The sequence below is a fragment of the Streptomyces sp. NPDC097981 genome (assembly GCF_040302565.1).
Lineage (GTDB): Bacteria > Actinomycetota > Actinomycetes > Streptomycetales > Streptomycetaceae > Streptomyces.
Window position 1 is genome coordinate 39953 of the sequence record NZ_JBEORW010000023.1, and the last position, 99001, is coordinate 138953.

Annotated in this window: 90 protein-coding genes, 1 pseudogene and 1 riboswitch; of the genes and pseudogenes, 35 read left to right on the forward strand and 56 right to left on the reverse strand. The window is 72.0% G+C overall.

Going from position 1 to position 99001, the window contains the following annotated elements; all coding sequences use genetic code 11:
• The first annotated feature begins 209 nt into the window (after positions 1-209).
• From pknB to ABTY04_RS22340, 3 genes are all read left to right on the forward strand, one after another.
• A complete protein-coding gene (gene pknB / locus ABTY04_RS22330) occupies positions 210-2126 on the forward strand; it encodes a Stk1 family PASTA domain-containing Ser/Thr kinase (RefSeq protein ID WP_352215120.1) in 1917 nt (638 codons plus the stop codon).
• 18 nt (positions 2127-2144) lie between these two features.
• Positions 2145-3002: a deoxyribonuclease IV gene (locus ABTY04_RS22335; RefSeq protein ID WP_502996696.1), complete on the forward strand. Its 858-nt coding sequence runs from the start codon at positions 2145-2147 to the stop codon at positions 3000-3002.
• Between the two features lie 78 nt (positions 3003-3080).
• Complete coding sequence (locus ABTY04_RS22340) at positions 3081-3602, forward strand: DUF4396 domain-containing protein (RefSeq protein ID WP_352215122.1); 522 nt, start codon at positions 3081-3083, stop codon at positions 3600-3602.
• Between the two features lie 14 nt (positions 3603-3616).
• Here ABTY04_RS22340 and ABTY04_RS22345 read toward each other — a convergent pair whose 3' ends face one another.
• Positions 3617-4249, reverse strand: coding sequence for a sulfite oxidase-like oxidoreductase (locus ABTY04_RS22345; RefSeq protein WP_352215123.1), 633 nt, complete (start codon positions 4247-4249; stop codon positions 3617-3619).
• 221 nt (positions 4250-4470) lie between these two features.
• Here ABTY04_RS22345 and bfr point away from each other — a divergent pair, with 221 nt between their 5' ends.
• Complete coding sequence (bfr, locus tag ABTY04_RS22350) at positions 4471-4950, forward strand: bacterioferritin (RefSeq protein WP_352215124.1); 480 nt, start codon at positions 4471-4473, stop codon at positions 4948-4950.
• Positions 4951-4967: 17 nt separating this feature from the next.
• Here the strand turns inward: bfr and ABTY04_RS22355 are convergent, their stop codons facing one another.
• Positions 4968-5207 (reverse strand): (2Fe-2S)-binding protein, encoded by a 240-nt coding sequence (locus ABTY04_RS22355; RefSeq protein ID WP_352215125.1) that lies wholly within the window; start codon positions 5205-5207, stop codon positions 4968-4970.
• 170 nt (positions 5208-5377) lie between these two features.
• The gene (locus ABTY04_RS22360; RefSeq protein ID WP_502996693.1) at positions 5378-6742 is read right to left on the reverse strand and encodes a class II 3-deoxy-7-phosphoheptulonate synthase; all 1365 of its coding nucleotides are present in this window, start codon (positions 6740-6742) and stop codon (positions 5378-5380) included.
• Between the two features lie 288 nt (positions 6743-7030).
• On the opposite strand from ABTY04_RS22360, the gene ABTY04_RS22365 reads away from it, so the two are divergent.
• Positions 7031-8992, forward strand: coding sequence for an anthranilate synthase family protein (locus ABTY04_RS22365; RefSeq protein ID WP_352215127.1), 1962 nt, complete (start codon positions 7031-7033; stop codon positions 8990-8992).
• An 87-nt stretch (positions 8993-9079) separates the two neighbouring features.
• Here the strand turns inward: ABTY04_RS22365 and ABTY04_RS22370 are convergent, their stop codons facing one another.
• From ABTY04_RS22370 to ABTY04_RS22390, 5 genes are all read right to left on the reverse strand, one after another.
• Complete coding sequence (locus ABTY04_RS22370) at positions 9080-9421, reverse strand: hypothetical protein (protein ID WP_352215128.1); 342 nt, start codon at positions 9419-9421, stop codon at positions 9080-9082.
• A gap of 147 nt (positions 9422-9568) precedes the next feature.
• Positions 9569-10597, reverse strand: a complete 1029-nt coding sequence (locus ABTY04_RS22375; RefSeq protein WP_352215129.1) for a 6-phosphofructokinase — start codon at positions 10595-10597, stop codon at positions 9569-9571.
• 174 nt (positions 10598-10771) lie between these two features.
• Positions 10772-11416 (reverse strand): response regulator, encoded by a 645-nt coding sequence (locus tag ABTY04_RS22380; RefSeq protein WP_352215197.1) that lies wholly within the window; start codon positions 11414-11416, stop codon positions 10772-10774.
• 32 nt (positions 11417-11448) lie between these two features.
• Positions 11449-12660 (reverse strand): MacS family sensor histidine kinase, encoded by a 1212-nt coding sequence (macS, locus tag ABTY04_RS22385; protein WP_352215130.1) that lies wholly within the window; start codon positions 12658-12660, stop codon positions 11449-11451.
• Between the two features lie 42 nt (positions 12661-12702).
• Positions 12703-13446 (reverse strand): lysophospholipid acyltransferase family protein, encoded by a 744-nt coding sequence (locus tag ABTY04_RS22390; RefSeq protein WP_352215198.1) that lies wholly within the window; start codon positions 13444-13446, stop codon positions 12703-12705.
• Between the two features lie 319 nt (positions 13447-13765).
• Here ABTY04_RS22390 and ABTY04_RS22395 point away from each other — a divergent pair, with 319 nt between their 5' ends.
• Together ABTY04_RS22395 and ABTY04_RS22400 are read left to right on the forward strand one after the other, a co-directional pair.
• A complete protein-coding gene (locus tag ABTY04_RS22395; RefSeq protein WP_352215199.1) occupies positions 13766-14548 on the forward strand; it encodes an alpha/beta hydrolase in 783 nt (260 codons plus the stop codon).
• Positions 14541-15146, forward strand: a complete 606-nt coding sequence (locus ABTY04_RS22400) for a hypothetical protein (RefSeq protein WP_352215131.1) — start codon at positions 14541-14543, stop codon at positions 15144-15146. The genes ABTY04_RS22395 and ABTY04_RS22400 overlap by 8 nt, the downstream gene beginning before the upstream one ends.
• A 95-nt stretch (positions 15147-15241) precedes the next feature.
• On the opposite strand, the gene ABTY04_RS22405 is transcribed toward ABTY04_RS22400, so the two are convergent.
• The 6 genes from ABTY04_RS22405 to ABTY04_RS22430 all read right to left on the reverse strand — a co-directional run bounded on the left by ABTY04_RS22405 (position 15242) and on the right by ABTY04_RS22430 (position 20313).
• Entirely contained in the window at positions 15242-15997 is a 756-nt protein-coding gene (locus tag ABTY04_RS22405; RefSeq protein ID WP_502996694.1) for an endonuclease/exonuclease/phosphatase family protein, read from the reverse strand.
• Positions 15998-16056: 59 nt separating this feature from the next.
• Positions 16057-16998 (reverse strand): ROK family glucokinase, encoded by a 942-nt coding sequence (locus ABTY04_RS22410; RefSeq protein ID WP_352215133.1) that lies wholly within the window; start codon positions 16996-16998, stop codon positions 16057-16059.
• Positions 16999-17059: 61 nt separating this feature from the next.
• Positions 17060-17533, reverse strand: coding sequence for a DUF5304 domain-containing protein (locus ABTY04_RS22415; protein WP_352215134.1), 474 nt, complete (start codon positions 17531-17533; stop codon positions 17060-17062).
• 76 nt (positions 17534-17609) lie between these two features.
• A complete protein-coding gene (locus ABTY04_RS22420) occupies positions 17610-18836 on the reverse strand; it encodes an ArsA family ATPase (RefSeq protein ID WP_352215135.1) in 1227 nt (408 codons plus the stop codon).
• A 174-nt stretch (positions 18837-19010) separates the two neighbouring features.
• Positions 19011-19451, reverse strand: coding sequence for an SRPBCC family protein (locus ABTY04_RS22425; protein WP_352215136.1), 441 nt, complete (start codon positions 19449-19451; stop codon positions 19011-19013).
• 79 nt (positions 19452-19530) lie between these two features.
• Positions 19531-20313: a metallophosphoesterase family protein gene (locus ABTY04_RS22430; RefSeq protein WP_352215137.1), complete on the reverse strand. Its 783-nt coding sequence runs from the start codon at positions 20311-20313 to the stop codon at positions 19531-19533.
• A gap of 228 nt (positions 20314-20541) precedes the next feature.
• On the opposite strand from ABTY04_RS22430, the gene ABTY04_RS22435 reads away from it, so the two are divergent.
• A complete protein-coding gene (locus ABTY04_RS22435) occupies positions 20542-22338 on the forward strand; it encodes an AMP-dependent synthetase/ligase (protein WP_352215138.1) in 1797 nt (598 codons plus the stop codon).
• A 14-nt stretch (positions 22339-22352) separates the two neighbouring features.
• On the opposite strand, the gene ABTY04_RS22440 is transcribed toward ABTY04_RS22435, so the two are convergent.
• The 8 genes from ABTY04_RS22440 to ABTY04_RS22475 form a co-directional block, all read right to left on the reverse strand.
• A complete protein-coding gene (locus tag ABTY04_RS22440) occupies positions 22353-23969 on the reverse strand; it encodes a GMC oxidoreductase (RefSeq protein ID WP_352215139.1) in 1617 nt (538 codons plus the stop codon).
• Between the two features lie 7 nt (positions 23970-23976).
• Positions 23977-24252 (reverse strand): SDR family NAD(P)-dependent oxidoreductase, encoded by a 276-nt coding sequence (locus tag ABTY04_RS22445; protein WP_502996697.1) that lies wholly within the window; start codon positions 24250-24252, stop codon positions 23977-23979.
• Positions 24253-24403: 151 nt separating this feature from the next.
• Positions 24404-25546, reverse strand: coding sequence for a glycosyltransferase family 4 protein (locus ABTY04_RS22450; protein ID WP_352215141.1), 1143 nt, complete (start codon positions 25544-25546; stop codon positions 24404-24406).
• 348 nt (positions 25547-25894) lie between these two features.
• The gene (locus ABTY04_RS22455) at positions 25895-27016 is read right to left on the reverse strand and encodes a hypothetical protein (protein WP_352215142.1); all 1122 of its coding nucleotides are present in this window, start codon (positions 27014-27016) and stop codon (positions 25895-25897) included.
• Positions 27017-27041: 25 nt separating this feature from the next.
• Positions 27042-28085 carry a C40 family peptidase gene (locus ABTY04_RS22460; RefSeq protein ID WP_352215143.1) on the reverse strand — a complete coding sequence of 348 codons (1044 nt, stop codon included), beginning with the start codon at positions 28083-28085 and terminating at the stop codon, positions 27042-27044.
• 274 nt (positions 28086-28359) lie between these two features.
• Positions 28360-29385, reverse strand: a complete 1026-nt coding sequence (locus tag ABTY04_RS22465; protein ID WP_352215200.1) for a C40 family peptidase — start codon at positions 29383-29385, stop codon at positions 28360-28362.
• A 253-nt stretch (positions 29386-29638) separates the two neighbouring features.
• Positions 29639-31003, reverse strand: coding sequence for an NYN domain-containing protein (locus tag ABTY04_RS22470; protein WP_352215201.1), 1365 nt, complete (start codon positions 31001-31003; stop codon positions 29639-29641).
• Positions 31004-31043: 40 nt separating this feature from the next.
• Positions 31044-31283 (reverse strand): hypothetical protein, encoded by a 240-nt coding sequence (locus ABTY04_RS22475; protein ID WP_249771655.1) that lies wholly within the window; start codon positions 31281-31283, stop codon positions 31044-31046.
• Between the two features lie 127 nt (positions 31284-31410).
• Between ABTY04_RS22475 and ABTY04_RS22480 the strand changes: the two genes are divergently transcribed.
• The gene (locus ABTY04_RS22480; protein ID WP_352215144.1) at positions 31411-32133 is read left to right on the forward strand and encodes a rhomboid family intramembrane serine protease; all 723 of its coding nucleotides are present in this window, start codon (positions 31411-31413) and stop codon (positions 32131-32133) included.
• Positions 32130-32411, forward strand: a complete 282-nt coding sequence (locus tag ABTY04_RS22485) for an Lrp/AsnC family transcriptional regulator (protein ID WP_352215145.1) — start codon at positions 32130-32132, stop codon at positions 32409-32411. Before ABTY04_RS22480 ends, ABTY04_RS22485 begins: the two co-directional genes overlap by 4 nt.
• A gap of 183 nt (positions 32412-32594) precedes the next feature.
• Here ABTY04_RS22485 and ABTY04_RS22490 read toward each other — a convergent pair whose 3' ends face one another.
• The 6 genes from ABTY04_RS22490 to ctaE all read right to left on the reverse strand — a co-directional run bounded on the left by ABTY04_RS22490 (position 32595) and on the right by ctaE (position 39839).
• Positions 32595-33998 carry an aminotransferase class V-fold PLP-dependent enzyme gene (locus tag ABTY04_RS22490; RefSeq protein ID WP_352215146.1) on the reverse strand — a complete coding sequence of 468 codons (1404 nt, stop codon included), beginning with the start codon at positions 33996-33998 and terminating at the stop codon, positions 32595-32597.
• A 214-nt stretch (positions 33999-34212) separates the two neighbouring features.
• Positions 34213-34329: riboswitch (SAM riboswitch) on the reverse strand.
• Positions 34330-34419: 90 nt separating this feature from the next.
• Positions 34420-35511: an anthranilate phosphoribosyltransferase gene (trpD, locus tag ABTY04_RS22495; RefSeq protein ID WP_352215147.1), complete on the reverse strand. Its 1092-nt coding sequence runs from the start codon at positions 35509-35511 to the stop codon at positions 34420-34422.
• A 144-nt stretch (positions 35512-35655) separates the two neighbouring features.
• Entirely contained in the window at positions 35656-37281 is a 1626-nt protein-coding gene (gene qcrB, locus ABTY04_RS22500) for a cytochrome bc1 complex cytochrome b subunit (protein WP_352215148.1), read from the reverse strand.
• On the reverse strand, positions 37278-38336 hold the full coding sequence (qcrA, locus tag ABTY04_RS22505; RefSeq protein ID WP_352215149.1) for a cytochrome bc1 complex Rieske iron-sulfur subunit: 1059 nt from the start codon (positions 38334-38336) through the stop codon (positions 37278-37280). Before qcrA ends, qcrB begins: the two co-directional genes overlap by 4 nt.
• Positions 38333-39142, reverse strand: coding sequence for a cytochrome bc1 complex diheme cytochrome c subunit (gene qcrC, locus ABTY04_RS22510; RefSeq protein WP_352215150.1), 810 nt, complete (start codon positions 39140-39142; stop codon positions 38333-38335). The genes qcrA and qcrC overlap by 4 nt, the downstream gene beginning before the upstream one ends.
• Before the next feature lie 76 nt (positions 39143-39218).
• A complete protein-coding gene (ctaE, locus tag ABTY04_RS22515) occupies positions 39219-39839 on the reverse strand; it encodes an aa3-type cytochrome oxidase subunit III (RefSeq protein ID WP_352215151.1) in 621 nt (206 codons plus the stop codon).
• A 199-nt stretch (positions 39840-40038) separates the two neighbouring features.
• Between ctaE and ABTY04_RS22520 the strand changes: the two genes are divergently transcribed.
• A complete protein-coding gene (locus ABTY04_RS22520) occupies positions 40039-40440 on the forward strand; it encodes a DNA-binding transcriptional response regulator (RefSeq protein WP_352215152.1) in 402 nt (133 codons plus the stop codon).
• A gap of 85 nt (positions 40441-40525) precedes the next feature.
• Here ABTY04_RS22520 and ABTY04_RS22525 read toward each other — a convergent pair whose 3' ends face one another.
• From ABTY04_RS22525 to ctaC, 4 genes are all read right to left on the reverse strand, one after another.
• Positions 40526-41770 (reverse strand): L,D-transpeptidase, encoded by a 1245-nt coding sequence (locus ABTY04_RS22525; RefSeq protein WP_352215153.1) that lies wholly within the window; start codon positions 41768-41770, stop codon positions 40526-40528.
• Between the two features lie 117 nt (positions 41771-41887).
• Positions 41888-42286 (reverse strand): cytochrome c oxidase subunit 4, encoded by a 399-nt coding sequence (locus ABTY04_RS22530; protein ID WP_136215173.1) that lies wholly within the window; start codon positions 42284-42286, stop codon positions 41888-41890.
• On the reverse strand, positions 42283-44013 hold the full coding sequence (gene ctaD / locus ABTY04_RS22535) for an aa3-type cytochrome oxidase subunit I (RefSeq protein WP_352215154.1): 1731 nt from the start codon (positions 44011-44013) through the stop codon (positions 42283-42285). Before ctaD ends, ABTY04_RS22530 begins: the two co-directional genes overlap by 4 nt.
• Entirely contained in the window at positions 44010-44984 is a 975-nt protein-coding gene (gene ctaC, locus ABTY04_RS22540) for an aa3-type cytochrome oxidase subunit II (RefSeq protein WP_352215155.1), read from the reverse strand. Before ctaC ends, ctaD begins: the two co-directional genes overlap by 4 nt.
• A gap of 283 nt (positions 44985-45267) precedes the next feature.
• On the opposite strand from ctaC, the gene ABTY04_RS22545 reads away from it, so the two are divergent.
• Entirely contained in the window at positions 45268-46647 is a 1380-nt protein-coding gene (locus ABTY04_RS22545) for a cysteine desulfurase/sulfurtransferase TusA family protein (protein ID WP_352215156.1), read from the forward strand.
• A gap of 46 nt (positions 46648-46693) precedes the next feature.
• On the opposite strand, the gene ABTY04_RS22550 is transcribed toward ABTY04_RS22545, so the two are convergent.
• Complete coding sequence (locus ABTY04_RS22550; RefSeq protein WP_352215157.1) at positions 46694-47671, reverse strand: carbohydrate kinase family protein; 978 nt, start codon at positions 47669-47671, stop codon at positions 46694-46696.
• A 133-nt stretch (positions 47672-47804) separates the two neighbouring features.
• On the opposite strand from ABTY04_RS22550, the gene ABTY04_RS22555 reads away from it, so the two are divergent.
• Positions 47805-48029, forward strand: a complete 225-nt coding sequence (locus ABTY04_RS22555; protein ID WP_352215158.1) for a hypothetical protein — start codon at positions 47805-47807, stop codon at positions 48027-48029.
• Positions 48030-48119: 90 nt separating this feature from the next.
• Positions 48120-49577: a hypothetical protein gene (locus tag ABTY04_RS22560; RefSeq protein WP_352215159.1), complete on the forward strand. Its 1458-nt coding sequence runs from the start codon at positions 48120-48122 to the stop codon at positions 49575-49577.
• Positions 49578-49647: 70 nt separating this feature from the next.
• On the opposite strand, the gene erpA is transcribed toward ABTY04_RS22560, so the two are convergent.
• The gene (gene erpA, locus ABTY04_RS22565) at positions 49648-50004 is read right to left on the reverse strand and encodes an iron-sulfur cluster insertion protein ErpA (RefSeq protein WP_030010511.1); all 357 of its coding nucleotides are present in this window, start codon (positions 50002-50004) and stop codon (positions 49648-49650) included.
• A 302-nt stretch (positions 50005-50306) separates the two neighbouring features.
• Here erpA and nadA point away from each other — a divergent pair, with 302 nt between their 5' ends.
• On the forward strand, positions 50307-51494 hold the full coding sequence (gene nadA / locus ABTY04_RS22570) for a quinolinate synthase NadA (protein ID WP_352215160.1): 1188 nt from the start codon (positions 50307-50309) through the stop codon (positions 51492-51494).
• A gap of 91 nt (positions 51495-51585) precedes the next feature.
• On the opposite strand, the gene ABTY04_RS22575 is transcribed toward nadA, so the two are convergent.
• The 3 genes from ABTY04_RS22575 to ABTY04_RS22585 all read right to left on the reverse strand — a co-directional run bounded on the left by ABTY04_RS22575 (position 51586) and on the right by ABTY04_RS22585 (position 56510).
• On the reverse strand, positions 51586-54726 hold the full coding sequence (locus tag ABTY04_RS22575) for an efflux RND transporter permease subunit (protein WP_352215161.1): 3141 nt from the start codon (positions 54724-54726) through the stop codon (positions 51586-51588).
• A 196-nt stretch (positions 54727-54922) separates the two neighbouring features.
• Positions 54923-55621 carry a response regulator gene (locus tag ABTY04_RS22580; protein WP_352215162.1) on the reverse strand — a complete coding sequence of 233 codons (699 nt, stop codon included), beginning with the start codon at positions 55619-55621 and terminating at the stop codon, positions 54923-54925.
• 55 nt (positions 55622-55676) lie between these two features.
• Entirely contained in the window at positions 55677-56510 is an 834-nt protein-coding gene (locus ABTY04_RS22585; protein ID WP_352215163.1) for an adenosylcobinamide-GDP ribazoletransferase, read from the reverse strand.
• Positions 56511-56595: 85 nt separating this feature from the next.
• Between ABTY04_RS22585 and ABTY04_RS22590 the strand changes: the two genes are divergently transcribed.
• Entirely contained in the window at positions 56596-57366 is a 771-nt protein-coding gene (locus tag ABTY04_RS22590) for a hypothetical protein (RefSeq protein WP_352215164.1), read from the forward strand.
• A gap of 129 nt (positions 57367-57495) precedes the next feature.
• Here the strand turns inward: ABTY04_RS22590 and pspAA are convergent, their stop codons facing one another.
• Positions 57496-57774 carry a PspA-associated protein PspAA gene (gene pspAA / locus ABTY04_RS22595; protein ID WP_352215165.1) on the reverse strand — a complete coding sequence of 93 codons (279 nt, stop codon included), beginning with the start codon at positions 57772-57774 and terminating at the stop codon, positions 57496-57498.
• A 13-nt stretch (positions 57775-57787) separates the two neighbouring features.
• Positions 57788-58582 (reverse strand): PspA/IM30 family protein, encoded by a 795-nt coding sequence (locus ABTY04_RS22600; protein ID WP_352215166.1) that lies wholly within the window; start codon positions 58580-58582, stop codon positions 57788-57790.
• A 325-nt stretch (positions 58583-58907) separates the two neighbouring features.
• Between ABTY04_RS22600 and ABTY04_RS22605 the strand changes: the two genes are divergently transcribed.
• Together ABTY04_RS22605 and ABTY04_RS22610 are read left to right on the forward strand one after the other, a co-directional pair.
• Entirely contained in the window at positions 58908-59516 is a 609-nt protein-coding gene (locus tag ABTY04_RS22605; protein ID WP_352215167.1) for a DUF3043 domain-containing protein, read from the forward strand.
• 101 nt (positions 59517-59617) lie between these two features.
• The gene (locus ABTY04_RS22610) at positions 59618-60325 is read left to right on the forward strand and encodes a class I SAM-dependent methyltransferase (protein WP_352215168.1); all 708 of its coding nucleotides are present in this window, start codon (positions 59618-59620) and stop codon (positions 60323-60325) included.
• Between the two features lie 81 nt (positions 60326-60406).
• On the opposite strand, the gene ABTY04_RS22615 is transcribed toward ABTY04_RS22610, so the two are convergent.
• The gene (locus tag ABTY04_RS22615; protein WP_352215169.1) at positions 60407-60619 is read right to left on the reverse strand and encodes a hypothetical protein; all 213 of its coding nucleotides are present in this window, start codon (positions 60617-60619) and stop codon (positions 60407-60409) included.
• Positions 60620-60723: 104 nt separating this feature from the next.
• Between ABTY04_RS22615 and ABTY04_RS22620 the strand changes: the two genes are divergently transcribed.
• The 5 genes from ABTY04_RS22620 (at position 60724) to ABTY04_RS22640 (ending at position 67053) form a co-directional block, all read left to right on the forward strand.
• On the forward strand, positions 60724-61929 hold the full coding sequence (locus ABTY04_RS22620) for a bifunctional adenosylcobinamide kinase/adenosylcobinamide-phosphate guanylyltransferase (RefSeq protein WP_352215170.1): 1206 nt from the start codon (positions 60724-60726) through the stop codon (positions 61927-61929).
• Positions 61930-62000: 71 nt separating this feature from the next.
• The gene (gene cobT / locus ABTY04_RS22625) at positions 62001-63065 is read left to right on the forward strand and encodes a nicotinate-nucleotide--dimethylbenzimidazole phosphoribosyltransferase (protein ID WP_352215171.1); all 1065 of its coding nucleotides are present in this window, start codon (positions 62001-62003) and stop codon (positions 63063-63065) included.
• 91 nt (positions 63066-63156) lie between these two features.
• Positions 63157-65067: a phosphatidylglycerol lysyltransferase domain-containing protein gene (locus ABTY04_RS22630; protein ID WP_352215172.1), complete on the forward strand. Its 1911-nt coding sequence runs from the start codon at positions 63157-63159 to the stop codon at positions 65065-65067.
• Positions 65064-65798, forward strand: coding sequence for a hypothetical protein (locus ABTY04_RS22635; protein ID WP_352215173.1), 735 nt, complete (start codon positions 65064-65066; stop codon positions 65796-65798). Before ABTY04_RS22630 ends, ABTY04_RS22635 begins: the two co-directional genes overlap by 4 nt.
• Before the next feature lie 82 nt (positions 65799-65880).
• Positions 65881-67053 carry a sensor histidine kinase gene (locus ABTY04_RS22640; protein ID WP_352215202.1) on the forward strand — a complete coding sequence of 391 codons (1173 nt, stop codon included), beginning with the start codon at positions 65881-65883 and terminating at the stop codon, positions 67051-67053.
• Here the strand turns inward: ABTY04_RS22640 and ABTY04_RS22645 are convergent.
• The 5 genes from ABTY04_RS22645 to ABTY04_RS22665 form a co-directional block, all read right to left on the reverse strand.
• Positions 67050-67880 carry an endo alpha-1,4 polygalactosaminidase gene (locus tag ABTY04_RS22645; protein WP_352215174.1) on the reverse strand — a complete coding sequence of 277 codons (831 nt, stop codon included), beginning with the start codon at positions 67878-67880 and terminating at the stop codon, positions 67050-67052. The genes ABTY04_RS22640 and ABTY04_RS22645 overlap by 4 nt on opposite strands.
• A complete protein-coding gene (locus tag ABTY04_RS22650; RefSeq protein ID WP_352215203.1) occupies positions 67877-68524 on the reverse strand; it encodes a spherulation-specific family 4 protein in 648 nt (215 codons plus the stop codon). Before ABTY04_RS22650 ends, ABTY04_RS22645 begins: the two co-directional genes overlap by 4 nt.
• 61 nt (positions 68525-68585) lie before the next feature.
• Positions 68586-70124, reverse strand: a complete 1539-nt coding sequence (locus ABTY04_RS22655) for a hypothetical protein (protein ID WP_352215175.1) — start codon at positions 70122-70124, stop codon at positions 68586-68588.
• Positions 70121-71659 (reverse strand): GT4 family glycosyltransferase PelF, encoded by a 1539-nt coding sequence (gene pelF, locus ABTY04_RS22660; protein ID WP_352215176.1) that lies wholly within the window; start codon positions 71657-71659, stop codon positions 70121-70123. The genes ABTY04_RS22655 and pelF overlap by 4 nt, the downstream gene beginning before the upstream one ends.
• A 103-nt stretch (positions 71660-71762) precedes the next feature.
• Positions 71763-73790: a hypothetical protein gene (locus ABTY04_RS22665; protein WP_352215177.1), complete on the reverse strand. Its 2028-nt coding sequence runs from the start codon at positions 73788-73790 to the stop codon at positions 71763-71765.
• A 346-nt stretch (positions 73791-74136) separates the two neighbouring features.
• Here ABTY04_RS22665 and ABTY04_RS22670 point away from each other — a divergent pair, with 346 nt between their 5' ends.
• The 7 genes from ABTY04_RS22670 to ABTY04_RS22700 all read left to right on the forward strand — a co-directional run bounded on the left by ABTY04_RS22670 (position 74137) and on the right by ABTY04_RS22700 (position 84981).
• Positions 74137-75696, forward strand: a complete 1560-nt coding sequence (locus tag ABTY04_RS22670) for a leucyl aminopeptidase (protein ID WP_352215178.1) — start codon at positions 74137-74139, stop codon at positions 75694-75696.
• Between the two features lie 297 nt (positions 75697-75993).
• Entirely contained in the window at positions 75994-77382 is a 1389-nt protein-coding gene (gene lpdA / locus ABTY04_RS22675; RefSeq protein WP_054225644.1) for a dihydrolipoyl dehydrogenase, read from the forward strand.
• Between the two features lie 54 nt (positions 77383-77436).
• The gene (gene sucB, locus ABTY04_RS22680; RefSeq protein WP_352215179.1) at positions 77437-79182 is read left to right on the forward strand and encodes a 2-oxoglutarate dehydrogenase, E2 component, dihydrolipoamide succinyltransferase; all 1746 of its coding nucleotides are present in this window, start codon (positions 77437-77439) and stop codon (positions 79180-79182) included.
• 115 nt (positions 79183-79297) lie between these two features.
• A complete protein-coding gene (locus ABTY04_RS22685) occupies positions 79298-80659 on the forward strand; it encodes a lipase/acyltransferase domain-containing protein (protein ID WP_352215180.1) in 1362 nt (453 codons plus the stop codon).
• Between the two features lie 148 nt (positions 80660-80807).
• Entirely contained in the window at positions 80808-81431 is a 624-nt protein-coding gene (locus ABTY04_RS22690; protein WP_352215204.1) for a GntR family transcriptional regulator, read from the forward strand.
• A 220-nt stretch (positions 81432-81651) separates the two neighbouring features.
• A complete protein-coding gene (gene aceE, locus ABTY04_RS22695) occupies positions 81652-84336 on the forward strand; it encodes a pyruvate dehydrogenase (acetyl-transferring), homodimeric type (RefSeq protein WP_352215181.1) in 2685 nt (894 codons plus the stop codon).
• Between the two features lie 126 nt (positions 84337-84462).
• Entirely contained in the window at positions 84463-84981 is a 519-nt protein-coding gene (locus tag ABTY04_RS22700) for a DUF4240 domain-containing protein (RefSeq protein ID WP_352215182.1), read from the forward strand.
• Positions 84982-84993: 12 nt separating this feature from the next.
• On the opposite strand, the gene ABTY04_RS22705 is transcribed toward ABTY04_RS22700, so the two are convergent.
• Positions 84994-85764: an SDR family NAD(P)-dependent oxidoreductase gene (locus ABTY04_RS22705; RefSeq protein ID WP_352215183.1), complete on the reverse strand. Its 771-nt coding sequence runs from the start codon at positions 85762-85764 to the stop codon at positions 84994-84996.
• Between the two features lie 85 nt (positions 85765-85849).
• On the opposite strand from ABTY04_RS22705, the gene ABTY04_RS22710 reads away from it, so the two are divergent.
• Positions 85850-86533 carry a TetR/AcrR family transcriptional regulator gene (locus ABTY04_RS22710; RefSeq protein ID WP_352215184.1) on the forward strand — a complete coding sequence of 228 codons (684 nt, stop codon included), beginning with the start codon at positions 85850-85852 and terminating at the stop codon, positions 86531-86533.
• Here ABTY04_RS22710 and ABTY04_RS22715 read toward each other — a convergent pair.
• Both ABTY04_RS22715 and glnA read right to left on the reverse strand, forming a co-directional pair.
• Positions 86505-86822 carry a MazG-like family protein gene (locus tag ABTY04_RS22715; RefSeq protein WP_352215185.1) on the reverse strand — a complete coding sequence of 106 codons (318 nt, stop codon included), beginning with the start codon at positions 86820-86822 and terminating at the stop codon, positions 86505-86507. The genes ABTY04_RS22710 and ABTY04_RS22715 overlap by 29 nt on opposite strands.
• 159 nt (positions 86823-86981) lie before the next feature.
• A complete protein-coding gene (glnA, locus tag ABTY04_RS22720) occupies positions 86982-88391 on the reverse strand; it encodes a type I glutamate--ammonia ligase (protein ID WP_352215186.1) in 1410 nt (469 codons plus the stop codon).
• A 185-nt stretch (positions 88392-88576) separates the two neighbouring features.
• Between glnA and ABTY04_RS22725 the strand changes: the two genes are divergently transcribed.
• Entirely contained in the window at positions 88577-89044 is a 468-nt protein-coding gene (locus ABTY04_RS22725; protein ID WP_352215187.1) for an RDD family protein, read from the forward strand.
• Between the two features lie 128 nt (positions 89045-89172).
• Here the strand turns inward: ABTY04_RS22725 and ABTY04_RS22730 are convergent, their stop codons facing one another.
• The 5 genes from ABTY04_RS22730 to ABTY04_RS22750 form a co-directional block, all read right to left on the reverse strand.
• On the reverse strand, positions 89173-89871 hold the full coding sequence (locus tag ABTY04_RS22730) for a DUF4191 domain-containing protein (RefSeq protein WP_352215188.1): 699 nt from the start codon (positions 89869-89871) through the stop codon (positions 89173-89175).
• A gap of 10 nt (positions 89872-89881) precedes the next feature.
• On the reverse strand, positions 89882-90079 hold the full coding sequence (locus ABTY04_RS22735) for an SCO2195 family GlnR-regulated protein (protein ID WP_214937012.1): 198 nt from the start codon (positions 90077-90079) through the stop codon (positions 89882-89884).
• A gap of 403 nt (positions 90080-90482) precedes the next feature.
• A complete protein-coding gene (gene lipA, locus ABTY04_RS22740; RefSeq protein ID WP_352215189.1) occupies positions 90483-91430 on the reverse strand; it encodes a lipoyl synthase in 948 nt (315 codons plus the stop codon).
• A 110-nt stretch (positions 91431-91540) separates the two neighbouring features.
• The gene (gene lipB, locus ABTY04_RS22745) at positions 91541-92338 is read right to left on the reverse strand and encodes a lipoyl(octanoyl) transferase LipB (protein WP_352215190.1); all 798 of its coding nucleotides are present in this window, start codon (positions 92336-92338) and stop codon (positions 91541-91543) included.
• 77 nt (positions 92339-92415) lie between these two features.
• A complete protein-coding gene (locus tag ABTY04_RS22750) occupies positions 92416-92694 on the reverse strand; it encodes a hypothetical protein (RefSeq protein ID WP_352215191.1) in 279 nt (92 codons plus the stop codon).
• Between the two features lie 172 nt (positions 92695-92866).
• Between ABTY04_RS22750 and ABTY04_RS22755 the strand changes: the two genes are divergently transcribed.
• The gene (locus tag ABTY04_RS22755) at positions 92867-94309 is read left to right on the forward strand and encodes an NsdA family TPR-like regulatory protein (RefSeq protein WP_352215192.1); all 1443 of its coding nucleotides are present in this window, start codon (positions 92867-92869) and stop codon (positions 94307-94309) included.
• A 136-nt stretch (positions 94310-94445) separates the two neighbouring features.
• On the opposite strand, the gene ABTY04_RS22760 is transcribed toward ABTY04_RS22755, so the two are convergent.
• The 3 genes from ABTY04_RS22760 to ABTY04_RS22770 all read right to left on the reverse strand — a co-directional run bounded on the left by ABTY04_RS22760 (position 94446) and on the right by ABTY04_RS22770 (position 97642).
• Positions 94446-95702, reverse strand: coding sequence for an NAD(P)/FAD-dependent oxidoreductase (locus tag ABTY04_RS22760; RefSeq protein ID WP_352215193.1), 1257 nt, complete (start codon positions 95700-95702; stop codon positions 94446-94448).
• A 179-nt stretch (positions 95703-95881) separates the two neighbouring features.
• Positions 95882-96775 carry a TIGR01777 family oxidoreductase gene (locus tag ABTY04_RS22765; RefSeq protein ID WP_352215194.1) on the reverse strand — a complete coding sequence of 298 codons (894 nt, stop codon included), beginning with the start codon at positions 96773-96775 and terminating at the stop codon, positions 95882-95884.
• Between the two features lie 159 nt (positions 96776-96934).
• On the reverse strand, positions 96935-97642 hold the full coding sequence (locus ABTY04_RS22770) for a VIT1/CCC1 transporter family protein (RefSeq protein WP_352215195.1): 708 nt from the start codon (positions 97640-97642) through the stop codon (positions 96935-96937).
• Between the two features lie 89 nt (positions 97643-97731).
• Between ABTY04_RS22770 and ABTY04_RS22775 the strand changes: the two genes are divergently transcribed.
• Both ABTY04_RS22775 and ABTY04_RS22780 read left to right on the forward strand, forming a co-directional pair.
• Positions 97732-98889, forward strand: a complete 1158-nt coding sequence (locus ABTY04_RS22775; protein WP_352215196.1) for a PP2C family protein-serine/threonine phosphatase — start codon at positions 97732-97734, stop codon at positions 98887-98889.
• A gap of 21 nt (positions 98890-98910) precedes the next feature.
• Positions 98911-99001: pseudogene (locus tag ABTY04_RS22780) on the forward strand (ATP-binding protein); the annotation flags it as partial.

Here is a 99001-nt window from a genome sequence, read left to right on the forward strand (position 1 = left end):
GCGGGGGCCGGCCCCCGCACCGGCGCCGCACCGGCACGGGTCCGGGGAATGCCCTGGTGAACGGGAGAAGGGCGGGGCCGGGAGCAAGCCCCGCACAGCGGCACCCCCGCAGCCGGCGGAGCAGCAAAAGGGGAGCCCGGACGTCACAGCTGCGCTGCAACCGTCACCACCCGGGACGGGAGTCCGGGCCGCGCTCGTAGAATCGCCGGGTGGATACGACCCTGGAAGACCCCCTCGTCGGGCAGACACTCGACGGCCGCTACCGCGTCGACGCCCGCATCGCGGCCGGTGGCATGGCCACGGTCTACCGGGCCGTCGACACCCGCCTCGACCGCGTGCTCGCGCTGAAGGTGATGCACCCGGCGCTCGCCGCCGACGGCGGTTTCGTCGACCGGTTCATCCGCGAGGCCAAGTCGATCGCCCGCCTCGCGCACCCCAACGTCGTCGCCGTCTTCGACCAGGGCACCGACGGGCCGTACACGTACCTCGCCATGGAGTACGTGTCGGGCTGCACGCTGCGCGACGTGCTCCGCGAGCGCGGCGCGCTCCGGCCCCGTGCGGCCCTCGACATCCTCGAACCCGTCCTGGCCGCGCTCGGAGCCGCCCACCGGGCCGGGTTCGTGCACCGCGACATGAAGCCCGAGAACGTCCTGATCGGCGACGACGGCCGGGTCAAGGTGGCGGACTTCGGGCTGGTCCGGTCCGTCGACTCGGTGACCAGCACGACCGGCCCGGTCCTCGGCACCGTCTCCTACCTCGCCCCCGAGCAGATCGAGAGCGGCACGGGCGACACCCGCGTGGACGTCTACGCCTGCGGTGTCGTCCTGTACGAGATGCTCACCGGCTCCAAGCCGCACACCGGCGGCACCGCCGCCCAGGTGCTCTACCGGCACCTCCACGAGGACGTGCCGCCGCCGTCGGCCGCCGTCCCGGGGCTGCCCGCCGGCCTGGACGAGCTCGTCGCGTACGCCACCGCCCGCGATCTGGAGCTGCGCCCCTCCGACGCCGCCGCCCTGCTCGGGCTGACCCTCGACGCCCGCTCGCGGCTCGGCGACGCCGAGCTGGACGCCGTGCCCCCGCAGGCGCGTGCCGAGGAGCGGAGCGCCGCCGAGGACCGCACCAGCGTCATCCCGCGGCCTGCCGGGGAGCAGCCGCCCGTGAACCTCACGTCCCGGCTGGACCTCCCGGACCGCCCGCCGGCCCCGTCGGCCGAGGCCGCGCCGCCGGCCCGGCGCAGACCGCGGCGCGGCGTCCTGCTCGTCGTCGTCGGGGTGCTGCTCGTCCTCGGTCTCGGCACCGGGGTCTGGTACATCAACTCCGGCCAGTTCACGAAGGTCCCCAACCTGCTCGGGAAGACCGAGGAGCAGGCCAGGTCCGAGCTGTCCGCGGCCGGCCTCGGCGTGAAGCGGATCGACCGGAAGTTCAGCGACTCCTTCGACCGCGGGACGGTGATGAACTCCGACCCCGCGAGCGGCAAGCGCATCCGCGGCAACGGCGCGGTGGTGCTCACCGTCTCGCGCGGCCCCGAGGTCGCCATCGTGCCGGATGTGAAGGGCAAGTCGCTGGAGGACGCGAAGGCCGAGCTGGCGAAGAGCAACCTGGCGCCCGGCCTGGTCACGCAGGCGTTCAGCCAGGACGTCCCGCAGGGCTCGGTGATCGAGACCAACCCGCCGGGCGGGCAGCAGCGCTCGCCCGACACGGCGGTCGCGCTCGTGGTCAGCAAGGGCCGGCCGGTGCTGGTGCCGAACGTGGCCGGACGGCCTCTCGACCAGGCGCGGGCCGCCCTCCAGGACCTCGGCTTCAAGGTCGAGACGGCCGCCGAACAGGTCAACTCGCAGTTCCAGGCCGGTACGGTCGCCAACCAGTCGATCGGCGCCGGCTCCCAGGCCGCGACCGGCGACACGGTGACGCTCACCGTGTCCAAGGGCCCCCGGCAGGTCCCGGTGCCGAACGTGGCCGGCCTGGAGGCGGACGTGGCCCGCAAGACTCTGGAGGCGGCCGGTTTCAAGGTGAAGGTGGAGCGTCCGTTCCTCTCCTTCAGCAACACGGTGGACGCCCAGTCGGTGCCGGGCGGCCAGAGCGCCCCCGAGGGCAGCACGATCGTCGTGCGGACCAAGGGGCTGTAGCGGCAGATGGACCAGGCCATGCGCAATCCGGTGGGCGGGCACGTCCCCGTCGCCGGCGGACTCGCCTCGGTGGGGCTGACGTACGCGCGGGAGATGGGTGCGGAGGCCGTCCAGGTCTTCGTGGCCAATCCGCGCGGCTGGGCCACCCCGGTCGGGAACCCGGCGCAGGACGAGCTGTTCCGGGCGCAGTGCGCGGCCTCGTCGATCCCGGCGTACGTGCACGCCCCGTACCTGATCAACTTCGGCTCGCACACCGAGGCGACGGTCGAGAAGTCGGTGGAGTCGCTGCGGCACTCGCTGCGCCGCGGCCGGGAGATCGGCGCGCTCGGCGTGGTCGTCCACACGGGCTCGGCAACCGGAGGGCGCCCGCGCGAGGCGGCGTACGCGCAGGTCAGGGAGTTCATGCTGCCGCTGCTGGACGAGCTGGTGCACGACGACGACCCGTTCCTGCTGCTGGAGTCCACGGCCGGGCAGGGTTCCTCGCTGTGCTCGCGGACCTGGGACTTCGGTCCGTACTTCGAGGCGCTCGACCACCATCCGAAGCTCGGGATCTGCCTGGACACGTGCCACGTCTTCGCCGCCGGGCACGATCTGGCGGAGCCGGGCGGGACCAAGCAGACGCTGGACCTGCTGGTGGACACGGTGGGCGAGGGACGGCTGAGGCTGATCCACGCCAACGACTCGAAGGAGGGCGTGGGCGCCCACAAGGACCGCCACGCCAACATCGGGCAGGGCCACATCGGCCGCGAGGCTTTCGCCGAGCTGTTCGCGCACCCCGCGATGGAAGGCGTCCCGCTGATCATCGAGACGCCGGGCGGCAAGGAAGGGCACGCGGCGGACGTGGCACTGCTGAAGGAGCTCCGCGCGTTCCGCTGATCCATTGAGGAATACCCATGGGGGGTATACGGTTCTGCTGTACGCAGGACCGTTGTCCGGCGTTCCCAGGGGGTTCCGATGGAGCACGCACACGCGCACGACGAGCGCCACACGCACCACCAGCACCACGTCGGCGGGCACGGCGACCACGCCGGCCACGGCAGGGCGAGCTGGGCGACGGCCGCCCGGGCCACGCTCCACTGCCTCACCGGATGCGCCGTCGGCGAGGTGCTCGGCATGATCATCGGCACGGCGCTGGGCTGGGGAAACGTTCCCACGATGATCCTGGCGATCGTCCTGGCGTTCTTCTTCGGCTACGCGCTCACCCTGCGCGGGATCCTCGCCGCGGGCGTGGACCTGCGTGCGGCCGTACGGGTGGCATTGGCCGCGGACACCCTTTCGATCACCGTCATGGAACTGATCGACAACGGCGTGATCGCGCTCTGGCCGGGCGCGATGGACGCGCACCTCTCGGAGGCGCTGTTCTGGATCGTGCTGGCGATCTCGCTCGCACTCGCCTTCGTCGTCACGACCCCGGTGAACAAGTGGCTGATCGGCCGCGGCAAGGGCCACGCGGTCGTCCACCGGTACCACCACTGAGGGCGGGCCCCGGTCTACAGCTCGGGGCCGTCCCCCGGCTCCTCCTGGTACGAGTAGCGCTGCTCGCGCCAGGGGTCGCCGATGTTGTGGTAGCCGCGCTCCTCCCAGAAGCCCCGGCGGTCGGCGGTCATGTACTCGATGCCGCGGACCCACTTCGGGCCCTTCCACGCGTACAGGTGCGGAACCACGAGCCGCACCGGGAAACCGTGCTCGGCGGTGAGCAGTTCACCGCCCTCGTGGGTGGCGAAGACGGTCCGGTCGGAGGTGAAGTCGGCCAGCCGCAGATTGGAGCTGAAGCCGTACTCGGCCCACACCATCACATGCGTGACCTGCGGCGACGGCGGCGCCAGGGCGAGGATGTCGCGGGCGAGGACTCCGCCCCATTCGGCGCCCGGCATGCTGAACTTCGTCACGCAGTGCAGGTCCGCCACGACCGACTCGAACGGCAGGGCCGTGAACTCCTCGTGGTTCCAGCTGTGCGTCCCGCCGTCGGCGGTGGCCCCGAACACGCGGAACTCCCAGCGGTCCGGCTTGAACCTGGGGACCGGACCGTAGTGGGTGACCGGCCAGCCTCGCTGCAACCGCTGCCCCGGGGGAAGCTCCAGCTGCTCTGCTCCCGGAGATTCCCGGCTTTCCGGCTGACCCATGACTCCATGGTGACAGACGTGGCGGGGTGGTCACGACCAGGTATGCCTCGATACGGGCAAGTCACGGCAACTCCATGCAACTCCAGGCAACTCGCACTAAGGAGGCGCTTACTGGACGGCCCCCGGCGGCGGTGCAAGGATGCGCGCACTCCCCCAGCCACGGCTGGGAGGTACCCCCAGCCCCGTCACGTAGCTGACACTGCCTGGAAGGAGCCTCTGCGATGCAGGGCGACCCCGAGGTCCTCGAGTTTCTGAACGAGCAGTTGACCGGCGAGCTCACGGCGATCAACCAGTACTGGCTCCACTACCGGATCCAGGACAACAAGGGTTGGACCAAGCTCGCGAACTACACCCGGGCCGAGTCCATCGACGAGATGAAGCACGCGGACCAGCTCACCGAGCGCATCCTCATGCTGGACGGGCTGCCGAACTACCAGCGCCTCTTCCACGTACGGGTCGGCCAGACCCTGACGGAGATGTTCCAGGCGGACCGGCAGGTCGAGGTCGAGGCCATCGACCGGCTCAAGCGCGGGATCGAGGTGATGCGCGGCAAGGGCGACGTGACCTCGGCGCGCCTCTTCGAGGACATCCTGGCGGACGAGGAGCACCACATCGACTACCTCGACACCCAGCTGGAGCTCATCGACGGCATCGGGGAGCCGCTCTACATCGCGCAGCTGATCGAACAGCCGGAAAGCTGATCCGTACGACCGGGGCCTTACGCGGCGTCCGCGAGCTCCGGGGCGGCGGCCAGCACGGCGGCCGAGTTGCCCTTCTCCAGCAGCTCCCGGCGCGGGCAGGCACCGCGGCCCAGGATGCCCTGGATGGTGCGCACGCAGGAGCCGCAGTCGGTGCCGGCCTTCGTGACCGAGGCGATCTGGCGGGGTGTGCAGGCCCCGGCGGCCGCGTGGTCCTGGACCTGCTTGTCGGTGATGCCGAAGCAAGAGCAGACGTACACGCGGTTCACCTCCCTGAGAGGAATGGTCTCTGCAGCCATCCCCTATTCGGTGAGGCTTACCTAACCGTACCCAAAGTGAGGCTTGCCTAAAAGCCCCGGAACGGGAGTGGGGCACGGATCACATCGATCCGTGCCCCACTCCCGTTCCTGCCTGCGCAGGAAATCGGCGCTTACTGGTCGCGGTACATCTCGGCGACCAGGAAAGCCAGGTCCAGGGACTGGCTGCGGTTGAGCCGCGGGTCGCAAGCCGTCTCGTAGCGCTGGTGCAGGTCGTCGACGAAGATCTCGTCGCCGCCGCCCACGCACTCGGTGACGTCGTCACCGGTGAGCTCGACGTGGATGCCGCCCGGGTGGGTACCCAGGGCCTTGTGGACCTCGAAGAAGCCCTTGACCTCGTCGAGCACGTCGTCGAAACGGCGCGTCTTGTGGCCGGAGGCCGCCTCGAAGGTGTTGCCGTGCATCGGGTCGGTGACCCAGGCGACGGTCGCACCCGAGGCCGTGACCTTCTCGACGAGCTCGGGGAGCTTGTCGCGGACCTTGTCGGCGCCCATACGGACGACGAAGGTCAGCCTGCCCGGCTCGCGCTCGGGGTCCAGGCGGTCGATGTACGTGAGCGCCTCGTCCACCGTGGTGGTCGGGCCGAGCTTGATGCCGATCGGGTTGGCGATCTGCGAGCAGAACTCGATGTGCGCGTGGTCCAGCTGGCGGGTGCGCTCACCGATCCAGACCATGTGGCCGGAGGTGTCGTACAGCTTGCCGGTCCGCGAGTCGGTGCGGGTCAGCGCGCCTTCGTAGTCGAGCAGCAGCGCCTCGTGCGAGGAGTAGAACTCGACGGCCTTGAACTCGGCCGGGTCGGTGCCGCACGCCTTCATGAAGTTCAGCGCGTTGTCGATCTCCCGCGCGAGCTGCTCGTAGCGCTGCCCGGACGGGGAGGACTTCACGAAGTCCTGGTTCCAGGCGTGCACCTGACGCAGGTCGGCGTAACCGCCGGTGGTGAAGGCGCGCACCAGGTTCAGCGTCGACGCGGACGCGTGGTACATGCGCTTCAGCCGCTCGGGGTCCGGGATCCGGGCCTCTTCGGTGAAGGCGAAGCCGTTGACGGAGTCGCCGCGGTAGGTCGGCAGGGTGACGCCGTCGCGGGTCTCGGTGTCCTTGGAGCGCGGCTTGGAGTACTGGCCCGCGATGCGGCCGACCTTGACGACGGGCACGGAGGCCGCGTACGTCAGGACGGCACTCATCTGGAGCAGCGTCTTCAGCTTGGCGCGGATGTGGTCGGCGGACACGGCGTCGAAGGCCTCGGCACAGTCGCCGCCCTGCAGCAGGAACGCCTCGCCCTTGGCGACGGCTCCCAGACGGGCGCGCAGCTGGTCGCACTCGCCCGCGAAAACGAGCGGAGGATACGACTCGAGGTCCGCGACGACAGCGCGCAGTGCCTCGGCATCGGGGTACGAAGGCTGCTGCGCCGCGGGAAGGTCTCGCCAGGTCGCCTTGGCGGCGGGGGCTTGGGTTTCAGCGTTCACGGTCACCTCGTACACATTACGGCGTCTTGCGCCACGTCCAGCCCGGTGCCCACTCCGTGAGACGGGTGTCTCTGTGGATCACTTCCGCCGGGTCGGAAGCTTCGGCTCCGGCAGCGGGTGGGCTATCGTCGGCGGCATGTACGCGCACTCGAACCAGAACTGGTGGTGGCCCGCTCCCGGCGGCCCACTTCTCGCGCGTACCCACTGACACGCACGACGCGAAGGCCGCCCGAGGGGCGGCCTTCGGTGCTTTCCGGGCCCGGCCGCTCCTCTTCACCACGCCCACGGAGAAGGACGCCGCCCATGGAACCCAGCCGCACGCAGCCCAGCCGACTGCTCGCCCTGCTCGACGACTCCCGCCCGCCGTTCGCCCTGCTGCGCCGCCGGACCCCCGGCCGCGACCACGACACGGTCGAGGTGCTGATCGGCGCGGTCCACGAGGCCGAGCGCCTCGCCGAGCTGCCCGTCAAAGAGCTCCCCACCCTCGCGCTCGTGCCGTTCCGGCAGATCCGGGAGCGCGGGTTCGACGTACGCGACGACGGGACGCCGCTGAGCGTGCTGGCCGCCGAGGAGGCGTACGAGGTCCCCCTCGCGGAGGCGCTGGCCGTGCTGCCGGACCACCCGGTGCGGGTCGAGGACGGCGGCTTCGACGTGCCCGACGAGGAGTACGCGGCCACCGTCGAGCGCGTGATCCGGGACGAGATCGGCCGCGGCGAGGGCGCGAACTTCGTCATCCGCCGCACCTACGAGGGCCGGATCGACGGCTTCGGCCGGGCCGACGCGCTCGCGCTGTTCCGGCGGCTGCTGCTGGGCGAGCGGGGTGCGTACTGGACGTACGTCGTCCACACCGGGGACCGCACGCTGGTCGGGGCCAGCCCCGAGGTGCACGTGCGGATGTCGAACGGGAGGGGCGGGCGCGAAGCGCCCTCGGCTGAGGGTGGCGGTGGGAGGCGGGCGGGCGGGACGGTGGTGATGAACCCGATCAGCGGGACGTACCGCTATCCGGCCGGGGGCCCGACGGCCGAGTCCCTCCTCGCCTTCCTCGGCGACCGCAAGGAGACCGAGGAGCTGTCCATGGTGGTGGACGAGGAACTCAAGATGATGTGCACCGTCGGCGACATGGGCGGGGTAGTCGTCGGACCGCGGCTCAAGGAGATGGCACACCTCGCGCACACCGAGTACGAGCTGCGCGGCCGGTCCTCACTGGACGTGCGGGAGGTGCTGCGCGAAACCATGTTCGCGGCGACGGTGACCGGCTCTCCCGTGCAGAACGCCTGCCGGGTGATCGAGCGGTACGAGACGGGCGGCCGCGGCTACTACGCGGGGGCGCTGGCGCTCCTGGGCGTCGACTCCGCCGGCGCGCAGACGCTGGACTCCCCGATCCTGATCCGGACGGCGGACATCTCCGCGGACGGCGCGCTGCGGGTGCCGGTGGGCGCCACGCTGGTCCGGCACTCGGAGCCGGCGGGCGAGGTGGCGGAGACCCACGCGAAGGCGGCCGGGGTGCTGGCGGCGCTGGGGGTCCGCCCCGCGGCCCCGCGGCCCGGGCCGGAGGCCGCACCGGGCCTGGCCCGCGACCCCCGGGTGCAGGAGGCCCTCGCGGCCCGCCGCCGGGACCTGGCGCCGTTCTGGCTCCGGATGCAGGAGCGGCGCGCCCCGGTGACCGGCCATGCCCTGGTGGTGGACGGCGAGGACACCTTCACGGCGATGCTGGCCCATGTGCTGCGGGTGACGGGGCTGGAGGTGACGGTACGCCGCTACGACGATCCCGGGCTGCGGGAGACGGCCCTGGCCTGGACCGGCCCGGTCGTCCTGGGTCCGGGGCCGGGGAACCCGGCGGACGCCGCCGACCCGAAGATGCGGATGCTGCGCGGGCTGGCGGCGGAGCTGCTGGCGGGGCACCGGTCCGGGATCCTGGGCGTCTGCCTCGGCCACGAGCTGCTGGCCGCGGAACTGGGCCTGCCGCTGATCCGCAAGGCGGAGCCGGCGCAGGGGGCGCAGACGCGGATCGACTTCTTCGGCACGCCGGAGGTGGTGGGCTTCTACAACACGTACACGGCGCACTGCCCCGACGAGCTCGCCGGCCGGCTCGCCCTGTCGGGGGTGGAGGTGTCCCGCGACCCGGTGACGGCCGAGGTCCACGCCCTGCGCTCGGCCGCCGGCGGCTTCGCGGGAGTCCAGTTCCACCCGGAATCGGTCCTCACCCTCCGCGGCGCGGACCTGCTGCGCGAGCTCCTGGCCGCAGTGGTGTCCGCCACGGTCTAGCCGGCGCGGGCCACGGCCGCTCCGGGGCTCCGGGCCGCACCGCGACGCCGGGCCGGGACGGGGGCCCCGCGCGGGTGCGGCCTCGGCTCACACGCCCGGCCGGCCCGCCGCCGGGCCGCAGTCGCCGGCGGCGGGCCCGGCCGCTCCGGTTCCGGCCTTGGCCTCGCGGCGGGCCCGGACGTCGCGTACGCCCTTCCAGACGATGACCGGCCCGAGCAGGATCATGGCGCCGAAGGCGAGGGTCCCGTGGGGGAATGCGAGGGCCGTGGCCAGCACCACGCCGATCCCGTGGTCGGCCGCGTCCAGCAACGGACCGGTCCGCTGTCCCGGGCCGGCCCGGCGCGCCCGGGACAGGGCGCGCACGGCGAGGAGGAACTGGAGGAGGGCGAGCGCGAGCAGCGCCCAGCGGGCCGCCACGGGTATGTTCACGCGGCCAAAGCTAGACGATGGGCCGCCGCCGCGCCCATGGCCGGGATTTCCACGTTCACTCCCGTGTTGCACGGAAGAATCGGACCATGGGCCGTCGGTCACCTCATGGCCCTTGCGACCCACGGTCCGTGTACGCGCCCGGCCCGGCTAGCCGAAGAAGACCCCGACCTCCCGGTACAGCGCCGGGTCCACGGTCTTCAGCTTCGCCGTCGCATCGGCGATCGGCACCCGCACGATGTCGGTCCCCTTCAGCGCGACCATCTTCCCGAAGTCACCGTCGTGCACGGCGTCGATCGCGTGCAGTCCGAAGCGCGTCGCCAGCCACCGGTCGAACGCGCTCGGCGTGCCACCGCGCTGGATGTGCCCGAGCACCGTGGTCCGGGCCTCCTTGCCCGTCCGCGCCTCGATCTCCTTGGCCAGCCACTCCCCCACGCCCGACAGCCGGACGTGCCCGAACGAGTCGGTGGTGGCGTCCTTCAGCACCATCTCCCCGTCCTTGGGCATGGCTCCCTCGGCGACCACCACGATCGGTGCGTAGCTCGCCTTGAACCGGGAGGTCACCCACGCGCACACCTGGTCCAGGTCGAAGCGCTGTTCCGGGATGAGGATGACGTTGGCGCCGCCCGCCAGCCCCGAGTGCAGGGCGATCCAGCCGGCGTGCCGGCCCATCACCTCGACGACCAGCACCCGCATGTGCGATTCGGCGGTGGTGTGCAGCCGGTCGATCGCCTCCGTGGCGATGCCCACCGCCGTGTCGAAGCCGAACGTGTAGTCCGTGGCCGACAGGTCGTTGTCGATGGTCTTCGGGACGCCGACGCACGGGATGCCGTACTCCCCGTACAGCCTGGCGGCCACGCCCAGGGTGTCCTCGCCGCCGATCGCGACGAGGGCCTCGACCTCGTACTTGGCGAGGTTCTCCCTGATCTGCCGGACGCCGTTCTCCTGCTTGAACGGGTTGGTCCGCGAGGAGCCGAGGATGGTGCCGCCGCGCGGCAGGATGCCGCGGACGGCGGAGATGCCGAGCGGGACGCCGTCCCCCTCGACCGCGCCGCGCCAGCCGTCCTTGAACCCGATGAAGTCGCACCCGTACTCCTGGACGCCCTTGCGGACGACGGCCCGGATGACCGCGTTGAGACCGGGGCAGTCGCCGCCGCCCGTCAGCACTCCGACCTTCATGGAATCTCCCTTCGCCACAGGGCCCGCCGGGCCCGCACGACGGTCACGCTAGTGGTGACCCAGGTCACAGCAAGGGCCTGGGAAGGGTCAATTCCGGTGGAATTACGAGGCGTTGCGTACCCTCGTTCACTCGGACGAAGACGTAAGTACGACGTACGGCACCGCTTGCGCGCGTTACGCGTCGTCGAGACCGCGCTCTATCGCGTACCGGACGAGCTCCACCCGGTTGTGCAACTGGAGCTTGCCCAGGGTGTTCTGCACGTGGTTCTGCACCGTGCGGTGCGAGATGACGAGGCGCTCCGCGATCTGCTTGTACGAGAGCCCCTTGGCCACCAGCCGCAGCACCTCGGTCTCCCGGTCGGTCAGTTGCGGGGCCTTCGGCTCGTCGGGGGCGGCGGGTGCCGGGTCCGTGGCCAGGCGCCGGTACTCGCCGAGCACCAGCCCGGCCAGGCCCGGGGTGAACACCGGGTCGCCGGCCGCGGTGCGGCGGACCGCGTCGATCAGCTCCTGGGCGCCCGCGGACTTCAGCAGGTAGCCGGTCGCGCCGGACTTCACCGCCTCCAGGACGTCGGCGTGCTCACCGCTGGCGGAAAGGACCAGGACGCGCAGGGCGGGGTTGGCGCCGACGAGCTCCTTGCAGACCTGCACCCCGGGCATGCCCGGCAGGTTGAGGTCGAGGACCAGGACGTGGGGGGCGGCGGGCGCGGCCCGGCGGACCGCCTCGGGGCCGTCGCCGGCCGTGGCGACCACGTCGAACCCCGCGGCGGCCAGGTCGCGGGCGACCGCGTCCCGCCACATCGGGTGGTCGTCGACGACCATCACCTTGATCTCGCGGAGGTCGTTCGGCTCGGTCACTGGGTTCTCCCCCTCGGTACTTTCAGTTCCACTTCGGTGCCCTGTCCGGGGACGGACACCAGCTCGGCGCTGCCGCCGAGGTCGCGCAGCCGGCCGCGGATGGACAGGGCCACGCCCATCCGGCCCTCTCCCTCGGCCTGGTCGAGCCGGCCCGCCGGGATGCCCGGGCCGTCGTCGCGGACGGTCACGATCACCTCGTCGCCCCAGTCCTCGACCAGGATCCAGGCCTTGGCCCCCTCCCCGGCGTGCCTCCGCACATTGTCTAGGGCGGCCCCGACGGCGGCGGCCAGCTCCTTCGCCGCGGGCACCGGCAGCAGCACCGGCGCTCCCGGCTCGGCGAAGCTGACCCGGGATCCGGCGTGCGGGGCGAGGAGGGTCCGCAGATCCAGCTCGCCCTCGTCGTCGGCGCCGGCCTCCTCCTCGTACGCGTCCACCAGCGCGCCGAGCGACTCGTCGCGGGAGATCCGGGAGGCGGGCAGCAGCCCGCTGGAGACCAGGGTGCGCAGCGCCACCTCCTGCTCCCCGGCCATCCGGCCGAGCTCGGCGGCCTCTCCGCCCAGCTCGGTGCCGCGCCGCTGGACCATGGCGAGGACCTGGAGGACCCCGTCGTGGATGTCGCGGGCGAGGCGCTCGCGTTCGCGGGTGGCCGCCTCGATCTCCAGGGCGCGGGCCAGGGTGGCCTCACTGGCCCGGGCGACCTCGACGACGTACCCGATGGCGATGGAGGCGACCCAGACCAGCAGCACGTTGTGCAGGGTGTCGCGGGTGGGGTCGCCGCCGTGGACGATGATGTTGGCCACGGCCACGAAGGTGGAGGCGAAGCAGGCCCAGCGCCAGCCGCCCTTGAGGGCGAAGGCGAGGACGGAGCCGGCCGTCCAGATGGTGGGGAGGGTGGGACCGCCCGCCGCGATCCGCTCGTGGGTGTCCGCGAGCGGGGTGAGCAGGATCCCGACGAGGGCGACGGTGAGGTCGGCGCCGAGGAACCGCTTGGTGCAGCCGGCGGCGTTCGCCACCTTGCGGCGGGTGGCCAGGGTCCAGACGGCGAGCACGACGAGATAGCCGGCTGCGGCCCAGGGGCGGTCGAAGTCCTTGTACGCCGAGGCGAACAGCAGGGTCGCGTAGACCATGGTGATCAGCCGGTAGGCGGTCAGCGCCCGCCACAGCGGCTGCTCGACCGACATGCGCACGACACGCTCGCGTTTCGCCATCTCCCCCACCCCGTGCGGGCGGTACCGCCCGTTCTGCTCCGCCTACTCCGCGGTCTTGTCGGCGCTCTTGTCCGCGCTCTTGTCCGCGGCGGCCCTGGCGGCCTTCTCGGCCTTCTCGGCGTCGGCGATCTGCCGCTTGGCGGCGGTCGCGTAGATGTCGACGTACTCCTGGCCGGACAGCTTCATGATCTCGTACATGACCTCGTCGGTCACCGAGCGCAGGATGAAGCGGTCGCTGTCCATGCCGTGGTAGCGGCTGAAGTCCAGCGGCTTGCCGATGCGGATGCCCGGGCGCATCAGCTTCGGGACGACCTTGCCGGGCGGCTGGATCTTCTCCGTGTCGATCATCGCCACGGGGATCACCGGCGCACCGGTGGCCAGGGCCACGCGGGCCAGGCCGCCGGGCTTGCCGCGGTAGAGGCGGCCGTCGGGTGAACGCGTCCCCTCGGGGTAGATACCGAACAGCTCCCCGCGCTCGATGACCTCGATGCCGCTCCTGATCGCGGCCTCGCCCGCGCCGCGCGCACCGGAGCGGTCCACCGGGAGCTGGCCGACGCCCTTGAAGAAGGCAGCGGTCAGCTTGCCCTTGACGCCCGGGGAGGTGAAGTACTCCGCCTTCGCGATGAAGGTGACCTTCCGGTCGAGCACGGCCGGCAGGAAGAAGGAGTCGGAGAAGGACAGGTGGTTGCTCGCGAGGATCGCCGGCCCCTCGGCGGGAATGTTCTCGAGGCCCTCCACCCACGGCCTGAAGGCGAGCTTCAGGGAACCCCCGATGGAGAACTTCATTGCGCCGTAGATCAACTCGAAAGCCTTCCTGTGTCTGTCGAACAGACCTTAACCGCTCCCATTCAGTGAGCGGGAACGAGTCATGGACCCATTCTCGCTCTCTGCGCTCGTCCCGGACGGTGTTGGACGAGCCGGGTCGCCGTGTTCGCTTTCATGACGGGGTCACGTATATGAACGGGGAACTCCGGTTCCAGGAGCCGGAGCGCACAACCGGCAGCCGGCTCGGGCCGGAGCGGCCGACGACCCTGGTCGGTGTCACCCCTGTCGCGTACGGTGAAGTCACACAGCGCTACGCTCCCCCCACCCGTCGAAGGAGACCCTGGTGCCCGTCCTCCCTGGAGCCGAGCCGTTCCGCCACGAGGGCGGAGAGGTCGGTGTCCTCCTCTGCCACGGCTTCACCAGTACCGCTCAGTCCATGCGCCCGTGGGCGGAGTACCTGGCCGGGCGGGGTCTGACGGTCTCCGTGCCGCTGCTGCCCGGGCACGGGACGCGCTGGCAGGACATGCAGCTCACCGGCTGGCAGGACTGGTACGCGGAGGTGGACCGGGCCCTGCGGGAGCTGCTGGAGCGGTGCACGCAGGTGTTCGTCTTCGGGCTGTCGATGGGCGGGGCCCTGGCCCTGCGGCTGGCGGCCCGGCACGGGGACGCCGTCAGCGGCATCGTCCTGGTCAACCCGGCCAACAAGGTGCACGACCCGCGGGCCTTCGCGCTCCCGGTGGTGCAGCACTTCATCCGGTCCACCCCGGGCATCGCGAGCGACATCGCGAAGCCGGGCGTCGCAGAGGTGGGCTACGACCGGGTCCCGACCCGGGCCGCGTACTCCCTGCGGCAGTTCCTGCGGCTGCTGGACACGGAGCTTCCGCAGGTGACGCAGCCGGTGCTGCTGCTGCACAGCCGGCAGGACCATGTCGTACCGCCGGCCGACTCGGCGCGGGTCCTCGCGCGGATCTCGTCGACGGACGTCACCGAGACGCTGCTGGAACAGAGCTACCACGTCGCGACGTTGGACCATGACGCGGAGCAGATCTTCGCGGACAGTTATGCGTTCGTCGGGCGGCTCGCGGAGAGCGTCGGCAGGGAGGGGGCGGCCAGCGGTGGCTGAGCACGAGGAGTCCCCGGGGGGTGTCCCCCCGCTGGACGAGGAGGCGGCCTGGGCGGCGATCGTCGCCGGTTACGGGCAGGAGCCGCCGGATCCGCCGGGGGCGAGGCCGTTCCGGCCGATCGAGAACCTGATGCTGCCCGAGGAGGACGTGGAGCCGCCGGCCGCGGAGCCGGCGGCGGAGTCCGGGCCGAAGCCGCCTGCGAAGGAGCCTGCGGAGCCGCCGGCGGACGAGGAGCCCCCGGCGCCCGCGCTGGGCAGCTCGGTGGTGTTCGCCCCGGGCGTGGGCACGGGCGCCACCGGCCTCGGGACCGGGCCCCGGGACCACTCGCCGGCGGAGCCGGACGAGAAGGACGAGGGCCACTTCGTCCCCCCGGAGCCGGAGCTCCCGCCTGCGGACACGACGGCCAAGTTCGCGTGGCTGGCGGTTGTGGGCGGGCCGGTGCTGCTGCTCGTGGCCGTGCTGCTGCAGTGGGACATGACCTGGTGGCTCACGACGCTGGGCATCGGCGGCTTCCTGGGCGGGTTCGCCACGCTGGTGGCGCGGATGTCACAGGGCGACGACGAGGACGACGACCCGGGCCGCGGCGCGGTGGTGTAGCCGGTGCGGGCTGCGGTCCCGCACCGGCACGACACCGGGGCCGGATCGGCTCCCTCCCGGCCCCGGCCGCTCCCCGGCCCCGGACGCCGCAGGGCCTAGGAGGTGGCCGGGAGGCGGAGAGTGGCCAGGACCGGGAGATGGTCCGTGGCCGCCTGGAGGTCCGCCTCCGTGATGCCCGGCAGGGCTGCAGGGACACCGCAGGTCAGGACCTCCACACCCCGCGTCGCGAAGATCGCGTCGATCCGCCTGGGCGGGCCCGAGCGCACGAAGGTGTGCTCGCCGCCCCGGGGGGACACCGTCCAGCAGTCCTGGAGGGTGGCGGAGAGGCGGCGGAACGCCGGGCCCGACGGCGTCTCGTTGATGTCTCCCGCCGCGATGGCGTGGGGGGCGTCCATGGACGTGAGGCGCTGCAGGAGCAGGTCCGCCTGCGCCCGGCGTTCCGCCCCGTCCAGCGACAGGTGCGCGCTCAGCACGGCCACCCGCGCGGCCCCGAACCGGACGACCGCCGTGGCGAACCCGCGCCGGTGCAGGCCCGGGGTCAGCGGGAGCAGTACGTCCTCGGTCCGCTCCACGAAGGCGCGCAGGGAGCACAGCAGCAGGGGGCCGGCGGCGGTCGCGCCGCCGCTCAGCACCACCAGGTCCGTCTTCGCGGCCAGCCGGGCCGCGTGCTTGCGCCAGCGGAAGAACCGGGGAGCCTCCTGGATGAAGACCAGGTCGGGAGCGCACGCGCGGATGACCCGGGCCAGCGCCTCCTCGTCGTCCCGCATCGAGCGGATGTTGTAGCTGAGGGCGCGGATCACCGCGGAACCGTCGGGTTCCGTCGCAGAGTTCGGCAGCATACGCGGCAACATAGCCAGACTGCCCGCCGTGCCCCAGAGGGCGCGGCGGGCAGTCCGGCGAACGAACGGCTTCAGCCCTGGCGGGCGAGGTCCGCCGCGCCGACGAGCCCGGCCTTGCCGCCGAGCTGCGCGGCCAGCACCTGCGCGTGCGGGCGCCAGGCGCCGCCGACCAGCCAGCGCTTGAAGGACTTGCGGATCGGGTCGAGGACCAGGTCGCCCTCGTCCGAGACCCCGCCGCCGACGATGAACGCCGACGGGTCGAAGAGCGAGGCCAGGTCCGCGAGTCCGGCGCCCGCCCAGCGGGCCAGCTCGCGGAAGGCGTCGATGGCCACCAGGTCACCGGCCCGCGCGGCCTCGCTGATGTGCTTGCCCTCGATGCCCTCGGCGGTGCCGTCGCCGAGCGCGAGGAGGATCGCCGCGTTCTCGGGGGTGGCGTTGGCGCGCTGCTTCGCGTACCGGACGAGCGCACGGCCGGAGGCGTACTGCTCCCAGCAGCCCTGGCTCCCGCACCCGCACAGCAGGCCGTCCGGCACCACCCGGATGTGCCCGAACTCGGCGGCCACGCCGAAGCGTCCGCGCCGAAGCTTGTTGCCGATGATGATGCCGCCGCCCAGGCCGGTGCCGAGCGTGATGCAGATGACGTCCTCGTGGCCCTGGCCGGCGCCGAAGCGGTACTCGCCCCAGGCCGCGCAGTTCGCGTCGTTCTCGACGACGACGGGCAGGCCGATGCGCTGCTCGACCTTGTCCTTGAGCGGCTCGTGCCGCCACTTGATGTTCGGCGCGAAGAGCACGGTCGCGCGCTTGTCGTCCACGTATCCGGCGGCGCCGATGCCGACGGCCTCGATGGTGTGGCTGCTGCTGACTTCGGACACTGCGGCGCAGATCGCCTCCGTCACTCCGTCCGCGGTCGGCGGGGTGGGCACCTTGTACGTGTCAAGGATGGTGCCCTCTTCGTCGACCACGCCGGCCGCGATCTTCGTGCCGCCGATGTCGACGCCGATGGTGAGTCCCATTAGTCCCTCGGTTTCCGGTCAAACCCCGCCACCGCCAACCGTACCCGAGGGGAGCAGGGTCTCAGTCGAGATCGATCCGCTGCGTCGGGCCGCTCCCGCCCTCGTCACGGGGGTCCGACCGGTCGCCGGAGGGGCGCTCCGACGGCCCGCCGGGCGCGGGCTCGTCCCGGGTCCAGCGGCGCTCGTGGCCCTCGACGGCCGAGCGGTACGCGGCGAGGAGCTCGGAGCCGGCGGCCGCGAGGTGGTCGAAGACCTCGGGGTTGCGCTCGACGACGGGCTTGGCGGCGGCCTTCGCCTGGTTGACGAACTGGCGTACCGCGCCCTGGGCTGCGGCGCCGAGCAGCGGGTTGTTCAGCCCGGAGACCTTGTCGGCGACGGCCTCGAAGAGCTTGAACAGCTCCTCGGCGGCGGTTCCGGTGCCGTCGCCGGTGCCTCCGTGCCGGGCGCGGCGGCGCTCCTGCTCCGCTGCGAGGTCCTCGGCGCAGGCCTTGGCCCAGGCGTCGTCGTCGGTGGGACGGTCGGTGGCCTCGCTCATGGCGGACTCTCCTGCGGCAGCTGCTGGGCGTGCGGTACGTACTACCTCCGACGTTACCCGAACGGGGGTACGCGGTTCAGGGCCTGCGGGGCCAGAGTCCCGGGTCCGGCGTGAAGCGGATGCGGAGCTGCCCGTCGGCGAGGGCGGCGCCGGAGACGGTGCAGCGGCGCAGCGCCGAGGGCAACGAAACGATCCTTCGGTACGGGCCCGCGGCGAGCAGCAGCTCGTCGCCGCGCCGGATCAGGTCGAGGTCCCGCTTGTGCGCGCCGGGCAGCGGCACCACCCAGACGAGTACCCCGTCCTCGGCGAGGCGGTCCTCCACGGGCCACGGCCGGCGGGTCCGGGCCGTCTCCCCGGAGACCTCCGGAACGAGCCCTTCCGCCCCGGTGAGCCGGGCCATGTCCTCCGGCCCCACCGGGTCCCGTCCGAGGTGGCCCAGCGGGAGCACGGGCATGTCTTCGGTCAACTCGGCCCCGGCCCACTGGGCGGCGTACTTCTCCTGCTGGGCGGCGAGCCCGGCCAGCCAGGGGTCGGGCGAGCCCTGCGGCACCATCCGGTTGGCGACGACGTCGCCGACCGGGAACTGTTCGAGGGCGAGGCCGAGCAGTCCGGTCCGCAGTGCGGCGTCGGCGCCCGGTCCGGGCTCGGCGACCAGGCGCAGCGAGGTGGTGCCGGCCTCCACGACGGCCTGGACGGCGGCGAGCTCCTCGTCCCAGCGCGCGGCGGCCTCGTAGACCCACTGCGCGGGCATGGGCACGCCGGCCAGCTGGGCCAGTACGGGCCGCAGGGCGCGGGCCGCCTGCCGCTCGGCCGGGAGCAGCCGGGCCAGGTAGCGGCGCAGCTGGGCGGGAAGGGCGAGGGTGGCCACGGCTTGGTGGAGCGGGGGCATGTCGACGACGACGAGGTCGGTGCCGGGCGCGGCGGCGGCCCTGCGCAGGGCGCGCAGCAGGGCGAACTGCTCGGCGCCGGGCAGCTCGGTGAGCTCCTCGGCCCCGAGCGGCCGGGCCCCGACCATGCCGAGCAGGGCGGATCCGCGCTCCTGGAGGGCGACGAGCTCCTCGCGGAACTCCTCGCCGGAGTCCACGCGGGCCACGAGGACCCCGGCGGCGGGTACGGCCGTCAGCCCGGGCGCGGCCTGCACGGGCTCCCCCGTGGGCTCCCCGACCAGTGCGGCCAGGGGATCCCCGGGGTCGCCGGAGAGCAGCAGGACCCGCTGCCCGGTCCGTGCGGCGGCGAGGGCGGTGGCGGCGGCCACGGTGGTCCGGCCGGCCCCGCCGGGGCCGGTGATCAGAAGTGTGTGCATGGTGCAGGTGCTCCGGGTCGTGGGCCTGTGGCTGCGCAGAGCCGGGCTCCGCCCGGATCCGGGGCTCTGCCCCGGACCCTCCCCCGGACTCCGTCCGGGGGACCCCACGCATCAAACGCCGACGGGGCTGGATCGCCCCGGCGGCTCCGGACGGTTCCGGCGAGGCTGGATGTGTCAGGCCGATTCGACGCGCTTCTTCAGGCCCGCCAAGGCCCGGTCGATGATGACCTTCTCCGCCTTGCGCTTGATCATGCCGAGCATCGGGATCTTTACGTCGACGGTCAGCTGGTAGGTGACCTCGGTGCGCTTGCCGCCGTCGAGCGGGGCGAGCCGGTAGGAGCCGTCGAGCTGGCGCAGCATCTGCGACTTGTCCAGGGTCCAGCTGACCTCGTCCGCGCCCTTCCAGGTGTAGGCGAGGGTGTGGTCGTCCTTGATCGCGCCGGCGTCGAGCAGCAGCCGGACCATCGAAGCGCGGCCCTCGGCGTCGGTGGCCAGCACCTCGGCCTCCTTCACCTCGCCGGTCCACTCGGGGTAGCGGGCGAAGTCGGCGATCACGGCCATGACGTCGGCCGGCGCCGCCTCGATCGTGATGCTCGAGCTGGTGTGTTCCGCCATCGCGGTCGCCCCTCCAGGGAGTGTTCGAGGAAGTGTGCGGCCTACGGCCGCCGCGTGCAGGCTACCGTGCGTGCGGAGGTCACCACTCCAGGGCCCAGGGCCTGCCGGTGGCGGCGAAGTGCCCCACATTCACGCATTCCGTGCCGCCGATCCGCATCCGCCGGGCCAGCGGCTGGTGTACGTGCCCGAACAGCGCGTACCGGGGGCGGGTCCGCCGGATCGCGGCGAGGAGCGCCTCGCTGCCCCTCTCGAAGCGGCGGGCGACCGTGTCGTAGCACAGCTCCGGCACCTCCGGCGGGATGTGCGAGCAGAGCACGTCCACCTCGCCGAGCGCCTCGACCTTGGCCGCGTACTCCTCCTCGTCGACCTCGTACGGGGTGCGCATCGGGGAGGGCAGGCCGCCGCCGACGAAGCCGAAGACGCGGCCGGCGATCTCCACCCGCTGCCCGTCGAGGACGGTGGTTCCGGGGCCGGCGTACTCGTGCCACAGACCCGGGATGTCGACATTGCCGTAGGTGGCGTACGTGGGATGCGGGAACGCGGCGAACATCTCGGCGTACTGGCGGCGGACCGCGCCCTCGATCATCCGTTCCCGGTCCAGCCCGGCCCACAGCCGCCGCCCGAAGTCGCGGGCCTCCTCGAAGCGGCGCGCGGTGCGCAGCTCCACGATCCGGTCGGCGTTCTCCACGCCGAACAGGTCGGGGAAGATGCCGCGCGAGTGGTCGGCGTAATCGAGGAAGAGCACGAGGTCGCCGAGGCAGATCAGCGCGTCGGCGCCGTCCCCGGCCCGGGCGAGACCCTCGGCGTTGCCGTGGACGTCGCTGACTACATGGACCCGCGTACTGCTTTTCCTGCCACCCATGGCGTCAACCCTAGGGGGGACCGGGGGGCGCGGGTAGAGGGGGTGTCACAGGCGGCCTACCTGCGGTTACTTCCGCGTCGTCGAGGGGGTCGACTACTGTCGGCAGGGCACGGCCGCGCCGTGTGACGCACGGAACATCTGGCCGGTTCCCTCTATCCGGATCCACTACCGGTGGGTAACGTCCGGTCGGTCCACATGGTGGCGATGGCGCCCAGAGGAGCAGCAGTCTTGCGCGAGTTCAGCCTTCCGGCCCTGTACGAGGTCCCGTCGGACGGGAACCTGACGGATCTCATCCGCCGCAATGCCGCGCAGCATCCCGACACCGCCGTCATGGGCCGCAAGGTCGACGGCCGGTGGCAGGACGTGTCGGCGACCGAGTTCCTCGCCGAGGTGCGCGCCGCCGCCAAGGGCCTGATCGCGGCCGGCGTGCAGCCCGGCGACCGCGTCGCGCTGATCTCCCGCACCCGCTACGAGTGGGTGCTCTTCGACTTCGCGATCTGGAGCGCGGGCGGCGTCACCGTCCCCGTGTACGAGACCAGCTCGCCCGAGCAGATCCAGTGGATCCTCGGCGACTCCGGCGCGGTCGCCGTCGTCGTCGAGAGCCCGGGGCACAGCGCGGCCGTGGCCTCACTGCGCGACCGGCTGCCGGAGCTGCGCGAGGTCTGGGAGATCGAGCAGGGCGCGCTGGAGACGCTGAAGGCCGCCGGTGCGGACGTCACCGACGCCGAGGTCGACCGGCGCAGCTCGCTGGCGAACGCCGACGACCCGGCCACCATCGTCTACACCTCGGGCACCACCGGCCGCCCCAAGGGCTGCGTGCTGACGCACCGCAACTTCTTCGCCGAGTGCGGCAACGTGGTGGAGCGCCTGAGCCCCCTGTTCCGCACCGGCGAGTGCTCCGTGCTGCTCTTCCTGCCGGCCGCGCACGTCTTCGGGCGCCTGGTGGAGGTGGCGGCCGTGCTGGCGCCGATCCGCCTGGGCTGCGTACCGGACATCAAGAACCTCACCGACGAGCTCCAGTCGTTCCGCCCCACGCTGATCCTCGGCGTGCCGCGCGTCTTCGAGAAGGTCTACAACTCGGCGCGCGCCAAGGCCCAGGCCGAGGGCAAGGGCAAGATCTTCGACGCGGCGGCCGAGACGGCCATCGCCTACAGCCGTGCCCTGGACAACCCGGGCGGCCCGTCCTTCGGCCTGAAGCTGAAGCACAAGCTGTTCTCCAAGCTGGTCTACAGCAAGCTGCACACGGTCCTCGGCGGGCGCGGCGAGTACGCGATCTCCGGCGGGGCCCCGCTGGGCGAGCGGCTCGGCCACTTCTTCCGCGGCATCGGCTTCACGGTCCTGGAGGGCTACGGCCTGACGGAGTCGTGCGCGGCCACGGCCTTCAACCCGTGGGACCGTACGAAGATCGGTACGGTCGGCCAGCCGCTGCCGGGCTCGGTGGTGCGCATCGCCGACGACGGCGAGGTGCTGCTGCACGGCGAGCACATCTTCAAGGAGTACTGGAACAACGAGACGGCGACCGCGGAGGCGCTGACCGACGGCTGGTTCCACACCGGCGACGTCGGCACCCTCGACGAGGACGGCTACCTCGCGATCACCGGACGCAAGAAGGAGCTCATCGTCACGGCGGGCGGCAAGAACGTCGCACCCGCGGTGATCGAGGACCGCATCCGGGCGCACGCCCTGGTCGCGGAGTGCATGGTGGTCGGCGACGCGAGGCCGTTCGTGGCCGCGCTGGTGACGATCGACGAGGAGTTCCTGGGCCGCTGGGCCGCCGAGAACGGCAAGCCGGCCGGGGTCACGGCGGCGGAGCTGCGCGAGGACGCGGACCTCATCGCCGCCGTCCAGAAGGCCGTGGACGACGGCAACGCGGCGGTTTCCAAGGCGGAATCGGTGCGGAAATTCCGCATTCTGCCCTCCCAGTTCACGGAGGAGTCGGGTCACATCACGCCGTCGCTGAAGCTGAAGCGCAACGTGGTGGCGAAGGACTTCGCGGACGAGATCGAGGCTCTTTACCGGGGCTGAGGCCGGACTACGGCCTAGCGCGGGTCCTCGGCGAGGATCCGCGCCATGTTCCGCTCGGCGAGCGCGGTGATGGTGACGAACGGGTTCACCCCGAGCGAGCCCGGGATCAGGGAGCCGTCGACGACGTACAGCCCCTGGTAGCCCTTGGCGCGGCCGTGGTCGTCGGTCGCGTCGCCCAGGACACAGCCGCCGAGCGGGTGGTACGTGAAGTTGTCGGCGAAGTTCTTGTTGTCGCCGAACAGGTCGTACCGGTAGATCGTGAAGTTGGCGCGGTTGATCCGGTCGAAGAGGTTCTTGGCGGCCTGGACGGACGGGGTGTTCTGGTCCCGCCGCCAGTTGAGCCGGGCCGAGTCGCTCGCGGCGTCGTACGTGAAGTACCCGCGCTCCGGATTCCTGGTGATGGCCAGGTACATCGAGATCCAGTGCTCGAAGCCCATCGGCAGCGGGGCGATCTCGGCGAACACCGGGTTGGCGGTGTTGTCCCAGTCGTCGATGCCGAGGGCGGGCATGGTGGCCTGGTTGCAGCCGACCGTGTCCCACAGGTGGTTGGCACGGGCGGTCATCACGTTGCCGTTGTGGCCCCAGCCGAGCCCGACCTTCTCGCTGAGCGCGGGCAGGGTGCCCCGCTCGCGGGCGCGGAGCAGGATCTCGGTGGTGCCGAGGCTGCCGGCGCCGAGGAAGAGCTGTTTGCAGCCGAGCTCCCTGACCTGGGTGACCTTCCCCGTCACGTCGCTCGTCTGCACCGTGAGCACGTAGCCGCCGGCCGGGTCCGGGCGTACGCCGACGACGCGCTGCATGGTCTCGATGGTGACGTTGCCCGTGCCGATCGCGGCCGCGAGGTAGGTCTTGTCGACGCTCTTCTTGCCGTGGTTGTTGCCGTAGATGACCTCGCCGGCGAGAGCGGAGCGGGTGGCGGTTCCGGCGGCCTCGCGCTGCATGTACGAGAAGTCGTACACGTTGGGCACGAAGGTCGTCTTCAGGCCGGTGTTCTGGGCGTGCTTGCGGGAGATCCGGGCGAAGCGGTACCACTCCGTCGACTCGAACCAGGCCGGGTCGATGTCGCCCACCCCGAGCATGGCGCGGGCCCGCGGGTAGTACGTGCCGTACATCTCGTCGGCGTCGACCCTGGGCAGCACCTCCGAGAAGTAGGACCGGCGCGGGGTCGGCGCCATGCCGCCGTTGACGAGGGATCCGCCGCCGACGCCGCGTCCCACGTACACGGACATGTCGCCGTAGTTCACGCGGTCGAGGACGCCGGGGTAGGGGCTGATGTCCCGGTTGACGACGTCGAGCCAGAGGAACTGGGCGAGCGGGGCCTCGGTGCGGGTGCGGAACCACATGGAGCGCTGGTCGGGCGCCGAGGTGGAGGGGAAGACCTTGCCGTCCGGACCGGGGGTGTTCCACAGCCGGCCCATTTCGAGGACGACGGTCCGTACGCCGGCCTGCCCGAGCCGGAGGGCGGCGACGGCCGAGCCGTAACCGGAGCCCACGACGATGGCGGGGGCGTACTGCGCGGCGGGGGGTTCGGCGGCCGCCGCCGACTGGAGCCCGATGCGGGTGAAGCCGAGGGCCGCGGCGGTCTGGAGGGCGCCGATGCCCAGGAAGTGACGGCGCGTCAGCTGAGATGTCATGGCCGCATCATGGGCGGAATCCAGCCGTCCACCCAGAGCCGGTATTGACAGACTTCCAAGGAACAGTCAGGTGTGGCGGATGGTCACCGGCCCCGGCCCCGGCGTTGTGCTCGCGCAGCTCGGTGTCCACACTGCCGGGTCCGACCGGGGAGACCCGTACGTGCTGCCGCGCCGGCTCCTGGCGCAGCGCCTCGCTGAACGCGACCACGCCGAACTTGGTGGCGCAGCACGCGGCACTGCCCGCGAAGGCGAGCCGACCCGCCACGGAGGCCACGTTGACGATGCCGGAGACCTGGCGGGCCCGTCCCCGGCGGCGCTCGCCGGGTACGGCACGGCGGCGTGGGTGGTGTGCATCAGGGCGGTCGGGTTCACGCCGCGCAGCCGTGCCGGGGCCGCGCCGCGGGGCTGCTCCGCGGCTCTGCTCCGCGGACCGTTCAGAGCAGCTCGCGCAGGCGGTCGGCCAGCAGGTCCCAGCGCCACTTCTCCTCGACCCAGGCGCGGCCCCGCTCGCCCATGCGGCGGCGCAGTTCCGGGTCCTGGAGCAGTGCGATCACACGGTCCGCCGCATCCTCGGGGGCGCCACCGCGGACCACCCAGCCCGTCTCGCCCTCCAGGACCGCGTCCGGCGCCCCGCCCGAGTCGCCCGCGACCACCGGCAGGCCCGTCGCCGAGGCCTCCAGGTAGACGATGCCGAGGCCCTCCACGTCCAGCCCGCCGCGCCGGGTCCGGCACGGCATCGCGAAGACGTCCCCGGCGCCGTAGTGGGCGGGCAGCTCGGCCCACGGGACCGCTCCCGTGAACACCACCGATTCCGCGACGCCGGCGGACGCGGCCAGCGCCCGCAGGTCCGCCTCGTACGGGCCCCCGCCGACGACCAGCAGCACGGCGTCCGGCACCGCGGCCAGGATCCGCGGCATCGCCTCGATCAGCGTGTCCTGTCCCTTGCGGGGGACCAGCCGCGAGACGCAGACCACCACCGGCCGGTCCGACAGCCCCAGCCGGGCCCGGACCTCGTCGCCGCCCGACCCGGGGTGGAAGGTCTTCTCGTCCACCCCCGGGGGGAGCTGCACCATCCGCGCCGCCGCCCGGTCCGTCAGCGCAGAGCCGATCCGCGAGCGCGTGTACTCGCCCAGGTACGTCAGCGTGTCCGTGCCCTCGCCGATCCGGCGCAGCAGCTGCCGCGCGGCCGGCAGCTGGGCCCAGCCCGCCTCGTGCCCGTGGGTGGTCGCCACGATCCGCTTCGCGCCGGCCTGGCGCAGCGCCGGGCCCATCAGCCCGAGCGGGGCCGCCGCCCCGAACCACACCGACTCGCAGCCGTGTTCGCGCAGCAGCCCGACCGCCCGCCGGGTCACCCGCGGGGTCGGCAGCAGCATCGTCGTACGGTCGCGCACCACCTGGAACGGCTGCTCGGCGTCGAAGGCCGCGGTGGCTTCGCGGCCCTCCTCGCCGTGCTTCCAGGTGGAGGCGTAGACGACGATCCGGTCGGGATCCAGCCGCAGCGCCATGTTGTGCAGGAAGGCCTGGATGCCGCCCGGGCGCGGCGGGAAGTCATTGGTCACGATCAGCGTCTTGTGCATCGCCAGCCAAAGTACCGGACGGCCGCGACGGCCCCGCGCGGTCCCGCCCCGGCCGCGGGCGGCCCGAGACCGGGATACGGCCGGTACCAGAGCACGCCCGGTCCCCGGCGACCCACGCCAGAGAACGTCCGACGCGGGCTGCAGCCGGCGCGGGGCAGCCGACGCCAGGACGGTCGGCGCGGGGCGGTCAGCGCCAGGGCAGTCGACGCGGGGCAGTCGGTCCAGGGGCGGCCCCACCAGAGGGCGGCCCACAGGAGAGGACAGCCGACACCAGAGGGCGGCCAGCGCCAGGGGCGGCCCCGCCAGAGGGCGGTCGGCGCCAGGGGCGGTCGGCGCGGGGCGGTCGCGCTAGGGGGTGGCCAGGTCCTTGCGCAGGCTCGCCTGCCAGGCCGCCGTCAGGCCGGCCGGATCGGTTCCGGTCGCCTCCTGCAGCGCCACCGGCAGCGGCTTGCCGCCCGCCAGCCCGTACAGCCGGACCAGTGCCGCTTCCCCCCACCTGTCCGCGATGAGCCGGCAGGCCAGCCACGCGCCCTCGTATGCGCGGGCCAGTGCCTCCGGATCGCCGCCGAAGGCGAACGCCCCGTCGGCGGGCAGTGCGCCCGGGAGCTCGCCGCGGCGCACGGCCCGGCCCAGCGCCGGCGCGGCCTGCTCCACCGCGGTGGCGCCGCCGCGGTACGCCGCCCAGTCCGCGAAGCCCTCCGAGAGCCACAGCGGCGTCCGGGCGGAGGTCGCGGCGCGGGTGGCCACGTGGGTGACCTCGTGGGTCAGGACGACGCCGCGGCCCGCCCGGCTCAGCTCCGCCCACCCCTCCGGGTTGACCACGACCCGGTCCGCGGGGGCCGCCGCGGCTCCCACCCGGCCGGTAGTGACGGCCCCCATGCCCCGGTACTCGGCGGCCGGCCGGCCCAGCAGCTCCGCCATCCGCTCCAGGGAGCCGGGCACCAGCACCACCACCCGGCCCGCCCACGGCCCCGGCCAGGCGGCGCTCGCCGCGGGCACCGCCCGGTCGGCCTCCGCGGCGATCCCGGACAGCGTCCCGGCGCTCTGGCCGCTGCCCAGGACCAGCGCGTGGTCGCCCCGGACCACCTCCACCGGGCCCTGGTCCCACAGCTGGGGCGGCGCGCCCGGCGCGGCCCGGTCCCCGGTGACCCGCCAGCGGCCGCCGTCCAGGCTCAGCCGCACCTCGCGCGCCGACCCGGCCGGGGCCGCGTCGTAGCCGGCGAGGCGGTAGTGCAGTTCCGCGCGGGCGGTGGCCTGCGCGCCGTCGCGGCGGACCGCGGAGACCTCGTACGCCCAGCCCTCCAGCGGGATCCCGGCGAGCTGCGCGGGCGGGGTGCGCGACCAGGCGGCGACGGCCTCCCGGACGTCCCGCCCGGCGGTGTCGGGCCCGGCGGGCGCCCCGCACCCGGCGAGGAGCGTGCTCAGCAGGAGCGGCAGTGCGCGTACGAGGAGCCGACGGACCGGGGACATCCGACGATCGTACGCACGGGCTCCGTCAGGGGCGGGTCACGGAGGACACCGGCATCATCCCGACGGGGTCGTAGCGCACCCGCGCGCCGGGGTAGGGGGCGTGCACCACCTGGCCGTTGCCGACGTACATGCCGACGTGGCTGGCGTCCGAGCGGTACGTGACCAGGTCGCCCGGCTGCGCCTGCGAGAGCGGGACCCGGCGGCCCGCGTACCGCTGCGCCTGCGAGGTGCGCGGGAGGGAGACGCCCGCCTGCCGGTACGACCACACCATCAGCCCGGAGCAGTCGAAGCCGGAGGGCCCGGCGGAGCCCCAGATGTACGGGCGGCCGACCGCGGCGCGGGCGGCCGTCACGGCGGTCGCGGCGCGGCCCGAGGAGGGGACGGGCCCGTTCGGGTCGGGCAGCCCGTCAAGGCGGCCGCCGGAGCGCGAGGCACGTTCGAAGTCGGCCCGCTCCTGCGCGGGCATGGCGTTCAGGAGCCGGCGGGCCTCGGCGAGCTTGGCCGTGACGACGCGCTTCTGGCGGGCCACGTCGGCCCGTACGGCGTCGAGTTCGGCGAGCTTCTGCGAGGCCTCGTGCCGCTGCTGGCCCAGCCGGCGCTGCTCCTTGCGCAGTTCGTCGAGCTGCCGGGTCTGCCGGTCGGTCAGCCGGTCCAGCCGGGAGGCCTTGTCGAGGTATTCGTCCGGGTCGCCGGAGAGCATCAGCTCGACGGCGGGGTCGATGCCGCCGGAGCGGTACTGGGCTCCGGCGAAGGTGCCGAGGACGCCGCGCATGGTGTTGATGCGGTCCTGGCCGCGGGCCAGTGCGTCCTGGGCCCGGTCGACCTCGGTGCGGAGCCTGTCGGCCCGCTCGCCCGCCCGGTTGTAGCGCTCGGTGGCCTGTTCGGCCTCTTCGAAGAGCCGGTCGACCTGGATGCGGGCGCCGGCCGGGGGCTCCTGCGGCAGGGCCGGGGCCGCGCTCGCGGACGTGCCCGCCATGGCTGCCGCGGCGGCGGCCACGGCGGCGGTGAGCACGGTGACCTTGGTGTTCCGGTCGAGGCTGCCGAGCCCGGGCCGGCGATGGGACGCCACGGGGAACCGCTCCCTTCCGCTGCGCGGGACCGGGTCCGCCCTCCGTGGACGGCCGTGTGCCGGGCTCCGCGCTGGCAGACAGTAACCGCGCGGCCACACACCGGCCAACGGCCGCCGGAGGGCACACACGGCAACGCCCCGCCTCAGACGCAGGTCATCGGCGGGGCGTGCGGTCACAGCGGGGCCGCGGAAATTCGCCCGGATGGGCGGTGTACGGCGGGTCCCCCAGGGCGGCTCCCCGGGGGGGGAGTCTCCCGGGGTGTCCGGCGGAGCGTCAGACGCGGACGCCGAACTGGAACGGCATGTTGCCCATGGCCTCGTACTTGACGCCGCCGCGCGGGTTCGATGCGTGCAGGACCATGCCGTTGCCCGCATACAGGCCGACGTGGTGCAGGTCCGAGTAGAAGAACACCAGGTCGCCCGGCTGGAGCTGGCTCTGGCCGATGCGCGTGCCGTCGTTGACCTGGGTGAAGGTGGTACGCGAGATGCTGACGCCGGCCTGCTTGTAGGCCCACTGGGTCAGCCCCGAGCAGTCGAACGCGCTCGGGCCGGTGGCACCGGAGACGTACGCCATGCCCAGCTTGGTCTTGGCGGCCTCCAGGGCGGCGCCGGCGCGGCCCGAGGCCTTGACGCTGCCGAGGTCGGCGCGGTCGGTGGCGCCGCGGCTGGCGCGGGTGTCCTCGTCCTTGATCGCCGCGCGTTCCTGCGCGGTCAGGGTGTTGAGGAGGGCCTGGGCCTCGGCGAGCTTGTCCTGCGAGTCCTTCTTCTTCTCGCCGAGCTCCTTGCGGGTGGCGTCGAGGTCCGCAAGCTTGCCGGAGGCCTCCTGGCGCTGCTGCGCGAGCGCGCGCTGCTTGGCCTGGATCTTCTGTACGGCCTCGACCTGCTTGTCGCTCAACTGCTCCAGGGTGGAGGCCTTGTCGAGGTAGGTCTCGGGGTCGCCGGAGAGGAAGAGGGCGACGGACTGGTCCATGCCGCCGGTGCGGTACTGGGCGCTGGCCATCGAACCCAGCGTGGTGCGCAGCTGGTTGAGCTCGTCCTGGCCGCGGGCGACCTGGTCCTGGAGCTGGCCTATCTCCTTCTCGAGCTTCTCCTGGCGCTCCTTGGCCCCGTTGAACTTCTCGGTGGCCTGCTCCGCCTCTTCGTAGAGCGCGTCGACCTTGGCCTTGACCTCGTCCTTGTTCGGCTGGGCCGGGGCGGCGGAGGCGCCGTGCGCGGAGAGGGCCACGGCCGCGGCGGCCGTGGCGGTGAGCACGGTCACACGAGCGCGGGTCGGCTGCTTGGGTCGACGGTGGGACGCCACGAAGGCGAGCTCCTTCTTCCTGGAGCCGCCGAAGGAACGCAACTCGGCGACACCTCCGCCGCCACTCCGAATGAGTGATCTACCGCACGAAGGTTTGAGCCGACCCTAGTGACCTCGCTGTGATCAGTTCAAATCCTCGCGGCAAAAAAATCGGTTGCCGACCGGGTTCTTTACCTGCAGCCCACGCTCCGTGCAGGGCACTTGACGGTGCGTTCCCTGCCGGCCATGCGAAATCGGGCATTCCGCTTAGGGGTTACGAAACACGCGAAAGCCGCTTCAGCAACAAGGCGGACGCCACCGGCCGGGCACCGGCCTTCGCCACCCCGTCGGCCACCTCGCGGTCCGCGGAGACCACGACCACCGGCCGGCCGGGCGGTTCCGCACGCACCAGCTGCCGGATCAGCTCGTCCGCCGTCACACCGGGCTTGGAGAACAGCACCCGCACCCCGCGCGGCGGCGCGAGCAGCACCGGTGCCGCCAGTTCCGCACCGTCGAAGACACAGGTCATCTCCGCGCCGGTCTGCGCGGCGAGCATCGACAGGCCGCCGAGCAGCCGGAGCCGCTGCTTCTCCAGCGGCATCGTCGGATAGCCGGTCTTGGTCACGTTGTAGCCGTCGACCACCAGATGGGCCTGAGGCAGCGCCAACAACTGGTCCAGCAGCGCCGGATCGGTCTCCGACAGAGCCCGCGCCGCGATGTCCTTCGGGGTCATCCGGCCCGGCTCCACCGCGTCCACGGTGTCCGCCGGCCGCGTCGACAACGGCGGCAGCGCCAGCTCGCGACGCAGCCCCTGGGCCGCGTCCAGCACGGTGTCCAGCAACAGCCGCAGCCGCATGTCCTCGATGCTGCGGCCCTCGCGGGTGGCCCGGCGGGAGGTCTCCAGCGCCGCCTCGACCTCCGCGAGACGGGACTTGAGCCGCCGCGTCTCGCTCTCGGCGGCGGCCACCTGCGCGGCCGCCTCGCCCCGGATCCCGTCGATCTCGGCCGCGACCTTGCGCAGGGCCGCCTCGCCGCGCTTCACATCGCTCTGGGCGCTGCGCAGCTTGCGCTGAAGCGATTCCGCTTCCTTGCGCGCCGACTCCAGCTCGGCCCGCACCTGCTCGCCGCCGAGGCGCTGCAGGTCCCGTGCGTGCGCCAGTTCCTCGCGGAGCCGGTCCAGTTCACGCCGGGTCTCCTCGCCGACCCGCTCGGCGTCGGCGCGCTGCGCCTCCTCGCCGGCGGCGGCCACCAGCTTCACCCAGCCGACCGGCCGCAGCACGTACGCGGCGGCCGCCACGTCCAGCGGGTCCGCGGCGGCGGGCGGGGCGCCGGCCTCCAGCGCACCGGCCAGGTCGGCCTGCGCCTCGCGCAGCTTCTCGGCGACGCGGCCCCGGAAGACGGCGTCCGTCTCCACGGCCGCGGCCATGGCGTTGCCCGCGAACTTGGCGCGCCGGGTCGGGGTGAACCGGGCGTACTGGCGCAGCTGCGCCGGGAGGTCCGCGATCGTCAGTGCGCCGAAGGCCTCCGAGACGAGCGCGACGACCCGGCGCCGCACGCCTTCCGGCAGCGGGCGGTCGAGCACCTCGGCGGCGTCGCCGGCCGCACCGGCCGGCTCAGCGCCGCTTGCTGGCTCCACAATCCGTCACCCCTACCGTGATCTACCTGTGGGCCCGGCTCCGTCAGGAGTCCGCGCCCGGCCTGTCCACGAGCTCGATCTGGTCCACCGCGTTGCACCAGCGGCAGCGGACCGACTCGATGGTCTCACTGACCACCTCGCGCTCCTCGACCTTGGGCTCCCCGGCAAGATCCAGGTGGACGTACTCCACGACCTTCGACGAACGAGTGACGTCGAAACGCGTGAGGTTGCCGCACAGCGTGCAGCGCCACCGGGTGGTGTCGGTCGGCAGGGGAACCGTCATCAGGCCGCTCTCTCCTTCGTAGCTGTTTCAATTAAAGCCGCCGTCTGCGTCAATCGGCGGGCCACAGAACGTAACCCTACGGCCTGCCGGTACCCCGGGTGGGCCCTCTTGGGTCATGCTCGATCGCATGATCGTAAGGTGGCGGGCCGTCCGGGAGGCCGCCCGGGGCCCGGTGGTCGTCCATGCGCTGATCGCCGGCTGCTGCGTGGTGTTCCTGTTGGGCCCGGCCTCGGGGCTGGATCCCGCCTACGGGACGGGCGAGCGGCTGCTGGAGGCGGGGACCGCTTACTTCCGGCGCTGGGGCGTGGTCCCGGACGAGCTCTTCTCCGGCTCCGCGCGGGCGCTGCTGACCCCGCTCACCGCCCTGTTCGTGCACGGGAGCTGGCTGCACCTGCTCGGCAACATGCTCTTCCTCCACGTCTTCGGCGTGATGGTGCAGGAGCGCATGGGCCGGCCGGAGTTCCTGACGTTCTACGTCTGTACCGGTTACCTCGCCCTGGCGGTGTACGCGGCGGCCAACGCCTCCTCGGACCAGACCCTGGTCGGCGCGTCCGGTGCGATCTCGGCGGTCCTGGGGGCCTTCCTGTGCCTGTTCCCCCGGGCGCGGGTGACGAGCCTGTTCCCGTTCCTGTTCTTCCTGCCGCTGCGCTTCCCGGCGTGGATCGTGCTGCTGTTCTGGTTCGCGCTCCAGTGGCTGGCGGCGCACCGCGCGGGCAGCGGCCCGGGGGTGGCCTACCTGGCCCACGTGGTGGGCTTCTCTCTGGGCTTCGGCTACGCGTGGGTGCGCTATCGGCGTGGGACTAGAGTGAGGCGACCAGCGACGGCCACCGAGGGAGACAGCCAACCGTGATCACCGCGATCGTGCTCATCAAGACCAGCGTGGACCGCATCCCCGAGATCGCCGAGTCCATCGCCGCGCTGGACAACGTCAGCGAGGTCTACTCCGTGACGGGGACCTACGACCTGATCGCCCTGGTGCGCGTGCCCCGCCACGAGAACCTGGCGGACATCATCCCGGGCCGCATCAGCAAGATCCCGGGCGTGGAGGCGACGGACACGCACGTCGCGTTCCGCACCTACTCCCAGCACGACCTGGAAGCCGCCTTCGCCATCGGCCTCGACGCGTAGCCCTGCCGGGTACGCCGCTGCGCGGGGCTGCCCCCTACCCGCCCTTCCACCGTTCCCGCCCTCAAGCGCCGGGCGCGGCTGCAAACACGGCGCCACCGCGCCCGCGCCTCAAACGCCGGCGAGCCTGAATTCCAGCCTCGCCGGCGTTTGAGGCGCGGGGGTCCGGGGGCGGAGCCCCCGGGGCTAGACCGCCGGAACGCAGCGGCCCTCCTCCGTGCGGTACTGCCACTTCGCTCCGTCCGTGACGAGTTCCTTCACCGCCCGGACGAAGCGGTCGACGTGCTCGTCGGGGGTACCGGCCCCGAAGCTGACGCGGATCGCGTTCAGCGAGCGCTCCCCCGGCGCCGCCTCCGGGGCCCCGCATTCGCCCTGGGCCTGCGGCTCGCTGCCGAGCAGGGTGCGGACCAGCGGGTGGGCGCAGAACAGGCCGTCGCGCACGCCGATCCCGTACTCGGCCGACAGCGCGGACGCGAAGTGCGAACTGTTCCAGCCGTCCACCACGAACGAGATGACGCCGACCCTCGGGGCGTCGTCCCCGAACAGGGACAGGACGCGGACCTGCGGGACCTGCGCCAGGCCCTCGCGGACCTTCGCGATGAGGTGCCGCTCGCGGGCGACGAGGTTCTCGAAGCCGGCCTCGTCCAGCGCTCGGCAGGCGGAGGCGATCGAGTACACGCCGATGACGTTCGGGGAGCCGGCCTCGTGGCGGGCTGCCGTGGTGTGCCACTCGACGTCGACGCCGCCGTCCTCGCGGCGGGCGACCTTCCGCGAGGCGCCGCCGCCGGCCAGGTACGGCTCCGCCTCCTGGAGCCAGTCCGCGCGGCCGGCCAGCACGCCCGAGCCGAACGGCGCGTACAGCTTGTGCCCGGAGAACGCCACCCAGTCCACGTCCAGCTCCTGCACGGAGACGGGGTGGTGCGGGGCCAGCTGGGCGGCGTCCAGCACGATCCGCGCGCCGTGGGCGTGCGCGGCGGCGGCGAGCTCCTTCACCGGCCACAGCTCACCGGTGACGTTGGACGCGCCGGTGACGCAGACCAGGGCCGGGCCGTGGCCCCCTCCGATCGTTACAGTGCGGCCGGCCAGTGCCCGCTCCAGGGTCTCGACGGCCTGGGCCGGGGTCCGCGGGGCGTTGAGGTACGTGACCTGCGCGTCGCCCCACGGCAGCAGCGAGGCGTGGTGCTCCGTCTCGAAGACGAAGACCTGGCAGCCGGCCGGGAGCACGGCGGCGAGCAGGTTCAGCGAGTCGGTGGTGGACCGGGTGAAGACGACCTGGTCGGCGGGGCGGCAGCCGAGGAACCCGGCGACGGTGGCCCGGCTCTGCTCGAACAGGTCGGTGGACAGTTGCGAGAGGTACCCGGCGCCGCGGTGCACGCTGCCGTAGTACGGGGCGTATGCGGCGACGTCGTCCCAGACCCGCTGGAGCGCCGGGGCGCTGGCCGCGTAGTCGAGGGCCGCGTAGGTGACCTCGCCGCCGGTGACGAGCGGAACGGTGACGTCCCGGCCGAGGACCGGCAGCGGCTCGGCACAGGCGGGGCCGGCGGGGGCGGTCACGGCGGCGGGGGCGACGGCGTTCGGGTACGTGGACATGGCGGATTCTCCCGGCAGGACAGGCTGAATGGCTTCGGACGGCCCGCACGCGGGTGCACGGGTGCGCGGATGCACCTGTGCCGGCGGTACGGGAGTTGCCTCGACGCGCAGCCCATGGAGGCCGCACGGAGGGTGAAGAAGGGGCGGAGTCGCCCTATCGCATTCGCTTGCTCACGGAAAGCTCCTCGAGAGACCAGGACCCCTGGTGTCGAGGGATCCGCGCTTGCCGTGGGCATGTGTGCCTACGGCCCGGTCATCACCCGGGGCACCCCGCCACGGAAGGAGGGTTGCCGGACAGCAAGCCGGGGCCAAAACGCTGTCACTCGTGACCTGGCCAGCATCCTGCCACAAGATCCCGCACGCGCAAGACCCCGGTCCGCATACTGGACCGGGGCCACCTCTTTCACGCCGTTCTCGCTCGTTACGCGTTGCTGGCCGCCACCCAGCGCTCCAGGGCCGCCCGGGCAGCGCCCGAGTCGATGGCCTCGGCCGCCCGGGCGATGGCCGCGCGGATCTGGTCCTCCAGGGACCCGGTGCCCGGGTCCAGGGCCACCAGGGCCGCCGCCGAGTTCAGCAGGACCGCGTCGCGGACCGGGCCGGTCTCGCCGGCCAGCAGGCGGCGGGCGACGTCCGCGTTGTACGAGGCGTCCGCGCCGCGCAGCTCCGAGACGTCGACCAGCGGGATGCCCACGTCACGCGGGTCGAACGGCTGCTCGTCCACCCGGCCGTCGCGGACCCACCACACCCGGGAGGTGGCGGTGGTCGTCAGCTCGTCCAGGCCGTCGTCGCCGCGGAACACCAGCGCCGAGGAGCCGCGTTCCGCCAGCACGCCCGCCACGATGGGGGCCACCCGCGGGTCGGCGACACCGGTCGCCTGGGACCGGACCCGGGCCGGGTTGGTCAGCGGGCCGATGAAGTTGAAGGCCGTGCGGATGCCCAGCTCCCTGCGGGCCGCCGCCACGTGCCGCAGCGCCGGGTGGAACTTCACGGCGAAGCAGAAGGTGATGCCGGCCTGCTCCGCGACCTCGACCACCCGTGCCGGGGTGAGGTCCAGGTTGACGCCGAGCTTCTCCAGCACGTCCGAGGAGCCGCTGGCGGAGGACGCGGCCCGGTTGCCGTGCTTGACCACCTTGGCGCCCGTACCGGCCACCACGATCGACGACATCGTCGAGATGTTCACCGTTTTGGCCCCGTCGCCGCCGGTGCCGACGATGTCCACCGTCCGCCCCGGGACCTCGATGAGGTTGGCGTGGCCGTACATGGCGCGGACGATGCCGTTGATCTCCGCCACCGTCTCCCCCTTGGCCCGCAGCGCCACCAGGAAGCCGGCGATCTGGGCGTCGGTGGCCTCCCCGCGCATGATCCGGTCCATGGCCCAGCCGGTCTCGTCGGCGCGCAGGTCCTGGCCGGTCAGCAGGGTGTCGAGAACGCCCGGCCAAGTGGGGGTAACCCCGGACGGAGTCTGGGGGAGGGCCGGCACCCCACCGGCGTCAGCCGGACTCTGACCGCTCATGGTCTGCTCCTGGATCCGTCGGCAAGCACTGAGGACTCCACCCTATCCAGCCGGGGCGGACGGCAAAGAGCCCCGTCCAGACCCTGGACGGGGCTCTCGCCGTGGCGACACCAGGACTGACCGAAATCAGCCCCTCAAGCGGGATCAGTGGTGGCCGTGGCCGCTCTGGATCTCCTTGTACTCCTCCACCGTGGGCTTCGGAATCTGGTTGTTCTCGGCGTAGAAGCCCTTGCTGAGCTTCGCGCGGAGCTTCTCCATGCTGCCGACCTTGCGCTCGACACCGTTCTCGTCGACCGTCGGGCCGATCTCGATCGGCTTGTACTGCTCGTGCGCGGTGAGCTTGTGCAGCTGGCCCTGCGAGAGCGGCTCGTGGACCTCGACGAATTCACCGTGCGGCAGACGCTTGATGATGCCGGTCTCGCGACCGTGCAGCACCTTGTCGTGGTCCCGGCGCTGCAGGCCGAGGCAGATGCGCTTGGCGACGATGAACGCGAGGACCGGGACGACGAAGAAGCCGATCCGGACGAACCACGTGATGTTGTTGATCGAGAGGTGGAAGTACTGCGCGAACATGTCGTTTCCACCGCCGATCAGGAGCACGATGTACTCCGCGATCCAGGCGACACCGAAGGCCGTACGGGTCGGGACGTTGCGCGGGCGGTCCAGGATGTGGTGCTCGCGCTTGTCCCCGGTGACCCAGGACTCGATGAACGGCCAGACGGCGATCGAACCCAGCACCAGCGGGAAGAGCATCAGGGGGATGAACACACCCAGGACGAGGGTGTGGCCCCACAGGTTGATCTCCCAGCCGGGCATGGCACGGATCAGGCCTTCCGGCATACCCATGTACCAGTCGGGCTGCGCACCGGTGGACACGTGGTCCGGGCGGTACGGGCCGATCGCCCAGATCGGGTTGATCGAGGCGATCGCCGCGATGGCCGCGATGACACCGAAGACCAGGAAGAAGAAGCCTCCGGCCTTGGCCATGTAGACCGGCAGCAGCGGCATGCCGACGACGTTGTTGTTCGTCTTGCCGGGACCCGCGAACTGGGTGTGCTTGTGGTAGAAGACCAGGATCAGGTGGGCCACCAGCAGGCCCATCATGATGCCGGGCAGCAGCAGGATGTGGATCGAGTAGAACCGCGAGACGAAGTCGCCGCCGGGGAACTCGCCGCCGAAGAGGAAGAACGACAGGTACGTGCCGATGACCGGCATGGACAGGATCGCGCCCTCCATGAACCGGACACCGGTGCCCGAGAGCAGGTCGTCCGGCAGGGAGTAACCGGTGAAGCCGGTGAACATGCCGAGGACCAGCAGCAGGAAGCCGAAGATCCAGTTGACCTCGCGCGGCTTGCGGAACGCGCCGGTGAAGAAGACGCGCATCATGTGCACGACCATGCCCGCGACGAAGATCAGGGCCGCCCAGTGGTGGATCTGCCGGATGAGCAGACCGCCGCGGACGTCGAAGCTGATGTCCAGCGTCGAGGCGAAGGCCTCGGACATCTGGACGCCCTGCATCGGCACGTACGAGCCGTGGTACACGACCTCGTTCATGCTCGGGTGGAAGAACAGCGTCAGGTACACACCCGTGAGGATGATGATGATGAAGCTGTAGAGGCAGATCTCACCCAGCATGAAGGACCAGTGGTCCGGGAAGATCTTGCGCATGTTGGCCTTGGCCAGGCTGTAGATGCCCAGGCGGCCGTCGGCCCAGTCGGCTACGCGCTCGCCGGCGGGCGCTTTGCGCTTCGAATCGGTGGCAGTGCTCATCCGCGCTCCCAGAATGCAGGACCGACGGGCTCTTCGAAGTCGCCGAGCGCTTCGAGGAAGCCTTCACCATTCACGCCGATCCGCAGCTGCGGAAGTGCGTGACCGGCCGGGCCGAAGATGACACGGGCGCCGTCGGAGAGGTCGAAGGTGGACTGGTGGCACGGGCAGAGCACGTGGTGCGTCTGCTGCTCGTACAGGCTGATCGGGCAGCCGACGTGGGTGCAGATCTTCGAGTAGGCCACGATGCCCTCGTGGGACCACTCGAGTTCCTGCTTGTCCTTGATGTCCTCCGGCTTGATCCGGACGATCATCAGGGCGGCCTTGGCGATCTGCGTCTGGAAGTCGTGCTGCTCCTCCTCCAGGCCCTCGGGCATGGCGAAGGTCAGCGAACCGACCTGGACGTCCTCGGGACGCAGCGGCTCCATCGTGTTCTGGTTGATGAGCAGCTTGCCCTTGGCCCACAGGGTCTTGCGCAGCTTCTCCTCGGGCAGCGGGCCCAGGTCGCGCAGGATCATGACGGCGGACAGCGGCAGCATGGCCAGCGCGCCGAGCATGGTGTTGCGGATCAGCGGGCGGCGGGCGATGCCGGACTCGTTCGCACCGTCGGCGAAGTCCTGCTTGACCTTGGCCTTGACCTCTTCCGGCGCCGCGATCGCGTGGCGCTCGTCGGCGACCTCGACGTCGGACATCAGGGTGCGGGCCCAGTGGACCGCGCCCGCGCCGATGCAGAAGAGCGCCGTGCCCAGGGTCAGACCCAGGGCGAAGTTGAGCGCGCTCACCTTCCCGATCGGGAAGATGTAGACGATCTTGTCGACCGGGATGGCCACGTACGAGACGATGAAGCCGATCGTGGCCAGCATCGACAGCGTGAACAGCATCGCCACGGTGCGCTCGGAGCGCTTCGCGGCCTGCTCGTCGATGTCCTGGATACGGGGCTTGTGGACCGGCAGGCCCGGGTCTGCGAACGGGTTGTCCGCGACGGTTACGCCACCGTGGTGCGCGTCGCCCTGCTCGCTCGGCAGGTGCTTCTCTTCGGGAATGTCTTGGCTACTCATGACTTCTTGGCCTTAGCGGTGTGGGCCGCGACCCAGACGGCGACAGCGATCAGCGCACCCAGGCCGAAGATCCAGCCGAACAGACCTTCGGAGACGGGGCCGAGGCCACCGAGCTTCAGGCCGCCAGGGCTGACCGACTTCTCGCCGTTCACGTGCTGGATGTACGCGATGATGTCCTTCTTCTCCTTCGTCGGCATGGTGCTGTCCGGGAAGGAGGGCATGTTCTGCGGGCCGGTGAGCATGGCCTCGTAGATGTGCTTCGGCTCGACGCCCTCAAGGTTGGGGGCGTACTTGCCGTTCGTCAGCGCGCCGCCTTCGCCGGTGAAGTTGTGGCACTGCGCGCAGTTGTTGCGGAAGAGCTCACCACCCCTGGCGATGTCGGCGCCCGCCGGGTCGTACTGCTTCTCGGTCGGCGCGATCGGGCCGGCACCGAGGGAGCCGATGTACGCGGCCAGCTGGTCGATCTGCGCCTGGGAGTAGACGACCGGCTTCTTCGGCACCTGGGCGCCGGGCTGCTGAGCGGGCATACGGCCCGTGCTCACCTGGAAGTCGACGGCCGCGGAGCCGACGCCGACCAGGCTGGGGCCGTCAGTGGAACCCTGACCGCCGGTACCGTGGCAGCTTGCGCAGCCCACGGCGTAGAGCTTCTTGCCCTCCTCGATGGCGAGGGACTGGGCGGTTTCATCGGCCTGCGCCTTGCCCGCAGGGGCAAAGGCGGCGTACAGCCCCCCAGTGGCCGCCAGCGCGAGGAGTAGAACGACGACCGCGGCCAGCGGATGGCGTCGTCGTGCGGAGAGCTTTTTCACGGATTACCCCGGTGTCAGGATCTTCTGCGTCGGTGTTTCTGGATGGAGTGCCGGGTCGGACCCGGTGACGTGTTCGCTACTTGATCAGGTAGATCGTCGCGAAGAGGCCGATCCAGACGACATCGACGAAGTGCCAGTAGTAGGACACGACGATGGCCGACGTGGCCTGTTCGTGGGTGAACCTCTTGGCCGCGTACGTCCGGCCGAGGACCAGCAGGAAGGCGATGAGACCGCCCGTCACGTGCAGACCGTGGAAGCCGGTGGTCAGGTAGAACACCGAGCCGTACGGGCCTGACTTGAGAGACATGCCCTCGTGCTTGACCAGCTCGGTGTACTCGAACACCTGGCCGCCAATGAAGATCGCACCCATGACGAACGTGATCACGAACCACGTCCGGAGCTTCTTCACGTCACCGCGCTCTGCGGCGAATACGCCGAGCTGGCAGGTGAGGGAGGAAAGCACCAGGATCGTCGTGTTCGTCGCCGAGAAGGGCAGATTCAAGGCCGAAGCCTGCTCTGCCCAGTACTCGGCACCTGTCACGGATCGCAGGGTGAAGTACATCGCGAAGAGGGCCGCGAAGAACATCAGCTCGGAACTCAACCAGATGATGGTTCCGACGCTGACGAGGTTCGGCCGGTTGACCGTCGGGTGCGCGTGCCCGGTATCTACTGTCGTTGCTGTCGCCACGACCGACATTATGTCGGTCGCTTATCCCGCCCTCACCCCGGGGGGTGCCGTTCGGAGTGTCAGAGGCGTGTGCAAGGCCCGAACGGCCCATCAGACCGACGCCCGCGGGTTCATCGGCGAGGCTGTTCGAACCGATGTTGACACCGGGTCGGACGGAGTAGCATCCCGCGCAACATCAACGTGATTCACGGCACCGTGGAGGAACGAAATGCGGTCGACTGCACGGGTTCTGGTCTACAGCGACGACGCGAACACCCGGGAGCAGGTGCGGCTGGCCGCCGGCCGCAGGCCTGCCGCGGACCTGCCGCCGGTCGAGTTCCTGGAATGCGCCACGCTCCCGGCCGTCCTGAGCGAACTGGACGCGGGCGGGATCGACGTGTGCGTACTGGACGGCGAGGCGGTTCCGGCCGGCGGCATGGGCGTGTGCCGGCAGATCAAGGACGAGATCTTCCAATGCCCGCCGGTACTGCTGCTGATGGGGCGCCCGCAGGACGCCTGGCTGGCCACCTGGAGCCGCGCGGACGCGGCGGTGACCCTTCCGGTCGACCCGGTGGAGTTCCCGGACGCGCTGGCGGGCCTCCTGCGCTCCCGGCTGTCGCTGGACGCCTAGCGTCCCGGTTCGCCTGCCGGACCGTGCCGGGGCCGGCGCGCGGCGGACCGTACGGTTCCGCGCGCGCCGGCGGCGAACCCCCGGATCAGACCTGCGGGCGCAGGCGGGCCTGGTCGACCGGGCTGTGGCCTTCCTGGGTGCCCTTGAGGAGGGCGCTGCCGGCGCGCCACTCCTTCCAGTTCAGGTTCCAGTCGCCGAAGCCGTTGCCGAAGGGCTCCATCTCGTGGCCGAGGCTGTTGATCACCTTGACGATGTCGCCCTCGGAGATGTTGTCGTAGAACCAGGCGGCGTTGCCCGTGCTCATGCCGGTGCAGCCGTGGCTGATGTTCTCCACGCCCTGCGAGTCGACGGACCACGGCGCGGCGTGGACGTATTCACCGCTCCAGGTGACACGGGCGGCGTAGTAGACGGGCAGGTTGTAGTACTCATCGCCGCCGATGCCGACGGTGTCGCCGCGCATCTGGACGAAGTACTGCTTGCCGAGCACCACCTTGACCCCGTTGCGGGTGGAGTAGCCCGGTTTTCCGGTGGTCACCGGAATGGTGTTGATCACTTCTCCGTTGCGCTCGAACGTGAGGTAGTGGGAGGCGGCGTCGGTGATGACCTCGACCCGGTCCCCGATCTCCAGCGTCAGCGGCTTGCTGCCGGCCCCGTGGAGCTCGTCGGAGATCTTGATGCCCTCCAGATTGCTCCGTACGGAGACGGTGGAGTGGGCGGGCCAGTACTCCTTGGGGCGGAAGTGCAGGTTCTTGTCGTCCACCCAGTGCCAGGCGCCCTCGACGCCGGACGGCGTGTCCACGACCAGGCCCCGTTCCACGAGCGCGCGGGCGGCCTTGTCCTTGACGGGCTCGCTGAGTTCGGCCGTGATGGGCTGTCCGACGCCGTACTTGCCCTTGTCCGGCCCGAATTCGACCTTGAGGACCTTGTTGGCCGGAGTGGTCTCGAACGCCAGCCTGCGCTGCCCCGGAGCGCCGCGCTCGTCCTCGGTGTTCACCGTGACCGTGTAGTGGGCGCCGGCGGCCATCGGGACGGTGCTGTGCCAGCGGTCGCCCTTGGCACTCAGCTCGCCCGCGAGGCGGCGGCCGTGGGTGTCCACCGCCGTCACGTCGGTGATCCGGGCCCCGATCCCCTTGGCGGTGATCTCCAGGGGTTTCTCCGGGTCGACGGGCCGGCCGTTCCCGGGCTGGTTGAAGACGACCTGGTCGCCCGCGTCATACGGGCGGCCTGACAGCGGGTTGTCCCCGGGTCCGCAAGCGGTGGCGCCGGCCCCGAGGGACGCGACCAGCGCGGAGCAGCTGAGTACCGTCCAAAGACGCGGTGAGTGCTTCATGGAAGCAACGCTATGAAGGTATGACCATTACGGCGCGCGGGGTGACTGCAAACGAGGGGCCCGGACTCCTCCGTTGGAGGTGTCCGGGCCCCTGGTCATGCGCGTGTTGTTGCGGTCCTACTGGTTCTGGTTCTCACCGCGGTAGTACTCGTACACCCAGCCCCACAGGCCGATCACGATGATCGGGGCCGAGAAGTACATGAGCCACCAGCCGAAGATGACGCCCATGAACGCGAGCGCACCGCCGATGCCCAGCGAGAGCGGCTGCCAGCTGTGCGGGGAGAAGAACCCCAGCTCGCCCGCCTCGTCGGCGACGTCGGCCTCCAGGTTGTCCTGGGCCATCTCGTCCACGCGCTTGGCCGTGAAGGCCAGGTAGTAGCCGATCATGACGCTCAGGCCGAAGGCCAGGAAGAGCGCGGTGGTGCCTACGGGCTCCTTCGACCACACGCCGTACACGACGGCCATGATCAGGATGAAGAAGGAGAGCCAGAGGAACAGCTTGCCCTGGATCTTCACTTGCCGGCCTCCTTGCCACCGGTGACGGCCTTGGCGGCGACGCTGTGGTCCTCAAGGTGGTCGAGGGCCGCGATCTCAGGGTGGTGCAGGTCGAACGCCGGGGATTCGGAACGGATCCGCGGCAGGGTGAGGAAGTTGTGCCGCGGCGGCGGGCAGGACGTCGCCCACTCCAGCGAACGGCCGTAGCCCCACGGGTCGTCGACCTCGATCTTCTTGCCGTACTTCGCCGTCTTCCAGACGTTGTACATGAACGGCAGCATCGACATGCCCAGCAGGAACGAGCTGATCGTCGAGATCGTGTTCAGCGCGGTGAAGCCGTCGGCCGCGAGGTAGTCCGCGTAACGACGCGGCATGCCCTCGGCACCGAGCCAGTGCTGCACCAGGAACGTGCCGTGGAAGCCGATGAACAGCGTCCAGAAGGTGATCTTGCCGAGGCGCTCGTCCAGCATCTTGCCCGTGAACTTCGGCCACCAGAAGTGGAAGCCGGCGAACATCGCGAACACCACGGTGCCGAAGACGACGTAGTGGAAGTGCGCGACGACGAAGTACGAGTCGGAGACGTGGAAGTCCATCGGGGGCGAGGCCAGGATGACGCCGGTCAGACCACCGAAGGTGAAGGTGACCAGGAAGCCGATCGTCCAGAGCATCGGGGTCTCGAAGGACAGCGAGCCCTTCCACATGGTGCCGATCCAGTTGAAGAACTTCACACCGGTCGGGACCGCGATCAGGAAGGTCATGAAGGAGAAGAACGGCAGCAGCACACCGCCGGTGACGTACATGTGGTGGGCCCACACCGTCACCGAGAGGCCGGCGATCGCGATCGTCGCGGCGATCAGGCCGATGTAACCGAACATCGGCTTGCGGGAGAAGACCGGGATGATCTCGGAGACGATGCCGAAGAACGGTAGCGCGATGATGTACACCTCTGGGTGTCCGAAGAACCAGAAGAGGTGTTGCCACAAGAGCGCGCCGCCGTTTGATGCATCGAACACGTGCGCACCGAACTTGCGGTCGGCCTCCAGCGCGAAGAGCGCGGCGGCCAGCACCGGGAAGGCGAGCAGGACCAGGACACCGGTCAGCAGCACGTTCCAGGTGAAGATCGGCATGCGGAACATCGTCATGCCCGGAGCGCGCATGCAGATGATCGTGGTGATGAAGTTGACCGAGCCGAGGATCGTGCCGAAGCCGGAGAAGGCCAGACCCATGATCCACATGTCGGCGCCGATGCCCGGCGAACGGACCGCGTCCGACAGCGGGGAGTAGGCGAACCAGCCGAAGTCGGCGGCGCCGTTCGGCGTGACGAAGCCGGCCACCGCGATGGTCGAGCCGAAGAGGTACAGCCAGTACGCGAACATGTTCAGCCGCGGGAACGCCACGTCGGGCGCGCCGATCTGCAGCGGCATGATCCAGTTCGCGAAGCCCGCGAAGAGCGGGGTGGCGAACATCAGCAGCATGATCGTGCCATGCATGGTGAACGCCTGGTTGAACTGCTCGTTCGACATGATCTGCGTGCCCGGACGAGCCAGCTCGGCGCGCATGAAGAGCGCCAGCAGGCCGCCGATGAGGAAGAACACGAACGACGTGACCAGGTACATCGTGCCGATGGTCTTGTGGTCGGTAGTGGTCATCCACTTCACGACGACATTGCCCGGCTGCTTGCGCCGCACCGGCAGCTCGTTTTCATACGAGTCGGCGGCGGCACCCTGAGATTCGTTGAGGATGCTCACAGTTTGTTCGTCTCCGCATTCCGGGCCGGGTCAGTCTGCTTGATGCCGGCCGGGAGGAAGCCGGTCTGCCCCTTCTCGGCCAGTTCCTTGAGGTGCGCCCGGTATGCCTCGGGCGAGACGACCTTGACGTTGAAGAGCATCCGGGAGTGGTCGACGCCGCAGAGCTCGGCGCACTTGCCCACGAAGACGCCCTCCTGGGAGGGGGTGACCTCGAAGACGTTGGTGTGGCCCGGGATCACGTCCTGCTTGAACAGGAAGGGGACCACCCAGAAGGAGTGGATGACGTCGTTCGACGACAGGATGAAGCGGACCTTCTCGCCCTTGGGCAGCCAGAGCGTCGGGCCGGGGTTGCCGGTCTCCGGGTTCCGGTCGCCGGGAACGCCCTTCTCGTAGACGCCTTCGGCGCCCGCGGGGAACTCCTTGGTGAAGCGGTCCGGGATGTTCGCGAGTTCCTTCGGAACCGCGCCCGCCTTCGGGGTCGCCGCATCGCCGTCGACGTTCTCGACGTAGTTGAAGCCCCAGCTCCACTGGAAGCCGATCACGTTGATCGTGTGCGCCGGCTTGGGGGTGAGGGTGAGCAGCTTCGACTCGTCACGCGCGGTGAAGTAGAAGAGCACCGAGACGATGATGAGCGGGACCACGGTGTACAGCGCCTCGATGGGCATGTTGTACCGGGTCTGCGGGGGAACCTCCACCTTGGTCCGGCTGCGCCGGTGGAAGATGACGCTCCAGATGATCAGGCCCCAGACCAGGATGCCCGTGACCAGAGCGGCTGCCCACGACCCCTGCCACAGGGACAGGATGCGAGGCGCCTCCTCCGTGACCGGATAGGGCATTCCGAGGCGGGGGAAGTCTTGCCAGTTGTACGAGCAACCAGTGGCGGTCGCCAGGACCACGCCCGCAGTCAGCGCCTGCAGCAGCTTCCGCCGCATCGGGCGCCGCGGCGAGCGGTCGGAGCCGTAGGGACTCACGTAGCGCCTTCCCGAGAGTCTCGGCCCGCGCGGCCGGCCGCGGCCGTATTCGGGTCGGTCGCCGGCCCTGACGCAGGCAGGGGTTTGGATGTTTATGCGGACCAAACCCTACTGGACGCTATTTGGGGTCGCGCGGGGAGGGTGCCCAACGCGCCGCTACTGCCCCCGAAGGGATGGATCCGCCGTACGGGGGACGGCCCAACACCCCCTGAATGGCGGCCTCCGGAGGGCATCTGACGGCCCCTGACCTCGAACGTCCCCGGCCTCCGGCTAGCGTGGCCGGATGCCCTACTTCGACACCGCGTCCGCCGCCCCCCTGCACCCCGTGGCCCGGCAGGCGTTGCAGGCCGCCCTGGACGAGGGCTGGGCGGACCCCGCCCGACTGTACCGGGAGGGCCGGCGCGCCCGGCTGCTGCTGGACGCGGCGCGCGAGGCGGCCGCGGAGGCCGTCGGCTGTCGACCCGACGAGCTCGTGTTCACTCCTTCGGGGACACACGCGGTTCACACCGGAGTCGCGGGAGCCCTCGCCGGGCGCCGGCGCGTCGGCGGCCATCTGATCGTATCGGCAGTCGAACACAGTTCTGTCCTCCATGCGGCGGGCGCGCACGAGGCGGCCGGCGGCACGGTGACCCGGGTCCCGGTGGACCGCACGGGCGCGGTGTCCCCGGCCGGATACGCCCGCGCACTGGACGCGTCGACGGCGCTGGCCTGCCTCCAGTCGGCCAACCACGAGGTGGGCACGGTCCAGCCGGTGGCGGAGGTGGCCGACGCCTGCGCGGCGGCGGGGGTGCCGCTTCTGGTGGACGCGGCGCAGTCGCTGGGATGGGGCCCGGTGGAGGGCGCCTGGTCGGTGCTCACCGCGAGCGCGCACAAGTGGGGCGGTCCGGCAGGGGTCGGGCTGCTGGCGGTCCGCAAGGGGGTCCGCTTCGCGCCCCAAGGGCCCGCCGACGAACGGGAGTCGGGCCGCTCCCCCGGCTTCACCAACCTCCCGGCGATCGTCGCGGCGGCGGCGTCGCTGCGCGCGGTGCGGGCCGAGGCCGAGACCGAGGCGGCCCGGCTGCGGATCCTGGTGGACCGCATCCGCCGGCGGGTGGCGCGGCTGGTGCCGGACGTGGAGGTGGTCGGGGACCCGGACCGGCGGCTGCCGCACCTGGTGACGTTCTCCTGCCTGTACGTCGACGGCGAGACGCTGCTGCACGAGCTGGACCGGGCGGGCTACTCCGTCTCGTCCGGCTCCTCCTGCACCAGCTCCACGCTGACCCCGAGTCATGTGCTCCAGGCGATGGGCGTGCTGTCGGAGGGGAACGTACGCGTCTCGCTGCCGGCCGGGACGACGGCGCAGGAGGTCAACGGCTTCCTGGAGGTCCTGCCCGGGGTGGTGGCCGGGGCCCGCGCCACGCTCGGCGTGAGCGAGGCGCCGGCCGCGGAGCCGGTCTCGGACGCGCTGGAGATCGACGCCCTGGGCCTGCGCTGCCCGCAGCCGGTGATCGAGCTGGCCCGGGTCATCGGTACGGTCCCGGTCGGCGGCACCGTGACCGTCCTGTCCGACGACGAGGTGGCCCGGCTGGACATCCCCGCGTGGTGCGCGATGCGCGGTCACGCGTACCTGGGCGAGGCCCCCCGCCCGGCGGGGGTCGCGTACACCGTCCGCCGTCAGGTCTGACGCGGCCGCGGGGCGGGTTTCCCTCCCCGCGGCCGGCCGGCGGCGGCTACGCGGGCAGGTGGGCCCGCACCTCGGCCGCGGCGGGCTCGCCGTAGGCCTTCGTGAAGCGCTCCATGAAGTGCGCACGGGCCAGCGTGTACTCCTGGGTCCCCAGCGTCTCGATCACCAGCGTCGCCAGCATGCAGCCGATCTGCGCGGCCCGCTCCAGGCCCACGCCCCAGCCCAGGCCGGTCAGGAACCCGGCGCGGAACGCGTCACCGACGCCCGTCGGGTCGATCTTCGCCGTCTCCTCGGGGCAGCCGACCACGATCGGCTCGTGGCCGACCCGCTCGATCCGCACGCCCTGGGAGCCCAGCGTCGTGACCCGGGTGCCGACCTTGGCGAGGATCTCCTCGTCCGACCAGCCGGACTTCGACTCGATGAGGCCCTTCTCGTACTCGTTCGAGAAGAGGTACGTCGCGCCCTCCATCAGGGTGCGGATGTTCTCGCCGTCCATCCGGGCGATCTGCTGCGAGAAGTCCGCGGCGAACGGGATCCCCCGCGTCCGGCACTCCTCCGTGTGGCGCAGCATCGCCTCGGGGTCGTCGGCGCCGATGAGGACGAGGTCGAGCCCGCCCACCCGGTCCGCGACCGCCTTCAGCTCGATCAGGCGGGCCTCGCTCATCGCGCCCGTGTAGAAGGAGCCGATCTGGTTGTGGTCGACGTCCGTGGTGCACACGAAGCGCGCGGTGTGCAGCACCTCGGAGATCCGCACGGACGCGGTGTCGACGCCGTGCCGGTCCAGCCATGCGCGGTACTCGTCGAAGTCGTATCCGGCCGCGCCGACCAGGATCGGGCGGGTGCCGAGCTGGCCCATGCCGAAGCAGATGTTCGGGCCGACGCCGCCCCGCCGTACGTCGAGGTTGTCGACGAGGAAGGAGAGGGAGACCGTGTGCAGCTGGTCCGCGACGAGCTGGTCGGCGAAGCGGCCGGGGAAGGTCATGAGGTGGTCGGTGGCGATGGAGCCGGTGACTGCAATACGCACGGCGTGGATGCTCCTGCGAAGGACGGCGAGGGGACAGTCAAAACTACCCGGTCACGGCCCGGCTGGCCGACCGCACGAAACTACCCCGTAGTAGGTCTTTCTTCGCCTGCCGCGCCGTGCCTACGGTGCCCCCATGACCTACACCGATGGATTCGGGTACGCGGGCACCGCCGAGAGCACCGCCGACACGCGGCCCGGCTTCGCCCGGCTGCTGGGTGACTGCGCCAGGATGGCCCCGCACTGGGCGGTCCCGGCGGACCCCCGGCCGGACCGGGTGGCACCCTCCGAGATCCACGGCATCAGCGTCCCGCCGGCCTCGGCCCGCCTGATCGCCTCGACGGCCGAGTACGGCGACTGAGCCGTTCTCCTCCGCCGGACGCGGAACCGGTTCGCCGTCTGTTCCGTCACAGCCGCATCAGCCACAGCGGCGAGGGCGAAGGAGCAAGCGGTGACCAGCGAACAACCCGACACATCACGCGGCACACGGCGGCGGCCGGCCTGGGCCATCGGCTCGATCGCGGCCGCCGTCCTGCTCGCGGGCGGAGGTACGGCGTACTGGGCGTCGGCTGCCCACGGCGACGGCACGCCGGGCGGCCGAACGGGTGACAGCGCGGCCTCGGCGCCCCGCGTCGCGCCGGGCCCCTCGGGGCCGGGCATCGCCCCCGGCGAGCCGGATCCGCACGGCGCCGGGGTGACGTATCGGGCCGACGTCGCGCTCCCCGAGGCTCCGGCGACCGCGCCGGCCTTCGCCGCGACCGGCGAGGTCACCTCGGAGGAGGTGGCCCGGCTCGCGGCGGCCCTCGGCATCCCGGGCACCCCGCGGCTCACCGGGGAGCTCTGGCAGGCCGGGGAGGGCGCCGATGGCACCGGACCGCGGCTCACGGTGAACCACAAGGCCCCCGGGACCTGGAACTTCTCCCGTTTCCAGGGGACGGGCGGCGCCGGTGACGACTGCCGCCGCGGCAAGGACACCTGCGGCCCGGCGACCCTCCCGCAGGGCGCCCCGAACGCCCAGGAGGCGGACGGCTCGGGCGGCAAGGGCGGGACGCCGGTGAGCGAGGAGGCCGCCAAGGCCGCCGCCGCCCCGGTGCTCGCGGCCGTCGGCCAGAGCGGGGCCCGGCTGGACGCCCGGCAGACGCAGGGCGCCGTACGCGTGGTGAACGCCGACCCGGTGATCGACGGGCTGCCCACGCAGGGCTGGTCGACGAAGGTCAGCGTGGGCGCGGACTCGCAGGTGGTGGCGGGCAGCGGCGAGCTGAAGGCGCCGGCCCGCGCCGCCGACCAGCCGGTGGTCGGGGCCGTCGAGGCGCTGGCCCGGCTGAACCGGTCCTCCGCCGGGTCGGGCGGCACGGACCCAGGACCGAGCGGCTGCGCGACCTCGGTCCCGCTGACGCCGGACACCCCGGCCGGCCCCTCGGACACGCTGCCCTGCAACCCGGAGCCGCGCCCGATGAAGCCGCCCCGGACCGAGACCGTCAAGGGGGCCGTGCTCGGGCTGGCCCCGGGAACCGTGGACGGGACGCGCGGCCTGGTGCCGGCCTGGCTGTTCGAGGTGGCCGGAAGCAACGGCGGGCCGGGCCGCACGGTGGTCCAGGCGGCCGGCGAGAACGCCTCCACCGCGCCTTCGGCCCCCAAGGGCGGGAAGACCGTCCCCGGGTTCTCGTACAAGGAAGCCGACCGGAAGCTGACCGTGAACTTCTGGGGCGGGGTGTGCAGCACCTACGCGCTGGAGGCGCGGGAGGAGGCCGGGTCGGTGACGGTGAGGATCACCGACACCCCGAACGAACCGGGCCGGGCCTGCATCATGATCGCCCAGGACATGACCGTGTCGACGACCCTCCAGCAGCCGCTCGGCGAGCGCAAGGTGATCGACGCGACCACGGGCAAGCCGCTCCCCCGGCAGTAGCCCGGCACGCGGAAGGCCCCCGGCACCGAGAGGTGCCGGGGGCCTTCCGTCGTACGGGCCCGGTCCAGGCTTAGCTGAACGAGTCGCCGCAGGCGCAGGAGCCGGTGGCGTTGGGGTTGTCGATCGTGAAGCCCTGCTTCTCGATCGTGTCGACGAAGTCGATCGAGGCGCCGTGCAGGTACGGGGAGCTCATCCGGTCGGTGACGACCTTCACACCGTCGAAGTCCTTGACGACGTCGCCGTCGAGGGAGCGCTCGTCGAAGAAGAGCTGGTAGCGCAGGCCGGAGCAGCCGCCGGGCTGGACGGCGACGCGGAGCGCCAGGTCATCGCGGCCTTCCTGCTCCAGCAGGGTCCTGACCTTCTCGGCGGCGGCGTCGGACAGGAGGATGCCGTCGCTCACAGTGGTCTTGTCGTCCTGTACGGACATCTGCATTCACTCCCGAAGTGGGCGGCTCCCCGCCTCAGGCAGGGAAACGTCGGACTCTTGCCGTCGATGGCAACGAGCGGGGCCGCGGATTCATTCCGGACCCGACGCATGTTTCAGATATTCATGCTCGCACACCACCGCGGGCGGGTGGTCCCGACGGACCGAGGGCTTCGTCTCAGGCGAATTCGTCACATCGACACTATCGGCATCGTCAAAGTGACATGAAGCGGCTATCATAGATAGCGTCAAATAGACGAGAAGTCGAAGCTCTGCAGAAGTCCCCTTGTCGCAGAACAGAAAGGGTGCGTGTCGTGACCACCGCCCAGCCTTTGGACGTCCAGCCGACGCCCCTTGCCCTGCTGCTGCTCGGCCGCGAGGCCGACCCCAAGAGCGAGCGCGGGGTGGAGTGCCCCGGCGACCTGCCCTCGCCGTCGGACCCGGACCTGGTCGCGCGCGCCCGCGCGGCCAAGGAGAAGCTCGGGGACAAGGTGTTCATCCTCGGCCACCACTACCAGCGTGACGAGGTGATCGAGTTCGCCGACGTCACCGGCGACTCCTTCAAGCTGGCCAAGGACGCGGCCGCCAAGCCGGAGGCCGAGTACATAGTCTTCTGCGGCGTCCATTTCATGGCGGAGTCCGCGGACATCCTGACCTCGGACGCCCAGAAGGTCGTCCTGCCGGACCTCGCCGCCGGCTGCTCGATGGCCGACATGGCCACCGCCGAGCAGGTCGCGGAGTGCTGGGACGTGCTCACCGAGGCGGGCATAGCCGACGTGACGGTCCCCGTCTCGTACATGAACTCCTCCGCCGACATCAAGGCGTTCACCGGCAAGCACGGCGGCACGATCTGCACGTCGTCCAACGCCGAGCGGGCCCTGGGCTGGGCCTTCGAGCAGGGCGAGAAGGTGCTCTTCCTGCCGGACCAGCACCTGGGCCGCAACACCGCCGTCCGCGACATGGGCATGTCCCTGGACGACTGCGTGCTCTACAACCCGCACAAGCCGAACGGCGGCCTGACCGTCGAGGAGCTGCGGAACGCCAAGATGATCCTGTGGCGCGGCCACTGCTCGGTGCACGGCCGGTTCTCGGTCGACTCGGTCAACGACGTGCGCGCCCGCATCCCGGGTGTGAACGTCCTGGTCCACCCCGAGTGCAAGCACGAGGTCGTGGCGGCCGCGGACTACGTCGGCTCGACGGAGTACATCATCAAGGCGCTGGAGGCGGCCCCGGCCGGCTCCAAGTGGGCCATCGGCACCGAGCTGAACCTCGTCCGCCGCCTGGCGAACCGATTCGCCGCGGAGGACAAGGAGGTCGTCTTCCTCGACAAGACGGTCTGCTTCTGCTCGACGATGAACCGCATCGACCTTCCGCACCTGGTGTGGACCCTGGAGTCGCTGGCCGAGGGCACCCTCGTGAACCAGATCCAGGTCGACAAGGAGACGGAGAGCTTCGCCAAGCTCGCCTTGGAGCGCATGCTCGCGCTCCCGTAGCCGTCCCTCCCGTACGCCCGAAGGGCCGCCCCCCTCGATCGAGGGGGGCGGCCCTTCGGGCGTCCGCAGGACCGTCCTGCCGGACCGTCCGTCAGACCTGTGCCGGGGACTGCTCCTGCGCGGCGTCCGGCGCCGGGACCACCGTGAGGCGGGCCGAGCGCCTGGCCTCGCGCCTGGCGCGGCGGCGCTCCTTGCGGAGCTCGATCATCGTGTAGAGGGTCGGCACCAGCAGCAGCGTCAGCAGGGTCGAGCTGACCAGGCCGCCGATCACCACCACCGCGAGCGGCTGCGAGACGAACCCGCCCCCGCCGGTCACGCCGATCGCCATCGGGAGCAGCGCGAAGATCGTCGCGAGGGCCGTCATGAGGATCGGGCGCAGGCGGTGCCGGCCGCCCTCGATGACGGCCTCGACGACGCCGAGGCCCTGGGCGCGGTACTGGTTGACCAGGTCGATCAGGACGATCGCGTTGGTCACCACGATGCCGATGAGCATCAGCATGCCGATCATCGCCGGGACGCCCAGCGGGGTGCCGGTCACCAGCAGCAGGCCGAGCGCGCCGGTCGCGGCGAACGGGATCGAGACCAGCAGGATCAGCGGCTGGACCAGCGAGCGGAACGTGGCCACGAGCAGCATGAACACGATCGCGATGGCTGCGAGCATGGCCAGGCCCAGCGAGGCGAAGGCGTCGCTCTGGTCCTCGGCGACACCGCCGATGGTGGCGGTGGCCCCCTCGGGCAGGTCCAGTGCCTTGATCTTCGTCTGGAGCGCGGCGCCGATCGCGCCGGTGTTGTCGCCCACCGGCTTCGCGGTGATGGTGGCGGCGCGGGCGCCGTCGATCCGGGTCATCGAGACCGGGCCTGGAACCTCCTTGACCTCGGCGACGTCGCCGAGCCGGACCGGGCCGACGGGCAGCGCCTGCAGTTCGGCCAGGGTGGTGGCCGGGTGCGCGGACTTGATGACGATGTCCCGCTCGGTGTTGTCCAGTACGGCCTTGCCCGCCGGGGTGCCGCGTACGGCCTGGGCCACGATCGCGCCCAGCGCCGCCTGGTTCAGGCCCGCCTCGGCGGCCTTGGGGGTGGCGGTCACCGAGATCCGGGGCACGGACTGGGACAGGTCGCTCTGTACGTCGGTGACGTCGTCGAGGGCGGCCACCTCGGCCCGGACCTGCTCGGCGGCCTTGGCGAGGACGCCCGCGTCACCCGCCTTGACGACCACGGTCAGGTTCTGGCTGCCGAAGCCGCCGCCCGCCGAGATGGCGGTGTCGCCGATGCCGTCGAGCTTGCCGAGCGCGTCCTGGATGCGCTTCTTGACTCCCTCGGAGTCGCCGGAGTCCTCCAGAGTGACCTGGTACGAGGCCTGGTTGGAGCCCGTACCGCCGCCGAAGGCGGCCAGGAAGCCGGAGGAGCCGACGGTGACCTGGTAGTCCTTGACGCCCTCGACCCCGGTCAGGGCCTTCTCCACCTTGCGGCTTGCCTCGTCGGAGGCGGCCAGCGAGGTGCCCGGGGGGAGCTGCTGCTTGACCGTCAGGACGCTCTGCTCGCCCTGGTCGAAGAAGTTGGTCTTCAGCAGCGGGGCGATCCCGAAGGTGGCGACGAGGACCACGACCGCGACGGCCAGGGTGGCGATCCGGCGGCGGGTGACCAGGCCCAGGGCCCGGACGTAGAACCGCTGGAGACGGCTCCTGGCCTCCTTCTCCCCGGCCTCGCGCCGGGCCTTCGCCACGCTCTCGGCGTTCGCCGGGTCGACACCCTTGGGCGCGCGCAGGAACCAGTACGAGAGCACCGGCACGACCGTCAGGGAGACGATCAGCGAGGCCAGCAGGGCCGCCGCGACGGTCAGGGAGAACGGGCCGAAGAACTCGCCGACCATGCCGCCGACGAAGCCGATGGGCAGGAACACAGCGACGGTGGTGAGCGTGGAGGAGGTGACCGCGCCGGCGACCTCCTTGACCGCGGCGATGATGGCGGCCTCGCGCTCCTCGCCGTAGCCGAGGTGGCGCTTGATGTTCTCCAGAACCACGATCGAGTCGTCGACGACGCGGCCGATGGCGATGGTGAGCGCGCCCAGGGTCAGCATGTTGAGCGACAGGTCGCGGGTCCACAGCACGATCAGCGCGAGGACCACGGACAGCGGGATGGAGACCGCGGTGACCAGCGTCGAGCGCAGCGAGGCCAGGAAGACCAGGATCACGATCACCGCGAAGAGCAGGCCGAGCAGGCCCTCGGTGGTGAGGCTGGAGATGGACTTGGCGACGGGCGGGCCCTGGTCGCTGACGACGGTCAGCTCGGCGCCGGCGCCCAGTGCGGAGCGCAGCTCGGGCAGTTCGTCCCGGACGGCGTCGGAGATCGCGACGGCGCTGCCGTCCTTGTCCATGGTGAGGACGAGGGCGAGGCTGGGCTTGCCGTTGGTCCGGGTGATGGAGACGGCCTTGGCGGGTTCCTGCTGGACGGTGGCGACGTCGCCCAGGCGCACGGCCGGCTTGCCGGGGCCGGCGCTCAGTCGCAGGTCCTCCAGCTGGGCGAGGGAGGTGTAGCCGCCGCCGACGCGGACGGTCCGGTTCTTGCCCGCCTCGTCGAAGGAGCCGGCGGGGACGGCGGCGCCGCCCGCCTGGAGGCCCTGCGCGAGGGCGGCGCCGTCGAGGCCGGCCGCCGCGAGCTTGGCGTTGTCGGGGGTGACGGCGACCCGGAGGTCCTGGACCCCGTCGACGCTGACCTGGCGGACGCCCTGGATGTCCTCCAGGACGGGGACGACGGAACGGTTCAGCTGATCGGCCAGCGCCTGCTGGTCCTTGTCCGCGGTGACGGCGAGGACGACGGTCGGGATGTCGTCGGTGGAGCCGGCCACGACCTGGGGGTCCACCTCGGCGGGCAGCCGTACGCGGGCCCGGTTCACGGCCTGCTGGACGTCCGCGACGAGCTGCTTCGTGCCGCTGTCGCCGTAGTCGAACTTGGCCATGATGAGGGCGTTGCCCTCACTGGCGGTGGAGGTGATGCCGGTGATGCCGCCGACGCCCTTGAGGGTGGCTTCGATCGGCTCGATGACCTGCTTCTCCACCACGTCGGGCGAGGCGCCCTGGTACGGCGCGAGCACGGACACCATCGGCAGTTCGATGGACGGCAGCAGCTGCTGCTTGAGCTGCGGGATGGCTATGGCGCCGAAGAGCAGTGCGGTGATCGACACGAGGCCGATCAGCGCTCTTTGGGCCAGGCTGAAGCGGGACAGCCAGGACATGGCGTGGGATCTCTCTGCAGTGGGGTGCGCGTGGGCCTCGGAGGCCGCGGGCCTTCAGGCTCCCGTACCCCGGGCGGTGGTGCGTCGCCCCAAGGTGCCGTCCTTATGTGCGGCATACCGCGTCCGCAGTACGCGGCCGTACTGCGCGGCCGTACTGCGCGGCCGGGCCGGCGGGGCGGGGCCGCCGGCCGCGCCGCTACTCGGCCCGGGGGCGGACCAGTCCCGATTCGTAGGCGATGACGACCAGTTGGGCCCGGTCGCGGGCGCCGAGCTTGGCCATGGCCCGGTTCACGTGGGTCTTGACGGTGAGCGGGCTGACTTCGAGCCGTCCGGCGATCTCGTCGTTGGACAGACCCGCGGCGACGTGGACGAGGACCTCGCGCTCCCGGACGGTCAGCGCGGCGAGCCGTTCGGCGTGCGCGGCCGCCGGGACGCCGGGGTCGCCGCCGCCCTGGGCGAGGAACGTGGCGATGAGCCCTTTGGTGGCGGCCGGGGAGAGCAGCGCCTCCCCGGCGGCGGCGACGCGGATGGCGTTGAGGAGCTCCTCGGGTTCGGCGCCCTTGCCGAGGAACCCGGAGGCGCCGGCCCGCAGGGACTGGACGACGTACTCGTCGACCTCGAAGGTCGTCAGCATGACCACGCGGACGGCGGCGAGTTCGGGGTCCGCGCTGATCATGCGGGTGGCCGCGAGTCCGTCCGTGCCGGGCATCCGGATGTCCATGAGCACCACGTCGGGCCGGGTCTGCCGGGCGAGCTCGCAGGCCCGGGCGCCGTCGGAGGCCTCGCCGACGACCTCCATGTCGGGCTCGGAGTCGACCAGCACCTTGAAGGCGCTGCGGAGCAGGGCCTGGTCGTCGGCGAGCAGCACCCTGATGGTCGTCGGCGTCTCTTCCACGCCCCGACCCTACGCGGTCAGGTTCCGGGGCCGGTGCCCGCGGGGCCGCCGGGGGTCAGCCCAGGGCCAGGACCACCAGGGCCGTGGTCGCCGAGACTTCGGCGAGGGCGCCGAAGACGTCGCCCGTCACGCCGTCGAAGCGGCCCACGCACCGGCGGAGCAGGACTTCGGCCGCCGCCAGGGCGACGAGGACCGCGCCCGCGTGCTGGGCGGCGGCCAGGGGGCCCAGCGGTACGGCGACGGCCGCGGCCGTCGCCACCACCAGCGCGGTGACCAGCGCGGCCGAGCCCCGCGGAACCACCCCGGCGACCGCCGCCCCCAGCCCCTCGGGCCGGGCCGGCGGCACGCCGTCGCGGGAGGCCAGCGTCATGGCCAGCCGGGCGGTGACGGCCGCGAGGACCGTCGCGAGGGCGCCTCGGACCCAGCTGTCGGCGTAGATGTCCGACAGCGCCCCGGCCTGGACGAGCAGCAACAGCAGCAGCGCCACCACCCCGAAGGGGCCGATGTCGGACTGCTTCATGATGCGCAGCGCCGCCTCGGCGGGCTTGGCGCTGCCCAGCCCGTCGGCGGTGTCGGCGAGCCCGTCCAGGTGCAGCCCCCGGGTCAGGGCGGCCGGCACGGCGACGGTGACGGCCGCCGCGAGCAGCGGACCGCCGCCCAGGACCAGCAGCAGCGCGCCCGCCGCGGCCGCGAGCACGCCCACGACTAGCCCGGCGAGCGGGGCACAGGCCATGCCGGTGCGGGCCGCGGGGCGGTCCCAGCGGGTGATGCGGGCGGGCAGCACGGTGAGCGTGCCGAACGCGAAGCGGACGCCGTCGCGGAAGGAGGCGCGCTCGGCGGGCGGCGCCGACGGCGCCGCCGGGGACTGGGCATCGAACGAATCTGTCATCGGCGCGAACGCTACCCGCTCGCCGCGGGCGGTAAATTGCCCCATACGGGAAAAAGGGGAGCTGCCACGACAGGGAGCCGGCGGGATGGGTCACTGGTGGTATCGGAACATCGTCGAACCGGGAAAACTGCCCCTGCTCCTCGCTCTGGTCTCGTTCGTGACGTCGTTCCTGGTCACCCGCGTGATCACGCGGCTGATCCGGGCCGGGCGGGGGCCGTTCAAGAACATCACCCCGGGCGGTGTGCACGTCCACCACGTGGTGCCCGGCGTCGTCCTCGTGATCATCGGCGGGTTCGGTGCGGTCGGCAGCGGCCGGTACGGCTTCGGCGCCCTGCTCTCCGCCGTCATCTTCGGTCTGGGCGCGGGCCTGGTCCTGGACGAGTTCGCGCTGATCCTGCACCTCGACGACGTCTACTGGAGCGAGCAGGGCCGCAAGAGCGTCGAGATCGTGGTCCTGACGGCCGCGCTCGTGGCACTGGTGCTGGGCGGATTCCTGCCGTTCGGCGTCAACGACCTGACCTCGGGGGAGCGGCAGAGCCGCGGGCTCGTCGCCATGAACACCGCCACCAACTTCTTCCTGGCGCTGATCGCCTTGTGGAAGGGCAAGGCGCGCACCGCGCTCTTCGGCACGGTCATCCCCTTCGTGGCGCTGGTCGGGGCGATCAGGCTGGCCCGGCCCGGCTCCCCGTACGCGAAGAGGTTCTACGCGAAACGCCCGCGGGCCCGCGCCAAGGCCAGTCTGCGCGCGTTCCACCACGACCGGCGCTGGGCGGCCCCGCGCCGCAGGTTCGAGAACTTCATCGGCGGGACCCCCGATCCGGAGCGGTCGGCGGTCACGAAGCCGACGAAACACTGACGGGGCAACGGGACTCCGGGGCGCGGCCCGGCCTGCGGCCCGGCCCGTACGACGCGGCGGCGCCCGGTCCGGCCCCGCGAAGGGGGCCGGCCGGGCGCCGCCGGTACGTCCGCGTCCTGCCGCCGGGGCTCAGCCCGGGATCAGGCCGTCGTCGCTGAGCATCTCCCGGACCTCGGCGAGCGAGGCGTCCTCCGCCGGGAGGATCAGCTCGGACGGCTCCAGCGCATCGTCCGGCAGCGGCTCCCCGAGCCGCCGCACGGCGTCGAGCAGTGCGCCCAGCGTGCGCCGGAAGCCCTCCTCGTCACCGCTCTCCATCTCCGCGAGCAGCTCGTCGTCCAGCTGGTTGAGCTCGGTGAAGTGGGCGTCGCCCACCTTCCACTGCCCTTCCCCCATGATGCGGACAATCATGACGGGCCCCGTCCTACTGCTTGTCGAAGCGGTGCTGGCCCTGGGACTGCTGGGCACTGCCCGGGGCACCGCCCTCGATGGCCTGCTGCTGCGCCGACGGGCCGCCCGCCAGCTCGGCCTTCATCCGCTGGAGCTCCAGCTCCACGTCCGTGCCGCCGGAAAGGCGGTCCAGCTCGGCCTGGATGTCGTCCTTGGAGCCGAGGCCGCTCTGGTCGTCGAGGGCGCCGGAGGCCAGCAGCTCGTCGATGGCGCCGGCGCGGGCCTGGAGCTGGGCGGTCTTGTCCTCGGCCCGCTGGATGGCCAGGCCGACGTCGCTCATCTCCTCGGAGATGCCGGAGAAGGACTCCGCGATGCGGGTCTGCGCCTGCGCCGCCGTGTACGTGGCCTTGATGGTCTCCTTCTTCGTCCGGAAGGCGTCCACCTTGGCCTGCAGGCGCTGCGCGGCCAGTGTCAGCTTCTCCTCCTCGCCCTGGAGGGTCTGGTGCTGCACCTCCAGGTCGCTGACCTGCTGCTGGAGCGAGGCGCGCCGGGACAGTGCCTCACGGGCCAGGTCCTCGCGGCCCAGCGCCAGCGCCTTGCGGCCCTGGTCCTCAAGCTTGGCGGACTGGCCCTGGAGCTGGTTCAGCTGCAGCTCCAGGCGCTTGCGGGAGGTCGCCACGTCGGCGACGCCGCGGCGCACCTTCTGAAGCAGCTCCAGCTGCTTCTGGTACGAGTAGTCGAGGGTCTCGCGCGGGTCCTCGGCCCGGTCCAGGGCCTTGTTCGCCTTCGCGCGGAAGATCATCCCCATACGCTTCATGACACCGCTCATGGGCTTCGCGCGCCCCCTTCTGACGGACTTCGCTCCAGGTCACCAGCCATGGCGATCACCCCGGTCCCCCGAGCCGACCGCCATCAGAACCCACAGTACGGGCCCTGTCTCCATTACCGCACTGTTCGTGTACGGATGCGCTCCTCCTCCAGGACGACTCCTCCCCCGCCCTTGTCAGGCGTAGGGAGTAGGTGTTCCCCCGACCTGCGCCGGGGGGAGTCCGGGAAAGGCCCGATCCGCGGCGCGAACCCTGCACAGGGAAGACGCCCGCCGTTGCCGGATCGTTCCCGGACGGGGTGGGGCACCCGGCCGCAACCACGTAGGCTTGGGTTTTGTGTTTGGTAGCCGCTCCTCCAAGGAAGAGAAGGCCGCCGCCACCGACAAGGTGAGCGCCGACCTCTCGCAGCCCCGTGACCCGCAGGCCCCGAAGGGCCGCCCGACGCCGAAGCGTGCTGTGGCCCAGTCCCAGCGCAAGGCCGTGGTGGCCTCGACCGGCAATCGCAAGGAGGACGCCAAGCGTGCCCGTGAGCGCCGCCGGGTAGAGATGGCCAAGCAGCGCGAGGCGCTGGCCAGTGGGGACGAGCGCTATCTGCCCGTCCGCGACAAGGGCCCCGTCCGCCGGTTCGTCCGCGACTTCGTGGACTCCCGCTTCTCCGTCGCCGAAATGTTCCTGCCGCTGGCAGTGATCATCCTGGTGCTGAGCATGGTGCGGGTGCCGTCGATCCAGAACATCGCCCTGATGCTGTGGCTCGCCGTGATCGCCCTGATCATCGTCGACTCCATCGGCCTGGGCTTCCGCCTGCGCAAGGCCCTCGCCCAGCGCTTCCCCGATGAGCCGCGCCGCGGCGCCGTCGCGTACGGCCTGATGCGCACCCTCCAGATGCGTCGGCTGCGCCTGCCGAAGCCGCAGGTCAAGCGCGGGGAACGGCCCTGAGCGGAGGTAAGCCCGGAGCGTCGGGGGACGGCTTCGCGGGGGGCGCCAGGCTGTGGCTTGAGGGACTGGGCGGACTGCGCAACGCCGTCCGCCAGGAACTCGTGGGCCGCCAGGTCGACGAACAGATCGCGCACCGCTTCCCGGTCGGGCAGCGGCTGCGCGTCCTCGACGTCGGCATGGGCCAGGGCACCCAGGCGCTGCGCCTCGCCCGCGCCGGGCACAAGGTCACCGGGCTGGAACAGGATCCCGCCATGCTCGCCGTCGCCCACGCGGCGCTGGCGGCCGAACCCGCCGGGATCCAGGACCGGGTCGAGCTCCTGGAGGGCGACGGCCGGGAGACCGGCGCGCACTTCACGCCGGGCAGCTTCGACGTGGTGCTCTGCCACGGCGTGCTGATGTACGTGCCCGAGCCGGACGCGATGCTCGCCGGCCTGGCCCGGATGCTGGCCCCCGGCGGACTGCTGTCCCTGCTGGTGCGCAACGGCGACGCCCTCGCCATGCGGCCCGGACTGGGCGCCGACTGGTCGGGCGCGCTGGCCGCCTTCGACACCGTCGACTACACGAACCGGCTGGGCCTGGACGTACGGGCCGACCGGCTGGCCGGGCTCACCGCCACGCTGTCCGGGATCGGCGCCCCGCTCCAGGCCTGGTACGGCGTACGCGTCTTCACCGACGGGACCGAGGCCGGCGAGACGCTGCCCCCGGACGAGGAGCTGGAGCGGCTGCTGGCCGCCGAGGACCGTGCCGGGCGGACCGACCCGTACCGCGGGGTCGCCGCGCTGCTGCACCTGTGCGGCGTACGGGGCTGACCGTTCCTAATCAGCCCCGCCGAGGACGCGAAGAAGCCCCGGGCCCGCACACGGACCCGGGGCTTCGCCGTACGGCCGGGCTCAGGCGTCCAGCGCCTCGCGCAGGCTCATCGCGTACAGCTCGGTGCCGTTGTCGTCGGACAGCTTCACCTTCTCGGTGCCGCCTTCCAGCAGCTCCTTCCAGTACTCGCCGATCCAGGACTCCGCGTCTCCCTGCGTGGTGAACTCCTCCGGCACCACCGACGGGCTCGTCTCGGTGCCGTCGGCCGTCTCGAACCGCCACGTCCACGCCATGTCCGCCTCCGTTGCTCGTCCGCTGCTCGCACGCTTCTCGCCTTGAGCCTGCCCGCAGAGTAGCCGGGCGAGCACCAGTCCCGTGGACGCGGGAGGATCTTCCTGTGGAACTCACTCTGCTCGGCACCGGCACACCCGAAGGACTGCCCCGCCCCGGCTGTCCCTGCGCGGCCTGCGCAGTCTCCGTCGGCCCCCGCTCGCGCACCGCGACCTCCCTGCTCGTCGACGGGGCGCTGCTGCTCGACCTGACCCCGGGGGCGGTGCTCGCCGGCGCCCGCGCGGGGCATTCGCTGGCCGGCGTACGGCAGGTCCTGCTCAGCCATCCGCACGACGGCCCGCCGCTCGAACTGCCTCCGGGGCTGCCGGCCGCCGGGCGGGTCCCGGACGGCCGGGAGCTCTCGGTGATCAGCGGGCACCGCGTGCGGGCGGTGCCGATGGACTCTCCGGGCACCGGGTACGAGGTGACCGGGCCGGACGGGAGCCGGCTGCTGTACCTGCCGCCCGGCGGGGCGCCGGCGGGGACCGACGGCGAGATGGCGCAGCGCCCGTACGACGTGGTCCTCGCGGACGTGCTGGGCCGGCCGGAGGCGCTGGCCCGGCTGCGGGCGAGCGGCGCCGCCGGGCCGACCACGGACGTGATCGCCGTGCACCTGGACCACGACACCCCGCCGGGCCGGGAGCTGGAGCGCCGGTGCGCTGCGGCCGGCGCGCGGGCGGTGCCGGACGGGACGACGGTCACGGTCGGCGAGTACCACGCGGTGCCGGACCTGCCGCGCCGGACGCTGGTGCTCGGCGGGGCCCGCTCCGGGAAGTCCTTCGAGGCGGAGCGGCGGCTGGTGGGCTTCCCGGAGGTGGTCTACGTGGCCACCTCCGGCTCCCGGGACGGGGACGCCGAATGGGCGGCGCGGGTCGGCCTGCACCGGGAGCGGCGGCCGGCGGGCTGGCAGACGGTGGAGACGTGCGAGCTGGTGCCGCTGCTGGTGGAGGGAGGGCCGCCGCTGCTGATCGACTGCCTCGCGCTGTGGCTGACGGACGCGATGGACCGGGCGGGGGCCTGGGACGACGCCGTCTGGGCGGGGCAGGGGCAAAAGGAGCTCCGGGAGCGGACGGCGGAGCTGGTGGCGGCCGTGCGGGCGACCCGCCGCACGGTGGTGGCCGTCAGCAACGAGGTGGGCTCGGGGATCGTTCCCGCGACCGCTTCCGGCCGTCGTTTCCGTGACGAACTCGGGCGCCTGAACAACATGGTGGCCGCCGAGTGCGAGCACGTCCTGCTCGTGGTGGCCGGGCAGGCGGTGGTCCTGAAGGACTGACTCCGCGCGCCGGCCGCACGCCTCGTCCGGAGGGGCTTGGGGAGGGCCTTACCCGCTGTACGCTCTGGCAGATGACCACGCTGAATCTCGACGACTTCTCCGATCTGATCGAGCGCCCCGATGGGGGCGTCCGGCGTGACGCCGAGGAACGCCGTGAGCGGCTGGCCGTGCCGGCCGGGGCGCTGGGGCGGCTCGACGAGCTCGCCGAGTGGCTGGCCGCCGCGCAGGGGCGGGTGCCCGTCCGGCCGATCGAGCGGCCCCGCGTCGTGCTGTTCGCCGCCGACCACGGGATCGCCGCCGAGGGGGTGTCCGCCCGCGCCGCCGGCAGCACGCACGAGCTGGTGCGCTCCGTGCTCGACGGGAACAGCCCCGTCTCGATCCTCGCCGGACGGATCGGCGCCGGCGTGCGGATCGTGGACGCCGGCCTGGACTGCGAGCCCGGGCTGCTGCCCGAGGACGTGGTCCGCCACCGGGTGCGCCGCGGCAGCGGGCGGATCGACACCGAGGACGCGCTCACCCTTGAGGAGGCCGACGCCGCCCTGCGGCTCGGGATGCGGATCGCCGACGAGGAGGCCGACTCCGGCACCGACCTCGTGGTCCTCGGGGACTTGAGCGTCGGTGGAACCACCGTCGCGGCGACCCTCGTCGCCGCCCTGTGCGGAACCGATGCCTCGGTGGTCACCGGGCGCGGCGGCCGGCCCATCGACGACCTGACCTGGATGCGCAAGTGCGCGGCGATCCGCGACGCACTGCGCCGGGCCCGCCCGGTCCTCGGTGACCAGGTGGCCCTGCTCGCGGCGGTCGGCGGCGCCGACGTGGCCGCGATCACCGGGTTCCTGCTCCAGTGCGCGGTGCGCCGTACGCCCGTCATCCTCGACGGCGTCGTCTCCGCGGCCTGCGGCCTGGTGGCCCAGCGCGCCGCGTTCCGGGCCCCCGACTGGTGGCTGGCCGGGCAGGCCAGCGGCGAACCGGGGCAGGCGAAGGCCCTGGACCGGATGGCACTCAACCCGGTGCTCGACCACGGCGTCTCTGTGGGAGAAGGAACCGGGGCATTGCTGGCCCTCCCCCTGGTCCAGGCGGCCGCCGCACTCGCGGCGCAGCTCCCGGAGAAGGCGGCGCAGGAGCCGAAGGACTGAATGCCCCGCTCCGGGAGTTCCGCGGTCCGACGGGCCTCGTTCCCCGGACCGGGCCACCCATCGACGGCGGGGCCCCATATCATCGCGTTTCATGGGAGAGGCCCGCTTGACCAGCGCAGACACCGACCGGACCGCCGCACAGGCAACACAGGCCGCCAAGGCGGCCCAAGGATCCGGCAAAGACACGAACAGCAGGAAAGACGACAGGAAGGACGAAGGGGGCGGCCGGGAGACCGGCCGGGGCTCCGCCCGTTCACGGCGCAGCGCCGCGTTCGCGGTCTGGTACCTGCGCGCCGTCACCTTCGTCAACTTCCTCAGCGCGGTGTGGCTTTCGCTCGGACAGGACCTGCGCCGGCACAACACCGCCGATTTCTACACCCCGTACCTGCTCACCGCGGGCTTCGCGTCCGGCCTGTTCTCCCTGCTGCTCGCGGTCACCATGGGACGCCGCAAGCGGGCCGCGTGGATCCTGAACCTGGTGCTCAGCGGCATGCTGCTGCTGGCCTTCGCGACCGCGGCCTTCGCCCCCTGCACCAGCGGTGACTTCAACCTCTGCTATCCGGAGTTCCGCGACCACACCCAGAACTGGGTCTCCCTCGTGCTGACCGCGGCGTTCGTCGGCGCCCTGCTGCTCGGCCGCCGGGAGTTCTACGCCAAGGGCGACCGCTCCAACCCCAAGCTGGCCACCGCCGTCGGCGCCGTCGGCCTGCTGTTCACCTCGCTGCTCGCCGCGCTGATCGTCGGCGCCGCCAACACCGACCCGGACGCCGCCGACGCCACGTTCCTGGCCCGCTGGCGGTACGGCGTGATGCGCCTGATCACCCTGGAGCCGAACGCGCGCGACTACGCCGCGATCACCACTCCGGGCTGGGTGGACATCGTCATCAACGTCATGTCCACGCTGCTGCTCATCGCCGTGCTGCTCGCCGCCTTCCGCTCGCGCCGCGCCGTCGACCCGCTCACCGAGGAGGACGAGGAGAAGCTGCGCGCGCTGCTCGCCCGGCAGGGCGACCGCGACTCGCTGGGCTACTTCGCACTGCGCCGTGAGAAGTCCGTCATCTGGTCCCCCACCGGCAAGGCCGCCGTCACCTACCGCGTCGTCGGCGGCGTCTCGCTGGCCTCCGGCGACCCGATCGGCGACCCCGAGGCCTGGCCCGGCGCCATCGAGCCCTGGCTGGCCGAGGCACGCGAGCACGGCTGGGTGCCGGCCGTGATGGGCGCGAGCGAGGAAGCCGGGCAGATCTACGCGCGGCACGGACTGGACGCGCTGGAACTGGGCGACGAAGCCATCGTCGAGACCGACGAGTTCACCCTGGAGGGCCGTGCCATGCGCACCGTCCGGCAGGCCTACAACCGCGTCAAGCGGGCCGGGTACACGGTCCGGATCCGCCGCCACGCCGACATCCCGTCCGCCGAGATGGACGTGCTCCTCACCCGGGCCGACGACTGGCGCGACGGCGCGACCGAGCGCGGCTTCTCGATGGCGCTGGGCCGACTGGGCGATCCCGGCGACGGCCAGTGCGTGATGCTGGAGTGCACCGACGGCAACGGCGAGCTGCGCGCCGTGCTGTCCTTCGTCCCGTGGGGCCCCAAGGGCCTGTCGCTGGACCTGATGCGCCGTGACCGCGACTCCGAGAACGGCCTGATGGAGTTCATGGTCATCGAACTCCTGGAACGCTCCAAGGAGATCGGCGTCACACAGGTCTCACTGAACTTCGCGATGTTCCGTTCCGTCTTCGAGCGGGGGTCCAAGCTCGGCGCGGGTCCGGTGCTGCGCATGTGGCGCTCGCTGCTGAGCTTCTTCTCCCGCTGGTGGCAGATCGAGTCCCTCTACCGGGCCAACGCCAAATACCGGCCGATCTGGGAACCGCGGTTCATGCTCTTCGAGAAGAGCTCCGACCTGCTGCGGATCGGTATCGCGGCGGGCCGGGCCGAGGGCTTCCTGGAGGCTCCCGGTCTGCCGAAGTGGCTGAACCGCAAACACCTGGAGACCAATCGTTGACGGCATGGACGACCACCCCCCTCCGGCGGTTCGCCCGCCGCGAGTGGGGGCCCCTGTTCTGGACCGTCCGTGACGCCCTCGTCCGCGACAAGTGGCGGGCCGCCCCGATGACACTGGGGGCCGTCTGCCTGACCACGGTCTTCCAGATCGTCCAGAACACGTCCTGGGGGTTCCGGCCGGTCCAGAACCTCGGGTCGGTCAAGGCCGTCGACCCGCTGTGGCTGGCCGTGCTGCGCACCCCGCTGTCCGTGTTCGTCCCCGCCCTCGACCTGCCCGTGTGGGGGGCGCTCGCCCAGATCCTCCTGGTCTTCGGGATCTCGGAGATCTGCATCGGCTGGTGGCGCACGCTGCTCGTCGGATACGTCGCCACCCTCGCCGGGACCACGTACGCGCGGATCGGGCTCTCACTGGGCGCCGACCACCCCTTCGGCCTGCCGGTGTCCGACCGCGTCGTCAACGACACCGGCCCGTCGGCGGCGGTGGTCGGCCTCGCGATCTACGTGTGCTGGCGGTACCGGGCGTACCTGACCGGCGCCGTCGTGATCGCGGTGATGATCGGCGAGGTGCTGGTCAAGGACAACCTGGCGGGCAAGGAGCACCTCGCGGCCATCGCCGCCGTCATGGCGGTGTGCGTGGTCCGCGCGAAATGGGGCCCGGAACGCTCCCGCACCCCCCTCGGCCGGCGCCCGCCGCCGGCCGCCCCGCTGCCCCCGCAGCGCCCCGGCACCTGACGCGGACCGCCCCGGCGGAGGCAGGCCGTACCGTATCGGGGTGACGACAGACCTCGGGCCGTTCGCCCCCACCCGGCACTGGATGCGGACCCATCCGCTCGCCACCGATGCCGTCCTCGCGCTCGGGGCGCTCGTCTCCATGGTCATCGGTTCCTTCGCCAATCCGCACGGCCCGCACGGGCCCACCTTCGGGACCCGGACGCCCGAACCGTTCTCCCTGGTGCTGATGGTGCTGGGCGCGGCCGCGCTGGTGTTCCGGCGCCGGCACACGCGCACGGTGCTCGCCATGACCATCGGGCTGTGCCTGCTGGAGCTGACCACCGGCGAGCCCCGGGCCCCCGTCGCCATGTCCACGGTGATCGCCCTGTACACGCTGGCCTCCCGCACCGACCGGCCCACGACCTGGCGGATCGCCGTGCTGACGATGGCCGGCCTGACGGGCGTGGCCATGCTGGCCGGACCGCTGCCCTGGTACGCGCAGGAGAACATCGGCATCTTCGCCTGGACCGGGATGGCCGCAGCCGCCGGCGACGCCGTGCGCAGCCGGCGGGCGTTCATCGACGCCATACGGGAGCGGGCCGAACGGGCCGAACGGACCCGCGAGGAGGAGGCCCGGCGGCGGGTCGCCGAGGAGCGGCTGCGGATCGCCCGGGACCTGCACGACGTGGTGGCCCACCACATCGCCCTGGTCAACGTGCAAGCGGGGGTGGCCGCGCACGTCATGGACAAGCGTCCCGACCAGGCGAAGGAGGCCCTGGCCCACGTACGGGACGCCAGCCGCTCGGCACTGAACGAGCTGCGGGCCACGGTCGGTCTGCTGCGGCAGTCCGGCGATCCGGAGGCGCCGACCGAGCCGGCGCCGGGGCTCGCCGTGCTCGACGAGCTGGTGGACACCTTCCGGCACGCCGGGCTGCCGGTGAAGGTGATGGTCGAGCTGGGCCGGGAGCGGGACCCGCTGCCGGCCGCCGTGGACCTGGCGGCGTACCGGGTGATCCAGGAGGCCCTGACCAACGTGCGCAAGCACGCCGGCCCGGAGGTCCGGGCGGAGGTCAGCGTGGTCCGGGTGGGCCCCTCGGTGGAGGTGACCGTGCTGGACGACGGCGGCACCGCCGAAGCCGACGCGGACGACGGCGCGGGCGGCGGCCACGGCCTGCTCGGCATGCGCGAGCGGGCCACGGCCCTGGGCGGCTCCTGCTTCGCCGGCCCCCGCTTCGGAGGCGGCTACCGCGTCCACGCCGTCCTGCCCGTCGCCTAGCCCGCGGGCGGGCAGACCTGGCGCCAGGCGCCCAGTTCGTACTTCTTCTGCAGCGAGCTGAACTGCAGTTCCTGCGAGCGCGGGCACCACTGGCCGATCCGGCCCTCGTACTCCACGTGGAAGACGGCCTTGCCCGCCGTGATGAACGGGGTGAGCCGCTCGCACTCGTCGTACTCGAAGCACTGCTCGTCGACCGCGAAGTCGAAGTCCCCCACCAGCTGCGGGATCTGGTCGAGGTCGTTCTTCAGGCCGACCGCGAGGCCCCGGTCGTGCGCCAGCTTCGCGATCAGCCGGTTGTACTTCAGCTGGTCGTCGGCGGTGAGCGGGAAGCCGGTCTTGTTGCGGTAGCCGTCCATGTTGTCCGGCTCCACCGCTTCGAAGCCCTTGTCCCGGCACATGTCGAACCGCTTCGCGATCAGCGGCTCAAGCTCGGACAGCCGCCGGATGTCCAGCCAGCGCTCGCCCTCCCAGCCGTTGCCCTCGCCGAGCATCGTCTTCGGGAAGTCGCCGGCGTCGGGGCGGAAGTCCTCCCAGGCGCCGGTGGAGAGGTAGCAGATGGTCCGCCGGCCGGCGTTCTTCAGTCCGGCGACCTGCTCCTTGGTGGTGTTGAACCCGTCGACGTCGTACACGGCGGCCTTCACCGAAGTGTCGAGCTTCCCGGTGAGCTGCCACTGCCAGCTGACGCGCGGCCTGGGCTGCCAGCGCTCCCCCGGCGCCGGGGCGGGCGCCAGGTCGTCCGGCGGCTCCGGCCCCACGGTGGTGCAGGCGGCCAGCAGGAACAGCAGGGCGAGCGGCAGGACGCGGCCGCACCTGAACGAGCGCCTCATCCGGTGGCCTCCAGTGCGTACGGGAGGGTTCCCCACGGGTGCGCGCCGGTCCCGGGGACCGCGCAGTGCACCGCCGCCCCCCGCTGCCGGGCGAGTTCGGCGGCGGGCGCGCCCGGCGGGACGGCGTACACGAGGTGGCAGAACCGCTGGGCGGGGTGGTCGGCCGTCCAGGGCGGCACCGCCGCGTCCCGGTAGGCGTCCCAGGGGCCCTCGAAGGTGACCAGCAGGTCGGCGAGCCCGGCGTAGTCGGGGTGCGGGTGGACCCCGTGGTTGAGGACGAGGGTGCGGGCCCCGGCGGCCCGGGCGGCGACGGCGAGCCGGCCGTAGTGCGACAGCAGCCCCGGATCGGCGGAGGCCTGGTCGAGGAAGGCCCCGTCGGCGCCGTACCAGTCGCGGTGGCGCAGCAGGTCCTGCACCACCGCGGCGTGCGGGCGCCGCCCGTAGTCGGTGTCCGTGTACCCGAGGACGGGAACCCCGGCGTCGCGCAGCCGCTCCGCGACGGCGGCGAACCGCTCGTCGGGGGCCTCGCCCGGCCCGCTGGCGGGGTTGAGGACCACCGAGTGCAGCCGGCCGGCGGAGCGGATCAGCAGCTCCCAGTCATCGGGCCGGTCGGCGGGGTGCTCGTAGAGGGGCACCAGCAGCATGGGGTCCTTCTTCTTGTACGGGGTCACGTGGTTCGGGCTCACGGCATCGGCGGTCACGGCATCAGCGGTGGGCCGTCGCGCGGCCCAGGAGCAGGCAGACGAGCGTGCTCAGCACGGCCGCGGCCGTACCCGCCACGACGAGCTGGACCAGCCGCGGCTGCCCCAGCCCCAGCAGCAGCGCCAGGCTCTGGGCGACCGCCGCCGAGGCACAGACCACGGCAGCGGGCCGGACCGCCCCGAAGGACTGGAGCAGAAGCCCGGACCACATGACCGTGCCGAGCAGCAGCAGGGTCGCGGCCCGGACCCCGGTCAGGCCCGGGGCTCCCGGCCAGAGCAGGGTGCCGGCCAGCCCGAGGGCGAACAGCACCGCCAGGTACGCGGCGAGGCAGCGGGCCAGCGTGCCGAGCATCCTCAGCCAGAACTGCCGGGGCGAGCGGGCGGCCCGCAGCCCGGCGAGGCTCCCGCTGCGGAACCGGTGGAGCAGCCATTCGGCGGGACCCATGCTGAGGGTGAGCGCCACCGCCGAGGGGGCGGCGACGGCCTCGGCGGGACCCCCGGCGAGCACCTCCCCCAGGGCGGCGTACAGCACGAGCAGGCCGGTGCCGAGGCCGAACACCCCGTACGGCACGGAGTCCCCGAGCCGGGGCCCGCGCGGGCCGTACTCCTCCTCGGCGCCCCGCAGCATCCGCCAGCGCACCGGGCCCTCGCCGGGCCGGTGTCCGGCCCGGCTCCGGATCCGGCGCACGCCGACCCGTACGCCCTCGGCCAGCGGCAGCTCCCGTACGGCGAGGGTGCAGGCGGCCAGCAGGGACACCGCCAGCAGGCCCACCCGGACCGGCACGGGCGGGTCGGTGAACAGGGAGAGCAGCGCCCCGGCGGCCATCGGGGCGAGCGCGCCGAGCAGCACCTGCTCGCGGCCGAGGACCAGCAGCACGGTGGCGGCCCCGACGTACAGGGCCTGGCCGGCGGCGAATGCGTACGAGAACGGCGGCCCGCCGGGCACGGCCAGCGCGGCGGCGGTGCCGAGCAGGGCGCCGGCGGGGGCCCCGACGAGCAGGGTCCGCCCGGCGGCGGCCCGGTCGCCCAGGCCCAGCCAGGAGTAGGCGCGGTGGGACAGGGTCTGGTCCCACACCCAGCCGATGAGCGCCCCGGCGAGCAGGGTCAGCGTCCCGGCCGGGAGCCCGAGCCGGTCCTTGGGGCCCTCCAGCAGGGGGGCGCCCAGGACGTAGGCGAGGCCGGGCAGCGCGAAGATCACCCCGCGCAGCAGGCAGGCGGTGAGGGACACCTTCCAGGGGTCGGGCACGTGCTCCGGCTCCGGGAAGGACCGGGGCACCCGGGCGTAGAGCTCCTCGGCGAGGCCGAAGGAGTCGTGGCGCCCGTAGGTGAGCCGGATGTACTCGTCGGTCATCCCGTCGGATTCGAGGATGGCGGCGATCTCCTCGGGGTGGACGGCGGCCGCGATGAACCCGTCGAGTCGTTCGGCGAGTTCGTCCATCGGGTCGCCGGCGGAGCCGGGCTCCCCCGGCCCGGTCGCCCGGGGCCGGGGGATGGCGGGCAGCGTGTCGCCGCCGGGGGCGCGCAGCCAGAGCGATCCGCTCACCACAGGCTCCCGTCGGCCGCGAGTTCCCGGTACCAGGGGTCGGCGAGCCGCTGCGTCCAGCCGGCGCCCTCGCGGACGGGCGGGACGGGCTGGCCGGCGAGTTCCCGGTAGATGTGGCGGAAGCCGTCCACGGACTGGTGGAGGGTGAACTTCTCGACCACCCGCTTGCGGGAGCGCCGGCCCAGCTCGGCGCGGCGTTCGTCGTCGCGGAGCAGGGCGAGGGTGGCGCTGGCCATGGTCTCCGGTTCGCGCGGCGGGACCACGAGCCCGGTGTCGCCGACGGCTTCGCGCACCCCGCCGACATCGGTGGAGACGGTGGTGCGGCCGCAGGACATGGCCTCGATGATGCTGAAGGGGAAGCCCTCGCTGATGCTGGAGAGCATCACGACGCTGCCGGCCGCGTAGGCCTTGGCGACCTCCGTGATGCGGCCCTCGTACGAGATCCCGTCGCCCACCCCGAGTTCGGCGGCGAGTTTCTCCAGGCGGAGCTTGTACTCCTCGCAGCCGGGCGGGACCGGGCCGAACAGGCGCAACCGCAGGGCCGGCAGCTCCTCGCGCATGAACGCGTAGGCGCGGATGAGGGTTTCGAGGTCCTTGATCGGGTCGATGCGCCCGCACCAGCTGAGGGTGGGTACCTCGGGTTCGGGTCCGGCGTCGGGGAAGGCGTACGGGTCGACGCCGTTGTAGACCGTGCGGATGCGGTCGGGGGCGGCGCCCCCGCGCTCCTCCCAGCGGCGGTTGTACTGGTTGCACGGGGTGATGAGGTCGGCCTGCCGGTAGCCCTCGGTGTTGAGCTCCCGGTAGAAGCCGAGCATCAGGGCCTTGACCGGCCAGCGCTGCTCGGCGGTGCGGTAGCCGAGGTAGCGCTCGCGCAGGTAGATGCCGTGCTCGGTGAGCAGGAAGGGCACCTCGTCGAGGTACTTGGCGGCGAGGGCCGGGAGGGTGGCGAGCCCGCTGCTGACGGCGTGCGCGACGCTGTCGGGCGAGATCCGTACGGAGAGCGGCCGCAGCGCGTGCTCGATCAGGTCGGTGGCGGTGAGCGCGTCGTGGATGGTGGGCTCCGCGGCGGCGGTGACGAGGCCGGAGCGGGTCCAGACGGTCATCAGCAGGCGCAGTACCGTTTCGGAGCGCAGGGCCGGGGCGAGGCGGCCGGCCCGGGCGAGGACGGCGAGTTCGCGCAGGGCTTCGGAGAACCCGTTGTGGCCGGGGGCGCCCCCGGCGGTGGCCGGCGCGGGGGCGAGCAGGGAGAGCAGGAGGGTTTCGTAGGTCTCGGTGAACCGGCGGTGCGCCTTGCCCCGCAGGGCCCGGCGGCTGCGGCCCGGCGGCGGGCCCCAGAGCGGGACCGCGGTGTGCCGGTAGACGTTGTGGGGCAGTTCCCAGGTGACGGGCTCGCGGCCGGATCCCGTCAGGGCTATGACGTTGAAGTCGACCTCCGGCATCCCGCGTACCAGCTGGTCGCACCAGGTGCTGACTCCCCCGTGGACGTGTGGATAGGTGCCTTCGGTGAGCATGGTGACATGACGCCCATGGCTCATGCGCTGTGTCCCCCCAGGACGGAAAAGGGGCCGGCGCCCGTGAGTCTGCGGAGCGCCGGCGCTAGGTGGTACCAGGTGGTTCTGGCGTCGGATGACGCGTGGGTCAGCTGGGCAGCTTGAGCGTGACCGCGCTCTGGAGCACGTCCGGCGCGGTCCACGCCGAGCGGTTGCCGGCGTACGCGGTGCCGAAGTCGGCGGTGCCCAGCAGGAGCTGCTTCTTGGTGCCGTTGGGTGCGGTCACCGGGGCGACGACGCCGGCGGGCGCCTTGACGGTGACGGTGGTCCCGATGCGGTAGGCGGTGACCTTGCCGTCGGCCAGCGCCTTGTCCCAGGCGGCCCGGCGGCTGAGCTCGACCCCGGTGTCCTTCATGCTCTGGTTCACGATCGGCGCGCTGGGCGCGTAGAGCGCGCGGTAGGTGTCCAGGACCTGGTTGAGCACCGGGTAGAGGGTGCGGTCCTCGGCGAGGTTGGACTGGTGGACGTAGTGCGGACGCGGGTCGTTGGCCAGGACGTGGCGCAGGGCGGTCCGCGCCTCGGCCGGGACGATGTAGTCCAGGTAGCCGGTGGTGGTGTCGAGCGGGGCCGGGAGGCAGGTGGAGGTCGCGGGGTTGTCCTCGCAGACTCCGCTGCCGCCGTCGGCACGGCTGGCGTAGATCCAGTTGTACTCGTCGGCCATCTCCGCGTTGGTGCCCGTGTTGTAGTACACGTTCATCGGGTAGCGGGGGACGGTGAGGGCGGCGCCGACCGCCCGCTGCGCGGGCTCGCGCGAGTTGTCGCTGCCCGCCCACTTGACCCCGTTGTCGGCGAGCGCGCCCGCCAGGTTGGGGTTGTCCTGGGCCTGCTGCGGCAGGGTCTTGAGGCCGGAGTGCTCGCCGGTGACGAGCTCGGTGCGGTCGGTGGTGATGCCCTTGGCGGCGGCCCAGTTGTTGTTGTCGCGGATCTGGGCGGAGATGTCGGACCGGCTCATCCAGTTGATGGCGCCCGCGGCGTCCTTCGTGCAGGTCCACGGGATGGTGGTGGTGTCCTGGACGCAGCCGAGGAAGGGGTGGGTGTAGGTGTGGTTCATCCAGCGGTACTTGGCCCGGTCCGCGACGAGTTGCGCGGTCAGGGCGTCGGTGCCGCCGTTCTCGGACTTCCACTCCTCGCCGGCGCCGGCGTTGAAGAGGAGGTCGAGTTTGAAGTTCTTGACCGTCTGCCACTGCGCCGCGTACTGGGCGTCGGCGGCGGTCATGCGGATGGTGCTCTCCTTGCCCTCGCCCCCCGCACAGGCGTAGTCGCCGGGCGTGCAGTTGAGGTCCTTGCTCCAGCGGGCGTCCGGGGCGAAGACGTCGTCGACGTGGACCGCGAAGTAGCTGCGGCTCTGGCCGAGGTGGACCCCCTGGGTGAGCCAGTCGACGATGCCGCGGGCCAGCAGCCGGAACTGCTGCTGGTACTGGTTGTAGCCGAAGGTGACGACCAGTTCGCTCCGCCCGTCGTGCGCGTACTCGCCGACGAGCGAGGCCCGTCCGCCGCTCACCGGTGCGTCGAGGTAGCTGGTGTAGCCGGCCCGCGGCTTGCCCATGAACCCGTAGCTCTCCGGGACCAGGGCGGAGTTGTCCTCGAAGGCCACCTGGCCGGCGAGGTAGTTGAAGGGGCCCGCTTTGCCCGCGGCGGTGACGGCGGCCTGGGTGCCGTCGAGCTGCCCGCTGTAGCCGCCGTTGTCGGTGTACTCCAGGCCCACGCCCGGGTGGGCCCAGGTGTACGCGTCGACCTGGCGGATGCCGTACGCCGTCTCGTACGCGGCGAGCGCGGCCATCTCGGCCGAGCCCTCGCCGAACGGGTTCTCGTTCGGCAGCACGACGCCCTGGTACTTGGCGCGCGGCCGGCCGTCGACCGTGTCGGCGAGGAACGCGGCGTCGATCACCGGGCGGCCGGAGCCGCCGAGGACGACGCGCGTGTACGGCACCCCGGTGTCCCGGAGCTCCGCGGTGATCGCCTCGACCGAGCTGCCGCCGTCGTCGACGACGAGCACCTTCAGGTCGATGCGCGGTGTCACGACCGCCTGGGCGGTCGCGGCGGGCATTGCCACGGACATCAGCGCTGCCACCGCCATTGCGGCGGCAGCCCTGTTCATCCGGTTCTTGTTGACCATTTCGGCCTTTCCCCCCGCAGGCATCACTCGACTACGGCCCCATGGCGGTCGGCCGGGCCGAGGAGGCTCTGTGGAAATCATGCAAAGGGACCCCGCGCCCCCTTGCGAGAGTGGACCGAGTCTCGCGGACCTCGTCAGGTCTAAAGGGCAAACCTGGAACAGAAGCCACAGATGGGTGAATCTGTCGGCGTCTTGATCGAACAACTTGCCAAACCTTCGAGTGGCGTACGGGCGAGGCGGTACGCGTAGGCTCATTTCCGGCGGCCGTCGGGCCGGAATACGATCGCTGCGGATGGCCGTCCACCCACTCGGCCCACAACACAAACGGAAGAGAGACTTCACCACCGTGACTGCTCTGACTCTCAGCACTGCCGGCGCGGCGACGCTGCGCGCCGACGCCCTCGTGGTCGGCGTGGCGAAGGGCCCGAAGGGCCCGGTCGTCGCCGCAGGCGCCGAGGCCGTGGACAAGGCGTACGACGGAAAGCTCGCCGCCGTGCTCGACGCACTCGGCGCCTCGGGCGCCGAAGGCGAGACCACCAAGCTGCCGGCCCCGGACGGCCTGAAGGTCCCGGTCGTGCTGGCGGTCGGGCTCGGCCCCGTCCCCGAGAAGGACGAGTCGTACGACGAGGAGGCCCTGCGCCGCGCCGCCGGCGCCGCCGCCCGTGCACTGCACGGCAGCAAGAAGGCCGCTTTCGCCCTCCCCCTGGACGACGCCTCCGCCGTCACGGCCGTCGCCGAGGGTGCGCTGCTGGGCGCGTACGCCTTCACCGCCTACCAGGGCGGCGAGAAGAAGGGCTCCGGCAATGGGGGCACCTCCCGGACGAAGTCTGGGGGAGGCGGCCCGAAGCAGCCGCTCGCCGAGGTCGCCCTGCTGGGCGCCAAGCCGCGCGACAAGGAGCACAAGGCCGCGGCCGAGCGCGCCACGGTCGTCGCGACCGAGGTCAACGTCGCCCGCGACCTGATCAACACCCCGCCGAACGACCTCACCCCCGAGGCCTTCGCCGCCGTCGCCTCCGCGACCGCCAAGGAGCACGGGATCAAGGTCCAGGTCCTGGACGAGAAGGCTCTGACCAAGGGCGGCTACGGCGGCATCATGGGCGTCGGCAAGGGCTCCGAGAACCTGCCGCGCCTGGTGAAGATCGCCTACACCCACCCCGAGGCGGAGAAGCACCTCGCCTTCGTCGGCAAGGGCATCACCTACGACTCGGGCGGCATCTCCCTGAAGCCGGCCGGCCACAACGAGACGATGAAGTGCGACATGGCCGGCGCCGCCGCCGTGTTCGCCTCCGTCGTGGCCGTGGCCAAGCTGGGCCTCGCGGTCAACGTCACCGGCTGGCTCGCGCTCGCCGAGAACATGCCCTCGGGCTCCGCCACCAAGCCCGGCGACGTCCTGCGCATGTACAGCGGCAAGACCGTCGAGGTCCTGAACACCGACGCCGAGGGCCGTCTGGTCCTGGGTGACGCCCTGACCAAGGCCTCCGAGGACAACCCGGACGCGATCGTCGACGTCGCCACCCTGACCGGCGCCATGGTGCTGGCCCTGGGCGACCGGACCTTCGGCATCATGGCCAATGACGACGCCTTCCGCACCTCGATCCACGAGATCGCGGAAGAGGTCGGCGAGGCCTCCTGGCCGATGCCGCTGCCCGAGGACCTGCGCAAGACCATGGACTCCCCCACCGCCGACATCGCCAACATGGGCGTCCGGATGGGCGGGGGTCTGGTGGCCGGCCTCTTCCTGCAGGAGTTCGTCGGCGAGGGCATCACCTGGGCCCACCTCGACATCGCGGGCCCGGCCTTCCACGAGGGCGCCCCGTACGGCTACACCCCCAAGGGCGGCACCGGCTCGGCCGTGCGCACCCTGGTCCGGCTGGCCGAGCGCACGGCCACGGGCGACCTGGGCTGACGCTCCCCGTGTGAGACGCGACTCGCCCCGGGCCCTTGGAGGAGGCCCGGGGCGAGTCCCGCTCACGACGGAATCCGAAGCAATCCGTAGGTTTCTACGCACGGGTAACCCTTACTTCGGACAGATCGACCTGCCACAGTCCGGGCCCGGCGTCCCGTGTTCCCCCGACAAATGCGAAGATGGGTTCTCGGCAGGACAGGGCCCCCACCACAGGGCCGAAGAAACAAGCGGCCGATTACCAGCCGCCGCCCGGTCACAGAGGACCGGTGCCCGGCGCACATGCATGGAGGACGTGACGTGGCGAACGACGCCAGCACCGTTTTCGACCTAGTGATCCTCGGCGGTGGCAGTGGCGGTTACGCCGCGGCTCTGCGCGCATCCCAGCTGGGTCTGGACGTTGCCCTGATCGAGAAGAACAAGCTCGGCGGCACCTGCCTGCACAACGGCTGCATCCCCACGAAGGCCCTGCTCCACGCGGGCGAGATCGCGGACCAGGCGCGCGAAGCCGCCCAGTTCGGCGTGAAGGCCACCTTCGAGGGCATCGACATCGCGGGTGTGCAGAAGTACAAGGACGAGGTCATCTCGGGCCTGTACAAGGGCCTGCAGGGCCTGGTCGCCTCCCGCAAGGTGACGTACATCGAGGGTGAGGGCCGCCTTTCCTCGCCGACCTCCGTCGACGTGAACGGCCAGCGCATCCAGGGCCGCCACGTCCTGCTGGCGACCGGCTCCGTGCCGAAGTCGCTGCCGGGCCTGCAGATCGACGGCAACCGCATCATCTCCTCGGACCACGCGCTGGTCCTGGACCGCGTCCCCGAGTCGGCGATCGTCCTGGGCGGCGGCGTCATCGGCGTCGAGTTCGCCTCGGCGTGGAAGTCGTTCGGCTCCGACATCACCGTGATCGAGGGCCTCAAGCACCTCGTCCCGGTCGAGGACGAGAACAGCTCCAAGCTCCTGGAGCGCGCGTTCCGCAAGCGCGGCATCAAGTTCAACCTCGGCACCTTCTTCGACAAGGCCGAGTACACCGAGACCGGCGTGCGCGTCACGCTGGCCGACGGCAAGACCTTCGAGGCCGAGGTGCTGCTGGTCGCCGTCGGCCGCGGCCCGGTCTCGCAGGGCCTCGGCTACGAGGAGCAGGGCGTCGCGATGGACCGCGGCTACGTCCTGGTCGACGAGTACATGCAGACCAACGTGCCGACGATCTCGGCCGTCGGCGACCTCGTCCCGACCCTGCAGCTCGCGCACGTCGGCTTCGCCGAGGGCATCCTGGTCGCGGAGCGTCTGGCCGGTCTGAAGACCGTCCCGATCGACTACGACGGCGTTCCGCGCGTCACGTACTGCCACCCCGAGGTCGCCTCCGTCGGCATCACCGAGGCCAAGGCCAAGGAGATCTACGGCGCGGACAAGGTCGTGGCCCTGAAGTACAACCTGGCGGGCAACGGCAAGAGCAAGATCCTTAAGACCGCGGGCGAGATCAAGCTCGTCCAGGTCAAGGATGGTGCCGTGGTCGGCGTCCACATGGTCGGTGACCGGATGGGCGAGCAGGTCGGCGAGGCCCAGCTGATCTACAACTGGGAGGCCCTGCCGGCCGAGGTCGCGCAGCTCATCCACGCGCACCCGACCCAGAACGAAGCGCTCGGCGAGGCCCACCTGGCCCTGGCCGGCAAGCCGCTTCACTCCCACGACTGATTCGTCACGGGCGCGACGACCACTTCCGCACATTCGTTAGGAGCAACTGAAACCATGTCGGTTTCCGTAACCCTTCCGGCGCTCGGAGAGAGCGTTACCGAGGGCACTGTCACCCGCTGGCTGAAGGCCGAGGGCGAGCGCGTCGAGGCCGACGAGCCGCTGCTCGAAGTCTCGACCGACAAGGTCGACACCGAGATCCCGTCCCCCGTGTCCGGCGTCCTGGCGTCCATCAAGGTCGCCGAGGACGAGACCGTCGAGGTCGGCGCCGAGCTGGCCGTCATCGACGACGGCTCCGGCGCGCCGGCTGTCGCCGAGGCCGAGACCGTCGTCGCCGAGGTCCCGGCCGCGCCGGCTCCGGTCGCCGAGGCCCCCGCGGCCCCGGCCCCGGTCGCCGAGGCCCCCGCTCCGGTCGCCGAGGCTCCGGCCGCGTCCGGCACGGACGTCGTTCTCCCCGCCCTGGGCGAGAGCGTCACCGAGGGCACCGTCACCCGCTGGCTGAAGCAGGTCGGCGAGTCCGTCGAGGCCGACGAGCCGCTGCTTGAGGTCTCCACGGACAAGGTCGACACCGAGATCCCCGCGCCGGTCTCCGGCACGCTGCTGGAGATCCGGATCAACGAGGACGAGACCGCCGAGGTCGGCACCGTCCTGGCCGTCATCGGCGCCGCCGGTGCCGCCCCGGCCGCCGCCCCGGCCCCGGTCGCAGCTGCTCCGGTCGCCGCCCCGGCTCCGGTCGCAGCTGCTCCGGTCGCCGCCCCGGCTCCGGTCGTGGCCGCCCCGGCCGCTGCCGCCCCGGCCCCGGTCGCCGCTCCGGCTCCGGTCGCCGCTCCGGCTCCCGTGGCCGCCCCCGCCGCTCCGGTCTCCGCCGGTGACGAGGGCGCGTACGTGACCCCGCTGGTGCGCAAGCTCGCCTCGGAGTCCGGCGTCAACCTGTCCTCGGTCTCGGGCACCGGTGTCGGTGGCCGTATCCGCAAGCAGGACGTCCTGGCCGCCGCCGAGGCCGCCAAGGCCGCCGCTGCCGCTCCGGCTCCGGCCGCCGCCCCGGCCGCCGCCAAGGCCCCGGCTGCCGCCGCGGTGTCCGAGCTGCGCGGTCAGACGGTCAAGATGACCCGCATGCGCAAGGTCATCGGCGACAACATGATGAAGGCGCTGCACTCGCAGGCTCAGCTCAGCTCCGTGGTCGAGGTGGACATCACCAAGATCATGAAGCTCCGCGAGCAGGCCAAGGCGTCCTTCCTGGCCCGCGAGGGCGTCAAGCTCTCGCCGATGCCGTTCTTCGTCAAGGCCGCCGCCCAGGCGCTGAAGGCCCACGCGGTCGTCAACGCCCGGATCAACGACGACGAGGGCACCATCACCTACTTCGACTCGGAGAACATCGGCATCGCCGTGGACTCCGAGAAGGGCCTGATGACCCCGGTCATCAAGGGTGCCGGTGACCTCAACCTGGCGGGCATCTCCAAGGCGACCGCCGACCTGGCCTCCAAGGTCCGCGGCAACAAGATCACGCCGGACGAGCTGTCGGGCGCGACCTTCACCATCAGCAACACCGGCTCGCGCGGTGCGCTGTTCGACACGGTCATCGTGCCCCCGAACCAGGTCGCCATCCTGGGCATCGGTGCCACGGTGAAGCGCCCGATGGTCATCGAGACCCCCGAGGGCACCGTCATCGGCGTCCGCGACATGACGTACCTGACCCTGTCCTACGACCACCGCCTGGTGGACGGTGCGGACGCGGCCCGGTACCTCTCGGCCGTCAAGGCGATCCTGGAGGCCGGCGAGTTCGAGGTCGAGCTCGGCCTGTAAGGCTCACGCCACATCGGCACACGCCCGTACGGCGCCCCCGCCCGGAACCACTCCGGGCGGGGGCGCCGTCGTCATACCCTGGTGGGTCCATGTGTGACATCCCGGGGGGCGTCGTATGGCACGTGCACAGGTGACGGATCTTGTCGTGGTACTGCCGGGCATCACGGGCAGCCGGCTCGCCGATGCCGACGGCGGGGCGGTCTGGGACCTCTCGGGCGCCGCCCTGTTACAGGGCCTGCGGACCTTCGGCCGCTCCGCGAGCGCGCTGCGCCTCCCGAAGGACATCGGCGACGGGGACCCGGGCGACGGCGTCGTCCCGGTGGGCCTGATGCCCGGTCTGCACGCCCTGCCCGGCGTCTGGCACCCGGTGGACGGCTACACGGACCTGCTGCGCTGGCTGGAGCGCCGTTTCACCCTGTCCGTATCGGACAACCTCCTCACGTTCCCGTACGACTGGCGCCTGTCGTGCCGCTACAACGCGCAGCGGCTGAAGGGCCGGATCGACCTGGAGCTGGAGCGCTGGCGGACCTCGGCCCCCGAGCGCCGCGAGGCCCGGGTGGTCTTCCTCTGCCACTCGATGGGCGGGCTGGTGGCGCGGCACTACGTGGAGCGCCTGGGCGGCCACGAGATCACCCGTCGCCTGATCACCCTGGGCACCCCGCACCGGGGCTCCGTCGCGGCCCTGGCCGGCCTGGTCAACGGCGTCCGGCTGCTGGGCCCGGACCTGGATCCGGACCTCGGCTCCTTCGCCCGGAGCCTGCCGTCCCTGCACCAGCTGGTTGCCGACCACGCGTGCGTGACGGGCCCCGACGGCCTCGCGTACGCCCGTGACCTGCCGGGGCTGCCCGGCGTGGACGCGGCCCTGCTGGCGGATGCGGCCCGCTTCCACGCGGACCTGCGCAGCGCCCCGCCCCGGGCCGAGCTGCACGCGATCTCCGGCATCGGCCAGCACACGGCGACGGCCGCGCGGTACGCGGACGACCGCCTGGCGCTCCTGCCGGGGACCGGCGCCGCCGCCGGGGACGGCGACGGCGCGGTGCCCCGCCTCGCGGCCGTGCCGGCGGAGGCGGCCGGCGGCGGGTTCCCGGTGACCGGGTCCGCCACCCCGTACGAGCAGCACGGCTCCCTCCACAACAACGGGGGTGTGCGGGACGCCCTTCGGAACCTTCTGGGCCACGAGCGCCCGGACGGGCCCACGCTCCCCGTCGGCGGCGAACCCGCCCGAGCCCGCCTGGGCGTGCAGGTGTCCGCCCTGCTGCCTGCGGGCGCCCCGTACGAGGTCACGGTCACGGCCCCCGACGACGCACTCCGGCTCACGGCGGAACTCCGCCCCGCGGACGGGGGCCGCCCGACGGCCCGCGCCCTGGACGACCTGGGCGGCGGCCGGTACGGCGCCACCTTCCCGCCGCCCGGGCCGGGCGCGTACCGGCTGTCGGTGGGCCGGACGACGGCCCTGAGCGTGGTGGCGGATCGGTGACCGGGCACCTCGGCTGCCCGGTCGGGGGCCCCTTGTAACCAGCCTCACCCAACGGCCCTGACCAGGAACGCATCCCTGCGGCCTGCTCCGCCGTATTGTCTACGCATCGAAGCGATGCGTGTCCCCCTCAGGAGATGAAGTCCGGATGATCACCCCACCCGTCGTGCACTCGCTGCGCGAGCAGATCCGCGAGCACATCGTGGAGGGGATCGTCAGCGGGCGCTGGAAGCCCGGTGAGCGGATCGTCGAGCGGCGGATCGCGGTCGAACTCGAGGTCAGCCAGACGCCCGTGCGCGAGGCCCTGCGCGAGCTGGAGACGCTGCGGCTGATCGAGTCGGCGCCGAACAAGGGCGTGCGCGTACGGAACCTGTCGGCCGCCGACCTGGAGGAGATCTACCCGGTCCGGGCCGGCCTGGAGCAGATCGCGGCCGAGCTGGCCGCGCCCCGGCTGGCGGCCGACTGCTCGGCGCTGGAGCCGCACGTGGCTGCCCTGTGGGAGGCCGACCGCACGGAGGACGGGACCGCGCAGGTGCGGCACACCGTCGGGTTCCACCGCGAGCTGGTGCGGGCGGCCGGGAACAGCGTGCTGCTGCACACCTGGGAGAGCCTGGGCATCGAGGTCTTCACGGCCCTGTCCATCCGCTGGCTCGGCACCGTCCAGAAGTCGTACGCCGAGGAGCACGAGGCGCTCGTGGAGGCGTTCCGGAACCAGGATCCGGACATCGGCGTGCTGGTGAAGCGGCATGTCCTGGGGTGCGCACCCCGCGCCTGACAGGGCGTTCTGTACCGATTCACCCGGCACCGGGTGCCTGTTTTCATGGCACCCGGTGCCGACTTTCCGCCGATGGCCCGTTTCTACGCCACATTCGTTTGATCGATCATCGATCAGCGATTTACAGTCGACGGCGGACCCCACCCGGGTCCACCGACCCTGTCCTGCCCGTCAGGGATTTTTCACCACCTCTCCTTTGTCCGGAAGGCGGCGCACACCGATGTCCGACCCCGTAGGAAAGCTTCCGAGCGAGCTCGACCAGCTCCCGGACCGCGACACCGAGGAAACCGCCGAATGGGCGGCCTCCCTCGACGCCGTCGCCAAGGCCGCCGGTACGCGCCGCGCCGAATACCTGCTCCGCCGCACCCTCCAGCACGCCGAAGCCGCCGGCCTCGCGCTGCCGAAGCTGCTGGAGACGGACTACGTCAACACCATCCCCACCTCCGCCGAGCCCGCGTTCCCGGGTGACGAGGAGATGGAAGCCAGGATCACCGCATGGAACCGCTGGAACGCGGCCGCCATGGTGACCCGCGGATCCAAGTACGGCGTCGGCGGCCACATCGCCACCTTCGCCTCGGCGGCCTGGCTCTACGAGACCGGCTTCCAGCACTTCTTCCGCGGGAAGGAGGCCGACGGATCGGGCGACCAGCTCTACATCCAGGGCCACGCCTCCCCCGGCATCTACGCCCGCGCCTTCCTCGACGGGCGCATCTCCGAGCAGCAGCTCGACAACTTCCGCCAGGAGTCCGGCGGCAACGGCCTGCCGTCCTACCCGCACCCGCGGCGCCTGCCGTGGCTGTGGGAGTTCCCCACGGTGTCCATGGGCCTCGGCCCGCTCTCCGCGATCTACCAGGCGCGCTTCAACCGCTACCTGCAGAACCGGAGCATCAAGGACACCGCCAACTCGCACGTCTGGGCGTTCCTGGGCGACGGCGAGATGGACGAGCCCGAGTCGACCGCCGCCCTGGCCCTGGCCTCCCGCGAGCGCCTCGACAACCTGACCTTCGTCATCAACTGCAACCTGCAGCGCCTCGACGGTCCGGTTCGCGCCAACTTCCGCGTGGTCCAGGAGCTGGAGGCCCAGTTCCGCGGCGCCGGCTGGAACGTCATCAAGTCGCTGTGGGGCTCCGCCTGGGACGAGCTGTTCCAGCTGGACACCACGGGCGCCCTGGTACGCCGCCTGCGCGAGGTACCGGACGCGCAGTTCCAGACGTACGCGACCCGCGACGTGGCCTACATCCGCCAGCACTTCTTCGGCGCCAACGCCGAGCTCGTGCAGCTGGCCGGCGTGCTCTCCGACGCGAAGATCGCCGAGTGCTTCCACCGCTCCCGCGGCGGCCACGAGCCCCGCAAGGTCTACGCCGCGTACAAGGCCGCCCTGGAGCACAAGGGCGCGCCCACCGTCATCCTCGCGCAGACCGTCAAGGGCTACACGCTGGGCACCGGGTTCGAGTCGAAGAACGCGAACCACCAGATGAAGAAGCTGACGACCGACGAGTTCAAGGACATGCGCGACCTCCTCGGCCTCCCGATCCCGGACAGCGCCTTCGTCGACGGCAAGGTCCCGTACGGCCACCCCGGCGCGAACAGCCCCGAGGTGCAGTACCTGAACGAGCGCCGCGCGGCCCTCGGCGGCCCGGCCCCGGCCCGCAAGGTCCACCACGTGGCCCTGCCGGCTCCGGCCGAGCGCTCCTTCGCCCCGCTGATCAAGGGCTCCGGCAAGCAGGAGATGGCCACCACCATGGCCTTCGTCCGGCTCGTCAAGGACCTGATGCGGGACAAGGAGACCGGCAAGCGCTGGGTGCCGATCGTCCCCGACGAGGCCCGCACCTTCGGTATGGAGTCCCTCTTCCCGTCGGCCGGCATCTACTCGCCGCTGGGCCAGACGTACGAGCCGGTCGACCGCGACCAGCTCATGTACTACAAGGAAGCCAAGGACGGCCAGATCCTCAACGAGGGGATCACCGAGGCCGGCGCGATGGCCGACTTCATCGCCGCCTGCACGTCGTACGCGACGCACGGCGAGCCGATGATCCCCTTCTACATCTTCTACTCGATGTTCGGCTGGCAGCGCACCGCCGACCAGATGTGGCAGCTCGCCGACCAGCTCGGCAAGGGCTTCATCGTCGGCGCCACCGCCGGCCGCACCACGCTGACCGGCGAGGGCCTCCAGCACGCGGACGGCCACTCGCACCTGATCGCGTCCACGAACCCGGCGTCGCTCAACTACGACCCGGCGTTCGCGTACGAGATCGCGGTGATCGTCAAGGACGGTCTGCGCCGGATGTACGGCGAGAAGCCGGAAGACGTCTTCTACTACCTGACGGTCTACAACGAGCCGAAGGTCCAGCCGGCCATGCCGGAGGGCGTGGAAGAGGGCATCCTCAAGGGCCTCTACCGCTTCAACACGGCGGCCGGCCTCGACGGCGCCGCCCCGGCCGCCGACGCCCCGAAGATCCAGCTGATGGCCTCGGGCACGGCGATCCACTGGGTCCTGGAGGCGCAGAAGCTGCTCGCCGCCGACTGGAACGTGGCCGCCGACGTCTGGTCCGCCACCTCCTGGGGCGAGCTGCGGCGCGACGCGCTGGAGTGCGACGAGGCGCTGCTGCGCGGCGAGGAGCGCACCCCGTACGTCACCCGCGTGCTGGAGGGTGCCCCGGGCCCGGTCCTGGCCGTCTCCGACTGGATGCGCCAGGTCCCGGACCAGATCAGCCAGTGGGTCCCGCAGGACTACACCTCGCTCGGCACGGACGGCTTCGGCCTGTCCGACACCCGCGAGGGCGCCCGCCGCCACTTCGGTGTCGACGCGCAGTCGATCGTGGTGGCCGCGCTGGCCCAGCTCGCCCGCCGCGGCGAGGTGCCGGCGTCCGCCGTCAAGGAGGCCCGCGAGCGCTACGGCCTGTAAGACACGGCCACAGGCACGGCAAGGCGAAAGGCCGGTGTCCGACCCCCTCGACCGGGTGGCGGACACCGGCCTTTGGCCGTATGAGCGGTGGCGGCGAAGGGGTGGACCCGTGATGCTGGAGCGGTGATGGACGAGACGGAGTTCTGGGAGATCGTCGACCGTACCCGCGAGGCCGCCGAGGGCGACCCCGAGGAGCACGCCGAGCTGCTCGTGGAGAGGCTGGCGCAGCTCGATCCGGACTCCGTCCTGGACTTCGCCCGGCACTTCGAGTCCCGGTACAACCGGGCGTACACCTGGGACCTGTGGGGGGCTGCCTGGGTGCTGCTCGACGGGGCGAGCGACGACGCGTTCGACTACTTCCGGTGCTGGCTGATCGGCCAGGGCCGGGAGGTCTTCGAGGGCGGGGTGCACGATCCCGACTCGCTCGCGGAGCTGCTGGGGGAGTTCGACGAGGACATCGACGGGGACGGCGAGGAGCTGGGGTACGCCGCCGACGAGGCGTATGAGCAGCTGACCGGGGTGGTGGCACCGGACTTGGGGATTCCGCTCCAGGCCGCCGAGCCGGAGGGCGCCCCGCTGGACTTCGAGGATGAAGCCGTGCTCGCGGAGCGCTTCCCCCGGCTGTGGGAGCGCTTCAGGGGCTGACGCCCCGCCAGGTCAGTAGTGCGTACCGCCGTCGATGCGGATCTCCGTACCGGTGATGAAGGCGCCGTCCTCGGAGCCCAGCATGGCGACGACGCCGGCGACGGTCTGCGGGCCGGCGAAGCCCTGGCCGAGGGCCGGGGCCAGCTTGGCGAACAGGCTCCAGTCGGTGTCCTCGGGCAGGCCGGGGCCGTTGCCCGTGGTCATGCCGCTCTCGATGGAGCCGGGCGCGACGGCGACGAAGCGCAGGCCCTGCTTGCTGTACTCGGCGGCCAGCGCGTGGGTCATGGACTGGATACCGCCCTTGCTCGCCGCGTAGGCGGACATGTAGGGGTGGGCGAAGGACGCCGAGGTGGAGCTGAAGTTCACGACGACCGGCTGGTCGCCCTCCAGCAGTGCCGGGAGCGACTCGCGGATCACCAGGAAGGTGCCCGTGAGGTTGACCGCGATGACCTTGTTCCAGAGGTCGAGCGTGGTCTGGTGGGTGTGCGCGGAGCGCAGGATGCCTGCCGCGTTGACCAGTACGTCGAGCCCGCCGAGGGACTCGACGGCAGCGGCGACACCGCTCTGCACGGCGGCCTCGTCGGATATGTCGAGGACGGCGGTGGTCAGCCGGTCGGCGTGCCCGTCGGCGGCGGCCCGGTCGGCGGTCGCCTTCAGGCCGGCCTCGTTCACGTCCACGGTGTGCACGCGGCCGCCCTCGGCGAGGATGCGGTGGACGGTGGCCTGGCCGATGCCGGAGCCGCCGCCGGTGATGAGGACGCGACGTCCTTCGTAACGGTTCATGGGGCGAGCGTACCGCCGTGATGACATATTTTGCCAGAGTGCCAAAGCATGCACCAGCGGCAGGCCCGGGAGGTAGGCTTCACCCGTGAGATCCCCTCGTCCGTACGCTCCCCAGGCCGGCCCCGGAGCCCAGTCGCTGACCGAGCGCCGCAAGGCCGCCACCCAGCTTGACATCGCCCGCGCGGCCTGCACGCTGTTCGCCGAACACGGTCCCGACGGCACCACCGCCGAGGACATCGCACACCGTGCCGGTGTGGCGCTGCGCACGTTCTACCGCTACTTCCGCAACAAGCAGGAGGCCGTGGCCCCGCTCCTCGCCGGCGGCGGCGAGGCCTGGCGCGCGCTGCTCGCCGAGGAGGACCCCGGCACCCCGCTCGGCGAGGCCCTGGAACGCGCGGTGACCCGCTCGCTCAGCGACCTGCAGGCGGTCGAAGAGGGGCTGGAGGTGACCCGCGGCCTGCTCCGCGCCGCCCAGGGCGACGAGGCGCTGCGCGGGGTCTGGTACCGGGTGAACCAGGACTCCGAGGAACGCCTGGTCCCGGTGATCGCCCGGCTGGCCGGCGAGGGCGCCGACCCCCTGGGCGTCCGCCTCCTCGCGGCGGCCGCGACCGACGCCATCCGCATCTCCCTGGAGCTCTGGTCGACCACGGAGGCCCCGGTCTCGGGCCCCGGCTCCCCCGCCGAACTCGCGGTCCGCTGCCTGCGCGACCTGACGGGCGCGATGCCGCTGCTGCGCGAGGTCAGAGGAACCGGTCCGACTTCATCCTGAGGTGCTCGGCGAAGAACGCGGGGGCATCGGGCCGCATCCGGGCCAGGGCCACCATCGCGGTCACGATGACGTCGGCGACCTCGGCCTCCACGTCGTCCCAGGTGTGCGAGTCGCCCTTGCGGGGATTGGTCCCCTTGACCCCGATGACGGCCTGCGCGGCCTCCCCGAACTCCTCGCCGATCTTGAGGATCTGCAGGGTCACGCTCTCCTCGTGCGCCATCCCGCGATCCCGGTCGTGCGCATCGAACCGGGCGGCCAGCGCACCGACGGTCTTCCACTGATCATCCATGCCCCGAACCTAGCCGGTGGCGCCCCCGGAGAAGGGCGGGATCGTCACGCCGGCCCCGGCGGATGACTCGGAACGGCTGACGGCGGCCGGCACGACGGCGGCAAACACAACGGCCCCGCCGCCCTCCGGAGAGGGTGACGGGGCCGCTGCTCGCGCTGTTTAGATGTCGAAGTAGAGCTCGAACTCGTGCGGGTGCGGACGCAGGGCGATCGGGGCGATCTCGTGCGTGCGCTTGTAGTCGATCCAGGTCTCGATCAGGTCCGGGGTGAAGACACCGCCGGCCAGGAGGTACTCGTGGTCCTCCTCCAGGGCCTTGAGGACGTCCTCAAGGCTGGTCGGGACCTGCGGGACGCTCGCGTGCTCGTCGGGGGAGAGCTCGTAGAGGTCCTTGTCGATCGGCTCCATCGGCTCGATCTTGTTCTTGACGCCGTCGAGGCCTGCCAGCAGGAGGGCCGCGAACGCCAGGTACGGGTTCGAGGACGGGTCCGGGGCGCGGAACTCGACGCGCTTGGCCTTCGGGTTCGAGCCCGTGATCGGGATGCGCATGGCGGCGGAACGGTTGCGCTGCGAGTACACCATGTTGACCGGCGCCTCGAAGCCCGGGACCAGGCGGTGGTACGAGTTCACCGTCGGGTTGGTGAAGGCGAGCAGCGACGGGGCGTGCTTGAGGATGCCGCCGATGTAGTAGCGGGCGGTGTCCGACAGGCCCGCGTAGCCTGCCTCGTCGTAGAACAGCGGGTCGCCGTTCGCCCACAGCGACTGGTGCACGTGCATGCCCGAGCCGTTGTCACCGAAGATCGGCTTCGGCATGAAGGTCGCGGTCTTGCCGTTGCGCCAGGCGACGTTCTTCACGATGTACTTGAAGAGCATCAGGTCGTCGGCCGCGGCGAGCAGCGTGTTGAACTTGTAGTTGATCTCGGCCTGGCCGCCGGTGCCGACCTCGTGGTGCTGGCGCTCGACCTGGAGGCCCTGGGCGTCCAGTTCGAGGGAGATCTCGGCGCGCAGGTCGGCGAAGTGGTCGACCGGGGCTACGGGGAAGTAACCACCCTTGTAGCGGACCTTGTAGCCGCGGTTGTTCTCCTCGGAACCGGTGTTCCAGGCGCCGGCCTCGGAGTCGATGTGGTAGAAGCCCTCGTTCGCGGTGGTCGCGAAGCGCACGCTGTCGAACACGTAGAACTCGGCCTCGGGGCCGAAGTACGCGGTGTCGGCGATGCCGGTGGAGGCGAGGTACGCCTCGGCCTTCTTCGCGATGTTGCGCGGGTCGCGGCTGTAGGCCTCGCCCGTGATCGGGTCGTGGATGAAGAAGTTGATGTTCAGCGTCTTGTCACGGCGGAACGGGTCCAGGCGCGCGGTGGTGATGTCGGCGCGCAGAGCCATGTCGGACTCGTGGATCGCCTGGAAGCCGCGGATCGAGGAGCCGTCGAAGGCGAGCTCCTCCGCCGGGTCGAACGCCCGCGCCGGGATGGTGAAGTGCTGCATCACACCAGGCAGGTCGCAGAAGCGGACGTCGACGAACTTGACGTCGTTCTCCTCGATGTACTGCTTCACTTCGTCGGCGTTCTGGAACATCCAACTCCTCCTACTCCCGGCCCCGGGGGAGGGACGGGTTGCATAGCTCGTGGTGCGTCAGTGCGGTGCCGCACGCTGACCCGACCATAAGCAGACGGGATTTCTCAAGCATGACCCATTTGTTTCGCACAAGTTAACCAGGGTCCCGCCGGAAGGCTGTGCAGCCTCACGGGTACCGTGGTGGGGTGGACAACAGGCAAGCACTCGGATCCTGGCTCTCCGGCCCCCGCGCGGCCGCCGAGGACATGGGCGTCGACTTCGGCTATCCGGGCCAGCGGCTCGGCCTGCCCCGGCAGGGCCCCGGCTCGGCTGCCCGCTTCGGCCGCCGCCTCGGCGGTGTCGCCATCGACTGGATCGGCTGCCAGGTGATCGCATACGGGCTGATCACCGGCGGCAACCCCGCAGCCACGGGCAACTGGACGCTGGCGCTCTTCGTGCTGCTGAGCATCCTCACCGTCGGCACCGTCGGGTTCACCCCCGGGAAGCGGCTCGTGGGCCTGCGGGTCGTCGCGCAGGACGGCGGCCGCCTCGGCTTCGGCCGGGTCGTGCTGCGCACGCTGCTGCTCGCCCTCGTCATCCCGGCGCTGGTCTGGGACCGGGACGGACGCGGCCTGCACGACCGGCTGGCCCGCGCCGTCCAGGTACGGATCTGACCCTCCCGGCACCCACCCGGTATGCATACGCACAGGGGCGCCCCCGAAGCCGTTCGGCTCGGGGGCGCCCCTGTGTCGTACGCGCAGTGCTGTGCACCGCGCGTTGTGCGTTGTATACGAAAAGCGGGTCAGCGCATCTTTCCGCCGCGCGGCATCCGCGTGCCCTTGGGCATCGGACCCTTCGGCAGCGGCATGTTGCTCATGAGGTCACCCATGGCCCGCAGCTTGTCGTTGACCTGGGTGATCTGCGGGCCGGCCAGCACGCGCGGCAGCTTCAGCAGCGTCGTGCGCAGCTTCTTCAGCGGGATCTCGCCCTCGCCGGTGCCCACGATGAAGTCGTTCACCGGGATGTCCGGCATGATCCGGGCCAGCTTCTTCTTCTCGGCGGCGAGCATCGGCTTCAGCCGGTTCGCGTTGCCCTCGGCGATCAGTACGACGCCCGCCTTGCCCACGGCCCGGTGGATGATGTCCTGGTTCCGGTTCATCGCGATGGCCGGGGTGGTCGTCCAGCCCCGCCCCACGTTGTCCAGTACGGCCGCGGCCGCGCCCGGCTGGCCCTCCATCTGCCCGAAGGCAGCCCGCTCGGCCCGCCGTCCGAAGACGATCGCCATCGCGAGGAACGCCACCAGCAAGCCCAGGATGCCCAGGTAGACCGGGTGGTCGATCAGGAAGCCGATCGCAAGAAAGACACCGAAGGTGACGATTCCCACGCCCGCGACGATCAGACCGACCTTCGGGTCGGCCTTGCGCGTCATCTTGTACGTCAGGGCGATCTGCTTCAGTCGCCCGGGGTTCGCAGCAGTCTCTGCGTTTGACTTCCTCGCCATACAGCGAAGTTTACGTGGCCTGCGGGGTCCGGGTCGCCGCGGCCTCGAGTACGTGCTCGGTTTCGACCCGGTCCTTCGCCCTGCGGCGGTCTTCGAGGACGGCGGTCCAGGCATTGCGGCGGGCACCGCTCATGAGCAGCGACTCAATGCCCCGGAAGGCGTCGGTGAACGACGGAATGGCAATGGCGCGTACGGGCGCGGCCTGCATGATGTCGATCCCTTTCACTGTGCTCACGGTGCCCATCGGCGGGCTTGGGGTGCGCGGCGGGTGGGTCGGCGGCGTGCGCCGGTGTGCGCGCTGCGTGGACCCATCGTCACTCACTGGTGTTACCAGGGCATGACCGACCGGTCAAACGGTGATGAAACATTTACGCGGCCCGCCGGGCTCTTCGTTACAAAGAGCCTAGGGGCCGCGTCGATGCGGTGTTACTCCGCAGTAAGAGTTTGTGCGTGAGTTCACACAGTCCGTGTGGTAGCGCGCGTCACACACCCGCGCGCTCAACCTGCGCTCAGACTCGGCTGCGCTTCTCCAGCCCGCGGTCGAGCTCCGCCTCGCCACCGCTCCGGCCGAGTGCCCGCCCTCGTGCCTCGGACGGACCCTCAACCTGCGCTCAGGCTCGGCTGCGCTTCTCCATCGCCTGCTGGTAGAGGCGCCCGGCGCGGTACGAGGAGCGGACCAGCGGGCCCGACATCACACCCGAGTAGCCGATCTCCTCGGCCTCCTTCGCCAGCTCCACGAACTCGGCCGGCTTCACCCAGCGCTCGACGGGGTGGTGCCGCGGCGAGGGCCGCAGGTACTGGGTGATGGTGATGAGCTCGCAGCCGGCCTCGTGGAGGTCCTTCAGCGCCTGCGAGACCTCCTCGCGCTCCTCGCCCATGCCGAGGATCAGGTTCGACTTGGTGACCAGGCCGTACGCGCGCGCCTTGGTGATCACTTCGAGGGAGCGCTCGTAGCGGAAGCCGGGGCGGATCCGCTTGAAGATCCGCGGCACCGTCTCGACGTTGTGCGCGAAGACCTCGGGGCGGGAGGCGAACACCTCCTCCAGCAGCTCCGGGACCGCGTTGAAGTCGGGGGCCAGCAGCTCGACCTTGGTGTGGCCGGCCTCGCGGCCCGCGGTCTGCTGGTGGATCTGGCGCACGGTCTCCGCGTACAGCCAGGCACCGCCGTCGGCCAGGTCGTCGCGCGCGACGCCGGTGATGGTGGCGTAGTTCAGGTCCATCGTGACGACCGACTCGCCGACGCGGCGAGGCTCGTCCCGGTCCAGGGCCTCGGGCTTGCCCGTGTCGATCTGGCAGAAGTCACACCGACGGGTGCACTGGTCGCCGCCGATGAGGAAGGTGGCCTCCCGGTCCTCCCAGCATTCGTAGATGTTCGGACAGCCGGCCTCCTGGCACACCGTGTGCAGTCCTTCGCCCTTCACCAGGGCCTGCATCTTGGTGTACTCGGGACCCATCTTCGCCCGGGTCTTGATCCACTCGGGCTTGCGCTCGATGGGGGTCTGGCTGTTCCTGACCTCCAGGCGCAGCATCTTGCGTCCGTCGGGTGCGACTGCGGACACGACCGGCTCCCTGTGACTTCGATTCTTCGGCGCCCACCAGGGTACGCCCGTAATTTCATACGCTCTTACGTCGGCCAACCTGGACACGGTCGGCCGAATTCCCCCGGCCGTCAGCCGGCGGCGGACTCGATCTCCCGGGGCCGCAGCTCGGCCTGCTCCAGTACGTCGTTCAGGTGCTTCTCGACGACCGGGACCACCTCGGCGATGGTGATCTCCTTGTCCAGTTCGTACGAGAGCGAGGTCACACCGGCGTCGCGGATCCCGCAGGGCACGATCCGGTCGAACCACGTGTTGTCCGGGTTCACGTTGATCGCGAAGCCGTGCATGGTGACGCCCTTGGCGACGCGGATGCCGATCGCGGCGAGCTTGCGGTCCTCGCGGCGCTGGCCGGCGTTGGACGGAGCGTACTCGGGTCCGTTCAGGCGGGGGTCGAACTCGTCGTCGGTCAGGCGCGGGTCGAAGTCGAGGGAGAGGCCGCCGATCTTCGGGCGCTCCTCGATCGGGTCGCCGAGGACCCACACCCCGGACCGGCCCTCGACCCGGGTGGTCTCCAGGCCGAAGTCGGCGGCGGTGCGGATGAGCGCCTCTTCCAGCCGGCGCACGTGCGCGACGACGTCGACGGGGCGCGGCAGCTTCATGATCGGGTAGCCGACCAGCTGGCCCGGGCCGTGCCAGGTGATCTTGCCGCCGCGGTCCACGTCCACGACGGGCGTGCCGTCCAGCGGGCGCTCGTTGTCGGCAGTGCGCCGGCCGGCGGTGTACACCGGCTGGTGCTCCAGCAGGAGGCAGGTGTCGCCGATCTCGTCCGCGAAGCGCGCGGCGTGGACCCGCCGCTGCTCCTCCCAGGCCTGGGTGTACTCGACGCAATCGGGTCCGAAGCCCAGATGGACAAACCCAAGATCAGCCACCGCAGCGCCTCCTCGTTGAACCTGCTGTGTGCACCTATCGCACCCAGCCAAGAGTACGGCGGCCGGTTCCCGACCCCTCAGGCGCCCGTCTGCGGCCCGTCCCCGGGGCCCGGCGGCAGCGGCCTGGGCCGCTTGCGGCCGCGGGGCGGCCGGTCCGGGTCCTCGTCGGCCCGCGGCAGCCGCCGGTGGCCCTCCGAGTGGTCGTTGACCCAGCCGCACACGCCGCACGCGTACCGCCCGTCCAGCCCCGCGATGTACGTGCCGCACCGGCGGCACTCGGCCTCGGTCAGCTCCGGCGCGGGCAGTGGCGCGGTGGCGTCGGCGGGGGGTTCCGCCCTGGTGGGCCTGCGGGTCATGTCGCGCAGCGTACGCGGACGGAGGGGGTCGGTCCGTAAAGGGCCCTACCGACTCTGCACACGATCGGATGAATGTGGGACAGAGGGGGCGGTGCGGACGGAGTTCGCCGCTACATTCACGCCGTTCAAGGGCCGGTCCTCCGGTCCGTCACGTCAGGAAACCGTGGAGCCGATGACGGAACGACCTGCCCAGCGCGTCCCCAACCGGCAGCTAGCAGCGCTGATCGCGGAAGCCGGGTTCTCCAACGCCGGTCTCGCCCGCCGCGTCGACCAGCTCGGCCTGGAGCACGGTCTCGATCTGCGGTACGACAAGACCTCAGTGACCCGGTGGCTGCGCGGGCAGCAGCCGCGCGGGACCACCCCGGCGCTGATCGCCGAGGTCTTCACCCGGCGCCTGGGCCGGCGGCTCTCCGCACAGGACCTGGGCCTGGACGCCTGCGCGCCCGTCTACGCCGGTCTGGAGTTCGCGGCCACCCCGGAGGAGGCCGTCGACATCGCCAGCGGGCTGTGGCGCAAGGACTCCGGCTCCCACGCCGAGCTCCGGAAGATCGCGTTCACCCCCGCCGGGCTGGTCGTGCCCAGCCGGGACTGGCTCATCGGGCGGGCCGACGAGCGCGTGGGCCGCGGCGCGGATCCGGCGGCCCCGGCTCGCGTCCCGGTGCAGGGGCGCGGCACGGTGCCCCGGCAGCGGCAGATCGACCGGGGGCCCGGCCAGCGGGTGACGAGCGGGGACATCGCAGCGCTGCGGTCGGTGGGCGAGCTGTTCCGGACCCTGGACCAGACCTACGGCGGCGGCCACGCCCGGCAGGCCCTGGTGCGCTACCTCGAACACGAGGCCGAGCCCATGCTCCGCGGCACCTACGGGGAGACCACCGGGCGGCGGCTGTTCTCGGCCGCCGCCGACCTGACCCGGCTCGCGGGCTGGACCTCGTACGACATCGCCGCGCACGGGCTCGCCCAGCGCTACTTCGTGCAGGCCCTGCGCCTGTCGCAGGCCGCCGGGGACCGGCCGTACGGCTCGTACGTGCTGGTGACCATGAGCCGGCAGGCCGTCTACCTCGGCCACGGCCGGGAGGCGGTTCAGCTGGCCCGCGTCGCGCAGCAGGGCGTCGGCTCCGGACCGCCGCCGGTGGTGCAGGCGCTCCTGCACTCCGCGGAGGCACGCGGCCACGCGGTGCTCGGCGAGGTCCGGGCCGCCACGGCCTCGCTGGTGCGGGCCGAACGCGCGCTGGGCGCGGCCCGGCCCGGGGACGACGTACCGCACTGGGCGCGGCCCTTCGACGAGGCGCAGCTGGCGGACGAGTTCGGGCACTGCCACCGGGACCTCCAGCAGTACCGGGCCTCGGCGCAGCACGCGGAGCGCTCGCTCCAGCTGCGGGCGCCGGGGTTCGCGCGCTCGCGGCTGTTCTGCCGGGTGGTGCTGGCCACGGCCCGGCTGGGGCTGGGCGAGCTGGACCAGGCGTGCGCGCTGGGCGCGGAGGCGGCGCAGCAGGCGATGGAGATGCGGTCGGTGCGCGCGGTGGAGTACGTACGGGACTTCGAGCGCAGGCTGGAGCCGTACCGTGACGCCTCGGCGGTGCGGACGTACCGGGACCGGGTCGCGGCGCTGTCGTGAGGCGGCCACGGCTCTGCGGTCGGACGGTCGGACGTGGGCCCGGTTCCGCAGGGGAACCGGGCCCCGGGCCGGCCGGTACCCGGTCGGCGGTGCCGCCCGCTTCGGCCGTGTCGGCGGTGCGGGCCGTTCCGGCGCCTCAGGCCACCGCCGGAAGGGCGGGCTCCGCGCTGGCCGGGAGCCGGATGCCGAAGTCGCGCAGGACGGCCGTGGCGGCGCGGCGGGCCGAGTGCAGCGCCCCCTGGACGGTGTTGGAGTCGCGGTGGTCGCCGCACACGTACAGCCCGGCCAGGACCCGGACCGTACGGCGCAGGTCGTAGGGCGGCGGCATCGCGGGGACGGCCTCCGGGACATGGTGGACGGCCAGCAGCTCCCAGTCCCGGGTGCCGGTCTCGTACAGCCGGGCGAGGCGCGAGGCGACCGTGCGCGCCGGCGGCGGCGGACCGAGCACGGTGGTGGTGACCAGGCTCCGGCCGGCCGGGGCCCGCGTCGGGTCGACGGCGCTCATCACCGCGGTGTGGGCGACGGGCCACCGGGGATCGCCGTCGAGCAGGAGCGAGCCGTCCCACACGAGCGGGGCGGCGGTGGCGTGGTGGATGACGGTGACCTCGTGGAACGCCGGCACCCGCAGCCCCGGCAGCAGTTCGGCGGCGGCCCGCGCCCCGGTGGCCAGGACGGCGGAGCGGCAGCTGAAGTCGCCGTGCTCCTCGGTGGTGACCAGGTTGGTCGCCACCGACCGGACCCGGACCCCGGTGCGCACCGTGCCGGGCGGCAGCGTGGCGGCGAGCAGCTCGGGCAGGGACGCGGCGCCGCCCTCGGGCACGGCGAGCCGGCCGCGGGCGAAGGTGCGCAGGGCGAGGTCGGCGACCCGGCTGGAGGTGGTGAGCTCCGGATCGCGCAGGAGCGCGGCGAGCAGGGGCCGCAGCGTCGCACCGAGGGCCCGGGAGCGCAGGGCGGCGAGCGCCGTGCGCTCGGGTCGGGCCAGTACGCGTTCCACGGGCAGGGCGGCGAGCCGGCCGAGGTAGGCGCTGAGCCGGGCCTGGTCGAAGGATCCGCTGGCCAGAGCGCGGGCCGGGGTCAGCGCCCCGGCGCGCAACTGCCGGCCGTCGGTGTGGACGAGCACCCCCGGCGCGAAGGGCCGCAGGACCAGGCCGGCCAGGCCGGGGGTCCGGTCGAGCTCCGTGTACGAGGTGTTGAGCAGCTGCCCGACGCGGTCCAGCCGGAACCCGTCGACGTGCTCGGTGGCCATCCGGCCGCCGGGATCGTCGGCGGCCTCCAGAACGGTGACCGCGACCCCGGCCGCGATCAGGTGGTGCGCCGCCGCGAGTCCTGAGACTCCGGCTCCTACGATGACGACGTCCGCATGCTGTGCGGCGCGGTGTGAGCTGCTGAGCACGTGCCCCTCCCCGAGGTCGGCGCGGCTGTGTGGGAATCCTTCTTCCCCCAACGGGTCCCAGGGGAACCCTAGTTCGGTGGGGTATTGCGGCCGGGTCCGGTCGCACGGCGGTCGCATCCGGGTCACGGACGGTCGCACGGGGGCGGGGGCCGGGGGGCGTTGGGGGGGCGGACCGCCGGCTACCGGCCGAGGGCGGCCCGGATCGCCTCGTCGATCCCCGGGTACCGGAAGGTGAACCCGGACTCCGACAGCCGGGCGGGCCGCACCCGCTGACTGCCCAGCACGTCCCCGGCGAACTCCCCGAGCACCACGCGCAGGGCGGGCGCCGGAACGGGAAACGGGGTCGGCCGGTGCAGTACCCGGCCCATCGCGGCGGTGACCTCCCGGTTGGTCAGCGGCTCGGGGGCGGTCAGGTTGACGGGACCGGACAGCTCCGGGGTGTCGATGGCGTGCCGCAGGGCGGCGATCTCGTCGTGCAGGGAGATGAAGGACCAGTACTGGCGGCCGTTGCCGAGCCGGCCGCCGAGCCCGGCCCGGAAGATCGGGAACAGCTTGCCCCAGGCCCCGCCCTCGGCGGCGACCACCAGTCCGGTCCGGGCGAAGACCGTCCGTACGCCGGCCTGCCGGGCGGGGGCGGCGGCCGCTTCCCATTCGATGCAGACCTCCGGCAGGAAGCCCTCGCCGGCCGGGGCGTGCTCGTCGACGGCGTGGTCGCCGGTGTCGCCGTAGTAGCCGATGGCGGAGCCGCTGACGAAGACGGCGGGCGGCGCGTCGAGCGCGGCGATCGCCCGGGCCATCGCGCCGGTCCCCGCCACCCGGCTGTCCCGGATCTCCTTCTTGTACGCGGCGGTCCACCGGTGTTCGCCGACCCCGGCCCCGGCGAGGTGGACGACGGCCCCGCAGCCGGCGAGCCCGGCGGGGTCGACGTATCCACGCCGCGGGTCCCAGGCCGCCTCGTCGGGCGCGGCGGGCGCGCGGCGCACGAAGCGCACCACGTCGTGGCCGTCCGCGCGCAGGGACCGTACGAGGGCCTGGCCGATGAGCCCGCTGGAGCCGGTGATCGCGATACGCATGCCCCCATGATGCAGGCCCGCCGCACAGCGCATCCCCCGCCGCGCGCAGCCCCCGGACCCCGCCGCCACCCCGCTGCGAGGCACCCCGGCGGGGGCCCCGCCCGCGCGTGCCCTCGTGGTCCGGGGGCTGCGGAGGGGCTGCGGGCTGCGGGCTGCGGGTCAGACGCCGTTCGTGCCCAGCCAGGTGCCGACCGCGTAGGTGACCCCCATGGCCAGCGCGCCGCCGGCCACGTTGCGCAGGACGGCCCGCGGGGCGGGTGCGCCGCCCAGCCGGGCGCTGATCAACCCGCACAGCGTGAGCGCCGCCAGCACCGCCGCCACCGTCACCGGCACCCGCTGCGGCGGCCCCGGCAGCAGGATCGCCAGCAGCGGCAGCAGCGCCCCGACCGTGAACGCGGCCAGGCTCGCGAACGCCGCGTGCCAGGGGTTGGCCAGCTCGTCGGGATTGATCCCGAGCTCCACCCGCGCGTGCGCCTTCAGCGCGTCCCGCTCCGTCAGCTGCAACGCCGCCTCCCTCGCGAGCTCCCGGCCCAGTCCGCGGGCCACCAGCAGCTCGGTCAGTTCCTCCAGCTCCGCCTCGGGTTCCTCCGCCAGCTCCCGCCGCTCCGTCTCCAGCGCGGCCCGTTCCGAGTCCCGCTGGGAGCTCACCGACACGTACTCGCCCGCCGCCATCGACAGCGACCCCGCCAGCAGTCCGGCCACCCCGGCCGCCAGGATCGCCGCGCGCGAGGTGGTGGCCCCGGCCATGCCCACCACCAGTCCGGCGGTGGAGATGATCCCGTCGTTCGCTCCGAGCACCCCGGCCCGCAGCCAGTTCAGGCGCGTGCTGATCGCCGCGCTCTGCTCCGCCCCGTCCGCATCCGTCACGGGACCACTGTCGGTGCCCGGACCCCGTACGGCCACCCGGCGGGCCGGTCCGGCGTGCGCGGCCACCGCCCCCGTACCAGGGTGGAGGGGTGAGACGCCGACGCGAGGAGCCTGGCTGGCTGCAGGGAAAGCCGCCACCACGCTGGGCGCGGCTCGCGCCCGCGGTGGCGCTGGTGGTGCTGGTGTTCGCGCAGCGCATCACCCCGGGCGACGTCGAGCTGGGCTTCTTCCTCGCGGGCCTGCCACCGGTCGCGGCCTTCGCGTACGGGGCGGCCGGGACCGCCGTCTTCGCCACAGTGGTGCTCTTCCTGCTCGGGGTGCCGTGGCTCGGCGTCGGGCACGCCCGGGGCACGGACCTGGCCACGGTGGCCGCGATCGGGCTGCTCAGCGTGGTGATCGCCTGGGTCCGGAGGCGCCGCGACGCGCAGCTGGTCAGCGTGCGGACCGTCGCGGAGGCTGCCCAGCTGGCGGTGCTGCCGCCGGTGCCGGACCGGGTCGGTCCGGTGCGCTGCGCCGGGCTGTACCGGGCCGCCCAGCGCGGCACCCTGGTCGGCGGGGACCTGTACGACGTACGGATCGGGCCGTACGGGGTGCGGGCGCTGGTCGGGGACGTGCAGGGGCACGGCCTGGCGGCGGTCGGCACGGTGGCCGCGCTGCTCGGCGCCTTCCGGGAGGGGGTGCTGGACGATCCGGAGCTCGCGGATGTGGCCGTCCGGCTGGACCGCAGGCTGCTCGCGGACACGGCGGGCTCGGCGGGCTCGGCGGCCCCTGCAGGCCCGCCGGAGCCGGTGGACCCGGCAGACCCGGCACCGGCCCCCGCCGGGTATCCGGAGCTGTTCGCGACGGCGCTGCTGCTGGAGTTCCCGCCCGGGCTGGACCTCGTACGGATCGTGTCGTGCGGGCATCCGCCGGCGCTGCTGCTGCGGGCGTCCACCGTGTCGGAGGTGGGCGTGGAGCCGGGGCCTCCGCTGGGGCTGGGGCTTGCCGGACCGGACCTCGCGGTGGTGGCCGACGTACCGCTGCTGCCGGGCGACCGGCTGCTCGCGCACACGGACGGGGTGACCGAGGCACGGGACACGGCGGGCGACTTCTATCCGCTGGCCGCCCGGGTCCCGGTGCTGGCGAAGGACCCGGCGGGGCTGGCCGGGGCGGTGTGGGAGGACCTGGTCGAGTTCACCCACGGCGGCCCGCGCGACGACGTGGCCCTGCTGGTGCTGTCGCTTCCGGACGCCGCGGACCCGGCATGAGCCGGCGGGACCCGGCGCCGGGACGAGGCCGCCGAGTTCAGCACCAAGGCGCTGGACGCGCTGCGCCAGCCCCTCGAATCGGGGCACGTGGTCATCGCCCGGGCCGCCGGGG

Excerpts from the sequence above, each read along its gene's own strand:
- ABTY04_RS22490 (WP_352215146.1), bottom strand. The coding sequence starts at position 33,998 with ATGTCCACGTACCCGAACGCCGTCGCCCCCGCCGCCGTGACCGCCCCC.
- ABTY04_RS22335 (WP_502996696.1), top strand. The coding sequence starts at position 2,145 with ATGCGCAATCCGGTGGGCGGGCACGTCCCCGTCGCCGGCGGACTCGCC.
- trpD (WP_352215147.1), bottom strand. The coding sequence starts at position 35,511 with ATGAGCGGTCAGAGTCCGGCTGACGCCGGTGGGGTGCCGGCCCTCCCC.
- ABTY04_RS22765 (WP_352215194.1), bottom strand. The coding sequence starts at position 96,775 with ATGCGTATCGCGATCACCGGCTCCAGCGGGCTCATCGGCCAGGCCCTC.
- ABTY04_RS22455 (WP_352215142.1), bottom strand. The coding sequence starts at position 27,016 with ATGTCCCCGGTCCGTCGGCTCCTCGTACGCGCACTGCCGCTCCTGCTG.
- ABTY04_RS22590 (WP_352215164.1), top strand. The coding sequence starts at position 56,596 with ATGGGTCACTGGTGGTATCGGAACATCGTCGAACCGGGAAAACTGCCC.
- ABTY04_RS22415 (WP_352215134.1), bottom strand. The coding sequence starts at position 17,533 with ATGAGCGAGGCCACCGACCGTCCCACCGACGACGACGCCTGGGCCAAG.
- ABTY04_RS22685 (WP_352215180.1), top strand. The coding sequence starts at position 79,298 with ATGGCACGTGCACAGGTGACGGATCTTGTCGTGGTACTGCCGGGCATC.
- ABTY04_RS22640 (WP_352215202.1), top strand. The coding sequence starts at position 65,881 with ATGCGGACCCATCCGCTCGCCACCGATGCCGTCCTCGCGCTCGGGGCG.
- ctaE (WP_352215151.1), bottom strand. The coding sequence starts at position 39,839 with ATGTCGGTCGTGGCGACAGCAACGACAGTAGATACCGGGCACGCGCAC.
- ABTY04_RS22645 (WP_352215174.1), bottom strand. The coding sequence starts at position 67,880 with ATGAGGCGCTCGTTCAGGTGCGGCCGCGTCCTGCCGCTCGCCCTGCTG.
- ABTY04_RS22615 (WP_352215169.1), bottom strand. The coding sequence starts at position 60,619 with ATGGCGTGGACGTGGCGGTTCGAGACGGCCGACGGCACCGAGACGAGC.
- ABTY04_RS22345 (WP_352215123.1), bottom strand. The coding sequence starts at position 4,249 with ATGGGTCAGCCGGAAAGCCGGGAATCTCCGGGAGCAGAGCAGCTGGAG.
- ABTY04_RS22430 (WP_352215137.1), bottom strand. The coding sequence starts at position 20,313 with ATGGGTGGCAGGAAAAGCAGTACGCGGGTCCATGTAGTCAGCGACGTC.
- ABTY04_RS22410 (WP_352215133.1), bottom strand. The coding sequence starts at position 16,998 with ATGGGACTCACCATCGGCGTCGACATCGGCGGCACGAAGATCGCGGCC.
- ABTY04_RS22700 (WP_352215182.1), top strand. The coding sequence starts at position 84,463 with ATGGACGAGACGGAGTTCTGGGAGATCGTCGACCGTACCCGCGAGGCC.
- erpA (WP_030010511.1), bottom strand. The coding sequence starts at position 50,004 with ATGTCCGTACAGGACGACAAGACCACTGTGAGCGACGGCATCCTCCTG.
- pelF (WP_352215176.1), bottom strand. The coding sequence starts at position 71,659 with ATGAGCCATGGGCGTCATGTCACCATGCTCACCGAAGGCACCTATCCA.
- ABTY04_RS22425 (WP_352215136.1), bottom strand. The coding sequence starts at position 19,451 with ATGGCGGAACACACCAGCTCGAGCATCACGATCGAGGCGGCGCCGGCC.
- ABTY04_RS22375 (WP_352215129.1), bottom strand. The coding sequence starts at position 10,597 with ATGAAGGTCGGAGTGCTGACGGGCGGCGGCGACTGCCCCGGTCTCAAC.
- aceE (WP_352215181.1), top strand. The coding sequence starts at position 81,652 with ATGTCCGACCCCGTAGGAAAGCTTCCGAGCGAGCTCGACCAGCTCCCG.
- ABTY04_RS22600 (WP_352215166.1), bottom strand. The coding sequence starts at position 58,582 with ATGAGCGGTGTCATGAAGCGTATGGGGATGATCTTCCGCGCGAAGGCG.
- macS (WP_352215130.1), bottom strand. The coding sequence starts at position 12,660 with ATGGCGAAACGCGAGCGTGTCGTGCGCATGTCGGTCGAGCAGCCGCTG.
- ABTY04_RS22630 (WP_352215172.1), top strand. The coding sequence starts at position 63,157 with ATGGGAGAGGCCCGCTTGACCAGCGCAGACACCGACCGGACCGCCGCA.
- ABTY04_RS22405 (WP_502996694.1), bottom strand. The coding sequence starts at position 15,997 with ATGTTGCCGCGTATGCTGCCGAACTCTGCGACGGAACCCGACGGTTCC.
- ABTY04_RS22575 (WP_352215161.1), bottom strand. The coding sequence starts at position 54,726 with ATGTCCTGGCTGTCCCGCTTCAGCCTGGCCCAAAGAGCGCTGATCGGC.
- ABTY04_RS22480 (WP_352215144.1), top strand. The coding sequence starts at position 31,411 with ATGATCGTAAGGTGGCGGGCCGTCCGGGAGGCCGCCCGGGGCCCGGTG.
- ABTY04_RS22340 (WP_352215122.1), top strand. The coding sequence starts at position 3,081 with ATGGAGCACGCACACGCGCACGACGAGCGCCACACGCACCACCAGCAC.
- ABTY04_RS22525 (WP_352215153.1), bottom strand. The coding sequence starts at position 41,770 with ATGAAGCACTCACCGCGTCTTTGGACGGTACTCAGCTGCTCCGCGCTG.
- ABTY04_RS22365 (WP_352215127.1), top strand. The coding sequence starts at position 7,031 with ATGGAACCCAGCCGCACGCAGCCCAGCCGACTGCTCGCCCTGCTCGAC.
- pspAA (WP_352215165.1), bottom strand. The coding sequence starts at position 57,774 with ATGATTGTCCGCATCATGGGGGAAGGGCAGTGGAAGGTGGGCGACGCC.
- glnA (WP_352215186.1), bottom strand. The coding sequence starts at position 88,391 with ATGTTCCAGAACGCCGACGAAGTGAAGCAGTACATCGAGGAGAACGAC.
- qcrA (WP_352215149.1), bottom strand. The coding sequence starts at position 38,336 with ATGAGTAGCCAAGACATTCCCGAAGAGAAGCACCTGCCGAGCGAGCAG.
- ABTY04_RS22715 (WP_352215185.1), bottom strand. The coding sequence starts at position 86,822 with ATGGATGATCAGTGGAAGACCGTCGGTGCGCTGGCCGCCCGGTTCGAT.
- ABTY04_RS22750 (WP_352215191.1), bottom strand. The coding sequence starts at position 92,694 with ATGACCCGCAGGCCCACCAGGGCGGAACCCCCCGCCGACGCCACCGCG.
- bfr (WP_352215124.1), top strand. The coding sequence starts at position 4,471 with ATGCAGGGCGACCCCGAGGTCCTCGAGTTTCTGAACGAGCAGTTGACC.
- ABTY04_RS22380 (WP_352215197.1), bottom strand. The coding sequence starts at position 11,416 with ATGGTCGTCGACGACCACCCGATGTGGCGGGACGCGGTCGCCCGCGAC.
- ABTY04_RS22450 (WP_352215141.1), bottom strand. The coding sequence starts at position 25,546 with ATGCACAAGACGCTGATCGTGACCAATGACTTCCCGCCGCGCCCGGGC.
- ABTY04_RS22650 (WP_352215203.1), bottom strand. The coding sequence starts at position 68,524 with ATGCTGCTGGTGCCCCTCTACGAGCACCCCGCCGACCGGCCCGATGAC.
- ABTY04_RS22585 (WP_352215163.1), bottom strand. The coding sequence starts at position 56,510 with ATGACAGATTCGTTCGATGCCCAGTCCCCGGCGGCGCCGTCGGCGCCG.
- ABTY04_RS22475 (WP_249771655.1), bottom strand. The coding sequence starts at position 31,283 with ATGACGGTTCCCCTGCCGACCGACACCACCCGGTGGCGCTGCACGCTG.
- qcrB (WP_352215148.1), bottom strand. The coding sequence starts at position 37,281 with ATGAGCACTGCCACCGATTCGAAGCGCAAAGCGCCCGCCGGCGAGCGC.
- ABTY04_RS22705 (WP_352215183.1), bottom strand. The coding sequence starts at position 85,764 with ATGAACCGTTACGAAGGACGTCGCGTCCTCATCACCGGCGGCGGCTCC.
- ABTY04_RS22555 (WP_352215158.1), top strand. The coding sequence starts at position 47,805 with ATGACCTACACCGATGGATTCGGGTACGCGGGCACCGCCGAGAGCACC.
- ABTY04_RS22420 (WP_352215135.1), bottom strand. The coding sequence starts at position 18,836 with ATGCACACACTTCTGATCACCGGCCCCGGCGGGGCCGGCCGGACCACC.
- ABTY04_RS22735 (WP_214937012.1), bottom strand. The coding sequence starts at position 90,079 with ATGCAGGCCGCGCCCGTACGCGCCATTGCCATTCCGTCGTTCACCGAC.
- ABTY04_RS22665 (WP_352215177.1), bottom strand. The coding sequence starts at position 73,790 with ATGGTCAACAAGAACCGGATGAACAGGGCTGCCGCCGCAATGGCGGTG.
- sucB (WP_352215179.1), top strand. The coding sequence starts at position 77,437 with ATGTCGGTTTCCGTAACCCTTCCGGCGCTCGGAGAGAGCGTTACCGAG.
- ABTY04_RS22545 (WP_352215156.1), top strand. The coding sequence starts at position 45,268 with ATGCCCTACTTCGACACCGCGTCCGCCGCCCCCCTGCACCCCGTGGCC.
- ABTY04_RS22440 (WP_352215139.1), bottom strand. The coding sequence starts at position 23,969 with ATGACATCTCAGCTGACGCGCCGTCACTTCCTGGGCATCGGCGCCCTC.
- ABTY04_RS22520 (WP_352215152.1), top strand. The coding sequence starts at position 40,039 with ATGCGGTCGACTGCACGGGTTCTGGTCTACAGCGACGACGCGAACACC.
- cobT (WP_352215171.1), top strand. The coding sequence starts at position 62,001 with ATGACCACGCTGAATCTCGACGACTTCTCCGATCTGATCGAGCGCCCC.
- ABTY04_RS22390 (WP_352215198.1), bottom strand. The coding sequence starts at position 13,446 with ATGAAGTTCTCCATCGGGGGTTCCCTGAAGCTCGCCTTCAGGCCGTGG.
- ABTY04_RS22730 (WP_352215188.1), bottom strand. The coding sequence starts at position 89,871 with ATGGCGAGGAAGTCAAACGCAGAGACTGCTGCGAACCCCGGGCGACTG.
- ABTY04_RS22755 (WP_352215192.1), top strand. The coding sequence starts at position 92,867 with ATGACGGAACGACCTGCCCAGCGCGTCCCCAACCGGCAGCTAGCAGCG.